Source organism: Peribacillus sp. FSL E2-0159, assembly GCF_038643155.1.
GTDB classification, from domain to species: Bacteria; Bacillota; Bacilli; order Bacillales; family DSM-1321; genus Peribacillus; species Peribacillus simplex.
The window spans coordinates 5,338,277-5,453,619 of sequence record NZ_CP152053.1; the positions used below are offsets into that span (position 1 = coordinate 5,338,277).

General features: G+C 41.8%; 117 protein-coding genes, 1 other RNA gene, 1 pseudogene and 4 riboswitches (2 of these 123 running past the window's edge). Of the genes and pseudogenes, 36 read left to right on the forward strand and 83 right to left on the reverse strand.

From position 1 onward, the window contains the following. The 8 genes from NYE63_RS26155 to mnhG form a co-directional block, all read left to right on the forward strand. Nucleotides 1-1,359, forward strand: partial view of a transglycosylase domain-containing protein gene (locus NYE63_RS26155; RefSeq protein ID WP_342603351.1) — the 3' portion only. It extends 393 nt beyond the left edge of the window; the window shows 1,359 of its 1,752 coding nt (coding positions 394-1,752); its start codon lies off the left edge, out of view; it ends in the stop codon at nucleotides 1,357-1,359. Nucleotides 1,360-1,781: 422 nt separating this feature from the next. Beyond that, nucleotides 1,782-4,187, forward strand: a complete 2,406-nt coding sequence (locus NYE63_RS26160) for a Na+/H+ antiporter subunit A (RefSeq protein ID WP_342603352.1) — start codon at nucleotides 1,782-1,784, stop codon at nucleotides 4,185-4,187. Then, nucleotides 4,184-4,606: a Na(+)/H(+) antiporter subunit B gene (locus tag NYE63_RS26165; protein WP_098371445.1), complete on the forward strand. Its 423-nt coding sequence runs from the start codon at nucleotides 4,184-4,186 to the stop codon at nucleotides 4,604-4,606. Before NYE63_RS26160 ends, NYE63_RS26165 begins: the two co-directional genes overlap by 4 nt. After that, the gene (locus tag NYE63_RS26170) at nucleotides 4,606-4,947 is read left to right on the forward strand and encodes a Na(+)/H(+) antiporter subunit C (protein WP_063234067.1); all 342 of its coding nucleotides are present in this window, start codon (nucleotides 4,606-4,608) and stop codon (nucleotides 4,945-4,947) included. Before NYE63_RS26165 ends, NYE63_RS26170 begins: the two co-directional genes overlap by 1 nt. Further along, nucleotides 4,940-6,421: a Na+/H+ antiporter subunit D gene (locus NYE63_RS26175; protein ID WP_342603353.1), complete on the forward strand. Its 1,482-nt coding sequence runs from the start codon at nucleotides 4,940-4,942 to the stop codon at nucleotides 6,419-6,421. Before NYE63_RS26170 ends, NYE63_RS26175 begins: the two co-directional genes overlap by 8 nt. 6 nt (nucleotides 6,422-6,427) lie before the next feature. Further along, nucleotides 6,428-6,904: a Na+/H+ antiporter subunit E gene (locus tag NYE63_RS26180; RefSeq protein ID WP_342603354.1), complete on the forward strand. Its 477-nt coding sequence runs from the start codon at nucleotides 6,428-6,430 to the stop codon at nucleotides 6,902-6,904. Further along, a complete protein-coding gene (locus tag NYE63_RS26185; RefSeq protein ID WP_034310246.1) occupies nucleotides 6,904-7,188 on the forward strand; it encodes a Na(+)/H(+) antiporter subunit F1 in 285 nt (94 codons plus the stop codon). The genes NYE63_RS26180 and NYE63_RS26185 overlap by 1 nt, the downstream gene beginning before the upstream one ends. Next, nucleotides 7,172-7,510 (forward strand): monovalent cation/H(+) antiporter subunit G, encoded by a 339-nt coding sequence (mnhG, locus tag NYE63_RS26190; protein WP_342603355.1) that lies wholly within the window; start codon nucleotides 7,172-7,174, stop codon nucleotides 7,508-7,510. Before NYE63_RS26185 ends, mnhG begins: the two co-directional genes overlap by 17 nt. Before the next feature lie 53 nt (nucleotides 7,511-7,563). On the opposite strand, the pseudogene NYE63_RS26195 reads toward mnhG, so the two are convergent. From NYE63_RS26195 to NYE63_RS26220, 6 genes and pseudogenes are all read right to left on the reverse strand, one after another. Further along, nucleotides 7,564-8,282: pseudogene (locus NYE63_RS26195) on the reverse strand (MOSC N-terminal beta barrel domain-containing protein). Between the two features lie 98 nt (nucleotides 8,283-8,380). Further along, nucleotides 8,381-8,779: a hotdog fold thioesterase gene (locus NYE63_RS26200; protein WP_342603356.1), complete on the reverse strand. Its 399-nt coding sequence runs from the start codon at nucleotides 8,777-8,779 to the stop codon at nucleotides 8,381-8,383. Nucleotides 8,780-8,895: 116 nt separating this feature from the next. Then, entirely contained in the window at nucleotides 8,896-9,459 is a 564-nt protein-coding gene (locus NYE63_RS26205; RefSeq protein WP_342603357.1) for an HAD family acid phosphatase, read from the reverse strand. 15 nt (nucleotides 9,460-9,474) lie between these two features. Then, nucleotides 9,475-10,572 (reverse strand): FAD-dependent monooxygenase, encoded by a 1,098-nt coding sequence (locus NYE63_RS26210; RefSeq protein WP_342603358.1) that lies wholly within the window; start codon nucleotides 10,570-10,572, stop codon nucleotides 9,475-9,477. Nucleotides 10,573-10,595: 23 nt separating this feature from the next. Further along, nucleotides 10,596-11,690 (reverse strand): bifunctional diaminohydroxyphosphoribosylaminopyrimidine deaminase/5-amino-6-(5-phosphoribosylamino)uracil reductase RibD, encoded by a 1,095-nt coding sequence (ribD, locus tag NYE63_RS26215; RefSeq protein ID WP_342603359.1) that lies wholly within the window; start codon nucleotides 11,688-11,690, stop codon nucleotides 10,596-10,598. Between the two features lie 13 nt (nucleotides 11,691-11,703). After that, entirely contained in the window at nucleotides 11,704-12,453 is a 750-nt protein-coding gene (locus tag NYE63_RS26220) for a GTP cyclohydrolase II (protein WP_342603360.1), read from the reverse strand. Between the two features lie 254 nt (nucleotides 12,454-12,707). Between NYE63_RS26220 and NYE63_RS26225 the strand changes: the two genes are divergently transcribed. Beyond that, complete coding sequence (locus tag NYE63_RS26225; protein ID WP_342603361.1) at nucleotides 12,708-13,103, forward strand: hypothetical protein; 396 nt, start codon at nucleotides 12,708-12,710, stop codon at nucleotides 13,101-13,103. Between the two features lie 59 nt (nucleotides 13,104-13,162). Here NYE63_RS26225 and NYE63_RS26230 read toward each other — a convergent pair whose 3' ends face one another. Continuing rightward, a complete protein-coding gene (locus tag NYE63_RS26230; RefSeq protein WP_342603362.1) occupies nucleotides 13,163-14,668 on the reverse strand; it encodes a leucyl aminopeptidase in 1,506 nt (501 codons plus the stop codon). Between the two features lie 272 nt (nucleotides 14,669-14,940). Between NYE63_RS26230 and NYE63_RS26235 the strand changes: the two genes are divergently transcribed. Together NYE63_RS26235 and NYE63_RS26240 are read left to right on the forward strand one after the other, a co-directional pair. After that, a complete protein-coding gene (locus tag NYE63_RS26235) occupies nucleotides 14,941-15,423 on the forward strand; it encodes a divergent PAP2 family protein (RefSeq protein ID WP_342603363.1) in 483 nt (160 codons plus the stop codon). Between the two features lie 9 nt (nucleotides 15,424-15,432). Further along, nucleotides 15,433-16,221, forward strand: a complete 789-nt coding sequence (locus NYE63_RS26240) for a cobalamin-binding protein (RefSeq protein ID WP_342603364.1) — start codon at nucleotides 15,433-15,435, stop codon at nucleotides 16,219-16,221. Between the two features lie 77 nt (nucleotides 16,222-16,298). Here NYE63_RS26240 and NYE63_RS26245 read toward each other — a convergent pair whose 3' ends face one another. The 4 genes from NYE63_RS26245 to NYE63_RS26260 all read right to left on the reverse strand — a co-directional run bounded on the left by NYE63_RS26245 (nucleotide 16,299) and on the right by NYE63_RS26260 (nucleotide 19,464). Further along, entirely contained in the window at nucleotides 16,299-16,991 is a 693-nt protein-coding gene (locus NYE63_RS26245) for a 3D domain-containing protein (protein ID WP_342603365.1), read from the reverse strand. A gap of 127 nt (nucleotides 16,992-17,118) precedes the next feature. Continuing rightward, complete coding sequence (locus NYE63_RS26250; protein ID WP_342603366.1) at nucleotides 17,119-17,436, reverse strand: YuiB family protein; 318 nt, start codon at nucleotides 17,434-17,436, stop codon at nucleotides 17,119-17,121. A 107-nt stretch (nucleotides 17,437-17,543) separates the two neighbouring features. Continuing rightward, nucleotides 17,544-18,023, reverse strand: a complete 480-nt coding sequence (locus NYE63_RS26255; protein WP_342603367.1) for an NUDIX domain-containing protein — start codon at nucleotides 18,021-18,023, stop codon at nucleotides 17,544-17,546. A 226-nt stretch (nucleotides 18,024-18,249) separates the two neighbouring features. After that, nucleotides 18,250-19,464, reverse strand: coding sequence for an NAD(P)/FAD-dependent oxidoreductase (locus tag NYE63_RS26260; RefSeq protein ID WP_342603368.1), 1,215 nt, complete (start codon nucleotides 19,462-19,464; stop codon nucleotides 18,250-18,252). 472 nt (nucleotides 19,465-19,936) lie between these two features. Here NYE63_RS26260 and NYE63_RS26265 point away from each other — a divergent pair, with 472 nt between their 5' ends. Continuing rightward, nucleotides 19,937-20,929: an NAD(P)/FAD-dependent oxidoreductase gene (locus tag NYE63_RS26265; protein WP_342603369.1), complete on the forward strand. Its 993-nt coding sequence runs from the start codon at nucleotides 19,937-19,939 to the stop codon at nucleotides 20,927-20,929. A 153-nt stretch (nucleotides 20,930-21,082) separates the two neighbouring features. Next, complete coding sequence (locus NYE63_RS26270; protein WP_342603370.1) at nucleotides 21,083-21,724, forward strand: SDR family oxidoreductase; 642 nt, start codon at nucleotides 21,083-21,085, stop codon at nucleotides 21,722-21,724. A gap of 69 nt (nucleotides 21,725-21,793) precedes the next feature. Here the strand turns inward: NYE63_RS26270 and NYE63_RS26275 are convergent, their stop codons facing one another. Together NYE63_RS26275 and NYE63_RS26280 are read right to left on the reverse strand one after the other, a co-directional pair. After that, nucleotides 21,794-22,156, reverse strand: a complete 363-nt coding sequence (locus tag NYE63_RS26275) for an iron-sulfur cluster assembly accessory protein (protein ID WP_342603371.1) — start codon at nucleotides 22,154-22,156, stop codon at nucleotides 21,794-21,796. A 336-nt stretch (nucleotides 22,157-22,492) separates the two neighbouring features. Beyond that, nucleotides 22,493-22,729, reverse strand: coding sequence for a YuzB family protein (locus NYE63_RS26280; protein ID WP_063234046.1), 237 nt, complete (start codon nucleotides 22,727-22,729; stop codon nucleotides 22,493-22,495). A 289-nt stretch (nucleotides 22,730-23,018) separates the two neighbouring features. Here NYE63_RS26280 and NYE63_RS26285 point away from each other — a divergent pair, with 289 nt between their 5' ends. Then, nucleotides 23,019-24,086, forward strand: coding sequence for an NAD(P)/FAD-dependent oxidoreductase (locus tag NYE63_RS26285; protein WP_342603372.1), 1,068 nt, complete (start codon nucleotides 23,019-23,021; stop codon nucleotides 24,084-24,086). A 95-nt stretch (nucleotides 24,087-24,181) separates the two neighbouring features. On the opposite strand, the gene NYE63_RS26290 is transcribed toward NYE63_RS26285, so the two are convergent. Then, a complete protein-coding gene (locus NYE63_RS26290) occupies nucleotides 24,182-24,511 on the reverse strand; it encodes a YuzD family protein (RefSeq protein ID WP_342603373.1) in 330 nt (109 codons plus the stop codon). Nucleotides 24,512-24,657: 146 nt separating this feature from the next. On the opposite strand from NYE63_RS26290, the gene NYE63_RS26295 reads away from it, so the two are divergent. Next, complete coding sequence (locus NYE63_RS26295) at nucleotides 24,658-24,894, forward strand: NifU family protein (RefSeq protein ID WP_034310199.1); 237 nt, start codon at nucleotides 24,658-24,660, stop codon at nucleotides 24,892-24,894. A gap of 196 nt (nucleotides 24,895-25,090) precedes the next feature. On the opposite strand, the gene thrB is transcribed toward NYE63_RS26295, so the two are convergent. The 5 genes from thrB to yutH form a co-directional block, all read right to left on the reverse strand. Then, nucleotides 25,091-26,035: a homoserine kinase gene (gene thrB / locus NYE63_RS26300; RefSeq protein ID WP_342603374.1), complete on the reverse strand. Its 945-nt coding sequence runs from the start codon at nucleotides 26,033-26,035 to the stop codon at nucleotides 25,091-25,093. Beyond that, nucleotides 26,032-27,093: a threonine synthase gene (gene thrC, locus NYE63_RS26305; RefSeq protein ID WP_063234042.1), complete on the reverse strand. Its 1,062-nt coding sequence runs from the start codon at nucleotides 27,091-27,093 to the stop codon at nucleotides 26,032-26,034. The genes thrB and thrC overlap by 4 nt, the downstream gene beginning before the upstream one ends. Beyond that, entirely contained in the window at nucleotides 27,090-28,388 is a 1,299-nt protein-coding gene (locus NYE63_RS26310) for a homoserine dehydrogenase (protein ID WP_342603375.1), read from the reverse strand. Before NYE63_RS26310 ends, thrC begins: the two co-directional genes overlap by 4 nt. 191 nt (nucleotides 28,389-28,579) lie before the next feature. After that, complete coding sequence (locus tag NYE63_RS26315; RefSeq protein WP_342603376.1) at nucleotides 28,580-29,494, reverse strand: L,D-transpeptidase family protein; 915 nt, start codon at nucleotides 29,492-29,494, stop codon at nucleotides 28,580-28,582. 105 nt (nucleotides 29,495-29,599) lie between these two features. Continuing rightward, the gene (yutH, locus tag NYE63_RS26320; protein WP_342603377.1) at nucleotides 29,600-30,601 is read right to left on the reverse strand and encodes a spore coat putative kinase YutH; all 1,002 of its coding nucleotides are present in this window, start codon (nucleotides 30,599-30,601) and stop codon (nucleotides 29,600-29,602) included. A 205-nt stretch (nucleotides 30,602-30,806) separates the two neighbouring features. On the opposite strand from yutH, the gene NYE63_RS26325 reads away from it, so the two are divergent. Next, a complete protein-coding gene (locus NYE63_RS26325; RefSeq protein WP_063234039.1) occupies nucleotides 30,807-31,304 on the forward strand; it encodes a phosphatidylglycerophosphatase A in 498 nt (165 codons plus the stop codon). Between the two features lie 60 nt (nucleotides 31,305-31,364). Here the strand turns inward: NYE63_RS26325 and NYE63_RS26330 are convergent, their stop codons facing one another. Further along, complete coding sequence (locus NYE63_RS26330) at nucleotides 31,365-32,132, reverse strand: TIGR01457 family HAD-type hydrolase (protein WP_342603378.1); 768 nt, start codon at nucleotides 32,130-32,132, stop codon at nucleotides 31,365-31,367. Between the two features lie 23 nt (nucleotides 32,133-32,155). Then, nucleotides 32,156-32,734: a DUF86 domain-containing protein gene (locus tag NYE63_RS26335; protein ID WP_342603379.1), complete on the reverse strand. Its 579-nt coding sequence runs from the start codon at nucleotides 32,732-32,734 to the stop codon at nucleotides 32,156-32,158. 237 nt (nucleotides 32,735-32,971) lie between these two features. Between NYE63_RS26335 and NYE63_RS26340 the strand changes: the two genes are divergently transcribed. Then, entirely contained in the window at nucleotides 32,972-33,238 is a 267-nt protein-coding gene (locus tag NYE63_RS26340; RefSeq protein ID WP_342603380.1) for a DUF3055 domain-containing protein, read from the forward strand. Between the two features lie 67 nt (nucleotides 33,239-33,305). Next, a complete protein-coding gene (locus NYE63_RS26345; RefSeq protein ID WP_342603381.1) occupies nucleotides 33,306-33,596 on the forward strand; it encodes a cytosolic protein in 291 nt (96 codons plus the stop codon). Between the two features lie 27 nt (nucleotides 33,597-33,623). Here NYE63_RS26345 and NYE63_RS26350 read toward each other — a convergent pair whose 3' ends face one another. Further along, entirely contained in the window at nucleotides 33,624-33,899 is a 276-nt protein-coding gene (locus NYE63_RS26350; RefSeq protein WP_034310177.1) for a YutD family protein, read from the reverse strand. A gap of 113 nt (nucleotides 33,900-34,012) precedes the next feature. Between NYE63_RS26350 and NYE63_RS26355 the strand changes: the two genes are divergently transcribed. Then, complete coding sequence (locus tag NYE63_RS26355) at nucleotides 34,013-34,675, forward strand: YhcN/YlaJ family sporulation lipoprotein (RefSeq protein ID WP_251426562.1); 663 nt, start codon at nucleotides 34,013-34,015, stop codon at nucleotides 34,673-34,675. Nucleotides 34,676-34,714: 39 nt separating this feature from the next. On the opposite strand, the gene lipA is transcribed toward NYE63_RS26355, so the two are convergent. Further along, nucleotides 34,715-35,629: a lipoyl synthase gene (gene lipA / locus NYE63_RS26360; RefSeq protein WP_342603382.1), complete on the reverse strand. Its 915-nt coding sequence runs from the start codon at nucleotides 35,627-35,629 to the stop codon at nucleotides 34,715-34,717. Nucleotides 35,630-35,877: 248 nt separating this feature from the next. On the opposite strand from lipA, the gene NYE63_RS26365 reads away from it, so the two are divergent. Beyond that, on the forward strand, nucleotides 35,878-36,807 hold the full coding sequence (locus NYE63_RS26365) for a M23 family metallopeptidase (RefSeq protein ID WP_342605875.1): 930 nt from the start codon (nucleotides 35,878-35,880) through the stop codon (nucleotides 36,805-36,807). Between the two features lie 86 nt (nucleotides 36,808-36,893). Further along, nucleotides 36,894-37,643, forward strand: coding sequence for a sporulation protein YunB (gene yunB / locus NYE63_RS26370; protein WP_342603383.1), 750 nt, complete (start codon nucleotides 36,894-36,896; stop codon nucleotides 37,641-37,643). 196 nt (nucleotides 37,644-37,839) lie between these two features. Here yunB and NYE63_RS26375 read toward each other — a convergent pair whose 3' ends face one another. The 22 genes from NYE63_RS26375 to NYE63_RS26480 form a co-directional block, all read right to left on the reverse strand. Next, the gene (locus tag NYE63_RS26375; RefSeq protein WP_342603384.1) at nucleotides 37,840-38,241 is read right to left on the reverse strand and encodes an HD domain-containing phosphohydrolase; all 402 of its coding nucleotides are present in this window, start codon (nucleotides 38,239-38,241) and stop codon (nucleotides 37,840-37,842) included. Next, nucleotides 38,199-38,762, reverse strand: coding sequence for an HD domain-containing protein (locus NYE63_RS26380; RefSeq protein WP_342603385.1), 564 nt, complete (start codon nucleotides 38,760-38,762; stop codon nucleotides 38,199-38,201). Before NYE63_RS26380 ends, NYE63_RS26375 begins: the two co-directional genes overlap by 43 nt. A gap of 173 nt (nucleotides 38,763-38,935) precedes the next feature. Next, nucleotides 38,936-39,238, reverse strand: coding sequence for a DUF1805 domain-containing protein (locus tag NYE63_RS26385; protein WP_342603386.1), 303 nt, complete (start codon nucleotides 39,236-39,238; stop codon nucleotides 38,936-38,938). A gap of 61 nt (nucleotides 39,239-39,299) precedes the next feature. After that, nucleotides 39,300-40,685: a bifunctional UDP-sugar hydrolase/5'-nucleotidase gene (locus NYE63_RS26390; RefSeq protein WP_342603387.1), complete on the reverse strand. Its 1,386-nt coding sequence runs from the start codon at nucleotides 40,683-40,685 to the stop codon at nucleotides 39,300-39,302. Between the two features lie 16 nt (nucleotides 40,686-40,701). Further along, entirely contained in the window at nucleotides 40,702-41,529 is an 828-nt protein-coding gene (locus NYE63_RS26395) for a sulfite exporter TauE/SafE family protein (RefSeq protein ID WP_342603388.1), read from the reverse strand. A gap of 85 nt (nucleotides 41,530-41,614) precedes the next feature. After that, nucleotides 41,615-42,463: a DUF72 domain-containing protein gene (locus NYE63_RS26400; protein ID WP_342603389.1), complete on the reverse strand. Its 849-nt coding sequence runs from the start codon at nucleotides 42,461-42,463 to the stop codon at nucleotides 41,615-41,617. Nucleotides 42,464-42,644: 181 nt separating this feature from the next. Next, the gene (sufB, locus tag NYE63_RS26405; RefSeq protein WP_144478059.1) at nucleotides 42,645-44,042 is read right to left on the reverse strand and encodes a Fe-S cluster assembly protein SufB; all 1,398 of its coding nucleotides are present in this window, start codon (nucleotides 44,040-44,042) and stop codon (nucleotides 42,645-42,647) included. A 55-nt stretch (nucleotides 44,043-44,097) separates the two neighbouring features. Next, on the reverse strand, nucleotides 44,098-44,526 hold the full coding sequence (sufU, locus tag NYE63_RS26410; protein ID WP_034310148.1) for a Fe-S cluster assembly sulfur transfer protein SufU: 429 nt from the start codon (nucleotides 44,524-44,526) through the stop codon (nucleotides 44,098-44,100). After that, complete coding sequence (locus NYE63_RS26415) at nucleotides 44,516-45,745, reverse strand: cysteine desulfurase (protein WP_063234026.1); 1,230 nt, start codon at nucleotides 45,743-45,745, stop codon at nucleotides 44,516-44,518. The genes sufU and NYE63_RS26415 overlap by 11 nt, the downstream gene beginning before the upstream one ends. Beyond that, the gene (sufD, locus tag NYE63_RS26420) at nucleotides 45,745-47,046 is read right to left on the reverse strand and encodes a Fe-S cluster assembly protein SufD (protein ID WP_230159881.1); all 1,302 of its coding nucleotides are present in this window, start codon (nucleotides 47,044-47,046) and stop codon (nucleotides 45,745-45,747) included. The genes NYE63_RS26415 and sufD overlap by 1 nt, the downstream gene beginning before the upstream one ends. Before the next feature lie 15 nt (nucleotides 47,047-47,061). Beyond that, the gene (sufC, locus tag NYE63_RS26425) at nucleotides 47,062-47,847 is read right to left on the reverse strand and encodes a Fe-S cluster assembly ATPase SufC (protein ID WP_034310141.1); all 786 of its coding nucleotides are present in this window, start codon (nucleotides 47,845-47,847) and stop codon (nucleotides 47,062-47,064) included. Nucleotides 47,848-49,246: 1,399 nt separating this feature from the next. Further along, nucleotides 49,247-50,083, reverse strand: coding sequence for a MetQ/NlpA family ABC transporter substrate-binding protein (locus NYE63_RS26430; RefSeq protein ID WP_342603390.1), 837 nt, complete (start codon nucleotides 50,081-50,083; stop codon nucleotides 49,247-49,249). 15 nt (nucleotides 50,084-50,098) lie between these two features. Next, the gene (locus NYE63_RS26435; protein WP_342603391.1) at nucleotides 50,099-50,767 is read right to left on the reverse strand and encodes a methionine ABC transporter permease; all 669 of its coding nucleotides are present in this window, start codon (nucleotides 50,765-50,767) and stop codon (nucleotides 50,099-50,101) included. Next, nucleotides 50,760-51,794 carry a methionine ABC transporter ATP-binding protein gene (locus tag NYE63_RS26440; protein ID WP_342603392.1) on the reverse strand — a complete coding sequence of 345 codons (1,035 nt, stop codon included), beginning with the start codon at nucleotides 51,792-51,794 and terminating at the stop codon, nucleotides 50,760-50,762. The genes NYE63_RS26435 and NYE63_RS26440 overlap by 8 nt, the downstream gene beginning before the upstream one ends. A gap of 167 nt (nucleotides 51,795-51,961) precedes the next feature. Then, a riboswitch (SAM riboswitch) is annotated at nucleotides 51,962-52,074 on the reverse strand. Between the two features lie 118 nt (nucleotides 52,075-52,192). After that, on the reverse strand, nucleotides 52,193-53,503 hold the full coding sequence (locus NYE63_RS26445; protein ID WP_342603393.1) for an O-acetylhomoserine aminocarboxypropyltransferase/cysteine synthase family protein: 1,311 nt from the start codon (nucleotides 53,501-53,503) through the stop codon (nucleotides 52,193-52,195). Between the two features lie 99 nt (nucleotides 53,504-53,602). Further along, nucleotides 53,603-53,708, reverse strand: a riboswitch (SAM riboswitch). Between the two features lie 145 nt (nucleotides 53,709-53,853). After that, nucleotides 53,854-54,162 carry a thioredoxin family protein gene (locus NYE63_RS26450; RefSeq protein ID WP_342605876.1) on the reverse strand — a complete coding sequence of 103 codons (309 nt, stop codon included), beginning with the start codon at nucleotides 54,160-54,162 and terminating at the stop codon, nucleotides 53,854-53,856. Nucleotides 54,163-54,165: 3 nt separating this feature from the next. Beyond that, a complete protein-coding gene (locus tag NYE63_RS26455) occupies nucleotides 54,166-54,531 on the reverse strand; it encodes a toprim domain-containing protein (RefSeq protein WP_048688210.1) in 366 nt (121 codons plus the stop codon). A gap of 93 nt (nucleotides 54,532-54,624) precedes the next feature. Next, entirely contained in the window at nucleotides 54,625-55,008 is a 384-nt protein-coding gene (gene gcvH, locus NYE63_RS26460) for a glycine cleavage system protein GcvH (RefSeq protein WP_034310122.1), read from the reverse strand. A gap of 95 nt (nucleotides 55,009-55,103) precedes the next feature. Then, the gene (locus NYE63_RS26465) at nucleotides 55,104-55,460 is read right to left on the reverse strand and encodes an arsenate reductase family protein (RefSeq protein WP_063234020.1); all 357 of its coding nucleotides are present in this window, start codon (nucleotides 55,458-55,460) and stop codon (nucleotides 55,104-55,106) included. Between the two features lie 293 nt (nucleotides 55,461-55,753). Beyond that, complete coding sequence (locus tag NYE63_RS26470; protein ID WP_342603394.1) at nucleotides 55,754-57,541, reverse strand: acyl-CoA dehydrogenase family protein; 1,788 nt, start codon at nucleotides 57,539-57,541, stop codon at nucleotides 55,754-55,756. Between the two features lie 69 nt (nucleotides 57,542-57,610). Continuing rightward, nucleotides 57,611-58,789, reverse strand: coding sequence for an acetyl-CoA C-acetyltransferase (locus NYE63_RS26475; protein ID WP_342603395.1), 1,179 nt, complete (start codon nucleotides 58,787-58,789; stop codon nucleotides 57,611-57,613). A 71-nt stretch (nucleotides 58,790-58,860) separates the two neighbouring features. Beyond that, nucleotides 58,861-61,245: a 3-hydroxyacyl-CoA dehydrogenase NAD-binding domain-containing protein gene (locus tag NYE63_RS26480; RefSeq protein WP_342603396.1), complete on the reverse strand. Its 2,385-nt coding sequence runs from the start codon at nucleotides 61,243-61,245 to the stop codon at nucleotides 58,861-58,863. 209 nt (nucleotides 61,246-61,454) lie between these two features. Here NYE63_RS26480 and NYE63_RS26485 point away from each other — a divergent pair, with 209 nt between their 5' ends. After that, nucleotides 61,455-61,589 carry a YuzL family protein gene (locus NYE63_RS26485; protein ID WP_072273724.1) on the forward strand — a complete coding sequence of 45 codons (135 nt, stop codon included), beginning with the start codon at nucleotides 61,455-61,457 and terminating at the stop codon, nucleotides 61,587-61,589. A 49-nt stretch (nucleotides 61,590-61,638) separates the two neighbouring features. Here the strand turns inward: NYE63_RS26485 and NYE63_RS26490 are convergent, their stop codons facing one another. Continuing rightward, the gene (locus NYE63_RS26490; RefSeq protein ID WP_342603397.1) at nucleotides 61,639-62,556 is read right to left on the reverse strand and encodes a proline dehydrogenase; all 918 of its coding nucleotides are present in this window, start codon (nucleotides 62,554-62,556) and stop codon (nucleotides 61,639-61,641) included. 149 nt (nucleotides 62,557-62,705) lie between these two features. On the opposite strand from NYE63_RS26490, the gene NYE63_RS26495 reads away from it, so the two are divergent. Beyond that, nucleotides 62,706-62,984: a hypothetical protein gene (locus tag NYE63_RS26495; RefSeq protein ID WP_342603398.1), complete on the forward strand. Its 279-nt coding sequence runs from the start codon at nucleotides 62,706-62,708 to the stop codon at nucleotides 62,982-62,984. Nucleotides 62,985-62,997: 13 nt separating this feature from the next. Beyond that, nucleotides 62,998-63,333 (forward strand): spore coat protein, encoded by a 336-nt coding sequence (locus NYE63_RS26500; RefSeq protein WP_342603399.1) that lies wholly within the window; start codon nucleotides 62,998-63,000, stop codon nucleotides 63,331-63,333. Nucleotides 63,334-63,415: 82 nt separating this feature from the next. Here NYE63_RS26500 and NYE63_RS26505 read toward each other — a convergent pair whose 3' ends face one another. From NYE63_RS26505 to NYE63_RS26525, 5 genes are all read right to left on the reverse strand, one after another. After that, complete coding sequence (locus NYE63_RS26505; RefSeq protein WP_342603400.1) at nucleotides 63,416-64,588, reverse strand: FtsW/RodA/SpoVE family cell cycle protein; 1,173 nt, start codon at nucleotides 64,586-64,588, stop codon at nucleotides 63,416-63,418. 147 nt (nucleotides 64,589-64,735) lie between these two features. Continuing rightward, complete coding sequence (locus tag NYE63_RS26510) at nucleotides 64,736-65,617, reverse strand: metal ABC transporter permease (protein ID WP_342603401.1); 882 nt, start codon at nucleotides 65,615-65,617, stop codon at nucleotides 64,736-64,738. Next, nucleotides 65,614-66,537, reverse strand: coding sequence for a metal ABC transporter permease (locus NYE63_RS26515; RefSeq protein WP_342603402.1), 924 nt, complete (start codon nucleotides 66,535-66,537; stop codon nucleotides 65,614-65,616). Before NYE63_RS26515 ends, NYE63_RS26510 begins: the two co-directional genes overlap by 4 nt. A 10-nt stretch (nucleotides 66,538-66,547) precedes the next feature. Further along, nucleotides 66,548-67,303, reverse strand: a complete 756-nt coding sequence (locus NYE63_RS26520) for a metal ABC transporter ATP-binding protein (RefSeq protein ID WP_342603403.1) — start codon at nucleotides 67,301-67,303, stop codon at nucleotides 66,548-66,550. Between the two features lie 12 nt (nucleotides 67,304-67,315). Further along, complete coding sequence (locus NYE63_RS26525) at nucleotides 67,316-68,239, reverse strand: zinc ABC transporter substrate-binding protein (RefSeq protein ID WP_342603404.1); 924 nt, start codon at nucleotides 68,237-68,239, stop codon at nucleotides 67,316-67,318. 698 nt (nucleotides 68,240-68,937) lie between these two features. Here NYE63_RS26525 and NYE63_RS26530 point away from each other — a divergent pair. Together NYE63_RS26530 and NYE63_RS26535 are read left to right on the forward strand one after the other, a co-directional pair. Continuing rightward, nucleotides 68,938-69,900, forward strand: a complete 963-nt coding sequence (locus NYE63_RS26530; RefSeq protein WP_342603405.1) for a LacI family DNA-binding transcriptional regulator — start codon at nucleotides 68,938-68,940, stop codon at nucleotides 69,898-69,900. 255 nt (nucleotides 69,901-70,155) lie between these two features. After that, nucleotides 70,156-70,339: riboswitch (Lysine riboswitch) on the forward strand. 96 nt (nucleotides 70,340-70,435) lie between these two features. After that, nucleotides 70,436-71,887, forward strand: coding sequence for an amino acid permease (locus tag NYE63_RS26535; RefSeq protein ID WP_063234007.1), 1,452 nt, complete (start codon nucleotides 70,436-70,438; stop codon nucleotides 71,885-71,887). Nucleotides 71,888-71,937: 50 nt separating this feature from the next. On the opposite strand, the gene NYE63_RS26540 is transcribed toward NYE63_RS26535, so the two are convergent. The 7 genes from NYE63_RS26540 to NYE63_RS26570 form a co-directional block, all read right to left on the reverse strand. Next, nucleotides 71,938-73,617 (reverse strand): alpha-glucosidase, encoded by a 1,680-nt coding sequence (locus tag NYE63_RS26540; protein WP_342603406.1) that lies wholly within the window; start codon nucleotides 73,615-73,617, stop codon nucleotides 71,938-71,940. Nucleotides 73,618-73,702: 85 nt separating this feature from the next. Further along, the gene (locus tag NYE63_RS26545) at nucleotides 73,703-74,785 is read right to left on the reverse strand and encodes a Ger(x)C family spore germination protein (protein WP_342603407.1); all 1,083 of its coding nucleotides are present in this window, start codon (nucleotides 74,783-74,785) and stop codon (nucleotides 73,703-73,705) included. Beyond that, the gene (locus tag NYE63_RS26550) at nucleotides 74,782-75,882 is read right to left on the reverse strand and encodes a GerAB/ArcD/ProY family transporter (protein ID WP_342603408.1); all 1,101 of its coding nucleotides are present in this window, start codon (nucleotides 75,880-75,882) and stop codon (nucleotides 74,782-74,784) included. Before NYE63_RS26550 ends, NYE63_RS26545 begins: the two co-directional genes overlap by 4 nt. 23 nt (nucleotides 75,883-75,905) lie before the next feature. Then, on the reverse strand, nucleotides 75,906-77,420 hold the full coding sequence (locus NYE63_RS26555) for a spore germination protein (protein ID WP_342603409.1): 1,515 nt from the start codon (nucleotides 77,418-77,420) through the stop codon (nucleotides 75,906-75,908). Between the two features lie 161 nt (nucleotides 77,421-77,581). Then, on the reverse strand, nucleotides 77,582-78,106 hold the full coding sequence (locus tag NYE63_RS26560) for a YhcN/YlaJ family sporulation lipoprotein (RefSeq protein ID WP_342603410.1): 525 nt from the start codon (nucleotides 78,104-78,106) through the stop codon (nucleotides 77,582-77,584). Between the two features lie 54 nt (nucleotides 78,107-78,160). Continuing rightward, nucleotides 78,161-78,481 (reverse strand): quaternary ammonium compound efflux SMR transporter SugE, encoded by a 321-nt coding sequence (gene sugE, locus NYE63_RS26565; protein ID WP_342603411.1) that lies wholly within the window; start codon nucleotides 78,479-78,481, stop codon nucleotides 78,161-78,163. 48 nt (nucleotides 78,482-78,529) lie between these two features. Continuing rightward, nucleotides 78,530-78,628, reverse strand: a riboswitch (guanidine-I (ykkC/yxkD leader). Between the two features lie 42 nt (nucleotides 78,629-78,670). Then, complete coding sequence (locus tag NYE63_RS26570; RefSeq protein ID WP_342603412.1) at nucleotides 78,671-79,000, reverse strand: DUF948 domain-containing protein; 330 nt, start codon at nucleotides 78,998-79,000, stop codon at nucleotides 78,671-78,673. 119 nt (nucleotides 79,001-79,119) lie between these two features. Between NYE63_RS26570 and NYE63_RS26575 the strand changes: the two genes are divergently transcribed. Then, the gene (locus tag NYE63_RS26575; protein ID WP_289314465.1) at nucleotides 79,120-79,299 is read left to right on the forward strand and encodes a hypothetical protein; all 180 of its coding nucleotides are present in this window, start codon (nucleotides 79,120-79,122) and stop codon (nucleotides 79,297-79,299) included. Nucleotides 79,300-79,708: 409 nt separating this feature from the next. Next, on the forward strand, nucleotides 79,709-80,326 hold the full coding sequence (locus NYE63_RS26580; protein WP_342603413.1) for an RraA family protein: 618 nt from the start codon (nucleotides 79,709-79,711) through the stop codon (nucleotides 80,324-80,326). 61 nt (nucleotides 80,327-80,387) lie between these two features. Here NYE63_RS26580 and NYE63_RS26585 read toward each other — a convergent pair whose 3' ends face one another. The 5 genes from NYE63_RS26585 to NYE63_RS26605 form a co-directional block, all read right to left on the reverse strand. Next, nucleotides 80,388-82,355, reverse strand: a complete 1,968-nt coding sequence (locus NYE63_RS26585) for an LTA synthase family protein (protein WP_342603414.1) — start codon at nucleotides 82,353-82,355, stop codon at nucleotides 80,388-80,390. A gap of 1,124 nt (nucleotides 82,356-83,479) precedes the next feature. Next, a complete protein-coding gene (locus NYE63_RS26590) occupies nucleotides 83,480-84,430 on the reverse strand; it encodes a siderophore ABC transporter substrate-binding protein (protein ID WP_342603415.1) in 951 nt (316 codons plus the stop codon). A 209-nt stretch (nucleotides 84,431-84,639) separates the two neighbouring features. Further along, nucleotides 84,640-85,398, reverse strand: a complete 759-nt coding sequence (locus NYE63_RS26595) for an ABC transporter ATP-binding protein (protein ID WP_342603416.1) — start codon at nucleotides 85,396-85,398, stop codon at nucleotides 84,640-84,642. Next, the gene (locus NYE63_RS26600; RefSeq protein WP_342603417.1) at nucleotides 85,392-86,339 is read right to left on the reverse strand and encodes an iron chelate uptake ABC transporter family permease subunit; all 948 of its coding nucleotides are present in this window, start codon (nucleotides 86,337-86,339) and stop codon (nucleotides 85,392-85,394) included. The genes NYE63_RS26595 and NYE63_RS26600 overlap by 7 nt, the downstream gene beginning before the upstream one ends. After that, entirely contained in the window at nucleotides 86,332-87,282 is a 951-nt protein-coding gene (locus tag NYE63_RS26605; RefSeq protein WP_076368205.1) for an ABC transporter permease, read from the reverse strand. Before NYE63_RS26605 ends, NYE63_RS26600 begins: the two co-directional genes overlap by 8 nt. A gap of 265 nt (nucleotides 87,283-87,547) precedes the next feature. Between NYE63_RS26605 and NYE63_RS26610 the strand changes: the two genes are divergently transcribed. The 3 genes from NYE63_RS26610 (at nucleotide 87,548) to shc (ending at nucleotide 91,822) form a co-directional block, all read left to right on the forward strand. Then, the gene (locus NYE63_RS26610; RefSeq protein WP_342603418.1) at nucleotides 87,548-87,889 is read left to right on the forward strand and encodes a DUF1450 domain-containing protein; all 342 of its coding nucleotides are present in this window, start codon (nucleotides 87,548-87,550) and stop codon (nucleotides 87,887-87,889) included. Nucleotides 87,890-88,108: 219 nt separating this feature from the next. Continuing rightward, nucleotides 88,109-89,758, forward strand: a complete 1,650-nt coding sequence (locus tag NYE63_RS26615) for a M14 family metallocarboxypeptidase (RefSeq protein WP_342603419.1) — start codon at nucleotides 88,109-88,111, stop codon at nucleotides 89,756-89,758. Between the two features lie 168 nt (nucleotides 89,759-89,926). Further along, on the forward strand, nucleotides 89,927-91,822 hold the full coding sequence (gene shc / locus NYE63_RS26620) for a squalene--hopene cyclase (RefSeq protein ID WP_342603420.1): 1,896 nt from the start codon (nucleotides 89,927-89,929) through the stop codon (nucleotides 91,820-91,822). A gap of 224 nt (nucleotides 91,823-92,046) precedes the next feature. Here the strand turns inward: shc and NYE63_RS26625 are convergent, their stop codons facing one another. The 17 genes from NYE63_RS26625 to NYE63_RS26705 form a co-directional block, all read right to left on the reverse strand. Next, nucleotides 92,047-92,529, reverse strand: a complete 483-nt coding sequence (locus NYE63_RS26625) for a tetratricopeptide repeat protein (RefSeq protein WP_342603421.1) — start codon at nucleotides 92,527-92,529, stop codon at nucleotides 92,047-92,049. A gap of 299 nt (nucleotides 92,530-92,828) precedes the next feature. Further along, complete coding sequence (locus NYE63_RS26630) at nucleotides 92,829-93,377, reverse strand: PepSY domain-containing protein (protein ID WP_048688116.1); 549 nt, start codon at nucleotides 93,375-93,377, stop codon at nucleotides 92,829-92,831. 65 nt (nucleotides 93,378-93,442) lie between these two features. After that, a complete protein-coding gene (locus NYE63_RS26635; protein WP_342603422.1) occupies nucleotides 93,443-94,798 on the reverse strand; it encodes a HAMP domain-containing sensor histidine kinase in 1,356 nt (451 codons plus the stop codon). Then, nucleotides 94,795-95,490: a response regulator transcription factor gene (locus NYE63_RS26640; RefSeq protein ID WP_342603423.1), complete on the reverse strand. Its 696-nt coding sequence runs from the start codon at nucleotides 95,488-95,490 to the stop codon at nucleotides 94,795-94,797. The genes NYE63_RS26635 and NYE63_RS26640 overlap by 4 nt, the downstream gene beginning before the upstream one ends. Before the next feature lie 434 nt (nucleotides 95,491-95,924). After that, nucleotides 95,925-96,446 carry a peptide-methionine (S)-S-oxide reductase MsrA gene (msrA, locus tag NYE63_RS26645; protein WP_342603424.1) on the reverse strand — a complete coding sequence of 174 codons (522 nt, stop codon included), beginning with the start codon at nucleotides 96,444-96,446 and terminating at the stop codon, nucleotides 95,925-95,927. 120 nt (nucleotides 96,447-96,566) lie between these two features. Next, nucleotides 96,567-97,175 carry a response regulator transcription factor gene (locus NYE63_RS26650; RefSeq protein WP_207438293.1) on the reverse strand — a complete coding sequence of 203 codons (609 nt, stop codon included), beginning with the start codon at nucleotides 97,173-97,175 and terminating at the stop codon, nucleotides 96,567-96,569. Nucleotides 97,176-97,187: 12 nt separating this feature from the next. Continuing rightward, on the reverse strand, nucleotides 97,188-98,309 hold the full coding sequence (locus tag NYE63_RS26655; RefSeq protein ID WP_342603425.1) for a sensor histidine kinase: 1,122 nt from the start codon (nucleotides 98,307-98,309) through the stop codon (nucleotides 97,188-97,190). Between the two features lie 94 nt (nucleotides 98,310-98,403). Further along, complete coding sequence (locus NYE63_RS26660; RefSeq protein ID WP_342603426.1) at nucleotides 98,404-99,462, reverse strand: fatty acid desaturase; 1,059 nt, start codon at nucleotides 99,460-99,462, stop codon at nucleotides 98,404-98,406. A gap of 313 nt (nucleotides 99,463-99,775) precedes the next feature. Further along, nucleotides 99,776-100,483 (reverse strand): response regulator, encoded by a 708-nt coding sequence (locus NYE63_RS26665; protein ID WP_342603427.1) that lies wholly within the window; start codon nucleotides 100,481-100,483, stop codon nucleotides 99,776-99,778. Continuing rightward, on the reverse strand, nucleotides 100,480-102,072 hold the full coding sequence (locus NYE63_RS26670) for a sensor histidine kinase (protein ID WP_342603428.1): 1,593 nt from the start codon (nucleotides 102,070-102,072) through the stop codon (nucleotides 100,480-100,482). Before NYE63_RS26670 ends, NYE63_RS26665 begins: the two co-directional genes overlap by 4 nt. 79 nt (nucleotides 102,073-102,151) lie before the next feature. Beyond that, on the reverse strand, nucleotides 102,152-103,678 hold the full coding sequence (locus NYE63_RS26675) for a tripartite tricarboxylate transporter permease (RefSeq protein WP_342603429.1): 1,527 nt from the start codon (nucleotides 103,676-103,678) through the stop codon (nucleotides 102,152-102,154). A gap of 18 nt (nucleotides 103,679-103,696) precedes the next feature. After that, entirely contained in the window at nucleotides 103,697-104,152 is a 456-nt protein-coding gene (locus NYE63_RS26680) for a tripartite tricarboxylate transporter TctB family protein (RefSeq protein WP_342603430.1), read from the reverse strand. A 58-nt stretch (nucleotides 104,153-104,210) separates the two neighbouring features. Then, nucleotides 104,211-105,233: a tripartite tricarboxylate transporter substrate binding protein gene (locus NYE63_RS26685; protein WP_342603431.1), complete on the reverse strand. Its 1,023-nt coding sequence runs from the start codon at nucleotides 105,231-105,233 to the stop codon at nucleotides 104,211-104,213. Between the two features lie 159 nt (nucleotides 105,234-105,392). Further along, nucleotides 105,393-106,319, reverse strand: coding sequence for an AEC family transporter (locus NYE63_RS26690; protein WP_342603432.1), 927 nt, complete (start codon nucleotides 106,317-106,319; stop codon nucleotides 105,393-105,395). Nucleotides 106,320-106,473: 154 nt separating this feature from the next. Beyond that, entirely contained in the window at nucleotides 106,474-107,346 is an 873-nt protein-coding gene (locus NYE63_RS26695; protein WP_342603433.1) for a LysR family transcriptional regulator, read from the reverse strand. A gap of 148 nt (nucleotides 107,347-107,494) precedes the next feature. Beyond that, on the reverse strand, nucleotides 107,495-108,292 hold the full coding sequence (gene fdhD / locus NYE63_RS26700; RefSeq protein WP_251426662.1) for a formate dehydrogenase accessory sulfurtransferase FdhD: 798 nt from the start codon (nucleotides 108,290-108,292) through the stop codon (nucleotides 107,495-107,497). Between the two features lie 54 nt (nucleotides 108,293-108,346). Further along, nucleotides 108,347-108,709 (reverse strand): DUF2294 domain-containing protein, encoded by a 363-nt coding sequence (locus NYE63_RS26705; protein WP_063234138.1) that lies wholly within the window; start codon nucleotides 108,707-108,709, stop codon nucleotides 108,347-108,349. A gap of 333 nt (nucleotides 108,710-109,042) precedes the next feature. Between NYE63_RS26705 and fdhF the strand changes: the two genes are divergently transcribed. The 5 genes from fdhF to NYE63_RS26730 all read left to right on the forward strand — a co-directional run bounded on the left by fdhF (nucleotide 109,043) and on the right by NYE63_RS26730 (nucleotide 113,463). Then, nucleotides 109,043-111,982, forward strand: a complete 2,940-nt coding sequence (gene fdhF, locus NYE63_RS26710) for a formate dehydrogenase subunit alpha (RefSeq protein WP_342603434.1) — start codon at nucleotides 109,043-109,045, stop codon at nucleotides 111,980-111,982. 18 nt (nucleotides 111,983-112,000) lie between these two features. After that, the gene (locus NYE63_RS26715) at nucleotides 112,001-112,477 is read left to right on the forward strand and encodes a DUF1641 domain-containing protein (protein WP_342603435.1); all 477 of its coding nucleotides are present in this window, start codon (nucleotides 112,001-112,003) and stop codon (nucleotides 112,475-112,477) included. 265 nt (nucleotides 112,478-112,742) lie between these two features. Continuing rightward, nucleotides 112,743-113,063, forward strand: coding sequence for a hypothetical protein (locus tag NYE63_RS26720; protein WP_342603436.1), 321 nt, complete (start codon nucleotides 112,743-112,745; stop codon nucleotides 113,061-113,063). Between the two features lie 29 nt (nucleotides 113,064-113,092). Then, on the forward strand, nucleotides 113,093-113,326 hold the full coding sequence (locus NYE63_RS26725) for a hypothetical protein (protein WP_342603437.1): 234 nt from the start codon (nucleotides 113,093-113,095) through the stop codon (nucleotides 113,324-113,326). Beyond that, entirely contained in the window at nucleotides 113,314-113,463 is a 150-nt protein-coding gene (locus NYE63_RS26730; RefSeq protein ID WP_342603438.1) for a hypothetical protein, read from the forward strand. Before NYE63_RS26725 ends, NYE63_RS26730 begins: the two co-directional genes overlap by 13 nt. Before the next feature lie 18 nt (nucleotides 113,464-113,481). Here NYE63_RS26730 and NYE63_RS26735 read toward each other — a convergent pair whose 3' ends face one another. The 3 genes from NYE63_RS26735 to smpB form a co-directional block, all read right to left on the reverse strand. After that, a complete protein-coding gene (locus NYE63_RS26735; protein ID WP_342603439.1) occupies nucleotides 113,482-114,456 on the reverse strand; it encodes a nuclease-related domain-containing protein in 975 nt (324 codons plus the stop codon). Nucleotides 114,457-114,673: 217 nt separating this feature from the next. After that, nucleotides 114,674-115,035, reverse strand: a transfer-messenger RNA (tmRNA) gene (ssrA, locus tag NYE63_RS26740). 123 nt (nucleotides 115,036-115,158) lie between these two features. Further along, nucleotides 115,159-115,343, reverse strand: partial view of an SsrA-binding protein SmpB gene (gene smpB / locus NYE63_RS26745; protein WP_057912049.1) — the final stretch only. Its footprint extends 283 nt past the window's final position; the window shows 185 of its 468 coding nt (coding positions 284-468); the start codon falls outside the window, past its right edge; the stop codon is at nucleotides 115,159-115,161.

The following is a 115,343-nucleotide window of genomic DNA, read 5'->3' on the forward strand; positions in this document are numbered from 1 at the left end:
GCCAGGAATGTTTATCTTTCACATGATAGGACATATAACCGAAAACTCAGTGAACTCATTTACGCCTATCAGATAGAGCGAAAAAAATCAAAACCGGAAATCATGGAGCTGTATTTGAATGCCATATATTTCAGTAATGGAGCTTATGGAATCGAAGCCGCTTCCCAATATTATTTCAGTAAACCGACTGGAGAGTTGTCCAAGGCGGAACTTGCCTTCCTGGCAGCAATCCCTAATAATCCGGAAAACTATAATCCTCTTAAACATTTCGATGCGACGAAAAAGCGTCAGGAGAGATTACTGAAACAAATGGTGGCCGAAGGTGATTTAGAACAGGCCGAGTACGAAAAGCTTATCAAAAGTACGATTAAATTAGACTTGTCCACCCCGGTCGACTTATATCCCGATTACGTGACGTATGTTCATCAGGAATTAAAAAACCTGGTTGCATCCTCCGAGGGTCTCGACAAATCCCTGCAAAGCCCTGATGTCGCTATACGTAAGCAGGCGGCAGCTGAGTTGGATAAAAAGGTCGAAAAGCTTTTGAATTCCGGTGTAACCATCCATACCGCACTCGATACTAAGCTGCAAACACAGTCAAAGACTGCTGTACAATCAAAAATCGGTGTCAATGATATCGAGGGAGCTTTAGTGGTTATACAGCATCATACGCACGAGCTTGTCTCTTTGATTGGGGGAAAGGATTATAAAAAAAATTCTTTCAATCGGGCATACCAAAGCTATAGGCAACCAGGTTCAGCCATTAAGCCACTTCTCGATTATGCACCCTATTTAGAAGAAACGGATGCTGACATCAATCAGCTCGTTAGCGGAGCAAGCTATTGCAGCAATAGCTATTGTCCAAAGAATTATAGCGGCGACAGCTACGGGATGGTCACACTAAGAACTGCCTTCGCACAGTCCTATAACACACCCGCCATAAGGCTTTTTGAAAAAACGGGGGTGGCAACGAGTTTCAAGTACCTGGATGCTTTCGACTTTAAAAAGGTGAGCAAAAAAGACCACCATACAAGTTCTGCCATAGGCGGATTCGAGTATGGCATGAGTCCCCTTGAATTGACAAATGCCTATACTTCCTTCAATGACGGAAACTATCAGCCAGCGCGCGCCATTATTAAAGTCACCGATCAAGAAGGTAAAGTCCTTTATAAATGGAAACACCGCTCCAAGGAGATATGGAACAAAAGCACCGTAGCCAAGATGCGGCAGCTGCTCCATGAAACAACCCTTTCCAAGACAGCCCGCAAAGCCTACTTTCCTACAGATTATGTCGGCGGCCGGTTTCAGAAAAAAACTCCAGCATCCCTTGGTAGATTCCCAAATTTCCAAATAACTTGAGCATTTGCATTTCCCCATAAATGGCAAAGGAGAGGCTGAATAATAGAATTGAAATGATTGGTAAATAGCTAAGTACATATGTGTTTTTCATGATTTCTCCATCCATGCGTCTTTTATCCTATATTATGCAAGATAATCCATCATTTCACAATGGATACTCTACTAATTCACCCTTGAAAAACTTTTTATAATAAATTTTCCGGGACGGTTCCCCCTCCTTTTCTACCTATATATAAAACATCATTTAAGTAGGCCTTCACTGTTTTTAAAGCCATGCAAACCCACATAAATTGCGTTATACTTTTAAGCGAGACAAATATTCGATAAAAAAATACATATTCAACGAAGATTTCCAAACGTCTAGGATTGCGTGAAAAAAGCATAATAAGACGACTGACTTCGTTTTAAAAAGGGGGGAGTTTATGTCTTTACTTCATTGGGCGGTATTATCACCGTTTCTATTAGCGCTTATTGTGCCAATATTGTACAAACTATTTCGACAAATACATACAGGGTGGTTTGTATTGATTTTACCGATTCTCCTTTTCACCTATTTTTCAAGGTTCATTTCCTTGACCAAACAAGGAGATAACATTATGGAAAGGGCAACATGGATTCCTTCTCTCGGAATTCATGTTGATTTCTATGTAGATGGACTAGGGCTTTTGTTCGCCTTGCTCATTACAGGTATAGGTTCACTCGTCGTTCTGTATTCAATTTTCTATTTATCGAAGGAGAAAGAAAGGCTGAACCAATTTTACGTCTTCCTTTTACTTTTCATGGGAGCGATGCTTGGTGTCGTCCTATCCGATAATCTAATTGTCCTTTATTCATTTTGGGAATTCACGAGTTTATCCTCTTTTCTATTGATAGGATATTGGAATGAGAGGGAGCGTTCACGCTATGGAGCGCAGAAATCCCTGCTGATCACTGTGTTTGGAGGCTTAAGCATGCTCGGAGGCATCATACTCCTTTCCATTATGGGGAACACATTCAGCATACGTGAATTGATTGCCCAAAGCGGGGAACTTATGGATCACTCGCTCTTCATTCCTGCACTTTTGCTAGTGTTGCTTGGTGCGTTCACTAAATCCGCACAGTTCCCGTTCCATATCTGGCTTCCTGACGCGATGGAAGCCCCGACACCGGTCAGTGCTTACCTTCATTCCGCTACAATGGTCAAGGCTGGCATTTATTTGGTAGCCCGATTAAGCCCTGTTTTTGCAGAATCGGGATTATGGTTCTGGCTCGTTTCGATCACCGGATTGATCACCCTGTTCTGGGGCTCTTTCTCTGCAATCAAGCAGACTGATTTAAAGGGGATTCTCGCTTTTTCCACCATCAGCCAGCTCGGATTGATCATGTCGCTTCTGGGACTTGGTGCGGCGGCACTCCACTATGAAGCTTTGGGGGAAAATATATACTTGGCAGCCACGGTTGCAGCAGTATTCCACTTAATTAATCATGCGACCTTTAAAGGCAGCCTTTTCATGGTTGCAGGTATCATTGATCATGAAACCGGTACGCGTGATATCAGAAAGCTTGGCGGATTGATGCAGTTGATGCCGATCACTTTCACCGTCGCTGTCATAGGTGCTTTTTCAATGGCTGGACTTCCGCCCTTCAATGGTTTTCTGAGCAAGGAAATGTTCTTGGCCAGCATGGTTAATGTATTGGAATTGAATATCTTCAATATGGAGACATGGGGGGTATTGTTCCCTGTGGTGGCGTGGGTAGCCAGTGTATTCACTTTTATTTATAGCATGATCGTCGTGCTCAAACCCTTTACAGGCAAACTTCAGTTACAACTTTTGGAAAAGAAGCCCCACGAGGCACCGATCGGGATGCTGCTATCCCCAATCATCCTTGCTTCGTTGGTCATCGTTTTCGGTATTTTTCCAAACTTGCTATCTTCAGCGATCATTAAACCTGCGGTAGCTGGCATACAGCCAAGCTTGGTGGGTCCGGATTTCCAAGTCCATATCGCCTTCTGGCATGGATTCAATACTGAAGTATGGATGACCGTCGGCATCATAGCATTTGGAATCCTTTTATACAAAACGCTTCCGAAGTGGCAGAAGATCACTCAGTGGATTCCTGAAAGCATATCCCTGAATGCTTTGTATGATAACGGGGTAAGGGGGCTCGAACGCTCAGCTTCCTCCGTCATGAAAGTATTAATGACAGGTTCGATTCGGACGTATTTGCTTTCAATCTTCCTTTTCTTCATTCTTTCCTTGGGCTTTGCGCTCTATTGGAAGGATGCATTTAAATTGAATACAGTTAATTTTGCCCCGATCGGTATATATGAATTGGTATTGGCTGCGATCATCGTGATTGGCTCGATTGCCATTCTGTTTGCAAGATCCCGTTTAACTTCCATTATCATCTTAGGAGCCGTCGGTTATACGATTTCCTTATTTTTCGTTTTACTGCGGGCACCGGATTTAGCCCTGACTCAACTAGTCATCGAAACAATTTCGGTAGCGCTGTTCTTGCTCTGTTTCTTCCACCTTCCGTTAATGGCAAGCAGAAAGGAAGAACGGATGAAATTCAAGTTGAATAATGCCCTGATATCCATTGGTGTAGGAGTCATCGTGACATTGATTGCCTTATCGGCACACAGCAATAAACTATTTGATTCCATATCCAATTACTATCTTGAAAATGCTTATAAGGAAGCAGGCGGGAAAAACGTCGTAAATGTCATTCTCGTTGATTTCCGCGGACTTGATACGATGTTTGAAATCAGTGTCCTTTCCATCGCTGCGCTCGGAATATTCGCGATGATCAAATTGCGTTTGACAGGGGGGAAAGATAAATCATGAAGCAAAATGACCTGATTCTCCAAACGGTTACGAAAGTCGCCGCCTTTGTTATCCTGCTGTTTGCGGTAGCCATCTTTTTAGGGGGACATTATTCGCCAGGAGGCGGGTTTGTCGGCGGTTTAATGACTTCAGCCGCCATAGTCCTGCTACTGCTCGCTTTCGACATTAAAACCGTCACCGGCATCTTGCCGATTGACTATAAGTTGATGATCGGTTCAGGCTTGTTCATATCAAGCCTGACCGTTGCCGGTGGGCTGGTGTTCGGGGTGCCCCTCATGACACATGTATATCATTATGTTGATCTACCGCTTCTTGGACACATCTCGCTTCATACCGCGGTACTTTTTGATCTGGGTGTTTATCTTGTGGTTGTTGGTGTAACGATGACCATTATTCAAACGATAGGGGAGAGTGAATAATGGAACTTTTAATGGCCATTGTCATTGGAATACTATTTATGTGTGCGACCTATTTAATGCTTTCCAAAAGCATTTTAAGAATCATAATCGGTACTGGGCTGCTCAGTCACGGCGCCCACCTTTTGATTTTGACGATGGGCGGTTTGAAAGGCGGTTCCGTTCCATTGCTAAGTGATAAAGCTGCATCCTATGTCGATCCGCTTCCGCAAGCGCTTATCTTAACGGCAATCGTCATCAGTTTCGGAGTCACATCATTTCTGCTGGTACTTGCTTATCGGACCTACCAGGAACTCGGTACGGATGACATGGAAGAAATGAGAGGTACGGAAGCGAATGAATAATCTTACTTTCATGCCTGTTTTATGGCCGCTTTTCACAGGCATCTTTCTCATTTTCTTTGCAAAAAAAATCAAGCTGCAAAGAGGGATATCCCTTTTTTCCTCTCTTATCGGAATTGCGATATCCCTTTATCTAGTGTTTACGGTCCATACTAAAGGGATCTTGGCTTTAGGTGTCGGCAGCTGGGATGCGCCATTCGGGATTGTGATCGTCGCAGATATGCTTTCTTCACTGCTGGTACTGACCACGAATATCATTGGATTGGCTATACTGCTTTACTCGTTTTACTCCATAGGGGAGGAACGTGAAAGACATTATTATTATCCTATATTTCAATTTTTGCTGATTGGTGTAAACGGTGCCTTCCTTACGGGGGATCTTTTCAATCTATTCGTGTTCTTCGAAGTCATGCTGATGGCTTCCTACGTGCTGCTTGTACTGGGAGGGACGAAAATCCAACTGAGGGAATCATTGAAGTATATAATCGTCAATGTGCTTTCCTCTTCCTTTTTCGTCATCATGGTGGCGTATCTTTATTCAGTTCTAGGAACATTGAACATGGCGGACATCAGCCAGAGGATAACGGAAGTCAGCCAGCCTGGAATCATCTCGGTGATAGCGATTGGCTTTCTGATCGTATTCGGTTTGAAGGGTGCCATTTTCCCGCTCTTCCAATGGCTGCCTGGGTCCTATTATGCTCCCCCCATTCCAGTGATGGCCCTATTCGGGGCATTGCTGACAAAGGTCGGGATATATTCCATTTTCAGGACCTATACACTCATGTTTTACCATGACCAGGATTTCACCCATACTTTCCTTGCGATACTTGCAATCTTGACCATCATCATCGGTGTCATTGGTGCGATAGCCTATTGGGATGTAAAAAAAATCATCATTTACAATATCATCATCGCCGTCGGGGTTATCCTATTCGGCATCTCCGTCATGAATGAACAGGCCTTATCGGGCTCCATTCTATATATCATTCATGACATGCTGATCAAGGCTGCTCTCTTCCTGCTTGTTGGCATCATGATCAAAATCAGCGGATCGGATGATTTGCGGGAAATGGGCGGCTTGATCAAGCAATATCCGGCCGTTGCATGGACCTTCTTCATAGCTGCCATATCATTGGCCGGAATTCCGCCGTTCAGCGGTTTTGCCGGCAAGCTCCTGATTCTTCAGGGAGCTGCTGAAAAAGAGGCCTACTTTGGAATGGCCGTTATCTTGCTTTCAAGCTTGATGGTCCTTTATTCCGTCATGAAAATATTCATGAATGGCTTTTGGGGAACTCCAAAAGCTGATTATGCCTTAACTAATGAAACCGTTAATAAAATGCTGGTTCCTGCCGTCCTCCTTGTCATCATTTCCGTTTTATTCGGAGTAGGGACAGAATCGATTTACCCATTCATTACACAAGCTGTAGATTCATTAATGAATCCCGAAATCTATAACAAAGCGGTTTTAAAGGAGTAGTGCCTGATGTCATTCCAAATTTTACTGAATGTGTTCCTTGCGGTTATCTGGATGTTTTTGAAAAATGAGTTTAACGGGAGCACTTTTATCATCGGATATTTATTGGGGCTCGGCATCATGTTCGTCTTCCGTCATTTTTTCAATGATCGTTTTTACTTAAACAGGGTGAATGCCGTCGTTCTATTGCTGCTCATATTCGCAAGGGAACTCATACTTTCCAACATTAGCGTCCTTAAGGCCGTGATTAAACCGAGTCTGGATATGAGACCTGGCATATTCGCATTTGAAACCGTGCTGACTAAGGATTGGGAAATTACGATACTATCGAATTTAATTACACTGACACCAGGGACACTTGTCGTTGAAGTATCGGAAGATAATCGGATTCTTTATATCCATGCGATGGATATTGCCGACAAAGATGAGGCCGTGGACAGCATTAAAAATACATTTGAAAAGGCGATTATGGAGGTGAGCAAATAATGTTCGATCTAATGCTTAAAATCGCGTTGCTCGGTGTTTCGCTTTCCATGATTGGATTCTTATACCGTTTAATCAAAGGGCCTTCCGTACCGGATCGGGTCATCGCACTCGATGCGATGGGAATCAATCTTATCGCTATCGTTGCACTTGCCTCCATTGTCATGGATACAAGCGCATACCTGGAAGCCATTCTTCTGCTCGGAATCCTTTCATTCATTGGAACGGTCGCTTTCGCCAAATTCCTTGAGAAAGGGGAGATTATCGAAGATGACCGCAATCGTTGAAATCCTATCCGCCCTATTCCTATTAACGGGGGTCTTTCTCTTCTTAGTCTCGGCTTTCGGCATCATCCGGCTGCCCGACGTCTATACAAGAAATCACGCTGCCTCAAAAAGCTCGACACTTGGGATCATGTTCGTCCTGATCGGCACCTTGTTATATTTTTATTATAAACATAGCCATTTCGACTTCCGGATCGTGCTCGCGATCATCTTTATCTTCATGACCAGCCCTGTTGCCGGACATTTAATCATTCGCTCGGCTTATCATACTGGCGTAAAAATGTGGGATCGGAGCGTCCAGGATGATTTAAAGAAAACCCGGTGATCCCTGCCATTGCAAAAGAGCTGCCCTGATTACAGGTGCAGCTCTTTTCTGTCTCAATCCTTTAAAAATACTTGGTCGCCCACTCTGATTTCACCCGTTTGCATGACCGAGGCATATACGCCAAAATGATTTTTCCTTTCCCTGACAACAGTTTTCAGGAGTGATGGATCTCTATGGGAATCGCTTGGATCGATAGTTATGATCATACAACGCTCACAATACCTTTTGACTCCAATTCCACTTCATTTCCGATTAGAATCCTTTTTCCGAACCACTGCTCTTCTAAAAAGGGCGTTTTGTTCACTAAAGATAGTACTAAATTTTGCCTGAATCTCCTGCCATCCAGTTCTTTTCCCCAAAGCCTTGTCAATTCGCCAATCGAGGCATCACTGACAAGCAGGATGTTTTCTTCTTCAATCGCACCTAAAGGAATATGTGCAGGGTGATAAACAACGGGTGCTGCCTCCTGTTTTAACAACCGTTCCATTTCCTCCTGAAAGGCTTCCTCCCCCCATGTCAGTACGTTTCCTGAAGGGGTCTTCACTTTGATTTCCGGATATTGATCAAGGGTTTCCTCACCAGAAAAAACAGCTTGATAACGGACCATTTCCGGGACTTGGGTTATCGTCAGGAACTTCCCATTTTTGTCTTTAAAGGCATGGCTGCGATCTCCATATAGTCCATAGTCCATCACCTTCGTTTTCTGTACCTGTTCACCAGTGAATGATTTTACAGGATGACGGGTGATTTCTTGTATATGACCCACAAGCATAAAAAAACCTCTTTTCATACAATAGTCTACTGCCATATTATACTTAAACCGGACACTGTAGAATTATTACGTCACTTTATTGCATTTGTTCTTTCGATTCACTTTGACTTTGGTAAGTCGATAACGGCCAATGTACAGCGTGAAATGCAGATAAGATGATCCTCTTCATCACGGATTTTAACGTCCCACACCATCGTCGTCTTTCCGTGATGGATGATGTTCCCTTCAGCGGTAACAATACCGGAACGGACGCCCCTTACATGATTGGCATTGATTTCAAGGCCGACGACAGCTTTTCTTGTGCTATCTACCAGCTGCATTCCGCCAAAGCTTGCAACGGATTCCGCAAGGGCAACGGATGCCCCTCCATGCAATAAACCGTACGGCTGCCTAGTTCGTTCATCCACCGGCATCGTCGCAATGACTTTCCCATCACCGACTTCTTTCATTTCTATCCCCAGCGTGCCTATCAATGACTTTTCAATATTTCTCTCCATCCCATTACCCCCAACTCTCATGATTTTCCCACCAAAAAATGAATCACTATTCATAATAGTATACATAAAAAGGATGACCCAAGTCTATCAAGTCATCCGTCATTATGTGAATTCGATTATTTGGAGAGGATTTCTTTTAATTCAAACCAGCTTGTCAGTCTTGGAATATCCAATTCCCTGTTATAGGAGTTATCCATTGCATACACTTTCGTTGGAATATCCAATAAAGTTTCCAGCACTGCCGGTTTATCATCAAAATAATAATCCAATTCCAATTTGCGGATCGTATCAATTTTTTCATGATCCTTCATACCGCAGTAAAAGTGGTCATCCTTAACCGGGAAGCCGTTTTCAATCAGCCATTTTTTCGTCCGTTCACCATGCTCCGCTTTTCTGGCTGTGATGTAATAGATTTCATGACCATCGCGTTCAAGATCCTGCAGCGTTTCCACTGCGCCCTCGAAGGCCGGACAGGATGAATAATATACTTCATCGGCAAGATCGTTCCACATCTTGCCCCCTGCCACTTTATCAAGCCCGAAAGCTTCATGAATCTCCAACGTCTTTAAAGCTCTGAATTTCGTTAACTCTATGTTCGTATTAAGCTTTTCATTATAAAGATGGAATGCGAACTCCCTCAAGTTAATAAGGGTATCGTCAATATCAAAACCGAATTTCATATCCTTCACTCCTATTCAAACATAAGCGGCGGCAAACTGTGATGCGAAGGAAATTTCCTTGTCCACCTGAATGGCCTGCAATCTTTCAATTTCTGCTTTTCTTTTTGGCTCAGCCACCTTAAGTCCAAGGAAGCCAGTATCCTCATGCAGGATGCAACCAGAAATAAGCTCGGCCAATATATCGGCATCCTTCATGGCACAATTGAGTCCGAACGCACCTGTAGGCGTCATCGTATGTGCTGCATCACCCAATAAAGCAACGCCATCCTTTGTCCACATTTCACAATAGCTGCTGTAAACATCCAATAAAATGAAGTCCTGCCAAGAGCGGATATTTTCACACACAACCTTTTTTAATTCAGGAAAGGCAAAAAGCAAATCTTCAATGAACGGATCAAAATGCTGTTTTCGCAAATGGGGAAATGAACCATGTTCTATATTCCAACCAATTTGGATGAAACCTCCAGCCTGAGTGAAGAGGGCAACCTGTGAACCATTGACCAATGCCATCTTGATCGAAGGCTTCCACCCCTCCGGAGCAGGAATTTTTGCCCACAGTAAATCATAGCCATGATCTTTAATCACAGCCGGTATTCCCGCTTTTTTTCGAACGATGGAAAATCTGCCGTCCGCTCCGATTATCAATGAACTTTGCACTTCAAGGTCATCTCCGCCATTTCGAGCCTTAACACCTGTAAAACGGCCCATTTCATTCTGTATCAAGTCCGTAACCCTCGTATTCATCATCAATTGAAAAGAGTCCAGCTTTTCGGCTTCATTCAATATAGCTGTAAGCAGATGATTTTGAGGGACATGTATCCCAACATGATCGACAGGCCATTCAGGGAGTATCCTTTTAAATATGTGGCCGTCATGCCAATATTCAATTTGTTCCATCCTAAGCAAGCCAAGTCTTTCCACACTCTCGAATAAACCGTGCTTTTTAAGAATGGCCTCCCCTTCATCGTTCAAGAACTCGCCCCTGAACTCTCTTGAAACCTCAGAATGCCTTTCAAGCAATACGACTGAAATGCCCTGCTTGGCCAATAGGTAAGCCAGCAGGGCTCCTCCAGGTCCTGATCCGACTATGCATACATCTGATTTAACCACCATGCCTCTTCACCTGTTGTCTATTTTTATTTAGGATAAGCCGTGATGCGTATGTCCTCACCAAACGTTTCCACGCCAGAGAAGGAAACATCCATCGCTTCATCCATCGTATCCACATTCATTCCAGTATACGGTGTTAGTGAATTTCTTCCGCCCAATAGTTTAGGAGCTATATAAATCAAGTATTTATCGATGAGCCCTTCCCTAAGGAAAGAGGCATTCACTTCGCTTCCGCCTTCCAGTAAGACATCCGTAATCCCCTTTTTATACAGCTCTTCCATCAAAGCCCTTAGATTCAGTCCCGTCTCGTTTTTGGAGACGAAAATGAATTCGATCCCTTTTTCACGTAAAAGGTCCATTTTATCAGCAGGTGCATTTTCCTGCGTTACGATCAAGGTTTTCGCATCTGATACTTGTACAACATTGGCATCCAAGGGAACGCGTAATTCACTGTCTAATATAATCCGGATAGGATTTTTCCCTCCGCCCTCAGGAAGTCTGGTCGTAAGTGATGGATCATCGGCCAATACAGTCCCGATACCAACAAGAATGGCATCCACCTCATCACGCAGCAAATGAACAGAATGACGGGACTCTTCTCCTGTTATCCATTTTGAATGGCCTGTGTGGGTAGCAAGTTTTCCATCGAGCGTCATCGCATACTTCGATATGACAAATGGACGATTCGTCAGCATATTGTGAATAAAACGCTCATTCAGCCTTTGAGCTTCCTTTTCCAGGACGCCAACTTCCACTTCAATGCCCGCATCCTTTAGGATCGATATCCCTCTGCCCGCTACTTCCGGATTCGGATCTTGAGTAGCCACCACAACTCGCCGGACACCTGATTCTTTCACCAAATTTGCACAAGGAGGTGTCTTTCCATAATGGGAACAGGGCTCAAGAGTCACATATAGCGTTGCACCTTCTGCATACTCACCCGCCATTTTGAAAGCATGTACTTCCGCATGCGGTTCACCCGCTTTACGGTGGATCCCTGTCCCGGCTATCACGCCGTCTTTGACTATGACTGCACCGACCACTGGATTCGGATTCGTCTTGCCTTTAGCACTGGCTGCCAAATCTAGTGCCAGCTTCATGTAATATTGATCATCATTCATACTATAGCTCTCCTTATACAATCAAAGTTGGCTTCTTTTTGGGAATATGTCCAGACTTCTTAACCTTTGTATCCAGATAGAAACTATTATCTTCCGTCAAACCGCCCCAAAGCGGAATATGGTCCTTTGCCGCAAGTCCATGCTTCATGAGGGCGTCCAGCTTTTTGGGGTTGTTCGTGATTAAAGTCACCGGATCCTCGCGCAGTTCCCTCAACACTCGAATGGCTCCCTCGTAAGATCGCGTATCGTCTTCGAATCCTAAAGCCTCATTCGCCTCGACCGTGTCATAACCTTCCTGCTGAAGCAAATAGGCAAGAGATTTGGAAAACAGGCCGATCCCTCTTCCTTCATGGTCCGCAAGGTAAAAAATTGCCCCGCACCCATGCTCGGCTATCATCTTCATCGATTGGTGGAGCTGGTAGCCGCAATCACAGCGTTTACTGCCGAAGATATCACCTGTGTGACAGATGCTATGCATCCGGACAAGTGCATCCTGCGACTTTTTAAAATCGCCATACACCAATACGGAGGATTGCTGTCCAAAAGCGAGGTTGGCTTCCGAAAGCGAATCAAGCACCGCTTCCTTGTCATTATCCGCGCCGTCAAGCTGAAGCCATGTATACCATTGGAAAACCGTTGAGAAATCTCCTTGTTCAACAGGCAGGTTCACAGGCCCCACAAGGCATATATCAGCTTTTCCCGGAGTTTTGATGATATTCATTTTATCTATTAAAAGGTTTTTTGTTTCCTGGGTTATTTTCATGTTAACATCACCTATTTTATAATTTATAGTGTGCCTTCTCCTTACTTTAGGTAAGTAAGTATATTACTATACACTATACCTGTCAATGAAGTAGTTTACAAATAATAGTGTGTCTTTGATCATAATTTTCAAGAAGTTTTTTTGCAAAAGTAAGTCATTCACAAACCGATATCATATCGGCTGGCCTTTATACATATTTTAACGTATAACGAAAACGTGTCTATAGACTGACTTAAGGAAAGGAAGGAAACCTTTTGGAGGATTTCCCTTATTTTTTATATGACCCTATCCTATTTCCGCCTCACGCCAGGGCAATGAATATGAATCGGGAACGGGAAGGAACATTGCGTCCCTACTCGGCAACCAATCCAGATCTGCTAGTTAAATCGGCAAAGACATCACAATCTATAATGCTTGATGTAAAAAAAGTCATAGATACTTTAGCCACTTCCAAGCCCTTCTCGAACCGGTTGATGACTGCTGCCCAAGCATCGAAAACGAGTGTCGTGATCGATATGATCCGAAAGATAGGAATTAAGAACGAACCTGATATCACGTATAACCCAGATGGGATCCGTTTTGATTTCTATCCTAAAGCAGAGGAAGAAAATTCTCATATCATCGTCAGCTTGAAATGGAGGGATGTATAACGTCCAACACCTTTTTGGTAAAAAAACCGAAGCCTTTTTTCGGCTTCGGATATTTGGATTCATCTCGTTTTCGTTTCAAAGGTTTCAACCAATAGTGCCAGCGTTCGTGCCATGACACCGGTAGCCCCCGCAGTGCACAATTCGGAGCTGCTCGAGGTTGTGGATGTTCCGGCAATATCCAGATGGACCCACGGAGTGTCTTCGGCAAATTCGCCGATGAAGGCCCCGCCCATGATCGCGTGTCCTGCCCCTCCAGGTGAATTATTCAAATCCGCTATTTTACTATTGCGTACCCGCTCTTTATCCTTTTCTGTAATCGGCAATCTCCAAATGGGCTCCCCGGCCTCCTCTGAGGCTTTGACTACTTGTTCATAGAATTCCGTGTCATTTGTCATTGCACCCGTCATATCCATGCCCAGCGCCGTTATGACACCACCCGTTAAAGTGGCAACGTCAATAAGATAATCAGCACCATGATGTTTAGCGTAAGTCATGGCATCCGCCAAAACCAGCCGACCTTCCGCATCCGTATTCAATACCTCTATTGTCTTGCCGCTCATGGCAGTGATCACATCATCCGGTTTGAATGCATCACCGCTGATCATGTTATCAGTGGAAGGAATGACAGCCACGACATTTTGATCCGGTCCTAATTCGCCGATAATTTCCATTGCACCTAAAACAGCTGCCGCACCGCCCATATCCGTCTTCATTCCAACGATTCCGGCCTTCGTTTTCAAAGAATATCCACCCGTATCGAATGTGATGCCTTTACCGACCAACCCGATAACATCCTTCCATTCATCCTTACCTTGATACTTCAGGACGATCATTTTCGGAGGCTCGACCGAACCTTTATTGACGGCAAGGAGTGCACCCATTCCCAACTTGAGCATATCTTCCTTCTCGAGGATCTCCACTTCAAAACCATAACGTTCTCCCAAGGCAGATGAATAATCCGCCAAATCCGTGGAAGTCAACAAATTGCCTGGTGTGTTGACCAATGTTCTGGCTGAGTTCGTCGCCCTTCCGAAGACTCTCCCTACATGAAGCGCGGCACCGACCTCTTCTTGATCATATTCACTGTAAACCGTAATCGATTCAAGGCTTTTTTCGACCTGGTTCGATTTTTGCTTGTATCCGTCAAATTTATAGGAAGCAAGTTCGAAAGCCTCGGAACAAGCGTGCGCTGCGTCCAATGCATCCAGATTTTCAGTCGTGAATGTATCCAAAGCAATCGAAAGTGTCGTAATCTTGGATTCTTTAATCGTCTTACGCGCTTTTCCCAACGCTTCGCGGAGCGTTTCAAAGGATAGCTCCTTTTCCTTGCCCAACCCTACAAAAATCAATCTCTTTACGCTTAATTTACCTAATGTATGTATTTTGACCACTGATTTTTTCTTGGAAGAGATTTCTCCCGCTTTCACTAACTCTGTTAGCTGGCCATCCAATCGTTCGTCCGCTTGTTTCCCTATGCCAGTGAATTTTACGGGTCTGTCAAATACGCCTAGAATCAGGCATTCGTCAATCAAATCTATATTCAAGGAATCTTTTACTGTAAACATTCTGCTACCTCCTCCATTCGATTACATTCATTATAACGAAATCTTCAAAAATTTTCGAATAAGGCACGCGAAAATAAATAATAACAAGGGATATTGTTTAGAATGTGTGACTTTAGAGTAATAGTATTAAGAAAGATCACATTTATACTTATACCAGCAGGGAATAGACAGGACTGAATGGAACTAATAATAAGGGCCTTATTCCGAGCAGGATGTATTTACCCATATAAGGATTTCATCTTTACTTATAACTAGAAAGAAGGCTGATACTCTTGGAATTATTACTCAACTTCCCTTTAATCGCAGCATTGATTGCCATTTTCTTTGCTCAATTCATTAAAGTGCCCATCCACTTCATAGCATTTCGTAAAGTGAATTGGTCACTCATTAACTCCACAGGCGGTATGCCAAGCTCCCACTCTGCGGCCGTGTCAGCCCTAACCGTGGCGATAGGGATCGAAACCGGGATGGATTCCCCTGTATTTGCCGTTGCTACGATCTTTGCAGTCATCACGATGTTCGATGCAACAGGAGTGAGAAGGCAGGCAGGAGAACAGGCAGCCGTCTTGAACCAGCTCGTTACCGACTTCAATACATTTGTCGAGCAAGCAAAGAACTGGCAGAAAAAAGCAGATAAACAAAAACAGCAACAATTAAAGGAACTGTTGGGCCATAAGCCAATCGAGGTATTTTTCGGAGCCTTGACCGGAGTATTCATTGCGCTGGCACTTCACTTTTTCATCTTTCAAGGGTAGGTGTTCAATTTGAAAATAATCTCTCTTTGCCCCAGCAATACGGAACTTTGCACATATCTAGGGATTGAAGATCAGCTGATCGCCATCGATGACTACTCTGATTGGCCTGAAACCATACAGCACCTTCCTAAGGTTGGGCCCGACTTATCGATTGATATCGATCATGTACAATCACTAAAACCAGATTTGGTGCTGGCTTCACTGAGTGTACCGGGCATGGAAAAAAACATTGAGGGGCTAAAAGAACGGAACATCCCTCATATCATCTTCAACCCGCAATCACTTGAAGATATCGCAAATGATTTACTGACCTTGGGCGAGGCCATGAATCTTAAGGAAAAAGCAGAGGAACAGGCTGCCCAATTCCGTGAAGCCATCCTTCAATATAAACACGTCGCCGACAATATCGAAACAAAGCCGTCCTTGTATTGGGAATGGTGGCCTAATCCCTTATTCAGCCCAGGGGGAGTTAATTGGTTATCAGAGATCAGTCGGCTTGCGGGAGGATATAACCTTTTCGAAGATGTCGACATGGCAAGCATTCAAGTCACTTCCGAAGAGGTCCCAAAAAAGGATCCCGACCATATTTGCTTAGCTTGGGTCGGTGTCCCTTTACGAAAGGTAAACCCAGAACTGGTCAAGAAACGGAAAGGGTGGACCGATATGAAGGCAGTCCGGAATAACAATATTCACATCATGGAAGAACCTTTATTCTGCCGGCCTTCCCCGCGTTTACTGGATGGGCTTTCAAAATTGGCAAAGACTCTGCATCCTGAAGCCTACAAAAACATGGCCTAATGGCGTCCCAAATGAAACAGACAATCAAAAAGGCTGCCTCAATTGAGGCAGCTTTTCACTTTCCTTTTTGCCCATCATTAAAAAGCAAAGGAAGCTACATTCCCGTTCAATGTTTTCTCAGCGATTTTCGGCTTGAATACCTGCTTGATCTTGGTTTCATTCAACTTGCTTAACTGTTCTTCAGATAACTCGCCGCTCCCTTTTTGCACAACATATACTTCAAGGGTTTTCTTTCCCCAGTTCTCGTATACATCTTGTACCGTTTCGTAGTATAGGTCCAGGTGGTTTCCTTTGATTGCACCACCCTTGTCCGCTACAACCCCGTATCCATAGCCCGGAATCCAAAGGATGGTTCCGAGAGGGAATACGGCAAGGTCGGCGGCAATGGTGGAAAACAGATCCCGTTTCACCTTCACCCCTGAATAAGTGATTCCATAGGATGGGCTTTCCGGGTACTTTCCGGTTGATTCATAACCTGCTGTATATCCTGTAGCCAAAACTTCATGCTTAGGGTATTTCGAGAGCTCGATTGCCTCCGCTATCGTCGTGGGACCATTGCTCGCGGATGCCGATGCCATTAGCGTTGCCACTTGACCTCCACTATGGATGGCTTTATATTCGAGACCAAGCATTCGATGTTGTCTCATTGCCTCTTCAAAAGGATGATCTTCAGGCACAGCCCCAAAAACATGATTTAAGGTTGAGTCGATGGCCAAGATAAATAATATGATAATAGCAACCCTCAAAAATAATGCCTTTACAATCTTCATATGTATTAGTTCCACTCCTCTCACAAGGATATTTGTTCCCCTTCCAGAGTGAAAGTATTCATAAAGCATGAAAAGATCCAATTTTTCTTACAAAAAAAGGACCGTCCATAAATGGCGGCCCCCATTTTCAAAACATTTGATATCCCTTATTCCTTAGAGTCCTGATGACCACACCAGCTAAAACCGCGCCAAGCAGTCCGCTTGATAAAATAATGATGTCTGCCGTATGCAAGGATGTAAGGTTCGTTCCAAGATTAGAAAAAGAGATTCCCGGATTTCTAAAATATTCTATGAGCTTTGTTTCATTGACAATGATGATGAAGACGATTGGAAATAAGATGACCATGATCCACGAAGAACGAAAGAGCATATTCAGCAAAAAGCCAATTCCGAAAAACAATATGAAAAATAAGAGTATTGAGATAATTAAAACAGGCAATGGCATGTTATTCTTGACCCTCCTTAAAAGCGACACCTTTAGTTTACTGAAAAAATAATTGCTGCGTCAACGACTTATTCCAAATAATACCGAAGAAAAGATAATTACCCAAATCACATGAATAATTTATATGATGTATATCCAAATTGATCTCCCGGGTTCAATCCGTCAAGCATCGTCTGCATTCTTTCCTTTTTAAAAGCTAAAAGCTGTTCCAATAGTAATGATTGCTTCCCCTCTTGCATGAGTAAATCAGGGTCATAAAATTTAGCTTCATATAATTCATCCAATTGAGCGGTCACTTCAAAACTGATCGGTTTAAGTAAAAATATCAACATATTATCACTTATATCCCCTTTGATTACTCCGCTTCTCACTCCTACAATGCCTTCGATTTCTGTATGAATACCCGTCTCCTCCAACACTTCCCTTACGACAGCTTCATCGACGGTTTCATCATTATTGACAAAACCTGCCGGAAGCGACCATTGCCCCTTCAATCCGCCATACCTTTTGTTCACGACCAGCCACTCACCTTTATCAGATATCACAAGGCCGGACACTGCCAGCCAAACATTTTTGCATCGTTCCACAAAACCCACTTCCCCGCATTCATTATAATTAATGTAAACTCCAACCAGCAGAAAAACATAAGATGATGCCAAAGATAACTTTCTTGATTAAGCTCGTCCTCCCCATTATATTCCACATAAGAAAAGTGCATACTCCTATATGACACAATCATTGATGGATGAGATGCCCATGAAAAAGCCATTCAGGGACAATCCCCAAATGGCCATTATTGATCTATCGAAAAAATTAAAGGACGTTGAATTTACCTTTTTTAGCAACCAGGGAAGCTCCGCCAATCATTAACAATGCTCTGTTATCAACCATTTTCTTCATGAATGATGCAGTCTTACCTGTAACTTTCTTGCCGAATACAACTCCAATCGCGTTATCTTCACCAAGTGAACATACCGTTCCTTTGTTTTCGAAAGTGAACGTTTCAAGGTCGCTTTCGTTACGAACCAATTTAGTCAGGTTCTTCGCAATGACCTCTCCTTGCTGCATCGCGATTTGTGCAGTAGGTGGATATGGACGATTAATTTCCTCGTTGATGATCAAAGCGCAATCCCCTACGATGAAAATATCGTCATGACCCGGTGCCCGCATGTCTAGGTTCACTTTTATACGTCCGCGCATAGCTTCAAAACCGGAAGCCTCTATCACGGAGTTACCACGTACGCCAGCTGCCCATACAACAGTGCCCGCTTTGATTTCTTCCACTTCATCTTCGCCTTTTGCCACGATGATGCCTTCAGGAGTCGCCCCCTTGATCGGTGTACCGATTTTGAATTCCACACCTTTTTTCTCAAGGTAAGATACTGCATAATCCACCAATTCCGGATCGAAGCCAGGGAGGACGGCTGGTGCTGCCTCCACACAGTACATACGAACCTTTTGGAAATCGATGTCGTATTCTTTACAAAGTTCAGGGACACGGTTAGCCAATTCGCCAAGGAATTCGATACCCGTAAATCCTGCTCCTCCAACAACGATCGTCAAGCGGTCTTCATTCTTCTCGACCTCAGTACTGTACGTAGCGAATTGCAATTGGATATGGTCACGGATTTTACGCGCAGTGTTCACGTTAGAGATAGAGAAAGCATATTCTTTCAGCCCTTGGATTCCGAATGTTTCCGATTCAGGTCCAAGTCCAATCACTAAGAAATCATAAGAAATTTCGCCGTTTTCAAGGATGACTTTTTTGTTCTCTGTTTTCACTTCCAAAACAGAATCCTGGATGAACTTAACTTTGCTGTTAATGACACTTTTGATTGGATAGCGCACACGATCATGATGAAGCGTTCCAGCGGATGCTTCATGCAGCCATGTTGTTTCATAGTGGTAATCATTTTTGTTAACTAATACGATTTCTGCTTCATTTTGACCTAATGCCTTCTGTAAGCGAGTAACAGTCATCAATCCACCATAACCTGCTCCTAAAACAACGATTGTTGGCTTTTTCAAAAGTATTCGTCCACCTTTACGATATTTTCTTGTGATGCTTTCCATAACTAAAATATATTGTCTATCTTATTAATTTCCATTATAAAAAGCACTCTTATACATTTGTGACGTTTTTCACGTAACACTTCGTAATTGTCATATAAAATTCATAAAAATTTTACCAAATGATGTCTAAGTAAATATTAGTCTTTTTCCATACCTTTTTCAAGTAACAAACCGAACTTTTTCGGGTTAAAACAAAGCCGAAATACGTTACTTTTCACCCAGTTCCAAACCATATTTATACGATATGCTTAACATTGGTAAAGAGTAATTTTACCCAATTATGAAAGAGGATAAAGAACATTCATCATGGCACTGCCTATATATAATCAAAACTTTCACACTTTTCTAACTTTCTCCGTTTTTTAAAAGACCATCTATGTTAAAATAAGAGAATAAATTTCAGCAAACCTATATCGGAGGGATAACGTTGGAAGTTAATGAAAAAGTTTATGATATTACCATCATTGGCGGAGGCCCAGTTGGATTATTCACTGCATTTTATGGGGGAATGAGACAGGCATCCGTAAAAATCATCGAGAGCCTACCACAATTAGGCGGACAATTGTCGGCCCTTTATCCTGAGAAATACATCTATGATATCGCTGGTTTCCCCAAAGTGCGCGCTCAGGAGCTAGTGAATAATTTGAAAGAACAAATGGCAAAGTTCGAACAGGATGTTGTCCTTGAGCAAGCCGTTCAAGAAGTGGAAAAGCAAGCCGATGGAGTTTTCAAGTTAACGACTGATAAAGAAATTCATTACTCCAAAACGATTATCATCACAGCTGGAAATGGGGCTTTCCAACCCCGCCGCATCGAAATTGAAGATGCAAAAAAATATGAAAGCAGCAACCTTCACTATTTCATCGACGACCTCAATCATTTTGCCGGCAAAAAAGTGGTGGTCTTCGGAGGTGGGGATTCAGCAGTGGACTGGGCCCTAATGCTGGAGCCGATCGCCGAGAAAGTGAGCATCATTCATAGAAGAGATAAATTCCGTGCCCACGAACATAGTGTAGAAACGCTTAAAAATTCAAAAGTTGAAATAAAGACTCCTTACATACCTTCAGAGTTGATTGGTACAGACGGACGGATCCATACAATTGTCATCAAGGATACAAATGGTGAAGATACAGAGACGATGGAGGTAGATGCAGTCATCGTCAATTACGGCTTCGTTTCTTCTCTTGGTCCCATTAAGGAATGGGGACTTGATATCCAGAAGAACAGTATTTTGGTGAATTCCAGAATGGAAACGAATATCCCAGGAATTTATGCAGCAGGTGATATTGCAACATATGATGGCAAAGTAAAATTAATTGCAAGTGGTTTTGGTGAGGCACCCACTGCCGTTAATCACGCCAAGCAATATATTGACCCAAAAGCAAAAGTTCAGCCGATGCACAGTTCTTCCATGTTTTGAAATCACGCAAAAACCCGGCTTTCATAGCCGGGTTTTTTGTTGTCCCCAATTCCCTGTTGTGGATAACTTTTTTTCATGAGTTATCCACAGTGCTTACCCCTGTCATTCTAAGGGTAAAGAGTAGGACAAGCCATGAAAGGGGAATGCACCTATATGAATATTTTAATTGCAGGAGCCAATGGAACGACTGGAAGGCAGATCATTGGGGAATTATCAAAAAATCCGCAAATGAATGTATACGGAATGATCAGAAAAGAAGAACAGGCTCAAACGATAAAAGAACTCGGCGGGCATCCAATCCTTTCAGATTTAGAGGGAAATGTGGATAAAGCAGTGGATAACATGGAAGCTATCATTTTTGCCGCCGGATCTGGACCAAAAACAGGGCCGGATAAAACGACAGCTGTGGATAAGAATGGAGCCATTAGGCTGATTGATGCCGCCAAGAAGAAGGGAATCGAACGTTTTGTCATGTTAAGCTCTGTCGGTACTGACAATCCGGAACAAGCCCAAGAGGGAATGCGCCATTATCTCGAAGCAAAGCATGATGCCGATGAACATTTAAAAGCAAGCGGGCTGACATACACGATTGTCCGGCCGGTTGCTTTAACAAATGAACAAGGCATCGGAAAAATCTTTGCGGATGAGAAAGTGGATCATATTAACAAGTCCATTCCAAGAGCAGATGTCGCCGCCGTTATTGCCCGATCAGTCACAGAGGATATAACATTCAATAAAACATTCGAGATTTTCAGCGGCACCCTCCCAATCAAGGAGGCCCTAAACAATATTTAAGGCAGCACATAATCATGAAAAAGGGGAGCACTTGTTAAAGTGCCCCCATTTCTAAAGTATTAGAGTTTCTTAGCAGTTCTCCGGTGTACCGGCGTTTTTTGCCGTTTTGAAGGAAGACCCGCAACCGCATGAAGCGATGGCATTTGGGTTTTCGATCGTAAAGCCTCCACCCATCATCGTTTGTTTATAATCAATTACCGTTCCATTCAATATATCTGCATCCTCGCTATCAACAAGGATCTTAATTTCAAACTGTTCCAGCTGGCTATCTTTTTCTCCGGGCTCTTGTTCAAAGCCCATTCCGTAGGATAATCCACTGCAGCCTCCGCCTTTAACGGCCACTCTTAAAAAGGAACCCTCTTCACCATTTTGTTTCATCATTTCTTTTATCTGAAAAGCGGCAGCTTCCGTTATTTGAACAACTTCACTCACAATAAATCCCTCCCTCTTCTGATATGTGAGATAGAACTATTTCTCTTTATAGTATATACCAAAGAAAATCCCGCGCTCAATTTTTCAGCTTGAAAAAATTCATATTCCCGTACTTATTTTACCAACAAAAATTAGTTTATAAGAGATATATGTATAACGAACTAATCCATTGGACTTAATCCTGAATTACAATAAGGGGGTAATCTCCATCGAAGGTATACATCCTCTATATGACAAAAGCATGGAATGCCTTTTAATGAAACATCCCACCCATTGCTGCACTGATAAAAAAAGGGCTGTTCCTTTCAGGAACAGCTTTTTATTCGCCGTTGATGATTAAAACATTTCAAATTCATCAATGTACTTATATATTTTATCTACCAATTCATCCGTAGTGTCACCGAAAACCACTTCACCGTTTACAAGCGCATATAAGTTACTGGAGCATCTACCGCAATATCCCAGACAACCATATTCTATAATATCTAAATTCGGATCCCGCTCCAATCTTTCCAGAGCCTCCTGAGCGCCGCTGGCCAGATTGCTTACACAAAATTCAATAATCGGGTACATCGTTTCACCTCACAGTTACTAACAAACCATCTTATTACTTTTCCCATTTGCAGTCAATATTTACGCATAAAAAATCAACCGATTTCAAGATATCGGTTGTGATTTCCTTTTATATTCGTTATACTTTTGTCGGGGTACGTAAAAGAAAGAAACTGATCTAATTTTTTATTCTTACTACTAATTGGGGTATATATATTTAATTAAACTTTAAAGGGGACCATTTGGGGGAATCCTATAGTTAAATGCTAGTCAAATTATTTCAAGAGATCAAATAAAGGGGAAAAATCATATGAAGAATCTAGTCATACTTGGTGGCGGGTATGGTGGTATGCGCATGTTGCAAAGATTGCTGCCTAATCAGCTTCCTGAAAATGTGAGCATCACGCTTATCGACCGTAATCCTTATCACTGCTTAAAAACGGAATATTATGCTTTAGCAGCTGGTACCATTCCAGATCAGCACATCCGTGTTGCATTTCCTGAACACCCTCGCTTGAAGAACGTATACGGAGAAGTACTTTCCATCGATATGGAAAATAAACAAGTCATTATAGAAAATCAAGATCCCGTCGTTTATGATGATTTAGTCATTGGCCTTGGCTGCGAAGATAAATACCACGAAATCCCTGGTGCAGACACACACACTTACAGTATCCAAACTATCGATAAATCACGCCGCACATATTCAGCTTTGAATAATTTAGGTGCCGGTGCAACCGTTTCTATCGTTGGCGGCGGACTAAGTGGGGTTGAGCTTGCAAGTGAATTGATTGAAAGCCGCTCAGATTTAAACGTTAAGCTATTCGACCGTGGACCGCATATTCTATCTGCTTTCCCAGAAAGATTAAGTACCTTTGTTGAATCATGGTTCGATAAACATACAATCGAAATCGTCCATCATTCAAATATAACGAAAGTTGAACCAAACCTTCTTTATAATGGCGACGAAGCCGTTCAAAGCGACGTCATCGTTTGGACAGCTGGGATTCAGCCAAGTAAGATCATCCGCGATATGGATATTGAAAAAGACCGTCAAGGAAGAGCTGTTCTGACTCCTCAGCATTTCCTTCCTAATGATGACAGCATCTTTGTGGTCGGCGACTGTGCGAGCCTGCCTCATGCACCTAGTGCTCAATTAGCGGAGTCCCAAGCTGAACAAATCGTCCAAGTTCTTGTGAAGAAATGGGCAAATGAACCACTTCCGGAAAGCTTCCCTACAATGAAATTAAAAGGAACATTAGGTTCCCTTGGGAAGAAACAAGGTTTTGGTCTTGTTGCAAATCGCCCAATCACCGGTAGAGTGGCACGCTTGATGAAATCAGGCATTCTCTGGATGTATAAATACCATAACGGTTGATTCCAACCCATCCATGGTACATTTTCATAAACTGGCCCAATGAGCTGCATGCAGCTCATTCATGGGTCAGTTTTTCTTATTTCTTCCATTATATATCACGATTGCATCGTATATCCGTATTTTTCCATCGTTTCCACCACTTTTTTGAGACGCACATTTCCTTCTGCAATGATTTCACCTTCGATGAGGACCAGTGGATAAAATAAATCTTCTTCGATCATCTTCGCGGCAAAGTTCTTTTGCTTCAGCGTTTCTGGGGGATTATACATATCTATGTACAATATTTTGAATTTCTGCTCAGGAAACTTTCTCATTAAAGCGGCTTCAAGCCACTCACAGGTATCTTTCGAAGAAGGGAGATTCACACAACTCGCGCAAATTTGCTCCGCTCCATACACTTCTATCTCAATTTCTTTCATTACCATACTCTTCCTCCTTCATTTTGAATAATATTTAAAAACTTCACCTGTTTCCATCATACCAGAATAATATAGATTATATTTCCGCAAGTTACAGTTGGATTTTTTACTACCTTCGCTTTATAATATGATTAGGAAAGGAGTCGATTGCAATGTCTGAACAAACAATGGAAGTTCAAGTTCAAGAAGTCCTAGATAAACTTCGTCCGTTTCTTCTTCGTGATGGCGGTGACTGTGAACTAGTTGACGTAGAAGATGGAATTGTAAAATTACGATTACTAGGAGCCTGCGGAAGCTGTCCTAGTTCGACCATTACGCTAAAAGCTGGGATTGAGCGTGCCCTTCTTGAAGAAGTTCCTGGTGTAGTGGAAGTTGAACAAGTTTTCTAATAGCCCTTTAAATAACATGCAGCGTATGGATGAAGGATCACACTTCATCTATACACGTTCAACCTTTTTCATGCAGTCCGGAACTTTTCCTGGACTGTAATAAAAATAAAGCTGACTCGGCTTTTGCCCTATCAAATGAATTGATACGGCTTGACGCGAGTCAGCTTTTTTATATAAACAGTAAATGAAGCACGGCTCACGATTTCAAAAATTTCAATTCCTTTTTTTCCTGTTCTGAAAGGATTGCCGTATAACTGCCATCATTATCAATTTCCAATTCTTTCACAAGATATTCCGGAAATTTTCCCTTCAATCCAGTGAGCAAACTTTCGCTTTCTTCTGCGGATGCCAAGCATAAAACAGTTGGACCTGCTCCGCTTAGAGCTGCACCAAATCCGCCTTCATTGAGGACAACTTCTTCAATAAGCGCTAAATGAGGGACCAACTCCGCTCTATATGGTTGATGGAAACGATCACTTTGCATCATTTCACCAACAAGCTTCCAATCTTTAGATAGAACTCCTGCCAGCAAAACATTTGCGGCTGCACTTCCGCTTATAGCATCTTTATAGGAAAGCGAATTCGGAAGGACATTTCTTGAATCCTCCGTAAGCAATTCAAAATCGGGAATGACAGCAATCACCTTAACTCCCTCGATCGGAAACGACACGACATCCGTTCTTTCCTCCGTATGAAGGCCCACAACCAATCCGCCATACACAGATGCCCCCGCATTATCCGGATGCCCTTCAAAGAGGGAAGCATGCCTATTCTTTTCCTCATCGGATAAATGAAGTTCACCAACGATGTTCGCCAATTCAATCCCCGCCACAATGGCCGAGGCACTGCTTCCAAGACCCCGCGCCAGTGGAATTTCGCTAGAGACGAAAAGCCGGCATGGGGAAAGTTCCTTTCCATAGGATGCCGCCGTTTCCTTGGCAATTTGGACGATATAATTTTGATCATCCCTTGGAAATACAGACATTTCCTCTGAAAGTGGAACGACTTCCCAATGATCTGATGAAGATCCGTGTATTTCCAAGTAAAGTCCTAGTGCCAAGCCGATGGAATCGAATCCTGGTCCTAAGTTGGCCGTACTTGCTGGTACACGGATCAAGAACATCTCTGATTCCGCACTCATGCCTGTTTCACACCCTGCAGATGTTCTAAAATGACCTCTTCATCCATTGGCAGCAATGTCGGTTGAATCGTGCTTGTATCGACTGCCACATTCGGATCTTTCAATCCATTTCCAGTCAATACAGCAACAATCTTACTTCCTTTTTTGATTTCACCGCTTTTTAATTGTTTATAGATGCCTGCAATGGAAGCACATGATGCCGGCTCTGCAAATACACCTTCTTTTTTAGCTAGGAAATGATAAGCTTCCAGAATTTCTTCGTCTGTCACCTCATCAATTTTGCCTTTGGATTCATTTGCTGCTTCCACAGCAAAGTTCCAACTTGCAGGGTTTCCAATCCGGATGGCTGTTGCAATCGTTTCTGGATTTTCAATAATGCTGTCCCGGACAATTGCAGCCGCACCTTCAGCTTCAAACCCTCTCATTTCAGGAAGGCCCGTTTGTTTCGATTCGTTATATTCTTTAAACCCTTTCCAGTAAGCAGTTATGTTACCAGCATTCCCGACTGGAAGCGCCAAAATATCCGGTGCGGAGCCGAGGGCATCACAAATTTCGAAAGCCGCTGTCTTCTGCCCTTCAATCCGGTATGGGTTGACCGAATTCACAAGGGTTATCGGTGAGCTCTCACTAAGTGAACGGACGATTGTTAAAGCCTGGTCGAAGTTTCCTTCGATCGAGATGATTTCCGCTCCATACATAACAGCTTGGGCAAGCTTGCCCATGGCTATTTTACCTTCCGGGATGACAACGATACAGCGCAGGTTGGCACGGGCCGCATAAGCGGCTGCAGCTGCTGATGTATTTCCGGTGGAAGCACAGATGATCGTGTCGCTGCCCTCTTCTATCGCTTTGGCGACGGCCATGACCATTCCGCGGTCTTTAAACGACCCAGTCGGATTTGCGCCTTCATATTTTACATGTAAGTCGATTCCCCACTCTTCAGATAATCGATTCAGTCTGATTAAAGGTGTATTACCCTCCAAAAGGGTTAGTGCAGGTGTGTTTTCATTAACGGGTAAAAAATCTTTATACGTGCTTATAAGTCCTTGCCAGCTCATTTGATGTCCTCTCCTTCAACTCTGTATGTGCTTTTCACTTCTCTTACCATATTGTAATCATGTAATTTCTGTATTATTTGCTCAAATGCAGCCTTTGTGGCAGTATGCGTAACTAATACGATTTCGGAAGATTCCTTTTCATCAAGAGGTAATTGAAGGATTTTATCGAATCCTACCCCATGCTCGGCAAATAAATTCGTGATTTTGGCTAAAACGCCAACTTCATCTTGAACATGTAATCGAATGAAGAACTTAGCGAAAATCTCAGTGCCATCTTTTAATTGTTTCGGGTACTGAGGTGAAACGGCACTGCGGCCATTTACGCCCAGCCTCATATTTTTGATGACCGTCACCATATCCGAAACGACTGCAGTCGCAGTAGGAAGACTGCCAGCCCCCGGTCCGTAAAACATCGTTTCCCCTACAGCTTCCCCATAAACGTATACAGCATTATACTCATTATTTACCGATGCTAACGGATGTGCTTCCGGAAGAAGTGCAGGCTGGACACTTACTTCGACCCTATCCCCTGCCCTGGATGCGACGCCTATCAATTTCATTGTATAACCAAGCTTCTTACTATATTTCAAATCCTCTTCGGATATCTCGGTAATGCCCTGTACCTCAACATCATTCAAGCCAATGTTCATTGAGAACCCGAGTGTTGATAGGATCGCCATTTTACGGGCCGCATCCAATCCGCCTACATCGGCTGTCGGATCGGCTTCAGCAAATCCCAGCTCCTGGGCTTCCTTCAATACGTCATCATAGGCTCTGCCTTCTTTGCTCATTTTCGTTAAAATGAAGTTTGTCGTTCCATTGACGATTCCCATCATTTTCGTGATCCGGTCAGAGGATAATCCATCGACAAGACCGCGTAAAATCGGAATTCCCCCTGCAACACTTGCTTCATAGAACAGATCACATTGATTCTCGGTGGCCAATTCCAGCAGTTCCGGTCCATATAAAGCCATTAGGTCTTTATTGGCCGTAACGATATGCTTTTTATTTTTTATCGCTTCTATCAGATAACCGCGTGTTTCTTCGATTCCACCCATCACTTCTATTACAACATCAATCTCGGGATTCGAAAGGATATCCTCAGGATTGTCAGTTAACATTCCTTTATCGATCTCGACAAGCCGCTCCTTCGTCGTGTCTTTGACTAGTATCTTCTTAATGGATATGGAACAGCCCACTTGATGCATGAGCTTGTCCTGATGACTTTCAATGATTTGTACGACTCCTGATCCGACTGTACCTAACCCCAATAAACCGATCGAGATGGCTTTCATATTTTGGTTCCCCCTTAAAAACTGTTTGTCTGAAGAAAACATTTGTATTTGTATAGTAGACATTATAAGTTTAATTCATATAATTATCAATAGTTAGAAAAGATGGATGCACGAACTTTTTTCGTCCATCCCTTGAACGAGTAAGAACGGGTAAAGCTAATTTTTTTTATGGGAAACCATTTTGATGATCATTAATTAACGCTCTTCAATGAATCATTTGTACCCATTACAATATGTGGCTTTTGCACGGGATCCATCCATTTCAGTAAACTGAGGACATTCTTTTCGGCTGTGGCTGTACATCCCGCCGTCGGCTTTGTAGCCCCTCTCCATATATGAAGAAAGATTGCACTGCCTTTTCCTTTTATGATGGGATTCGTATTATAATTGATGACCGCGCCATACCTATAGAGTTCATGATTCATCCTTTCAAAAGACTTCCATTTAACTGCAGGATTTCCTTTATAGGTTTTCCACTTGTTATAATCCTTGGATGTCTGATCATCAATCCAGTAGTCATATTTGGTCGTTTTCTTATAACTCATTTTCAGTCCGGCCGGCTTCGTTTCGCTTCCAAAGGCCGTACCAAATGAATAAATTCCAACCGGTGATTTCCCATCACCCTCTTTTTTGCTCTTCGTGAAACCGTTCTTTCCAATGACACCCTCCATCTTCTTCAATGCCCGGCGCCATTCCCCTTGTTTCTTCTCAAAAGTTTGGATCGTTACCTTCGTATCACTCATCGATTTACCTGTCACCGATACAACTTGATTAACGCCTTTTCTCCTATCGAATTTCTTCAGAATAGCTTTTTCATCAGTACTGAAAACCTCTTTTACATCTGCCATATTGATATATGCGGTCTTTTTTGAGTGACAGACTTTATACCAGTTTCCAGTTCTCTCGCTTGCCGATAATTCTTTATTTTTCTTATAAGTTTTTAATGTTTTGCTTGCAGCCGACGCCTTTTCTTTCACATCCGCAGCAGACTTCATGACAATCTTGAATTGAGTTGCTTCGCAACTTGTTTTCGTTTCAGCTTTCGCAAGATTCGTCGTTTGGATGATTAAAAGGGCTAAAAGGGCGGCCATCATCAATCTTTTCATGATCCCATCCTTCCGTAGTGATTAAATATCTAATTATTCTAAAAAATCTTGTTATCATCATAACATAGTAAGTAAGGATGAATCATATTTCTTTCCCGTTTTTATCTAAATCCAGTCAATTTTGGGCAAATCATATTGTTTGGCCGGGACCTCTGCCAATTCGTAAAAATGTTTGAGGAAGGACTCATATTGTGGGGAGGATTTCGTGATCGAAGATATCTTATCCTCCAATTCATTCGACCTTGATTCCGTTGTTTTTGAAAAATACTCTTCCACAGTTTCAAAATAATGAATGGGAAACAGCATCCTCGAATATAACAACCGCGCTGAAAAACTGGAGAGTGGTTCTATGGATTGATATTCGTGAAAGAAATGGCCAATGCCCCGTTGATGGGTATGCACATTTTGAAAATAGTGTTCCCTCACCCATTCCGCAACATCCCTGGTTCCATGGTCGAATACCCAATCGAACGGATTTTTGATCCACTTATTACTTTTCCAGGTATCATGTAAAAAACGTTCATAACATACTGTTCCACTATCGACAATTTGCGGGGTATCATCAATTTCCGTGTCGACTAAATATTGAATCGCATTTTCACCTAGGACCATATAATAGGGAAAGGTTTCTATAAATAATTTTTCAAACTGGTTATCAGGATGGGAGTTGAGCTTATCCCGCCAAATCTTTTCTAACTGATCGATCCTTTGTTCCCAGAGTTCTTTCCATTTACCGATCCTTGAACATGTTCGAATCGTTTCATTAATATTTCTCCCACGCTGATGAAATCTTGCCAAACGTCTTCCTGGGTTGAAGTTTTTCGGACCTTCCAATGCCTGATTGGCAAGAAGGATGAATAATTGTTCATCCGCTTCCGAAACATAACTTCCATGATTGGCAAGGACAAAGGCGGATACGTGACGATCCCCTTGTGAAATCAGATGTTGAGACATTATATGCCGTTCAACTAATTCTTCCTGCTCCATATTTTCAATGGGAACGATGCTGTAAATCATATTCCCTGAACGGAAGCTTGGAAACCTGCTATTGGCCTCTTCAAGCTCCACCTGTATGCCATAATTATTAAAAATGATTTCTTCTATCATGGAATGGCCCCCTTCATCAAATGGATATAATAGAAATATGGACATCATATACTTATATATATGTGGAATAACCCGTTTTCTGAATGATTATCGAAACCTTATTAGAAATTCGAATCAAAACATCCTTCATGGGTTTTCATTTTAATCAAATCAAACAACCTGCATTAGAACTATCACTTTAAAATATAGAGAAATGGGTGATGACATGGCTAATATTGAACAATCAATGTCTGAAAAAACGGCTCGAAGATGGCTAATTGAACGAGGAGTGAAATTGGAGGATATAGCTGAGCTTGTTATGTATCTACAATCTGGATACCATGAAAATCTCCAAATGTCCGATTGCCTTCACAATGTCGAACGAGTCCTTTCAAAACGCGAGGTCCAAAATGCCATCCTTACCGGCATTCAGTTGGATATTCTAGCTGAGAAAAAGCTGCTCGAGGAGCCTCTTCTGAGCATCATTGAAATAGATGAAGGCCTATATGGGGTCGATGAAATATTGGCTTTTTCAATTGTGAATGTTTATGGATCCATCGGTTTTACCAATTATGGTTTCATCGATAAACAAAAGCCGGGTATCTTAAAATATTTAAACGATAAAAGCACAGGTAAGGTGAACACCTTTTTAGATGATATCGTTGGGGCAATTGCAGCTGCCGCTTCAAGCCGGCTTGCCCATAGAACCGAAAATGCGGAATAGTAAACTTATGATATTCATGACATAAAAAAACCAGGGCTGCATTCGCAGGCCTGGTTTTTTTCATTCGAAGCGCCATCTGTCGAGGGTGTCCACCACATACGTCGGCTGCTCCTTATATTGCTTTAAGCGTTCTTTTGTCGTTACGCCAGTATGTACAAGCAGTGTATCGATCCCTGCATTAATGCCGGCAAGGATATCCGTATCATAGTTATCGCCAACCATGATCGTCTCTTCTTTAGGTACCCCTAATACTCTTAGTGCTTGCTCCACTATTACAGATTCAGGTTTTCCAATGAAAATCGGCTGTACCTGCGTCGAAACGGAAACAACGGAGGTCAAGGCACCATTCCCAGGCAAAAGGCCTTGCTCAGTAGGAATGGCAATATCACCATTGGTCGAAATGAAAACAGCGCCATTTCTTACAGCAAGACAGGCTTTTGACAACTTTTCATAATTGACACCGCGGTCGATGCCCATTACCAGAAAGTCTGGATGCTCTTCCACAAGCTTCATTCCTTTTTCCTTTAGAGCCTCGATGATGCCTTCCTCACCCACGACATAGACCGATGCATCTTTCTTTTGTTCTGCTATGTAATTGGCAGTGGCCATGCTTGTCGTGAAAACCTGGTCATCTTCCGTCGATATGCCGATGCTTCTCAATTTATCCGCTACCTGTGCCGGAGTCCGGGATGAATTATTGGTGACGAATAAATAAGGGATATCCCTTTTCCTTAGGTCATTAATAAACCCTGCCGCTTCCGCAATTTGTTCAGTTCCGCGATACATGGTGCCATCCAAGTCAATTAAATATCCTTTATACGACTTCATTTGAATTCACCTTCCTAACGCTGCTAGTTTTTAAAAGCTGATACAGGTCCCAATTCATTTGTTAAATAGTTCCTTACCAAATCAGGGAATTGCTTGAATGCCTCGATATTTTCCGAAAATACAGCATGCAGTTCTTTGTGATTCACTTCAATGAAGTCTTGTACCAGCATTTTCCTTAATGGCAAAACCTTTTTGAATTGTATCGCTTTTGCCTCTGAAATCACTTTTTCATCTTGAAGGATATCGATAATATCTTCATAACTTCCTGGATCACGCATAATAAAACCATCAATTACCGCATTTCCTACATCCAACACGGAATCGATGGAAGTTTGTATAAGCCTTTCAGCGATAAGTTCCGAAAGGTCTCCATCCCAATTATCATGCCCTTCGAAAAGTCCAAGCTGCTTTTCAAGAAAACCTATTATTTGTTCAATCTTTTGGCGGTCTACAAAGTACATTTTTTTCCAGATCCTTTCTGATCTAAGATGATATAGGGAATCATTGGTTGAATGAGCGGCATAATTAAAACCCTGTGCCGAACCAACCTTATTCCTTGATAATACCATAGCTTCTCCCTTACTCTCAATTCCTTCAACCACAACCTTTATACCATCCAATTACTAACAGGACCAGAATCACTCCAACAAAACTAATTCACGTTCCCGTTTATATTCTTAACCATTTTCACTTAAACGATGAACACCATGGTTGCTGGCGGTTCCTTTAAGGAGGGACAAGGTTCTCCAGCCGTAAGCCCTGAAAAATGTCTGTTCCCCTATTGAAGTCACTTTGTTATGATGGAACTACAAATGTGAAGATAAGAAGGGAATGATTCTATGGAAGATCGTTTTTATTTATACAATGACGTCGTCGATTCAAAAACCCGGTTCATAAGTTTCATGGGAGAGGAATCAAGATTCGATTTAGCCATTACGACAACCGATCGTTTTTATGGGAAGAAGCTTGTATTAAATATGCAGAGTAACCGTTTCGCGATTATTGGACCTGATGATTTAGAAGAAGAAGGCTATCTTGAACATGCCTTTCAGTTGTCAGAAGCGGAAGCCAAAGAACTAAGTCATTTTTTAATGGAAATCGTCTGAAAGCTGAAGTTTTTTTTTCTTAAAAGGGGAACCTACTGAATGTACGATTACATGAGGGGGGATTACCTTGGGCAAAGAAGAAGAATACCACGATTTTTCCAATGTAGAAAAACAGAGGGATTATTTAATTCCTGAAGAATTTCCCGAAGGACCTTTTGGATCATCCATAGCAAAAGATGCACCAGTTCAAAATAAAAGCACCCCATGGCAGGAAGGGCAACGATATCAAAGTGCCTTTAATTATGAAAATAAATCGTTACATGAAGGTATACCTCGAAATTATCCTGGTGCTCATCCGACACATGATGATTCAGAAAAAGATGAACAGCCTCCATATGAAGGATATGGAAACTCTTAACATGGAAGGCCAGAGTGAATTCTGGCCTTATTTCTTTATTTTCTTCACGACGAAATATGGACAGCCAAAATTGCAGTATTCATATAAATATTCACTAAGCGTACTTATTTTCGTATCGAAGGTCGCTTTCTGATTAGAATCATCAAAAAATCCACGCAGCCTCAATTGCCCGTAACCCCAATCCCCTACTATATAATCATATTTCGTCAAAATCTCACTGTATCTGGCTTTAAAAGCTTCTTCGTTATAGCCTTCCCTTTCATCCTCGATTATTTCATAGGTCATGTTATTGATGTTAATCATTGTTTTCACCTCTCATATATACATTCCTTCTTTAAATTATAACTGATTCCCCATCAATTACTAAGCGAAAAATAGAGAAATATGTTCATCCTAAAGTTACGGGGGTGTTATTGATGAAAAAAACGATAATAACGATAGGTTTAAGCTCGATTATTGCACTAACCGGATGTGCTGACAAAGAAAAAGATCAGGGGCTCGGTGCAAAAAACAATGCCGGTAACCCAACAAACGTAAATAATCCAACTCAATATTATGACGAGGATTATCGTAATAATGACAATAAAAGTGATGATTTCGGTTTTACCCGCACCAATAGTGCAACCATTGACGGCCGTAACATTTCCAATAAAGCTGCTTCCATTGACCGTGAACAACTTTCTGATGTCATTTCTAAACTGAGTGTTCAGATTCCAAATGTCAATGATGCAGCTACCCTCGTTACTGATGAGGAAGTGCTTGTCGTATATGATACCAATACCAAAGATCGGACGGAAACCGCAGACCAAGTTAAACGTACTGCCATGTCCATCGTACCTCGCTACTATCATGTCTACGTCAGTGATGATTATCAAGCCCTTGCCCAAGATGTCGAGAATTTCTCTACATTGAAATCCGGCAGCAAAGGGATCGACTATACGATCGAACAAACCATCAAAAGAATGCTGAAATCGCCTCAAGGATACAAAATGAGTGACGAAGAAAATGAAAACGGAGAAATGGTTAACGATAAGAGAGATCATCACGATAACATCCATCAAAAAATGGATAACCGCTGAATAAAAAAGGACCGAATTTTTTCGGTCCTTTATTTCACTCTATTTCAATAATTCTTCACCTTTGTTTTGCTTATGTTTTGCGGCAGAATTAACCTGTTCGTCCGCATGGTAGGAAGAACGGACAAGCGGACCGGATTCACAATGGCTGAAACCTTTTTCCAATGCACGCTCTTTCAGTTCAGCAAATTCCTCAGGCGTGTAGTATTTCAGCACCTTTAAATGCTTTTTAGTCGGCTGCAAATACTGGCCGATCGTCATGATATCCACATTATTAGCCCGTAGGTCATCCATCGTCTCGAGGATTTCCTCACGCGTTTCACCCAGACCTACCATTAAACTGGACTTTGTCGGGATTTCCGGATACAGTTCCTTGGCTCTTCTTAATAGCTCCAATGAACGCTCGTACTTGGCCTGAGCCCGTACACGGTCGGATAAACTTCTGACAGTCTCTATATTATGGTTCAGGATATCTGGTTTAGCATCCATCAAAGTCTTGATATTTTCAAACACCCCGCCCATATCAGACGGTAATACTTCAATTGATGTAAATGGATTTTTGCGTCGGATGGCACGGACCGTTTCAGCGAAAACTTCAGCGCCTCCATCCTTTAAATCATCACGGGCAACAGCTGTAATGACGACATGCTTTAAATTCATCAAAACAACGGAATCGGCAACACGCTCCGGTTCAGCCCAGTCCAATTCGTTCGGACGTCCGGTTGTAACAGCACAAAAACGGCAAGCCCTTGTACAGATTTCACCTAAGATCATGAAAGTAGCCGTTCTTCTCACTGCCCAGCATTCGTGAATATTCGGACATTTTGCCTCTTCACAGACAGTATGAAGATTTTTCTCGCGCATCATATTTTTTAAACCGAGGTAATTTTCGTTAGTATTAAGCTTTATTTTCAACCAATCTGGTTTACGAAGAATTTCTTTATTTGTAGAAGACATGAAAATGCCACTCCATTCTATAGAAATTAACACACCCTACTTTAACAATAAAAAAGCATTTATACAAGTTATAGTTGGTTTCCCATTATTTATTTTTCATGTTTATAGCTAAATCAGCAAAACTATAAAAGATGGATGGACTGATGTCTTTTAATTATGGAAAATGTCATGAAAGGAGCCTGCCCCCGTTGAAAAAATTATTCCTTCTTACCATAACTTGTTTGTTTTTTTTGAATGCACCAGGCCAAGTGGCCAATGCTGCCGATACCCCAGATGCTTATGCCGGGAGAATGGCGCTATATAAAAATATGGAGGCTACCCTCCAAATCCCGTGGTATTATCTTGCTGGAGCTGATCAATATGAGCACAGCCTCAGGGCTGCACGAAGGGATTTAGAGCCGACAAAGGGTTTAATAGGCATCCACATCGAGCCTTCAAAGTGGAGCGGGGCTCTCAATCCTGACTTAAACGACGTGAACCCGCTCACGATCACCTTTTTTGATGGATTGGGCCAGGATGGCAATGGTGATGGAAAAGCTGATATCACTAATGATACCGATCGATTGTATGCTTTTTCGAAGCATCTCCAATCTTATGGTGCAGATGAAGATAATATCCGGATCGGCTTGTGGGATTATTATAAACGAGATAAAGCCGTCAGCATCATTATCGGCAATGCCGAGATTTATAAGAAATATGGCCGGCTGGATTTACAGGAAAAGGCCTTCCCGGTTCCAGTACGGACCCACTATACGTATTTAAATACATGGGGAAGCGCTCGTGGATGGGGCGGAAGGAGAATCCATGAGGGCACTGATATTTTTGCGGATTATAGCCTTCCCGTTCGTTCCACGAGCTATGGAATCATTGAAATGAAAGGCTGGAATAAATTTGGCGGTTGGCGGATTGGAATACGGGATTTAAATAATACCTATCATTACTTTGCCCATTTAAGCGGCTTTGCCAAAGGGTTGAAAGTCGGACAAATTGTCGAGCCCGGACAAGTCATCGGAGGTGTTGGCAGTACAGGTTACGGTCCTCCAGGAACTTCCGGAAAATTCCCTCCGCATCTTCATTACGGAATGTACAAAGACAACGGAATCACAGAATGGAGCTTTGACCCTTACCCCTATTTAAGATTATGGGAAAGGAAAGACCTGGCTAAAAGGCAAAAGTGAGCGGCGTGAATTTTACGCTGCTTTTTTTTGATTCGAACATAAACCCCTGAACTTAATGCATAGGTATTAGTAAAGGGGGCTAAAGCGTGTTCCGAAAAAGATTTCGACCGAAGAAATTCAAAAAAAAGGGGCCTCTTCCCACCCAAAAAGTATTTCTCTATTCATTTATCCTGTTTATTATATCAAGCATCATGACTCTTTGGTACGTGGACAAATCAATCGAACCCGTGATCATGAGTGTAGCCGAATATGAAATCAAACGGATTGCAACGGAAACGATTCATGAATCGGTTGATGAGAATATAGCGAAGGTCGATATGAACAAAATCATCACCAACAACAAAGGTGGTAAGGACTCCAGTTCTTCCTATAGCTTCAATCCGGTCATATACAGTGAATTGCGGGCTAACATTACGAAGGATATTCAAAAGAAGCTTGGCATCAAACAGGGAAATCCTTTTAAAACAGGTTCAGCCAAAATAAATGATGAACAATATAATAGTGTGGTCTATTATATACCATTTGGTGTCGTGACCGGGAATAACCTCCTTTCCAATTTCGGACCTGAAATCCCGGTGAAAATGTCAGTCATCGGAAATGTTGAATCGGATTTGAGGACAAAACTGACAAACGCGGGCATCAATAATGTTTATTATGAATTGATTGTGGATTTTGATGTCAATATTCAAATCGTCATCCCCTCTTTCACAAAGGAGACCAAGGTGAGTCAGGAAGTGACAGTCGGAAGCCTGCTGATCGAAGGTGATGTTCCAAGTTATTTTAGTAACGGAAACGGTTCGGTGGCACCTGCCATCATGAAGGAAAACAAGGAATGAAAAAACCAGCTTATCCTTGAGGTTAGGCTGGTTCTTGTATATTGAGACATTTCATGATTAGCAAATGCATGTTTTTATTCAAGTCCACTTCATAAGGCTCTTTTATCTGCTCCCCATATTCTTCAAGTATCCTTATCATGGGGCGGTCTCCTATCCCCTCATTTTGAGCGGATACTACCCCTTTTCTCCCATCATTCTATTCGACGGATAGACCATTTGGATAAATGGCAACCGCCCGGCGGAAAGCCTCGATGATCGTATTGTCGAACTTTTTCCCGACGCCGGCATAAAGGACTTCCAATCCCTGATGCGGCAGCATGGCCTTACGGTAAACCCGGTTGGAAGTCACGGCATCAAACACATCGGCAACAGCAATGATCTTGCCGAAATAATGGATTTCATCCCCTTTTATCCCCCGGGGATATCCAGATCCATCTAACCTTTCATGATGCTGATAGGCACAATTCGTAACTAAAAGTGAAACGGTATGAACATTTTTGATTAGATGAAATCCATAATCCGCATGTTTTTGGATTTGTTCAAACTCCTTTTCAGTCAGCTTACCGGGTTTTCGGAGGATTTCCAAAGGCACGAGCATTTTGCGACATCATGTAAAATCGCTCCCAGCCCAAGAATTTCGAGGTTTTTATTATTGATATTCAATTCCATCCCGATTGCCAGGGTATATAAGGTCACATTGAAGGAATGAGTAAAGATATAGTCATCGTATGTATAAACGTCGGCCAATAAAGTCATTAACTCTTTATTTCTTTTCAGTTCGTCCATGATATTTCGGACTATTTGAGTGAACTTGACGTTAGCCTGTTCTTTCGTGAATGATCCATCAAGGTTCATTTTGTTTTTCATGTCCAGGAAAGTGGTTTCAATCATATTAATGGCTTCTCTTCTTAGTTTCCCGGACACTGGGGGCATTGGAATAATGTCATCCGTCCTGGAATCCTGAATGTAAACAAAGGGAATATTAAGGGACACCAGTCGATTGATCATTTTCTGCGTTAATGTAAGACCCTCGCATAATAAGATATGGCCACGCTCATTATAGATGTTTTTACCGAGCCTTGCTCCAGGGCTTAGGGACTTTGTAATAGCTAGCCTCATACTTGTTTTCCCCATTCAATATTTGTAAGTCAAACCGCTCCTTCCTTTATAAGGATTATCGGAAAATATCTTTATAAATGAATCTGTTTGAACATATTTATTGAAAAAATATCAGCATTTTCTTTGCCAAAAAAAAATAAGGCCCCCTTCTGGAAAAAAGAAAGCCCACCTTTTCAAATCATTTTGATTAATGCCTCTTTACCAATCATTCCTGGATGAATTCCCTTTTCCACAGCCTCCCAGGTGACTGACTCAAGCGGCGCTTCCAATAGCTCTTCAATCGATTGAACTCCTGTAGCCCTCCCTGCAAGGATTTTACGATCTTTCAATTTATCATTCAGCAGTCCAACATCTAACGCACCGCACATTATATACCCTTTTTCGGACGTGACAGCAAGTAAATTCGTTTTGGGGAGTCGGACAGAAATGGCTAGGAATGTATGATTATCAAGAATTATTGGTATCATGTTAATCAATGGGTTTCGCCCCTTTCTTCCCCATACTTTATGAAAAAAAGGGTGAAACCGTGATTTAGCGTTAGGCGTTTGTGTATATTTTTTTCAGCTTCCATAAAAGGATATCCCGTAAGAATTCCGGTAATAGGTAATTCTTGCGATTGGAGCGCTGAATACTAGGAAAGAAGTGCCCAAACGTGAACATATCAGGTATTGCCAGTTTATAGGTCTTATCCGTCTGCAGTTTCTCTCCTTTTATAAGTATACCTTTTACGATTCCATTCTCCATTTCGTTAAATTCAATTTGATCATAATGCATGGCTCCCATGATTTTCCCGCGGAAACCGAAACCTTTCACCTGAATATGGGGCCACTCCTCATTTCTCGATTGCATTAAGATTTCTTTTAATTCATTCCCATTAACTTCAACGACACAAGGATTGATGGGATGTGGACAGATTCTGTGAATATCCCCTTTTGTGACAGGTCCCTTCGGCAGCCCTTCGAGCAGAAGACCGGCATTCAAAAAGGAACAATCCGCCTGACTCCACTCCCTTAGAGCCTCCCCAAGGATTTCCGTCAATGGACTTCCTTTGAACCAATCATTAACCAATGCTTTTGGTAAGTCCACTGCAACCTGTTTTAGCGTTTCCCCTCCGGCCTGGTATATCTCTTCAATCCATGCCCGTTCATTCTCCAATTCCAAAAAGTCATTGGTATCATAAAGAATGGCACTCTTCTGGCTAATTTTCTTTTCCTGATTGACGGTCATTTCCACCTGTCCAACAAAGAAACCATATTTCCCTGCACCGCAAAGGAGTGTATCATTGATCAATTTACCCTGGTGGAGGATGTGGTGTGTATGCGCGCCAAGTATGATGTCAACCTCCGGAAAGTCCTCTGCTATCCTCTCATCATCATGGATGCCCAAATGGGAAAGGATGATGATTACATCCGCCTCTGTTTTGACCCTTTCGAGCTGTGCCTTTAACTCCACGAATGGTTCTGTTATTTCCCAGCCCATCGCAGAATAAAACTTTTGAAAAAAGGCTGTCAAACCTATCATGGCAATCTTGGTGCCTTTTACCGTTGTATGTATCCAATATGGCAGCGCCCATTCCGGCCTTTCATTATCACCGTAATATATATTGGCAGCCAAGACCTTGAACTTTGCATGATCATATAAGGAGTCTAACGCATCATGAGGTAAAGTGATCCCTTCATTATTGCCGATGGTCACATATTGGTAGCCCGCTTCATTCAGCAGTTCAATATTTCCTTTACCCAACGTACCTTCTGTATATGGATGCCAGCGATCTACATGATCGCCTATATCAAGTATGATCGCTTCTTCTCCCGTTTCTTGATGAAGTTGTCTTCTTTCTTTAAGAAACTTATCAATACGAGGCCAATTCTCAAAATGACTATGGAGATCATTGGTGTGATATAAATGAATGATTTCTGACATCATTTCTCCTCCTCGTTTATCCTGTAATACCTTGGTATATAAGTCGTAAACCAATGATTATCAGCACTATTTTCAACATATTTTCCAGCGAAGCACTCTTTAGGCGCGTATTGATGAGTGCCCCCAATTTAGCACCGAACCATGCACCCGGAATCAGGGCAAAAGCATATGGCCAATTTACATTTCCAAGGGAAATATGTGTAATCGAATTAGTGATGGAAGATAGAAATACCATGAACATCGAAGTCGCTACAGCCATATGCGGAGGAAAGAAGAAAAGAAGCATCATGACGGGAACCATTAGGGCTCCACCGCCAATTCCAAATAACCCGGAGCTGAATCCCACGACAAAAGAAATCAATACAGCTAACAGGGGGTGGTAACCATAAGAAAATGAATGTCCATTTTCATTTTTATACGTCTTAACTATTTTCCCTTTTCCAGGCTTGAAAAGCATTGGCTTCAAACGATTTTTCACTAATAATACGATAGCCATGAAAACCATGAAAATTCCAAAGTACAATGAAAAAGCTTCGGCGTTAAGGCTTTTATTCACATAGGCCCCTATAATTCCACCAGGTGCACTGCCAATAAAAAAGATTAAGCCGGCTTTATAATCCACCACTTTATGTTTTAAATAAGATAAGGTGGAAGATAAGCCGGTAAAAATCATGATTACGGTTGAAACACCTACAGCGACCTGAGGAGTCAGCTCATCGATAATATTTGTAGATGTACCTAAATATAAAAGAGAAGGCACAATGATGATGCCGCCCCCCAGACCTACAAGAGCGCCAATGGAGCCCGCTAATAATCCAATACCCACTAATACTAACCATACCATGAAGAAATCCGCCTTTACCTATTTGTGAGGATATTACCTCTACTAGCTTGTCACATCATCTCTTTATTTAATTATATAATTCCTTTTAAAACAAACCAAGCTGCTTAGGAGCCAGTCCTTCATATTCTATACCAAGCAACTCAATCATTTGTTTGGCATTATCAGCGGCATCTCCGCCTGAGTTATTATTGAACAGGACATATATCTCCTTGGATTCCTTTTCCAATATCCTGATTTTCTCCACCCATTCAATCAATTCCTGATGATTATATCTATATAAGTACCTGACCTCACGCCAATTATCCCCCGAAGAAGACCTTTGCCAACCATGCAGGTTACGGCCATGAAAGCGTATCAGGGTTTTATCTTTATCGGTGGCATGCAGAACGACGGGAATGGATCCCTCTCCAGCCTGCGGCTCATCGCATACAGTATGGATCCAGCCTTCCTTTTCGATAAATTCCAAAGTTTGCTGGACCACGACGGGTCTGTACCAGCTTTGATTCCGAAATTCTATGGCAGCCGGAATATCGCCCATTTCAGCTTTGCACCATCGCAGGTAATTCACATTTTCACGTTTACAATCAAACCATGGCGGAAACTGAAACAAGACCATCGCGAGCTTGCCGGACTTCTGATATGCTTCCAGAGAGTCGCGAAATGCCTTGAACATTTCCTTCTTACTTTCAAATGGGATTTCCCCACGCTGATGTCCTGTCATCCCCTGATAGGCTTTAACGACAAACTGGAATGATGCTGGCGTCTCGGATACCCACTTTTCACTGTTCCTCTTTGGCTGGACTGCATAAAATGAGGCATCCACTTCCACAACGGGAAAATGAGCCCCGTACTCTTTAAGTTTATCACGTTGGGACACACCGCCATGATACAAACTATCATGATCACCCCAACCGGTCACACCAACATAAATCATCTGCATCATCACTCCTTCGGGACAGGCCTCATTTCCCGTTATTTTTTTACCCATATTAACCCATATCTAATCTTTGATATAAGGGTGTCGAATATCAAAACAAAAAGCCTGCCAGACAGACCCGGCAGGCTTTTGTATGAATGGTTATCCTAAATCGCCTTACAGGCAGGCCAGTCGGTTATTATCCGATGGAGCCTTCCATTTCGAACTTGATCAGACGGTTCATTTCGACCGCGTATTCCATTGGAAGTTCTTTTGTAAATGGTTCGATGAAGCCCATTACGATCATTTCCGTTGCTTCTTGCTCAGAAATTCCGCGGCTCATCAAGTAGAACAATTGTTCTTCAGATACTTTGGAAACCTTCGCTTCGTGTTCAAGGGAAATGTTATCATTCAAGATTTCATTGTAAGGGATTGTATCAGATGTAGACTGATTATCCATGATTAATGTATCACATTCAATGTTTGAACGGGCTCCATCCGCTTTACGTCCGAAATGAACGATACCACGGTATGTTACTTTACCGCCCTGCTTAGAAATTGATTTTGATACGATAGTTGAAGATGTATTTGGCGCTAGGTGAATCATTTTTGCTCCAGCGTCTTGGTGTTGGCCTTTGCCGGCAATGGCAATGGATAATGTCATACCGCGGGCACCTTCACCTTTCAAGATGACAGCTGGATATTTCATTGTCAATTTGGAACCGATGTTACCATCGATCCATTCCATTGTTGCGTTAGCGTCACAAACCGCACGTTTCGTAACTAAGTTAAACACGTTGTTTGCCCAGTTTTGGATCGTCGTGTAACGGCAGTAGGCATCTTTCTTGATGACGATTTCAACAACCGCACTATGAAGGGAGTTAGTTGTATAAACAGGAGCTGTACAACCTTCTACATAGTGAACGGATGCGCCTTCATCAACAATGATTAGCGTACGTTCGAATTGGCCCATGTTTTCAGAGTTGATCCGGAAATAAGCTTGAAGCGGAGTATCCACTTTAACGCCTTTTGGTACATAGATGAAAGATCCACCTGACCAAACTGCCGAATTCAATGCAGAGAATTTATTGTCAGTGGGCGGGATCGTTTTTCCAAAATGCTCACGGAAGATATCTTCATTTTCACGAAGTGCTGAGTCCGTATCTTTAAACACGATACCCAAATCTTCCAATTCCACTTTCATGCTGTGGTATACCACTTCTGATTCATATTGAGCAGATACACCAGCAAGATATTTCTGTTCGGCTTCAGGAATCCCCAATTTATCAAAAGTCTGTTTGATTTCATCAGGAACCTCATCCCAAGACTTCTCTGATTTCTCTGATGGCTTCACATAGTATGTGATTTCATCAAAGTTCAGACTCTGCATGTCGCCGCCCCATTGAGGCATTGGCATGTTGTAAAAATGCTCCAATGATTTCAAACGGAAATCAAGCATCCATTGCGGTTCATCCTTCATTCGAGAAATTTCTTCCACGATTTCTTTTGTCAGACCACGCTTTGAACGGAAGATGGAAACATCTTTATCCGCAAAGCCATATTTATAATCGCCGATTTCAGGCATTTTCTTTGCCATAGCTCGTATTCCTCCATTTCAAATGGCTGAATTACAACAGCTCATTTTAATTTAATTATTCCTTCAATCCCTTTTCCATGGCTTTCCAAGCTAGGGTCGCACACTTGATTCGGGCTGGGAATTTAGAAACACCTTGAAGGGCTTCAATATCCCCAAGGTCCATCTCATCGTCGTATTCTTTTCCCTGAATCATTAAGGAAAAAGTCTCGGACATCGCTAGAGCAGTATCAACGTCTTTGCCCTTAATGGCTTGAGTCATCATGGAAGCCGAACTCATGGATATCGAACATCCATCACCATCGAATTTAACATCGCTGACCTTGCCATCTTCAATCTTCATCGTTAAACGAATCCGATCGCCGCAAGTTGGATTATTCATATCGATCGTCATGCTTCCATCTTCTAGCATGCCCTTATTACGTGGTTTCTTATAGTGATCCATAATGACTTGACGGTAAAGTGTATCTAGGTTATCAAAAGACATTACTGAAATACTCCTTCGTTTTAACAAGCCCGGACACAAGCTTATCAATATCTTCTTCCGTGTTATATAGATAGAAACTTGCTCTTGCTGTCGATGAAACGTCAAGCCACTTCATTAATGGCTGTGCGCAATGATGACCGGCACGGACAGCAATTCCATCTGCATCAAGAACGGTAGCGACATCATGTGGATGTACATCATTAATATTAAAGGTTACTACACCCGCACGCTTTTCTGCATCTTTAGGACCGTATATGGTCAGCCCTTCAACTGCTGACATTTTCTCCATTGCATAAGCGGCGAGTTTATGTTCATGCCGTTCAATATTATCCAAACCGATTTCTTCCAAGAAATCAATTGCAGCCCCAATGCCGATGGCTCCGGCAATGATCGGGGTACCGCCTTCGAATTTCCACGGGAGTTCTTTCCATGTAGACTCATACAAACCTACAAAATCAATCATCTCTCCGCCGAATTCAATCGGCTCCATTTTTTCCAGAAGCTCTTTCTTGCCATATAATACGCCGATACCTGTTGGACCGACCATTTTATGACCTGAGAAGGCAAAGAAATCACAATCCAAATCACGGACATCCACTTTTAGATGCGGCGTGCTTTGTGCCCCGTCCACTACCATTACAGCATTGTGTTCATGGGCAATTTTTGCGATTTCCTTCACAGGATTGATAACACCAAGTACATTCGAAACCTGCATGATGGAAACGATTTTCGTTGCATCCGTAATTGTAGCCCTCGCATCATCAACGGAAATCGTTCCATCCTCTTGAAGTGGAATATATTTCAGTACAGCGCCTTTTTCTTTGGCAAGCTGCTGCCACGGAATGATATTACTGTGATGCTCCATGTAAGAGATGACGATTTCGTCACCCTCTTTAACATTTGCTCCACCGTAACTTCTTGCTACAGTATTTAAAGAAGTCGTCGTGCCTCTAGTGAAGATGATTTCTTCTGTAGAAGAAGCATTAATGAATTTACGTACCTTTTCACGTGCACCTTCATACGCATCCGTAGCTTTTGTTCCTAGTGTATGCACCCCGCGGTGAACATTCGAGTTGTATCCGCGGTAATATTGCTCAATCGCTTCAATCACTGCAGCCGGTTTTTGAGAGGTTGCAGCACTATCTAAATAAACTAATGGCTGACCATTGACTTCTTGATCTAATATTGGAAAAAGCTTACGAATTTCGTATGGGTTCATTACTGTACTTTCCTTTCAATGACCGCTACTAATTGTTTTTTAACTCCCTCAATTGGAAGCTGGTTAACAACAGGGGCCAAGAATCCGTGAATGACAAGTCTTTCTGCTTCTTTCTTTGTAATACCACGGCTCATTAAATAATACAGTTGAAGCGGGTCAACACGACCGACGGAAGCAGCATGACCAGCCGTTACATCATCTTCCTCAATCAAGAGGATTGGATTGGCGTCTCCGCGTGCTTTTTCACTTAACATCAATACGCGTGATTCTTGCTCGGCATTGGCCTTTGTAGCACCATACTCTATTTTCCCAATTCCATTGAAAATGGAGGATGCGGCGTCTTTCATGACACCGTGCTTAAGGATATAGCCCTCAGAGCGTTTGCCAAAATGAATGATGGCTGTCGTAAAGTTCTGTTTTTGTTCCCCGCGTCCAACTACAACGGATTTAGTATCACCGTGTGATCCATCGCCCATCAGATATGTTGTATTATCTGAAATCGTATTTCCATCGTTCATCAGGCCAAGTGCCCACTCAATACGAGCGTCACGCCCTGCTACTCCACGGCGGTTAACGTATGTCGTGAAGCCTTTTGAAAGGGTATCGACCGCTCCGTATTCGACTTTGGCATTCGCATTTGCAAATACTTCCGTTACGATGTTGGCAATCCCTTCGTTAGACTCAACGGTTGAGAAGTAGTTCTCTACATATGTGACAGAGCTATTATCTTCCGCTACGATCAAAACATGGTTGAAAAGTGTAGTATCTGGATTATCCAACAGGAATACCGATTGAATCGGCTCTTTGATTTCTACATTTTTCGGAACATAAAGGAATGCTCCCCCATTAACTAATGCAGCATGAAGTGCTGTTAAACGGTGTTCATCTATTTTAACGCCGTCTTTCATGAAATATTTTTGCACGAGCTCAGCATGGTCACGAGCCGCTGTAAAAATATCCGTAAAAATGACGCCTTGTTCTTTCACATTTGCTGACAGATTGATATGTGCCGGCGTATTATTGCGTTGAATGTATAAGTTTTCATTTTCTTCAATGATGGATTTAATTTCTTCCGGAAGCTCCTCTAAAGAGGCAAAAGCTTCACTGTCAACCGTATGAGTCTGGAAAGAAGTGAAATTCCATTTATCGATTTTCGTTTTATCCGGCTTTGGCATCGGAAGCTTTTCTAATTCAGAAAACGCTTGAATCCGAAGCTCGGATAGCCAAGCTGGATCATTATTTTTAGTTGAATAGGAGCTTATATCCTCTTGTTCAAACGGTAATTTCGTTTCTGTAGTCATTGCAAATCCTCCTACTTACGCTTCTTCGCCAACAGTTTCGTCTTCAATGCCCAATTCTTGTTTAATCCAGTCATAACCTTCCGCTTCCAAGCGGGCAGCAAGTTCAGGACCGCCTGATTTTACGACACGTCCTTGCATCATAACATGTACAAAATCAGGAGTGATGTAATTTAATAGACGTTGGTAGTGAGTGATGATCAAGCATCCAAAGTCTTCTCCGCGCATTTCGTTGATTCCTTTTGAAACGACTTTAAGTGCATCGATATCTAGACCTGAATCAATCTCATCCAAGATTGCAATTTTAGGTTGGATCATCATTAATTGAAGAATCTCGTTACGTTTTTTCTCTCCGCCTGAGAAACCTTCATTCAAATAGCGTTGCGCCATATCTTCATCCATTTCAAGAAATTCCATTTTTTGGTCCATTTGACGAATGAATTTCATCAATGAAATTTCATCGCCTTCTTCACGGCGTGCGTTAATGGAAGAACGTAAGAAGTCAGCATTTGTAACACCGCTGATTTCACTTGGATATTGCATAGCTAGGAATAGACCGACACGAGCGCGCTCGTCTACTTCCATTTCCAATACATCTTCACCATCGAATGTGATGCTTCCGCTAGTTACTTCATATTTAGGGTGACCCATGATTGCTGATGATAAAGTGGATTTACCAGTTCCATTTGGTCCCATGATCGCATGGATTTCTCCACCTTTGACTTCAAGGTTTACCCCTTTTAAAATCTCTTTACCTTCAATTGATACGTGAAGATCTTTAACCGTTAATGTAGAAGCTGACATAATAATACCTCCGTGAACTAATTCCAATTTTATTACCAGAAAGTAAAGATTACTTTCTTAACTATAATTTACGTAAAAGCATTCTCACTTTATTCTCATTCCAATTTTATAACAAATCCAATTTAGAATCAACTAAATAGATAGGGGTTTCCACTTCTTCCATGTTAAAAACCTATCCTATTCTTACAATACTAACAGATATAGCCGATTTACTGCATATTCATACTTATTTTATCTTTTGTTAAAATTATCTTATTATTCAGCAAATCTCTGTCCTTATTAATATATGTTCGAAGAATTCGATTGCAAGGTATGAACGTTCCGCTTGAAAAAGAAAAAAATCGGACTGTCAGGCATTATGTAAGTTTATCCAATAAGGAAACCCTTATTTTATGGACCACTTTCCATTTTACCTCTACAGACCGATCTTTTAAAGAACTCTTTTATATGCTTAGCCGTGAATTTTGCGTTGTAGGTCCTGGACCATTTTGTTGCACTTTACATGTTCCCTATCCCGTTCTTTCTCAACCTCGATACGGAGGTCTAAGTTTCTACTGTACTCACTGTAGCCAATCCCATGTGAAGACTGCATCGCCTTTTCCATTTCGCTTGTTACATTTAAATCTAGAGTATTGATAGTGAACCATCCTTTCAAATTTGTGTATCAATTTATTGCCTTCATTATTTCTATACCCTTCACTTTCATGATTAAACATGAAATGAATTAAATTAGGCCGCAGACTGTAAACAAACTGGATGATCAATGAGTTTGTCTACAGTTTTTTAGTTTTTAGGTTTTCAAAATTTGAACGTTACTTTCCACTTCACTAAGACTAAACAATCAGATAGAATCACTTTCACCTACAGTCTTTATTCGTTCCATGCCGGTTAAGGTTTCCATGATAAAGTGCCTCACTTTTCTAAGTTCGGAAAAAATTATGAGCGACGCATTATGTAAAAGCTGAACGAACAAAACAGTTTGCCTATTCATTTATGCGGCGACAGACCGTAACGGATTTGTGTTGAGGACGATGGTAACACCCAGAAATACTCATGATAGTCGTTTCTTAAGAGCATCTGGTTGAACAAGTGATTAAGAAAGTTAGAAAACCTGAAGCTGGTTGACGCAGATGCAACTAACAAAACACCAGCTTTACTCTGTATAGTCCTCGAAAAAGAAAGATTCTTCCGCAACCATGGCTATTTGTAATATAAGCGTTTTGGTTGTTATCTCTGCCCATCGGCACTCAACAACAAATAAAGAGGGCTATCGTGAGTACAAATCGCTTTAACTGCTTCAAATCCAATAAAAAATCAAAAAGGTTCCGGAATGAGAACATTCCGGAACCTTTTTGTTTACAAACTGCGGCCTGAATTAAATCAGGTCGCCATTCTTGAATTATTTATCTGCCGGTACAACTGCACCTTTGTATTCTTTAAGGATGAAATCTTGAATTTCTTTAGAATGTAATACTTCTACTAGCGTTTTGATTGCTTCTTTATTTTCATCACCTTTGTTAACAGCAATAACGTTAACATATGGTGATTCAGAGTCTTCAATCGCAATCGAATCTTCAAGCGGATTCAAACCTGCGTCAATTGCATAGTTGGAGTTGATCAGGACAGCATCGCCTTCGCCGCTCTCATAAATTTTAGGAAGCAGGGCCGCTTCATAGTCAGCATCGAATTTAAGGTTTTTCTTATTTTCAACGATGTCTTTAGTTGTAGCTGTCGTTTTATCGATGCCTTCTTTTAATGTAATCAGGCCATTTTTTTCTAATAGAGATAACGCACGTCCGTGGTCAGCAACAGAGCTGCTCATAATAATTGTTGCGCCTTCCGGAAGTTTATCAATGCTTTTATATTTTTGTGAATATAGAGCAATCGGCTCGATATGAATTCCGCCAGCATTAACGAAGTCATATCCATTTTCTTTAATTTGCCCCTCTAAATATGGAATGTGTTGAAAGTAGTTTGCATCCAATTCCTTATCATTCAACGCCTTATTCGGTAAAACATAGTCCTGGAATGTTTCGATTTCCAATTCGATTCCTTTTTCTTTAAGAAGCGGCTTAGCTTTCTCAAGGATTTCAGCATGCGGAACATTGGATGCCCCTACAACTAATTTCTTCGATTCTTTTTCCGTATCGCTGCCGCTTTTATCCTTTTCACTTCCACAAGCAGCCAAAGCGATAGATAACACTAAAATTAACGCAAATCCTAAAAACTTTTTCATCCTATTCATCTCCCTTTATCTTTTGTCCAATTTAGATGTAATCACATCTCCGATAATTTGAATTATGAAGACGATAATTAGAATAACGATAGTCGCTACAAGCGTAACGTCATTGTGATTTCTTTGATAGCCGTCCAAATAGGCTAGATTACCAAGCCCGCCTGCGCCGATGACCCCGGCCATTGCGGTATATCCAACCAATGCAATCGATGTTACCGTAATCCCGGAAATAAGGGCAGGCATCGACTCTGGAAGAAGGACCTTCCAAATGATCGTGCTCGTTTTTGCCCCCATCGATTTAGCGGCTTCAATTACACCTTTATCGATTTCACGAAGGCCGATTTCAACCATACGCGCATAAAATGGGGCCGCACCGATAATAAGTGCCGGGAGTGCAGCGTTCTCTCCGATCATGGAACCGACAAGCGCTTTAGTGAAAGGAATGAGCAGCACGATCAAAATAAGAAATGGAATGGAACGGAATATATTAACGACAGCACTCATGATCCCGTTGACTGCCCGGTTTTCCCACATATTACCCTTCGCTGTCAGGAAGAGGACCAATCCTAATATTATGCCTATAAAAAAGGTTGCTACTACAGAGACGCTTGTCATGTAAAGCGTTTCTTTCGTTGCTTCAATAATGTCTTCCCAATCAATATTCGGCAATAATTCTTCAAGCATGAGTAATCACCTCCACGCCTACCTGCTGTGCTTTAATGAATTCGATTGCGCGGAGCATTTCATCCTCTGTGCCATCAAGATGGATAAACAATGTTCCATATGAACCGCTTCTTGTTTGGGAAATCTTACCTTGAACGATATTGACATCCAACTCGAAGTTACGTACAAGCTTGGTGATCAACGGGCTTTCTGCATGATCACCTACAAAGGTCAATTGAATCACTTTGCCTGCAGGATAGCGTTCGAGCAAATGGTCCATCGTTTCTTTCGTTTCTTCTGGTTCCGTTACCTGTTGCACGAAACGCTTCGTCATCTGTTCTTTAGGATTCTTGAAAACATCCAGAACAGGACCCTGTTCAACAACTTGCCCGCTTTCCATCACGGCGACGCGATGACAGATTTTACGTATTACATGCATTTCATGTGTTATCAAAACGATCGTCAATCCCAATCGCTGATTGATGTCAACAAGCAATTCGAGTATTGAGTCGGTAGTCTGTGGATCCAACGCAGAAGTCGCTTCATCACAAAGCAGCACTTTAGGGTCATTTGCCAGAGCCCTGGCTATTCCCACCCTTTGCTTCTGCCCTCCGCTTAATTGTGAAGGATAGGCCTTTTCCCTGCCTTCCAGTCCGACCAACTTGATCAATTCGTTCACACGCTTGGTTCGTTCAGTTTTAGAAACTCCCGCAATTTCCAATGGGAAAGCTATATTCTCCTGAACGGTCCTTGACCATAATAGATTGAAATGTTGGAAAATCATGCTGATTTCTTGACGGGCCTTACGGAGCTGAGCCCCTTTAATTTTTGAAATTTCCTTTTCAGCTACCACAACGGATCCCTCTGTAGGTGTTTCCAATCCATTGAGCATTCTGATCAAAGTACTCTTCCCCGCTCCACTGTATCCGATGATACCGAAAATCTCGCCTTTATTTATTTCAACATTCACATTATTTACAGCCTTTATCGTCTCACTGTTTCCTTTTCCTGTACGGAACAGCTTACTGACTTTCGTCAATGTAATCATTAATCCTCACCTCTTTTATCCAATAAAACCTATGAACTTAGTTGATTTCTCTACATTATTAATTTGTTTCACCTACCATTTTTTCTGTTCATACAAAAGTTTTCCCCAATTAAAATAGAAAAAACCTTTCTGCATGAGCAGAAAGGCAGGTGAAGAAACAGGCCTTCCTCTCATCTTCCAAAGTGATTAAACTTTGTGTGAATTGGCACCTTTCCAAGGAAATCTCCTTGTCGGTTGCCGGGTTTCATCGGGCACATCCCTCCACCTCTCTTGATAAGAGCTAATATATAGAATATTTTGTACATCATTAAGTTCTTTAGTATGGTGAAATTTTATCATAGATAAAAAAGGAGCGCAATGTATATTATTTCTAGTACAAGAATGAACAGGAACTTTGCTTAAACCGTTTTGGAGGACAAGGAGACGATATTCGTCGCTTTTTCAATAGCCTGCTCCAAATCTTCTATTAAATCGTCTACATTTTCAATCCCAATAGATAAACGGACTTGATCAGCACGCACACCCGCTTTCGCAAGCCCCGCCTCATTCAATTGTTGATGGGTCGTACTGGCTGGGTGGATGATCAAGCTCTTCGCATCCCCAACATTCGCTACATGGGACCATAATTCTACCGAATTGATAAGTTTTGCCCCAGCTTCGCGATTACCTTGTATCCCAAATGTAACGACTGATCCAGCTCCCTTTGGCAAATATTTATCCGCAAGGGCTTTATCCGGATGATCCTCATCACCAGGATGTGAAACCCAAGTCACGGCAGGATGGTTTTTTAAATAGTTAATGACAGACTTGGTGTTTGATAGATGCTCTTTCATCCTTACATGCAGCGTTTCAAGCCCAAGCGTAAACTGGAATGCACTTTGGGCGCTTAGCGCAGGGCCTAAATCACGAAGTAACTGGACTCGGGCTTTCGTTATGAATGCAGCAGGTCCAACTGCCTCGGCGTATACCAGACCGTCGTAACTTGGATCAGGCTCCGTAAAGCCAGGGTAGTTTGGCGAGTTCCAATCGAACTTCCCTCCATCCACGATGACACCGCCCAGCGTCGTTCCATTTCCCAGAAGCCATTTTGTAGCGGAATGGATGACAATATCCGCTCCAAAATCAATTGGTCTGCATAGATATGGTGTCGCGAAGGTATTATCAATGATTAAAGGTATGCCTGCATCATGGGCGATTTCCGCTACCGCTTCAATATCGAGCACCCTCAAACTTGGATTTCCGATCGTTTCAGCAAAAATGGCTTTAGTTCTTGGCGTAATCGCCCTTTTGAAATTTTCAGGGTCATCGGGAGAAACGAACTTCACTTTGATTCCATATTTAGGAAGTGTGTTTTCAAAAAGGTTATACGTACCGCCATATAATGTAGAGGCTGAAACAATCTCATCCCCTGCAGCGGCAATATTCAGGATTGAAAGTGAGATGGCAGCCATTCCGCTTGATGTTGCCAATCCGCCGATACCGCCTTCCAATAAGGCCATTCTTTCCTCAAAAACGCTGACCGTGGGATTATGGAGTCGTGTATATATATAGCCATTCTCCTTTAGGCCAAATAAATTCGCTGCATGGTCGGTGTCTTTGAACAAGTATGCATTGCTTTGGTAAATAGGAACTGCACGGGCACCTGTTTCATCAGCTTGCAGACCGCCATGAACACTCAATGTTTCGAAACGCAACTTTTTCTCTGACATATGATTTCACCTTTTTCTATGGATTTAGTTGGAATTATATGAAATCTGGCCTTTTATAAACAAAAAAACCACTTCAATAAGAAGAGGTTTCAAGAACACACCTCATCTACCAGAGCCAACACTCTGCTGGAATTAGCACCGTATATAAATATATACCGGTTGCCGGGCTTCGTCGGGCCAGTCCCTCCGCCACTCTTGATAAGAACTATTAAATTCTGCCGTTACTTTATTCAAAATATAGCATTTTAGAATAAATCAGTCAATGAATTGTTAGAATATTCTTTGTTTAATTTCAATCTCGCATTCAAATGTCCGCAACAAAGAAACCAACCATGGTTCTGATTGGTTTCTTAGCTGATTTCCTTAAGCAATCCGTACAAATAGGGAACGGATTGAAAGGCATATATTTTTTTGTGCAGCTGTCCCTCTTTGAAAAGCAATAAACAAGGAACACTTTCGATTTCAAATGATTCGGCAATTCCTTGGACATAGTTCATATTCATTTTGCCTGACTTCATTTCCGGGAATAGCTCCAAGGATATCGTCAGCATCTTGGAGGCAACCTGACAGGTGCCGCATAAAGGCGTATATAAATATAAGCAAAAGGTTTCCCCATTTTCAACAGCAAGCTTACACTCTTCTTCTTTCCATTCCTGCATCAATTAGTCGTTCACCCTTTGACTTAAAAATTTCATTTTCACATTCATATTGGCAGATAGAAGCACAGTTGCGATATGATGTTCGGGTGAGCTTTCCACTTCTTTGTACATTTTATTAATATACAGGTGGTTCGCTTCCGGCATTTCCCTTCGGAATTGCTTCCGCAGCTTTTCTCCTGATTCATCTGCGTCAAAAAGGAGATAAACATCACGGTCCATCAATTCATCCACTAATTCATCCAGCTTAGTTAATGATATGGTCCCATTCGTACATCTTATTTCCACATCTTCATTTAAAACGGAGGCAACTTTTCTTCTATCGGAACTGCCTTCTACAATGATCACTTTATCGAATTCGCCCCACTCCATGTCATCACTCCATCTCACGAATTATGTGCGCAACTGCCACTGTACAAAATGAAAAAGAGAGCAGGCCTTTTCAGTCCCCCCTCTCCTTCTTTTTTAACCGTTGATTAAACTCTCATATTCTTCAGCACTCATCAGGTTTTCAATATCACTGCTATTAGATGGTTCAAGCACGACCATCCATGCCTTTTCATAAGGAGACTCATTTACATATTCAGGGTTGTCACTTAAATCCTCGTTTACTTCTACAACCTTGCCACTGATAGGAGCATAAAGCTCAGAAACGGTCTTAACGGACTCAACACTTCCAAATGGTTCGTTCGCTTTCAATTCATCGCCGATTTCCGGAAGCTCAACGAATACGATGTCCCCAAGCTCGGATTGTGCGAAAGCTGTAATTCCAATGCGCACTGTTCCATCTTCCGTTTTGACCCATTCATGTTCTTTAGTGTAACGAAGTTCTTTTGGTGTTGTTGTCATTATTAACCCTCCATATGTACAGCTTATTTTATCTATTCCATTATAAGGTAGATTGTTTATTTAAGTAAGGAATTAACCAAATATTTTGTGAAATTTCAGTTCCAAACCTGTTCGAATTGCTCTTCTTTGAAACCTACCGTCACTTTGGTGCCATCCGTAACAATCGGCCTTTTCAGAAGCATTCCATCTGTGGACAATATATCAAGCATCTCTGCTTCAGAAGCTTCTTTCAGCTTATCCTTTAAGCCCAGCTCCCGATATTTTTGACCGCTAGTATTGAAAAACTTCTTCAATTCCAAATTACTGATTTTATATAGTTGTTCTATTTCAGTTCGCGAAGGCGGATTTTCCGCTATATGGATCGCTTCATACTGCAGTTCATGATTATCCAGCCACTTCTTCGCATTACGGCATGTGCCGCATTTTGGGTACCAATATAATGTTAAGCCCATCATTTCACCACCTATCAATAGAATACCCGTTTTCAGCACGCAATACAACGAAATGTCTTTTGAATTTCCAATGCGATTTCATTAAAGGAAATAAAGGGGTTGTACTATTTGAAACGTAGCCTCCAGACACTCGCTTTCCGCGGGCGGTCTACCCTGGACGCGCTTTTCCCGCAGGCGTCTCGCACACCTGTTCCAATCTACTTTGTTTTTAGAATTTAGATAGAACCCCTTTTGTCTACAAACTGAAGGGAATGCCTTTACGGACATTCCCTTTAAAGATTCTGATTCAATGCTTAAAGAGCATATTTTTCCGCTTGGATTACCTTGACGGAAGCTTCACGTTTTTTCGCAATGACATTGATTGGATTGTGTCTTGTCAGCTTGCGGAGCGACGATAGCATGATGCGAAGAGTATCGCCTGTTTCCACCGCAATTAACGTTTCCTTTGCATGCTGCTCTATTTCATTGAAAGCTTCCTGAACGAAGATTTCTGTGTAAAGCACTTTTTGTTTGTTCTTCTCCAGACCTGTAGCTGCAATTGCTTTTTCCGTACGCAATACCACGGATTCCGCTGCATAGGCAAGGGATGCGATATCAGCAATGTTGGAGAGGATTTCCTGTTCTTGATCAAGATTTTTGCCGTATTTCTGCGCAGCAAGGCCAGCTGCCAAAATACCGATTTTCTTAGCGTTTCTAACAAGCATTTTTTCTTGTGCCAATGGCTCATCGCCAGGTTCTTCCGGCATCATCATCATTAATTCCTCTTGCAGGCCTTGAGCCTTTTGAAGAAGCGGCAATTCCCCTTTAAGTGCTTTCTTCAGGAAAGTTCCCGGGACAAGCAATCGATTGATTTCATTTGTTCCTTCAAAGATCCGGTTAATACGGGAATCACGATATGCTTTTTCAATTTCATACTCCTGCATGAAACCATAGCCGCCATGAAGCTGTACGCCTTCGTCCGTAACATAATCCAATACTTCGGAAGCGAAGAATTTATTCAATGAACACTCAATGGCATATTCAGCGATTGCAGCCGCCATTGATTTCCCATCTTTCACTTGCTCATCCGTCAATTTGCTTTGTCTTTGATCATAAAGGCCAACGGTACGGTATACAGAGCTTTCTGCTGCATAAATTTTAGATGCCATTGTTGCAAGTTTTTCTTTCGTCAAGTTAAAATCGGAAATTTTCGTTTTAAACTGTTGACGTTGATTCGTATAAGCAGCTGTAATCTCAAGGGCACGTTTAGATCCGCCGACAGCACCGACGCCTAATTTATAACGGCCGATATTCAGGATATTGAAAGCGATGACATGCCCTTTTCCTGCTACACCCAAAAGATTTCCGACTGGGACATGTACATCTTCGAGGATTAAAGTCCGAGTAGAGGAGCTTTTGATCCCCATTTTCTTCTCTTCAGCACCAGTTGATACGCCTTTATACTCACGCTCAACAATGAAGGCGGAGAATTGTTCGCCGTCGATTTTGGCGTATACACAGAAAACATCTGCAAAGCCTGCATTTGTAATCCATTGTTTTTCACCATTTAAAATATAGTGTGTTCCCTCTGCATTCAATTTCGCTGTCGTTTTTGCTCCCAAGGCATCGGAACCTGAGCTTGGTTCCGTTAAGGCATACGCAGCAATCTTCTCACCCGTTGCAAGTAATGGGAGGTATTTTTTCTTTTGTTCTTCATTCCCGAATAATACGATCGGCAAAGATCCGATACCTACATGTGCACCATGCGTAATTCCGAAGCCGCCTGCAAGTGCCATTTTTTCCGTAATCAATGCCGAACTGATTTTATCAAGACCCAATCCGCTGTATTCCTCAGGAACGTCAGCACCAAGTAAACCGATTTCACCTGCATGCTTCAGTAATTTAACGGAACGGTCAAATTCATGGTTTTCCAAATGTTCAACCTGCGGCAGAATTTCATTCACTACGAAATCCTCGGCAGTTTTGGCAATCATTTTATGCTCATCAGAATAATCTTCCGGTGTAAACACTTTATCATACGTAATATCTTCTACTAAAAAGGCTCCGCCTTTAATGAGGTTATCTGTAGTTTGATTGGACATGTTATTTCCTCCTAAGTATTTAAGATAGTAAACCCGCCGGAAGCATGACAGCTTCCGGGAGGGGTGGGATTACGCCAATAATTCAAATACTCCAGCAGCACCCATTCCGCCGCCGATACACATTGTCACGACTCCGAACTGTTGGTTTCTGCGCTTCATTTCATGAAGCAGGCTTAATGTCAATTTTGCTCCTGAACATCCTAGTGGATGGCCTAAGGCAATGGCTCCACCATTCACATTGACAATCTCTTCATTCAATCCGAGCTCACGAATGATTTGAATGGATTGGGAAGCAAATGCTTCATTCAATTCAAATAAACCAATATCGGATAACTCAAGGCCCGCTAGCTTCAAAGCTTTTGGAATGGCCGCAATCGGTCCGATGCCCATAATTTCAGGCGGTACCCCTGCTACAGCAAAGGAACGGAACTTACCCATCGGTTTCAACCCTAATGAAGAGGCCTTTTCCCCATCCATGACCATGACCGCGGCTGCACCATCACTCGTTTGTGATGAATTCCCTGCTGTTACGGATCCTGTAACAGAGAATGCGGGTCTTAGTTTTTTTAGCACTTCAGCAGTCGTGCCTGGACGGACGCCCTCATCTTGTGTAAAAGTAAATGATTTTTCCTGTAACTTAAGATCTGGACCCACTGAACGAAGCTTTACGTCAACCGGTACGATCTCATCCGAAAACTTTCCTTCTGCAATGGCCTTAGCCGCCTTTTGATGACTTCTAACAGAAAATGCATCTTGATCGTCACGGGAAATGCCGTATTTTTTTGCAACGGCTTCGGCAGTGTGACCCATACCCATATAATATTCCGGTGCCGTTTCAGCAAGTCTCGCGTTCGGACGTGTTACATGGCCCATCATTGGCAAAAGGCTCATGGATTCCGCTCCGCCTGCAATGACTGTATCACTTTGGCCTAGCATGATCCTTTCCGCCCCATAAGCGATACTTTGCAGCCCGCTTGAACAGTAACGATTAATCGTTATGGCCGGTACGGTATAAGGCAATCCTGCCAACGCTCCAATGTTACGCGCCATGTTCAATCCTTGCTCCGCTTCAGGCATTGCACAACCGATAATCAGGTCATCTATGGTGCCTTCATAATTCCCAGCACGCTTTAACGTTTCCTTTACAACAAGAGCCCCTAAATCATCAGGACGTACACTAGCAAGAGAACCTTTTTTCGCTCTTCCTACCGGAGTCCTTGCTCCGGCTACTATTACCGCTTCTTTCATGAGGATCCCCCTTACTCATTTTTAAGCTATCGATCTATTAATCTTCGTTTTCGCTTATCTTCATCTATTCATCAATTACGGAGTGGTTTCCCTTTAACAAGCATGTGCTGCATCCTTGCCTGAGATTTCGGAGTCGAAATCAATTTTAGGAATGCTTGTTTTTCTAAGTTCAAGATATACTGTTCATCTACTTCCGTGCCAAATGGGAGTTTTCCCCCTGCAAGGACGTATGCAAGCTCTTTGGCTATGACAAGGTCATGATCTGATAAGAATCCTGAAAGGCGCATGGATTCCGCTCCCAATAGAAGTGCGGCATATCCCGTTTCACCTACGACAGGGATCTTTGTGCGGGCTGGAGCGGTATAACCTTGTTCATGCATGGAAAGTACCGCCTGTTTCGCATCATATAGCTGATGATCCGCATTCACGCTTATTCCATCAGCTGAATTAAGGAAATTATTTCTTCTCGCTTCCTCGGCGGAGGTCGAAACTTTTGCCATGGCGACCGTTTCGAATACTTGGTTGGCCACTTTCTGTAAGTCGAAGTCGACGCCCTTCGGCATATTCCTCAACGTCTTTACATAAAGTTCTTTAGTCCCGCCGCCGCCTGGGATCAAGCCTACACCAGCTTCCACTAGTCCCATATACGTTTCAGTCGTTGCCTGGATGCGCGCAGCCGGAAGGGATACTTCAGCCCCCCCGCCAAGTGTCATATTAAACGGGGCAACCACTACAGGAACTGCACTGTACTTGATTTTAAGCATCGCCTTTTGGAATTGGCTGATGACCATATCAAGTTCATAAATATTGTCATCCTGTGCTTCCATCAGCATCATTGCAATATTAGCGCCTACACAGAAATTCTTTCCTTGGTTTCCGATGACCAGGCCTTTGAAATTCGCTTCCGCTTCGTCGACCGCAGCATTGATCATTTGTATGATATCCAGACCGATTGCATTATTCGGTGAAGTGAATTCAAGAAGAGCCACTCCATCGCCGATATCCACCAAGCTTGCACCACTGTTTTTCTTGATTACTCCTTTTTGTTTCTTGATCGCTTTAAGATTGATCACTTTAGGATTTTCGACAAGTTCTTTATATTCACCATTATCATAATAGTGAACTATGCCATTTTCTTCTTTATAGAAAGAAGTGATGCCTTTAGCGAGCATATCCTTCACCCATTGCGGAACGGTGATGCCTTCAGCTTCCATTCGGGCTACCGATTTTTCTACACCTATCGCATCCCAAGTTTCATAAGGACCTGTGGACCATCCGAATCCCCATTTCATCGCTTGATCGATCGCCACGATGTCATCCGCAATGTCCCCAAGCAGCTGGGCAGAATACACAAGCGCCGGATTCAGAACATTCCAAAGTAATTGGCCGGCACGGTCTTCGCTATAAACAAGCGCTTTCATTTTATTTTCCAAGCCCTTGGCCTGTTTAGCCATTTCGATGGCAGGCGTTTTTAATCTTTTTCGTGCTTCATATTCAAGGGTTTCGGGATTCAGTTCAAGGATTTCCTTGCCTTTTTTCAAGAAAAACCCTTGACCTGACTTGCTTCCAAGCCACCCATTCTTAAGCATTTCATTCATGAAATCAGGTATTTTGAAAACGTCTTTTTCTTCTCCATCCACCTGGTCATATACGTTTCTGGCAACATGTGCAAAGGTATCCAATCCAACTACATCAAGTGTCCGGAAAGTTGCGCTAGTTGCCCTTCCAATCAACGGACCTGTAACCGAATCGACCTCACCAACACTGTATCCGCCTTTTTGCATTTCCCGCAGAGTGACCAATAAACCATAGGTTCCAATACGGTTTGCGATGAAGTTAGGGGTATCCTTGGCTTCGACGACACCTTTTCCCAGTACATCTTCGCCGAATCGTTTCATGTATTCGAGCACTTCTGGTGAAGTTGCTTTAGTAGGGATGATCTCCAACAATTTAAGATAACGCGGCGGATTGAAGAAGTGTGTTCCCAGGAAGTGCTTTTGAAAGTCCTCCGAACGGCCTTCTGCCATCGCTTCGATTGAAATTCCAGATGTATTCGATGAAACGATGCTTCCTGGTTTACGATGCTGATCAACCTGGGCAAACACGCTTTGCTTAACCTCAAGTTTCTCAACGACCACTTCGATGATCCAATCGACATCCTTTAAACGACTTATATCATCTTCCAGGTTTCCCGCCTCGATCAACGCAATGTTTCCCTTAGCAGAAAGCGGAGCTGGTTTCTGTTTTAAAAGTTTCGTAATCGCAGTTTGACTGATGCGGTTACGCACTTGTTTATTATCTAATGTCAGTCCCTTTTTCTTTTCATCCTCAGTGAGCTCACGAGGTACAATATCCAATAATAAAGTCGGAATGCCGATGTTAGCAAGGTGTGCAGCAATCCCTGATCCCATAACTCCTGACCCTAGAACAGCAGCCTTTCGTATTTGTCGAACCAAGTTCATATCCCCCTTACACAATTTATTGAATGAATGCTCATTCATTTTTAATTCAAAAAAATTTTGAATATTTTTTCTTATTACTAATATAGAATATATTTGGAAATTCCGCAATGATTTAAACAGGAAAAAAAATATTTTTTTCTCCGAGTTCTTTTGGTTATTTCTCCTCCTTTCAGTAAAAAATAACCTGGCAGGAGGTGACTTATATAATGAAGCGTAAAGATAATCCTTCTAAAGCAGCCGTAAGCGCAGCAAGCGTTAAAGGCAATGCCGGCCCTGGCGCTGAACGTCAACATGGAATCAATAAAGTGAACAGCCAGAACAATCAGTTCAAAAGATAATCCTTCTTAATTTGAGCAGCCGTTCCTTTTCCGGGGCGGCTCTCGCTTTCTATTTCTTGAAAAGGCCTTTTAAAACGAAAGCAATATTGGCCGGTCTCTCCGCAAGGCGGCGCATGAAATATCCATACCAATCCGTACCATAAGGAACATACACCCTTACCTTATATCCTTCTTTTGCAAGTTCAAGCTGCTTTTCATTACGGATGCCGTATAACATTTGAAATTCAAAGCGATCCCGGGGAATTCCGTGATCTTTGACCAAGTCCCTCGTATAATCAATGATTTTATCATCATGTGTGGCAACGGCAGTGTAATTGCCATTTTGCATATGCTTCTTGATGATTTTCTTAAAATTCTCATCCACATATTCTTTCTCGGGAAAAGCCACTTCCCTTGGTTCTTTATAAGCCCCTTTAACAAGTCTTAGATTCGGATGGTATGCATCCAGCTCCTCAATATCCTTCTCAGTTCGATACAGATAAGCTTGGATAACAGTCCCCAATTCATTATATTCAGACTTTAGGTTTTTGAATACATCCAAAGTTGGCTGACAGCGCGGAAAATCTTCCATATCAAGCGTCACGAAAACACAATGGGCTTTAGCTTCATCTAAGATCCTCCGCATGTTATTCATTACGACTCGTTCGGACACATCCAAGCCCATCGATGTCAGCTTCAGGGATAACTGTGAATCCAGTTCATTTCTGCCAATCATGCGGACCGCTTCGATGCACTCATCTGCCATCTTCCTTGCTTCTTGTTCATCTTCAATGAATTCACCTAAATAATCAATGGTGACAGCAAGCCCTTTCCGGTTAAGATCTGCAATCACTTCACATGCCATATCCAAGGAATCTCCTGCGACGAAACGAGATGCTCCAAACCGCAGCCCGTATTTTTTCGCTGCTTTTGTCATGCCTTTGTTCTTTGATAAAAAAAGGAATAGATTTTTCAATATTCTTTCCATCTGCATTCCCCTCCAAATCATTTTGGAAAATAGATGCACAAGATTATTTTACCATTTAATTCATTTTTCAGATATTTAGAATCAAGAATAAAAAAAATTCATGAAGGGAAAATTAAGTTCGTTTAAAGAACACTTAAGGAGGTAGAATGATGGAACAGCAAAATTCGTTTAACAGCCAACAGCAGTCCACCGGCTTTATGAAGCAGCCGCCGGAAATGGTTTCGGTGAAGGATAGCTTATACTTAACCGATATGCTTGCATGGAATCTGAATGCGGTTAAAAAGGCACATTTTTTTGCCACACAATGCAAGGACCCGCAAATCATTGATGCATTAAATCGGTGCGGTCTCATGCATCAACGCCATTACGATACCATTTTGAAACATTTGAACCCGGATCAAATTCAAAGTCAACAACAATTCCAGTAAAGGAGGGTTCTTGATGCCCAATGAAAACAAAGTCCAAAATCCAGAATCTCCCGTGGCAAAGACACCGCAAATGAATGACAGGGATTTCATAAATGATATGCTAACAACTGAAAAATACTTTTGTAACTCCCTTTCCGTTGCCCTGCACGAAATGAGTAACCAAGCACTATTCCAAGACATTTTCTCCATTTCCAAAGAAAATCAGGAGATGCAGCGAGAACTCTATAACCTTATGTTCGAAAAAGGCTGGTATAGTTTAGAAAAGGCGCAAGCTACCAGCTTAAGCCAATCGTATCAACAATTTTCCGGTTATAAAAATCAATTTCCAGCTGGAACGAACATTCAATAAGTAAACATTCAAGGGGGTGGATTCTGCTCCTTTTGTTTTTTTGCTAAAAATAAAGCCGGCCCATGGCGGGCCGGCTTTATTTTTAGATATCCGTTGAAAACATATACTTCTTATAGTGATACCGAATGCTGAATATTAAGCCCATGGCCATCATGTTCCCCATTAGCGAGCTTCCTCCATAACTGACAAATGGAAGCGGAATCCCCGTAATCGGCAAAAGGCCTACAGTCATACCGATGTTTTGAAAAACGTGAAACGTCAACATGCTTATAACGCCAACACAGATATATGTATAGAAGTTATTTTTCGTGTCCATTCCCGTTTTTGTTATGTGGTAAATCAATAGGAAAAACAAAGAAATTATGATGCTTGAACCGATGAAGCCGAATTCTTCACCGATGATGCTGAAAATGAAATCCGAATGACTCTCAGGCAAATATACTTCCCTCGAACCGATTCCCTTGCCTGTAGTCTGGCCGGAGCCGATGGCCAGTAAAGACTTGGTTAAGTGATACCCTTCGGAGCTGGCATAATTATATGGATCCAGCCAAGAATAGATACGGCCGAATTGATAGGATTTTACCCCTAGGTATTTTTCTAAGATCTCCGGCTTCCAAAGGACAAAGTATAGGACCGTTGAAGCGACGACAATTCCTCCTGAAACGATCGGCAGCAGGATCTTCCATGTTACCCCTGAAATGAAAATCATTCCGAGCATGATTGACATGATGACAAGCGAGGTACCCAAATCTGGCTGTTGCATGATTAACAATAAGGGGGCACCGGTCACAAGACCGATTTTAATAAGCAGCCATATATCCGTTTGAATTGTTTTCAGCGTGTTTTTGAGATGATGGTTTGAGATGACATTTGCTAAAGCCAAAATCAGGAAAACCTTCATGAATTCCGATGGCTGAATCGAACCGATTCCTGGAATGACGAACCAGCTTCTTGCACCATTTATATTAGGTACGATGTTACTTGGCATAATGATCAGCAAAAAAAGCAAAAATAATCCGAAGCCATAGGCATACCAAGATATCTTTTTCAACTGATCCGAATCCAGGGTGATGAACCCTAATACGATTCCGATTCCCACTATATACCAAAAAATTTGTTTAATTAAGAAGTTTTCAGCGTACTGTCCAGTCGTTTGGGCACTATAGATTGCTAAGCAACTTCCAACGCATAATAACAGCAATATTGTGACCAAAGAAAAATCTATCCGTGATGAAAATTTATTTTGTTCTTCCATACTTAACTCTCCCTTAAAAAGGCTCCTGCGATACTTCTATAAATACACTTATTCATTATACTTTAAACAAATAAAATCACAACTATATAGAAGAATAGTTTACAGGCTTCATGGAGTTATTTCCATGAAGCCTGTAGGCAGGGGGAGCTATGCTTGTGATTCCTTTGATTTTCTCCGTTTCAGCAATCTGCTGACCAATCCATGGCTTGGGGAAAAGAGAAAGGCCAATCCGAATAATATGGCTGCCGAACCCACCATGCAACCTGATATCGAAGCATCCAAAATGGTGGCTGAATAATAGCCGATGACGGAACTTAGCACCCCGACCCCGATACTGACCAATATCATACGGCTTAAACGGTCTGACAGCAGATAAGCCGTTGCCGCAGGTATGATGAGCATTCCAACTACTAAAATGGAACCTACACTATCAAAAGAAGCTACAGTTGTCAGTGAAATGAGGCTCATCAATAAGTAATGAAAGAACAGTACAGGAATTCCCATTGCAGCCGCAAGTGATGGATCAAATGACACGAGTTTAAACTGTTTGAAGAAAAGGAAGATCAGTATGAGGTTCAGGATAAAACAACTGCCAACTATCCAAACAGCTTTTGGTCCAGCTTCGATTCCCGCGATTGTCATCGTGTTCCAGGGAGTATAGGCTATTTCGCCATAAAGGACATGTTCCAGATCAAAATCTATTTGTTGCGTATACAAGCTCACAAGTACGATCCCCGTTGCAAAAAGGGAAGTGAATACAATCCCGATCGCTGCGTCAGCTTGAACGCCCGACGATTGGAAAAGCTGGATCAAGAATACGGTAAGCAAGCCGAGCGCAGCAGCCCCGATCAGCATTGGAACCGAATCACGGGTCCCCGTTATTAAAAATGCCAATACGATTCCCGGCAAAACGGAATGACTGATGGCATCACCAATCAACGTCATTTTCCTGACTATCAAAAAGCATCCTAATACACTGCAAGAACCCGCCACTAATGCTCCGACTAAGATAATCCAAAAATCATTCATGTTGAGTGGCTCCCTTTCCTTCTATCCTGTTCGAGAGAATATTTCTTTTTCGTCGATACCCTTCTCCATATAGATGAAAGCACTCCGCGTTTAGGTGCAAAAAGCATGGAAAAGAAAAACCATACCGTCGCGGATAAAACAATTAACGGTCCTGTTGGCAAATCATTGACCGATGTACTGATCAACGTTCCAGACACACCGCTCAACATTCCGAATACACCAGACAGGATGACCATGATATGCAGCCGCTCCGTCCAATACCTCGCAGAAACCGCAGGAGTTATCAGTAACGATGCCATCAATACGACGCCTACAGCCTGGATACCGATCACTACAGCTGCCACGATCAGCATCATGATGAAATAATCCAGAAAAACAACCGGCAATCCCATGCCCTTAGCAAACCCAGGGTCAAAGGACAGTAATTTGAATTCTTTAAAAAATACGGTACAAGTGAAAATGAGAACAAAGGAAACCGTCATCATCATATATACATCGGACATGACCATTGACGCCGTCTGTCCGAATAAAAAGGTATCCAATCCACTCTGGTTTCCATACTCGCTCTGCTGGATCTGAGTAAGCATGACAATTCCGAAGCCAAAGAAAGAGGATAAGACGATTCCCAAGGCCGCATCCTGTTTGATCTTACTATATCTCGTAAGCACACTGATCAAGAAAACAGCCACTAAGCCTGCCAGGGCAGCACCTATTAGAAAGTAGGAAGTGGATTTCACTCCAGTTAACATAAAGGCGACACAGATACCGGGTAACGCTGCATGTGCGAGCGTGTCGCCAAGCAAAGACTGCTTTCTGAGGTAGGCAAAGCTGCCGATGACCCCGCTGCTTAATCCAAGGAACATCGTGCCAAGCAATATCCACCTTGTATTTGGATCAGTAATAATATCCAGTATGTTCATCGTGTACACCTCATTTTAATAAAAGGCCGGCCTTAGTGTCTGATAGTATTGCTAGGCGGCCTCCATATGTTGCCTGTAAGTATTCGGGAATGAACACTTCTTCTGTCGGACCTATTTTCATCACCTTTTTATTCAATAACATCGTCCAGTCGAAATATTCCTTCACGGTGGATAGGTCATGATGCACAACCAGAACGGTTTTGCCTTTTTCCTTCAATTCCATCAGCAATTGTATGATTGCTTTCTCCGTTGCCGCATCCACCCCTACGAACGGTTCATCCATAAAGTAAATATCCGCTTCCTGTGCCAATGCACGGGCCAGGAATATCCGTTGCTGCTGTCCACCTGATAGCTGGCTGATCTGGCGGTTAGCGTATTCAGCCATTCCCACCTTATCTAGGCACTCCATCCCCTTCTGCCTCTCGGACTTCCCTGGTCGCTTCAGCCATCCGAGATGACCATATCTGCCCATCATCACGACATCGAGTGCGTTGGTTGGAAAATCCCAATCCACTGACTCACGCTGTGGTACATAGCCGATACTCTTCCTCATCGATTTATAAGTCGAACCCTTTATTGTGATTTGCCCCGAAATTTTTGGGATCAATTCGAGTATTCCCTTTATCAAAGTGGACTTCCCTGCTCCATTGGGGCCTATGATACCGATTAAATTCCCTTCCGGCACCTCAAATGAGACATCCTCGACAACCGGCTTCTTATGATATGCAATCGTTAAATTCTCGACCTTCAAAGCTGCTTGATTCATAGTTTCTCCCCCTTATTTCAAAGCATGAACGATGGTGTCAGTATTATGACGGACCATCCCGATATACGTTCCTTCTTCCGTCCCTTTTTCACCCATTGCATCCGAGAACAATTCACCGCCGATTTCAACTTTGTGTCCCTGCTTCCCTGCACCTTGAATGACAGCCTCGATAGCCTTCCTTGGTACGCTTGACTCAATGAAAATCGCTTTTATTTTGTTCTCCACAAGATAATTCCGCATATCAGTAACATCTTTTGATCCATATTCCGATAATGTATTGATTCCTTGGAGACCCCTTACGTCCAGGCCATATGACTGACCGTAGTATCCAAAAGCATCATGTGCTGTAACGAGCACCCGTTGATCTTCTGGAATTTTATTAATTTCATCTTGAACATATTTATCAAGTTCCTCCAATTGCAGAACGTACTCTTCATAATTTTCACGAAACTCCGCTTCATGGTCCGGATCATTGGCAATCAACTCTTTCTTAACTGTGTCCGCCGCTACGATCCAAAGCTTTACATCAAACCATACGTGGGGATCATGTTCCGTAGCACTCACTTTGCGTAGCTGGTTCTCCTTGAAGTCCTCCGTTACGGCAATCGTCGGTTTATCCTTGCTCATCATTTCGAATATATCCGTCATTTTCCCTTCAAGATGCACACCGTTATAAAAAATCATATCAGCCGAATCCAGTGTCTCCACATCACCCTGTGTCGCTTTATATAGATGGGGGTCGACTCCCGGACCCATTAAACTGGTAACCTCGACATGTTTACCGCCGATATTCTCAACCAAATCCCCAATCATTCCCGTCGTTGTAACGACGTCCAACTTGCCATTGCCGTTATCCTTTTCGGCCGTATCATTGCCGCACCCTGTTAAAATCAGCAATGCAGCAAGCACGCCCCCAATAGATTTTAGAAAACCCATCCATATTCCCTCCCTTTTTCATCTCTCTAAAATAGTTTGCCATGTGCAAAACTAAATGTAAATTTTTTTACATTGTCGTAAATGCTAAAAAGTTTCCTCTACACAACTTATTTTATACTATACACAACTATATAAAAAAAGTGCAACTATTTTTTCAAACATTTCAAAAGGCCAATGACTTTTACACACAGCAAAAAATGTCTGGAATCTCTACTAGGGAGCTTCCAGACAGTCAGTCATTTCTAGGGAGAGTACTTCTTCCCGTACATGAAACGTAACGATGAAGTTATATTTATATTGTGGAGTTTTAATGGTGAATATAAACTTGGGGAGCTTTTTTAATGTTTATGGCGGGAAGACGTGAAATTCACGAGTAAACATGCGGATTTCACGAGTAATGCCGTGGAATTCTTTACAGGCATTCAGCATTCCAAATGCATTGCCACTCACTTTTCCTGTTTTAAGGAAATTGCCAAGTACGCAAATCCCAATTCGATTCCGCAAAGCACAAACAGGGTGATTAAAGTTTGGAACATCATGATCCCCTCCTCCTCTAAGATTTAAACCAATCTTAAAGGATGAAACCCATACCAGAACAAGACCTTATTTGAAGAAATCTTCAACAGCCTCATTCGGTTCTCTTGCCCTGAAATGGGTTTCATACTGTACAATATAAAAAAAGAAAAAACGGTGATACCATGACAAATATTAAAGAAATTGCTCAATGCGCTGGTGTATCTGTCTCAACAGTGTCTCGTGTATTGAATGATCATCCTTATGTAAGCCCCGATAAAAGAAAGAGCGTTTTAGAAGCCATCGATCGTTTGAATTATTCGAGAAACATCAACGCCATTCATCTTTCAAAAGGCAAAACTAATCTTATCGGCATCATCATCCCCTTCAACAATCATCCATATTACGGGGCAATCGTCAACGGAATCACTAAACAGGCAAATGCAATTGGCTGTCATATCGTCATCTTTCAAACAAATTATGACAGAGAGAAAGAAATCCAGGCTTTGAATATGCTGCAAATGAAGCAGCTCGATGGCATTATCGTTTGTTCAAGGATTTCGGAAATGAAAGTCTTTTTGGATTATCAAAAATACGGACCGATCATCTTATGTGAAGATACAGCCCAGGCTGAATTCTCATCCATCAGCATTGATCATTATGCAGCTTTCTCCTGTGCCCTTGAGTACGTGATTACTAAAGGATATAAGAAAATTGGATACAGCCTTGGCCGTAAAAAGAGCAGAAATAGTTCTCATCGTACAAAGGCCTTTAACGATATCATGAGTAAACATCAACTGATAAACAATAAAGAATGGCTGTTTGAAGGCAGTTACCACATCAAAGACGGTGAACAATTGTTTCAGGAATGGAATTCAATGTCAGATAAACCTGAAGCCATAATCATCACGAATGATGACACGGCGGCAGGCTTCATTCTTACCGCTAAAAAATCGGGTATAAGGGTACCGGAAGATGTGGCCATTCTCGGCTTCAATAATGATAGCCTTAGTGAAATGCTCGACATCACGACCATTTCCTTACCGCTGGAATGGATCGGGAAAATGGCAGTGGACTTATTTGAGAATCCTGAAGTGGTCAAACATGTAAAACTGGAATACTCCCTAATTAAAAGGAGGACCGTCTAGTTATCAGGATCCTTTATTTTAGTATATCGACATTTGAATTCTTCCTTACTGCCATCATTCAATAACTAGGAAAAAATAACCACACAAAATAATCATTGCGATATCCTAGAAGTTATTTTATAATTTTGATATAGTAAAGTTTACTCAGTTGCTAGCAATCTATTAGCGATTGCATGAATTTCATGAGTACAATCGTCCGACGTCACTTACAAGCTGGCGCAACGATTTTAGAAAATTGAATACTTCCTCATTTACCGATGAGTTAGAGGCTGCATCTTATAAAAGTAAAACGGACGAGATTCTGGAAAATTATAGACTCCGTTTGAAAGGATAAGTTGCCGAAGTTAGGGTATATTCCATGTATATTCTTGCTGGCGGTGTTACCGAACAGGAACACCACTGTCACGTTTTTTCAAAAGCGTGGGGAGCTATCTTCGGAAGGATAAACGGGTTTATTATAAACAGCCGTCGATCTTTTTCGACTGCTGTTTTTTTATTTTTCGTTCCCTTCCAATAAAAAGGAGTGTAACATCAATTGTCAAATTCACAATCAGCATCAAGCCCTACTGAACTGAAAAGGAGCCTGAAAGCGCGTCATTTAATGATGATTTCATTAGGTGGAACGATTGGAACAGGTTTATTTTTAGCAAGTGGCGGTGCCATTCATTCAGCCGGTCCCGGCGGTGCCTTGGTGGCATACGCGATCATCGGCATCATGGTTTATTACTTAATGACAAGTCTTGCAGAAATGGCAGCGTTCATGCCAGTGGCCGGTTCGTTCCGTGTCTATGCATCCAAATTCGTCGATCCGTCTTTCGGTTTTGCGATTGGTTGGAACTACTGGTATAACTGGGCAATCACCATTGCCGCCGAATTGGCAGCCGTTGTCTTAATTATGAAGTTCTGGTTCCCGGATAGCCCTTCATTTATCTGGAGTGCAATTGCGTTAATCACTATGTTTCTTATCAATTACATGTCAGTTAAAGGTTTCGGGGAAACAGAATTCTGGTTTGCCATGATCAAAGTCGTGACAGTCGTCATTTTCTTGATCACGGGTGTTCTGATCATTCTCGGAATCATGGGTGGGAATGACCCAATTGGTTTTTCCAATTTCACAATGGGCGAAGGTCCCTTTAACGGAGGGTTCTTCACGATTCTAGGCGTATTCATGGCTGCCGGCTTTTCATTCCAAGGAACGGAATTGCTTGGAGTGACTGCTGGTGAAAGTGAAGATCCAGAAAAAAACATCCCAAAAGCGATCAGATCCGTTTTCTGGCGCATCCTCTTGTTCTATATTCTTGCAATTTTCGTTATTGGAATGATCATTCCGTTTACGGATTCACGTTTATTGAGTCAAGATGTTGCCGTAAGTCCATTCACGCTTGTATTTGAACGTGCTGGCCTTGCATTTGCTGCATCCATCATGAACGCGATCATTTTATCATCCGTACTCTCTGCCGGTAACTCTGGCATGTACGCTTCAACCCGTATGCTATGGGACTTGGCACGGGATGGGAAAGCACCGAAATTCCTTGGCAAGTTAGATAAAAGAGGAGTACCCGTAAATGCACTTATCGTGACTTCTTTAGTTGGCTGCGTTGCATTCTTAGCTTCGTTTTTCGGGGATGGCGTCGTTTATATTTGGTTATTGAACGCTTCAGGCATGGCGGGGTTCGTCACCTGGGTCGGGATTGCGATTGCCCATTATCGTTTCCGCAAAGCCTACGCAGCTCAAGGCCTCGATATGAATGCTTTACCATACCGGGCAAAAGGCTTCCCATTCGGGCCTATATTCGCACTTGTCCTTTGTATAATCATTATCATCGGACAGGGGTACCAAGCTTTTAGCAGCGATGGGATCGACTGGAATTCAATGTTTGTTTCCTACATTGGCTTGATTCTATTTTTCGTCCTATGGTTCGGCTATAAAATTAAGCATAAAACGAAAATCATTCCCCTTGAGGAATGTGACCTTAAATCAAAATAATACGCAAAGGACCTGTTCTTCTCTAATCGGAGAAGAACAGGTCCTTTTTTTCATTTCAAATGATAAACACGGCATTCATATGGACGCAGGGGTTTGCTGGAGATTCCTTCTTCCTCCTGATCATAATTGCCGATCAGCCTTGTGGCAGAATAAGCATGCAGCTCCTCAGGCAAAGTAAAGGAGGCCTGCTCTTCTTTAAAGTTGCATAGTACCAACAGCTTTTCTTCTTCAAACGATCTCGTATAGGCAAATATTCGTTCATCTTCTGGCCAAAGCAGTTCAAAACGGCCATAAACGACGATTTCATGTTCCTTGCGTAATTGGATAAGCTTTTTATAAAAATGAAAAATGGAATTCGGATCATTGTAGGCTATTTCTGCATTAATCTCGGGGAAATTTGGATTAACCTTAATCCAAGGAGTCCCTTTCGTGAATCCTGCGTTCCGGGAGTCATTCCACTGAATCGGTGTCCTCGCATTATCCCTGCTGCGGGCGTGGATGGCTGACATCATCCGCTCTTTTGACCAGCCATGTGTATTGACGAGTTCGTCATATGAATTCAATGTTTCGATATCCCGGTATTCATCAATGCTTTCAAATGCAACATTGGTCATGCCCAGCTCTTCCCCTTGATATATATAAGGTGTCCCTCGAAGCATATGAAGACAAGCGGCAAGCATCTTTGCGCTTTCAATGCGATACTTTCCATCGTTACCAAACCTTGAGACAACCCGGGGCTGATCATGGTTGTTCCAGTATAAACTGTTCCAGCCATCCCTCTCCAAACCAGTCTGCCACTTGGAGAGAATTCGCTTTAAATCGGTTAGCTTCCATTTATCGTTACTCCATTTCCCTTCCGGTCCGCACCCCAAATCCATATGTTCGAATTGAAAGACCATATGTAGCTCACCACGATCTTTACCTGTGAACAATTGCGCTTCCTCCGGTGTGACGCCTGGCATCTCCCCAACCGTAATCACGTCATATCCGGAAAGTGCCCGTTGATTGATTTCCTGTAAAAACTCATGTATGCGCGGTCCATTCAGGAAAAAGGGGCTTCCATCACCATACAGCTTTTCATGATGAACGGCTCCATCTGAATAGCTTTGATCTTTTGAAAGGAAGTTAATGACATCCATCCGGAAGCCATCGACACCCTTATCCAGCCACCAAGTCATGATGCTGTAGATTTCTTCACGGAGCTTAGGGTTCTCCCAGTTTAAATCCGGTTGTTTCCTGCTGAATAAATGTAAATAATATTCATCGGTTCCTTCATCATGTTCCCATGCTGAACCTTTAAAAATGGACTCCCAATTATTTGGTTCTTTCCCATTCCTGCCAGGTTTCCAAATATAATAATCACGTTTCGGATTATCTTTTGAGGATCGGGATTCCTTGAACCACGGATGTTCATCTGAGGAATGGTTGACCACCAGGTCCATCATGATCTTCATACCACGTTCATGAACCGCCTTCAACAACCTATCGAAATCTGCCATGGTCCCGAATTCAGTCATGATTGATTTATAATCACTGATATCGTACCCATTATCATCATTGGGAGATTGATAAACCGGGGATAGCCATATCACGTTCACTCCCAGCTCTTGTAAATAATCGAGCTTCATAAAGATCCCGTTTATATCCCCTATCCCATCTCCATCACTATCCATAAAACTCCTTGGATACACTTGATACACAACTGCTTCTTTCCACCATGCTTTGTCCATGCCTTTCCCCCTCTTTAGCCGCATTGATATAATCATTACACCAATACCCCTATTATAAAGGGGGAAACTTCAGAATATTCTACTTTTATTCAGCTATTCCCGTTTGAATCATTTCAATATCCAGATCCACCTCGATTGGAATATGGGGATATGCCTTCTCCCAATGTTTTTGATCGAAATTTCTTGTTTTACTTTTTGCATGATCACCGAGTGCAATCGGATCTATATTGTTCTCCTGAAACATAATTACCATCTCATTTAATTTTTCACCAATGACACGCTCTGCCCTGGCCTCTATTTTATTCAGGTCCAAGGCTTTGCCCAAGTCATAGCCTTGGACCTCTAGCAGACTCGCCTTTAATTTCACTTCAATCCTGACCTTGGGGTCTTGATTGGCATTCGAAATATGATAATGGACACGTGACTCCACATTATTGATATCTGTAAAGTCATTTTCCTTCCATTTAATTTCATAACTCCCCAGCTTAAAGTTTTCACTAAGGACTTTAAATAAAAATCCGTCCTCATAAGGGATATATTTACCGATATAACGATCCTTTTTAAACAAGGCAATCCCTTTTACCCGAATTTGATCTCCTGCCGTTTCCAATAACGGCAAGACCGGATCGATTCCTTTACCATGACACGCATATAAATACCTGTGCAAATCTACATCAGGCAAATTAGTCCTAATATTCTGTTCGATCAGCTCTTTCACTTGAACCCCTGGAGTTTTGATCAACTTCGGCTCCATTTTAACTACATCCTCCGCTTTGCCATTAACGACCGCTAAGTACAAATCCCTTCCCACCATCGGGTCACGCCTATATGTATCGACATAATCATTCAACCCCATACCTGCCAATTCTGCACCATAGAGAATGACTGTCAGTCTCCCGCCAACAATCGGGAATGGTGTTTTTGCATTTTCCTGCTGGCGGGCTGCCTTTATATCATGTGAGATCGCTTCATATACTTCATTACCCAGATCTGCTTCCTCACCAGGCTGAGGAACGCTGACAGCGACCGTACCTTTGATTTGTTTGTCTCCGGCATCATCATAACCTACAACTTCAGCAATTAAAACATCTTCCAATATTTGCTTTTCCACACCGCACGCCGTCATCAAGAAACAAGCTAATGTAATCAAGAGGAGTTTGATCTTCATGATTTATGCCCCCTAACTTTATAGACGATCGACTGCCATATGAATAAGAGAGGAAGATACAAATAAATGATATAAAAACCTATTTGCGAACTGATTGTGTTAAACTTATCGATTCTATAGCGATTATCCAAAAAAATGCAGGATATTAAGATGATAAGCAGAATGAAAACTACCATCCTTTTCTGTCTAAATCCAAATACTCTTTTCACTGTTCTGCTTGCTGCCCAAACCCCTATGCAAACATTCGGCAGCACCATGAACAGCCAAACGGAAATACCTATGTATTCGAACCTTTCAATGAATGGAAGGTCTACAATTTTCCATAAGGTCAAAGTGGCCCAAATTACATCTTTCAGCTGATCTTGGTGATAGTAGGCTAATGAAACAATAATCGATACCATATATATCGACATAGTAAATAACGCCCCTAAGTGGGCCCACTTTTGAGATTTTTCACGGTTTTTAATGAATGGGTAATAAATCAGGAGTAATTCAAAACCAAGGTAATTCAGGGTCATTTTCTTACTGGCCTTCATGATTTCCAAAAAGGAATGATCAAGAAAGGGACCCAAATTTTCAAAGTGAGCGTACTTCAATGGGAAATAATTCAAAAGGAATAGTGGTGATCCGATAATAAGCCCGATTATGCAAAAACCAGTAATGACCCTGAACCCTCCGCCCACAAAACTATACACGAGAATAAGAATAATGGATAATAACATCAGGACATTGACACCAGGGAACATCCAAACCTGAATGACTTCTAAATAAGTCCTGATAAGAATGATGGAGATCATTATAAAGTAGAGGATGAATAAAATATTGAAAGCATTTCCTATCCATTTTCCAAACAAATCTTTGTGGATGGCGATCAAATCAAGAGTTTGGGGGCCCCTGCCTAATAACTTGAAACACATCCAAAGCAGAACATTTATGATTAACCCTGATATAAGGACCGCTATCCATGCGTCTTGACCAGCCTCTTTGGCTATGACCCGTTCAAACCCCAATATCCCTACTCCGATCTGCATGCCGGGCATGAGGAAAAAAACAAAAAATGGAGATATTTGTTTAGTTTCATTTGGTTTTAGTTCCATACCTTCTCACCGCTTTCTACGCCTTATTCATCAATATCGCTAGGGGGGGTTGGAGTTTCCGCCTCCTTCCTTAACCTTAGCGGATTTTCCGTCCGCAGAAATTGCGGGCGTTTTTTCTGCTTTGAAAAAGGGAGGCGAATCAGACTATCTTTAAAGTCATGAATTCTTAACGGATAAAGAGGGTCTAAATATGGACTGCCAAGCGAAGTCAATTTCAATAAATGACTTAAAATGAATGCACTGCATAAAGCTATTCCAAATAGTCCGTATAACTGGGCTGCAATTAGAAATGGGAAGCGGATAAGGCGAATCGTATTACTGATTTGGTAAATCGGCACCGTAAAAGAAGCCAAGGCAGCCAAAGCTACAAGCATCAACAAGACATTACTGACAAATCCCGCTTCCACAGCGGCTGTACCGATGACTATACCTCCAACAATGCCGATGGTGGAACCAACCTTAGCTGGCAGCCTGACCGCTGCTTCCCTCAGCAATTCGATTGTCCCTTCCAGCACGATCGCTTCCAATATCGGCGGAAAAGGAATCACGCCCCTGGATGATATTAAGATGGGCAGCAAATCCGTTGGAATCACTTGATAATGATACGTTAAAACGGCAACATACAGAGGTGATGACAAAACGGAAAACAGCACTGCAAAAAGCCGAATCAAACGGAATGAAGTACCGAGATTCCAAATTTGAAAATAATCTTCAAATGACGAAAAGAACGAAATGATGGTATTAGGACCAACTAATGCATGAGGAGATCCATCCAGCATGATCCCTATTTTCCCTTCCGATAATACACTGGCCAGATGATCAGGCCGCTCCGTATCAATCAGTTGCGGAAACATCGAATTCCGATTATCCGTGATCATCTGGCTTACAAACGAAATATCGACGATCGTATCATATTCTATATCTTCTATTCTCTGCATGACTGTCTTAATGATCTGTTGATTTACTATCCCATCTATGTAGAGTACCGCTAACCTTGTTTGCGAGATGCTCCCGACCCGAAATTCCTTGGACTGCAATTCAGGAATGGGCAGCCGGTTACGGATCAGATTCAAATTCGAATCAAGCGATTCTACAAAGGCCTCTTTGGACCCAACGACAGTATACTCCGACTCGGGTGTGGAAATTTGCCTTTTCACACTGTGAACACATGGAATAAGCAAACACATTTTATCATCTTTCTTGTATTGAATCATGACCGATCCGGCCAATACCAACCTTTGAATGTCTTTTATATCTGTCGTCAATTTCATATCTTCCATCGGAATATCACTTTTTAATTGCTTTAAATCCTGCCCCTGCTTAGGTTGATTCGAAATGACAGCCAGTACTTGTTCATGGAGCTGTTGTGCACTAACCAGTGAATTGAAGTAGGAGATGGTATAGCCATCATCATCCGGGAATCGGAAGGTAAGAAAATCATTAGATGCTTTAAACTTTTTAAGGAGTTCCTGGAAATCCTCGGAAGTAACCTGAAAGGATGCTGCATCCATTTCCCTTCTGCCCTTAAAAAACCTCACCATTCCACCCCCATTGTCTTTTCATAGTTTTTAGTTCACTCGTTTATTGTAACCACCCTATTTAAAGTTAGTCATGATTCACCTAAATCCTTAAAGTAGGAAAAGACCTATCCGGAATTCACCGGATAAGTCTTTTCATCTTAATTCATTAACGTTACCAATTATTTTGGGCTTGGAAAAATCCGTGTTACAAGTTCACGGAACTCTTCAGCAAATCCTGCAACGGGTTTTCCATTCTCGATATCATTTGCATACCCTTTCATTCTTTGAACAAAGTCTGGGTTTGCCGAAACATAGACTTGGTCTACCGATGGATCGGCTCCCCTTACTGCATCAGCAACCTTTTCTTTAAGGTCATTCGAGATATCCTTATCCCCGCCGTCTTTTAATACTGCCCCTACATAGGCATTATTTTCAGTAACGATGACACTTGCATTACTTACTTCCTTCAAGGCTTCGACTCGATTCGAGATATCCTCGGATACCCTCATATCGTTTATGCCATTATCATTATTATCATCATTAACATTTTGCCTTGTGTCGCTTACATTCATCGGATTATCTAAATTATCCTGATGAGTACGATTCAGGCCAAGATTTTCACTGGCATCTTCTTTATCATTAGGTGAACAACCTGTAATCACTAAAGCCATCATCGCACTTGATACCATCGCTTTATAATTCATTTTCTTCACTCCTCTAAAATAATTTAATATTAATATTTGCGAGGAGACGATAAATTATTCAGAAGAAGTGATCTTCAAGCCGATAATTCCAACCAAAATAAAACCGACGAATACCAAGCGCATCGCATCCTTAGGCTCGTTAAATACGATGATGCCTACAAGAACAGCCCCAAGTGCACCTATTCCGGTCCAAATTGCATACGCTGTTCCCATTGGCAGGGTTTTTATCGCCGATGACAAAAAATAAAAACTAATAACCATACCAGCTATCGTTATGAAAGAAGGTAATAACTTCGTAAAACCCTCGGTATACTTTAAACTTGTCGCCCATACCACTTCAAATAATCCTGCAATCACCAATTGAATCCAAGCCAACTTTTTTCCCTCCAATTACAGAAAAAGCCCGAAAGGTCATAAATCATAACCTCCCGGGCTTTTTTCCCTCCGTGTACGCAGATTCCTGCGCGTTTCTCTTGGACCATTCCGGCAAAATTTAACCGAGGAACCCTAGAAACTTCTTATATTTCCATACTATATCATGTACATTTCAAATCGGTCAAACGCTTATGAATCACTTCTGTTTCTAAGCTTCCACTTGTCACCTTTAATTGAAAACCAAATATTTTTAAAGGGTTCAGGCATTTCTTTAGCCGAATCAACCGTATATTGTACGGCCTCTTTTTTATATTGAACATCTTCAGTGATTTCATGCTGTGTCATGGCGAGTTGATCCGTCTCCGATTTAATCTGATCCGTTTTAGCCTGGATGCGTGTAACGGTTTCCTTCACATTATCAATAGTCGGTTTGGAATCTTTAAATGTTTTAAAAGCAAAAAATGCTAAATAGATAATCGATCCGATAAAGAGGGCAAGACTAATATAAACAATGACCACCTATGATTCCTCCTTTTATTTTACCTTTACTATACCCGTAATAATTGAGCGGAAAACGAATCCCCATGTATTTTCTTTTATGCCTGGTCATATTATTGAAAGAAAAGGGAGGAATGAAAATGAATCAAATGCCTCTGCTTAAAGCCTGTTTTAAAGCTGGAATACACTTCATTAGACATATGACCATTCAGCAGGCTGCCACTATTGCAGGAATCATTTTTTTAATCATTCATCCAGAAGTTTTTAGCCCCATTTGGATTACATTGGCAACCTCAGTCTTGATTCTGCTCCTGCTTTGAAGATTGTTGAAAACCCCTTTAGTGACCCCCGCCATCTGTTATGGTTTTCTTCGCTAACATCGGCATCCAGATTAGGAAAACACCAAGAATATACACCAACATTCTTCTCTTGATCCATAGAAGAATGTTCCTGCACGGATCGGTGGCCATCTTTTTGATTGATACAATCATCAGGAAGGGATGCGTGACTCGATTAATGAACATAAAAAACGCGTCGTATTAATTTAATCAAACGATTGATTAAAAAGGAATCTGCCTTGAAACCCTTTGTGTCAGCAGAACTTCCCTCCCCCTTCATTTAATCATTACACCACATTTACCATTTTATCAAACGCAAAACTATTAGAAAATTAAAAAATTTGTGTATAATTAGGCTATATTCATTAACTCTCAAGGAGGAATCATAGTCATGGATGCTCTCATTCAACAGTTCAAGAATTTGCCCACCACCGCGATTTCAGATGCAATGGAAGGGTTGAACAATCTGGAATCAATTAAACCCTTAAAGGAAGAATTTCATATAGCCGGACGAGCTTTGACCGTACAGATGCCCGTCGGTGACAATTCAGCCGTGTTAAAAGCAATTGGCGAAGCAAAGGCTGGGGATATAATAGTCGTTGACAGCAAGGGAGATACATACCGGGCTATAGCAGGAGACTTTGTTGTCGGCATGATGCAGACCATGGAAATTGGCGGCCTCGTTGTCGATGGAGTCATTCGTGATCTAGAAGCCATTAAAGAGATGAATTTCCCTGTTTTCAGCAAAGGGACGACGGTTGCATCAAGCGGCAAGGCAGGTGTAGGCCAAACCAATATCCCCATTTCCTGTGGAGGTGTCACCGTATTTCCAGGGGACATTATCATAGGGGACATAGATGGAGTCGTGGTCGTGCCACAAGCGATGGGTGAAGAAATACTGATTAAAGCAAAGGATAAAATCATAAAAGATGAACAGCGTGCTGAGAAATATGCAGGGAAGCCTGATGAAATAAGAAAGTATATTGCCATGATGACCAATAAAGGATGATCTCACGCATATAAAAAACAGGCAGGAAGCGATGGCTTCCTGCCTGTTCTTTTCATTAGCCTTATTTATCGGTCTTATCTTCCTTTGAACCTTCTTCATCATATGTGTAATCATAATCAGTAGGGTCAATCGGTTTAAAGCCATTTGGAGTATAGAAACGGAGTAAGTCACCGTTCACTACTTGGTCTGATAAATTAAGCATTGTTTCAGCTCTCTTTTTATAATTGAGGATGGCATCATTTTCCTCGACCAATTCCCCTGTATCCGTGTCGTAGTATTTCCCTTTAATGGAAGTGACATCAGGTGTTACAAAATCACCATTCCTGAAAGGAACCACTTCATTATGATCTTTTGACAATAAATCTGAACCGAATTGTACATAATCTTTAGATTCGATTCCTAACAGATGCAATAAAGTCGGGAGAAGGTCAATCTGTCCTCCGTACTGGTGCATCTCCCCGCCTTCAACACCTGGAACATGAATCAATAATGGTACACGTTGCAATTGGGCATTCTCAAATGCGCCAACATCCTCGCCAAGCACTTTTGACATGGCTTCTTTATGGTTTTCGGAAATACCATAGTGATCACCATACATAACGATTACCGAGTTATCATATAGACCAGATTCCTTCAGATAATCGAAAAACTCTTTAAGCGCCTCATCGGCATAGCGTGCAGTTTGGAAGTAACTATCAACGGAAGCATCGCCTGTCGTATGCTTACCGATAGTTGCTTTTTCCTGGTCCATGGCATATGGGAAATGATGAGATACCGTTATGAATTTTGTATAGAAAGGCTGTTTAAGCGTTTCTAACATAGGAATCGATTCTTTAAAGAAAGGCTTATCCATTAATCCATAACTTAGTACTTCTTCTTTATTTTCCATATTATAATGGTTTGCATCAAAGAACTGATTAAAACCAAGAGACTTATACATATTATCCCGGTTCCAGAAAGATTTATAATTACCATGGAACACAGCGGATGTGTATCCTTGTTGTCCTAAAATCGCTGGTGCTGCTTGATACGTATTTTGGGATCTGTTTGTGAATGCTGCCCCCTGTGGTAAACCGAACAGGGAATTTTCAAGCATGAATTCTGCATCAGCCGTTTTACCTTGGCCTACTTGATGGAAGAAATTATCAAAGTGCATGAAATCTGATTTATCATGTGCAAGTGAGTTTAGAAATGGAGTTACTTCTTCCCCATTCAATTTATAATCGATCAAGAAATTCTGCATCGATTCCAAATGCAGGTAGATGACATTCTTACCTTTGGCTGCACCAAAATATTCAGGGTTCGGTTCAGCGCTTGTTGCCTTCGTATAGTTGACGACTTCAGCGATATCGGTGCTGTTTGCAGTCGCACGCTGAGCGTATGTCTTAGTATTCTGAACGGCATCATAAACCGTATAGTTGAACATGCCCAAATATTTGACGATATAGTTCCGGTCGAATGTTCTTGATAATAATTGCGGGCGATCCTTTTCAGCAAGTCCCAAATTGATTGCGAAAATTGCAAGTCCCGCTAGGTAAACCATTCCAACTGTACGGCGTTTGACTTTGAAGTCTTCCACTTTAAAGTCTTTGAATCTGTACAACACGATCAAAAGAACCGTATCAAGGAAATAAAGTACATCATGGCCTTTAAATAATTCTAAAATACTCGGCCCCAAATCCCCGGCATTTTGCACTTGCGTCAAGGTTGGCAATGTAATGAAATCGGTAAATGACCGATAGTATACAATATTGAAGAATAACCATAAGGACATCAAAAGGTTCAACCTGATGATCCATTTAAACGATTTTTTGCCTCTAGCCAATAGTGCCAAGCCGAAGAATAAAATGGCTGAACTAATCGGGTTTATGAACAGTAAGAACTGTTGCAGGCCATTTTCAATACCTAAGTTAAATTCAACTCGATATCCAATATAAGTTTTAATCGTAAACAAGACTACCGCAATAAAGAAAAAGCCTAGTATGTTATCTGCAAATAAATGCCGGCTTTTTTTAAGAAAATTATTCATGCTTTCACCTCTATTAATCTAGTGGTTTATTTATATAAATTTTTACAAACTTACAAAAGACGGAAAATCCGAATCCTTATAATAGCATTCTTACACTCGGATAGTCAAGATTGTGAAAACCACCTTTTGTCACATCCATGACTCTTATATCCAGAACACTTTTTTCAGCTTATGAACAAGCCTTTGAAAAAATAAACAGAGCTTCGCCCGTCTCGAATGCTCAGCGGACCTATAACAAATATATAGGAACTCCATGTCTTAATCCAATAAATATTACCGTAACTTTTTGGGGTTAATGCGGATGACAGTCACGATTTAATTTCACGTCCTTCAGGCTTTTACCATTATAAACGACTCTTTATAAAAAAACCAGTACATTACAAAATATGTAAAGATATAAATCTTCAATTATTGGAAGCTATTGATATAACCAGGATTTTCTTTCCCGATAATTCGACAGTTTAAAATTGATTGCCGGTTACATGGATGCCTCTCTCTTCCGCACTTTTGATACCCCATTCAAAATCGAAGCCTGCAAAAGTTTGACCCGTTTATTATTGCGTCCTGCCGCTCTAAAATCCCATAAAATAACAAATGCATTTCGCGTAATATCGACATCATTCCCCTCCGGCTTATTTGATTAGCTTTTTTCAAATAATTTTTTCAAAAAAATTAATCCACCCAATTCTCCCTTATTGTTTGAAGTGATTTGAAGTGATGATCATATTATTTTTTATTTTTACTTTCCAGTATAATTTTATCATCCATAAAAGATTCAATTTACCAAAGTTCACTTAAATTACATGTTTAAACCCCATCTGGAACCGGAAAGGATGAAAATGACATTATAATAGGAAGAAACTGATTTTTTTCATATTGGCTAAAGGGTTATATTCTTGCGAAAGGATCCCATATGGGCCATAGCAGTGCAACATGTGTGAATATGGGCCTTGTCCTTTTCATTCCCCCTTAATTGGGCTGTAGGGGGCTTATAAGCTCACCTGTGTTTTGTAAGAATTCTTTTCGTCCCCTTTGTTAGTATATTTGTTTCTCCCAGCTTTATTATTAAAAATAAAAAATCCTGCCCTCAATCGAGGACAGGATTTCCTTAAACCATATTCAAATTACTTAATGCCTTCTGAAACTTCTTTAACCATAGCGTCAACAGATTCTAAACCGCCGCCTGATAAGTACCAGTAGTTAGGGTCTAGATAAATGATGTTACCTTCTTTAAATGCTTTTGTATTTTTCACAATGTCATTTTCAACAGTTTCTTTCGCTGCAGCCCCATCACCGGCAACCGCATCTCTATCTACAACGAATAGGTAGTCAGGATTCTTTTCAGCAATGTATTCGAAAGAAATACTTTGACCATGTGTCGATACTTCCAATTTATCATCTACTGCAGGTACCCCGAATACATCATGGATGATTCCAAATCTTGAATCCGGTCCGTAAGCACTTACTTTTCCACCGCTTGAAAGAACGATTAAACCAGTTTTGTCAGTTGGAGCTTTTTCCTTCAAAGCATTGATGTTTTCTTCAACACTTGCCAATTCTTTAGCAGCTTCGTCTTCTTTATCGAAGATTTTACCCAAAAGTGTTACGTTTTCTTCAAATGATTCCATATACTTTGTTGTATCTACACCCACAAAAACAGTAGGAGCAATTTTGCTTAATTCTTTATATGCTTCAGATTGACGGCCAGAAATAAGGATTAAGTCAGGAGCAATTTCGTTGATTTTTTCGAAGTCAGGCTCTTTTAATCCGCCGGCATTTTCAGTTGTACCTTCATATTTTTTAGAAAGGTATTTTGGAAGGCCATCATGAGGAACAGCTGTCACTTCCACACCCAATTTATCAAGAGTATCAAGAGCACCCATATCGAATACAACGACTTTTTCAGGGTTTGTTTTTACTTTCGTTTCTCCCAGTAGGTGCTTAACTGTAATTTCTTCGCTTTTAGCACTTTCTTTTTTCGCGCTTGATTCTTCTTTTTCCTTATCTGATCCACAAGCTACAGCCACTACAGCCAGCATTGCAACCAAAAGCAGTAAAGATAATTTCTTAATCATTATGGTCACCTCGAAAAGTATTTTTTTATTTAAAATTACATATTGAATCCTCACCTTCACAGAGTTCACCTTCATCACTTTCCCTGCCATATGAACAGGAGGCGGCAAAAGTCCTGGGCGCCCGCCAACTCTTAACAGCCTAATGAGCGTTTGAGGTATTCTGGGACGGCTACGAATACTGAAGTAATTTAAAACCAAATGGAATTGTCTTAAGTGAAGTACACACAGATCTTATTGTCATTGATATTTTGGATTTCAATATCCATATCATAGATTTCCTTTAATACATTGGAATTGATGACTTGTTCGGTAGGTCCATTATGAACAACCTTGCCATCCTTCAATGCGACTATATAGTCGGAGTAACAGGATGCAAAATTAATATCATGAATGACGATAATGACCGTTTTCCCTAATTCATCGGCCAATCTCCTCAATACCTTCATGATTTGGACGGAATGCTTCATGTCAAGATTGTTCAGGGGTTCATCAAGAAGTACATACTCCGTGTTCTGAGCAATTACCATGGCAATGAAGGCCCGCTGTTGCTGCCCGCCGCTAAGCTGGTCAAGGAACTTATCCTGCATGTCTGCAAGTTCCATATATTCAATCGCTTCATCGACATATTCCCAATCCTCTTTGGCCAGCTTGCCTTGTGAATACGGAAAACGGCCAAAGGCGACGAGTTCACGAATCGTTAATCGGATATTGATGTGGTTAGCCTGCTTTAAGATGGCAATCTTCTTCGCAAGTTCATTGCTATTGAATTCCCCCATATCCTTACCATCGATCAGGACTTCTCCTGAATCCCGGGTAATGAGCCGGCTGATCATCGAAAGGACGGTACTTTTCCCCGCTCCATTGGGACCGATGAAGGATGTGATTTTGCCTTTCATTATTTCAATGGAAACATCCTCGACAACCGTTTTACTATTATATTTTTTGAATAAATTTTTCACTTCTACCATGATTTATTCTCCTTTAATAGAAGATAGATGAAATACACACCGCCGACAAAGTTGATGATGACACTCAATGTGGTAGTGAACGTAAAGATCCTCTCCACAATGAATTGGCCGCCGACCAGGGCAATCACACTGATCAGCATTGCACCCGGGATGATATGTTTATGCTGATAGGACTTAATGAATTGATAAGCCACATTTGCAACAAGCAATCCTAGGAACGTGATCGGACCGATCAGGGCAGTCGAAATGGAGATTAAAACCGTAACGATGATTAAAACCCGCTTCGTGACAAAATCATAATCCACACCTAAGTTTATGGCTTGGTCCCTCCCTAGGGACATGACATCTAAATACTTCAAAAATCTCATGAAATATATCATTGCCGCTATCATGAGGATAATAGCTAAAGTTAACAGGTCCGTGTTGACATTATTGAAGCTGGCGAACATTTTATTTTGAATGATTTGAAATTCATTCGGGTCAATCAATACCTGCATGAATGAAGACATGCTGCCGAATAATGTTCCGAAGATGATACCGATCAGCAATAGGAAGTAAATATTGCGGTTTTTTTTGAACATGAACTTGAACAGCAGGCTGGAAAAAATAAGCATGACCGCAAGTGTAATCAGGAAATTGAGATTTTTATTCACGATCATGATATGCGTTGAACCGAAGAGGAAAATCACTCCCGTTTGGATTAGCATATACATGGAGTCCAACCCTAAAATGCTTGGTGTCAAGATTTTATTATTCGTGACCGTCTGGAAAATCACTGTTGAAAAAGCTATTGCACAACCAACCACGATGATGGCGATGATTTTTATAACCCTTCTCGGCAGTGCATAATCCCAATTCGGGCCAAGGTCCCAAAAGATATAACCTGCCGTTAAAGCTGCTGCAAGAACAGCCAATATAATGATTCTACTTTTATTATTCATATGCCTTTCTCCTCAGTATCAGATAGATAAATACGGCGCTTCCTATGACACCAACCACGAGTCCGATCGGGATTTCAAATGGATATATGAGGATCCTGCCCAGAATATCGCAGATCAATAGGAATACTGCCCCTAGTAATGCTGTATGAGAAAGACTCTTTTTCAAATTGTCACCAAGGTAAAGGGATACAATATTTGGTACGATCAATCCTATGAAAGGAATCGTTCCCACCGTTAACAAAACGACAGTGGAGGATAATGCCACGATGATCAACCCAAAATTGACTATAAGCTTATAATTGAGTCCTAGATTGATAGCAAACTCCTCACCCATCCCTGCCACAGTGAATTTATTGGCAAAGAAGTATGCGAGAATGACCAGAGGGATACTTACATATATAAGTTCGTACCTTCCCGACATGATCATCGAGAAATCCCCATTCATCCAAGTGTTGAGGCTTTGAATCAAATCATATTTATAGGCAAAGAAAGTCGAGATGGATCCGACGATATTACCAAACATCAAACCAACCAATGGAATGAAAATCGTATCCTTATATTTCACTTGATCAAGAATTTTCATGAACAAGAATGTACCTGCCAAAGCGAATATGAAAGCGAATGCCATTTTCTCAATAAGTGCTGCCGATGGAAAAATGATAATGGCAAGAAGAAGTCCAAGCCTTGCAGAATCCATGGTTCCGGCAGTCGTCGGGGATACAAATTTATTGCGGCTCAATTGCTGCATGATCAGACCGCTTATACTCATTACAATACCGGCAATGACTATGGTCACCATTCTGGGGAAACGGCTTTGCAGCATGATTTGCACTTTATCATCACTTAGATCCAATAAATCCAGGGGGGTAATATCCTTTACACCAATGAATAATGACGTAAATGATAAAACAATTAACGCCATGACTAAATATCTTATCTTCATCTACATTTCCTACTCTTCCTATCTCAGTTAATACAGCGATAATATTTTTAATTGAAGATATTTGAATACAGACTATCGCAAAGTCACCTATTGAAGCGGAAATCATGAAGTTGCAATAGTTACAAAGTTTTTCCATTCGTGATAATGAGATTCATTATCATTAATTCTTATTCTATCATTTCTTAGACATGTGTCAACATATACAAGGGAATTACTTTGATAAACTCCGGCTAGTCATATTGTAATGAATTTGGATGAACCAATCATGCATTTCGTTAAAGGAAGTGATAAAATCAAAATAACAAATATTTACTCTTCCAATGAAAGAAGCGATATGATGAAAAATTTGCTGTCCAAAGTGTTCTCAAAAAAGGCGAAAATCCAGATTGAATTTTGCCAAAATAATCTTGACCGCTTCCTTAATGAACAAACAGTTGCCGATTATGGTAAATTCTTATCGAATCCAAGGATTCAATATAAGGAATATGAATGTTTGAGTGAGTGTAAACTTTGTAAGAAAACCCCCTATGCGAAAGTGAACGGCCAGATAATGAGTGGCGAAGATTCACAGGACCTTTTGAATCAGTTACAAGATGAATTGAAATGATACGGGCCGAGCAAATTGCTTGATCCGTATCATTTTGACTTTCTACCTGTAATTATCCAGAATACAGGTGATGAACATCTATTAAAAGGAATTGCGAAATGTGCTATGGAATCATTAATCTAGTCATTACTTCCTGTTTTTTACTATCCCCTATGTTTTCACTGTATAAATAGCTTAATATATGATAATTTATGGAAAAAGATAGACAGGAGGACGTCCATGAAAAAAATCATTCCTACCATCGTATCCGTCGTAACACTAGGTCTTGTCACTGGATTGCCTAGCCCCATAGCCGAAGCAGAAGAATTCACCCCTTATTATGGAAATGGTCCAAGCTACATTCAACCAGATAACCTCTCCCACCTTTTCCCTGACCCTAATGTATCTTTCAATACCCCTGCCTTTAAACAAAACAAGATCGCCTTTACGAGCCAGGAAGAAATGTTGGATCATATCAAGTCCCTCTCCCGAAAAAACAAGAACATCCAGGTCAAGACGATAGGTAAATCCACAGAAGGACGCGACATTCCGATGCTTCTTTTCAGCAAGGATTCAAAAAGACTGAATAAGGATTCCCATAAACCATTGATTTGGATTCAAGGTCAGATCCATGGCAATGAACCCGCTTCGGGTGAATCAACATTAGTCCTTGCACAATGGCTGGCTGAAGGCAAGCTTGGTAATGTCCTTGATAAAGTGAATATTGCCATCGTCCCACGCGTCAATCCTGATGGCTCTTATTATTTCAAACGATTTACCGCAAATGACATGGATGCGAATAGGGACTACTTAAAAGTGGAGTATCCTGAAGTACAGGCGATTCATCAGTCAATCGATGATTATGAACCGGAAGTCGTTCTGGATGTACATGAATATACAGTGAATCCCGCCCCCCTCAAAAAGGTGGGAGCAAATGGATCGATCGCTTCCTATGATTTACTCATCTCCTCAGCCAAGAATTTAAATATTCCCGAACGGCTTCGAAAAGCTTCCGATGAACTGCTTTTACCTAATGTTTTTAAAACATTGGATAAAGAAAAGCTTTCCTATCACGATTACTATACACTGGCTACTTCTGATGATGGAGTCCTTACCGCCACAGAAGGAAGCACAGAAGCCCGGATTGGCCGAAACGCCCTCGGTTTGAAAAATACAATGACCTATTTAATTGAAACAAGGGGAATCAATATCGGCCGTACGGATTTTAAACGACGTGTTTTTGCACAAGCTACAGCACAGGCAGCATTCATCAAAACGGCAGCCGAACAGGCCAGTAAAGTTAAAAAGGCCGTTAAACAGGCCGAAACTGAAGTCGTGCAAAAAGGGCGAAAAGCAAATGATAACGATAAAATTGTCATCACCAGCGAAAATAAATTGGTTAAGGATCAAAAATTGACAGTGGTCGATTTAGCGAAAGCTAAAATGGTCGATGCCTCCATCGATTGGCTGGATTCTACCGATGCCTACCCTACCCTTGTTAGAGATCGTCCGACAGCTTATATCCTTCCACCAGAATATAAAAATATCGCCCAGAAACTTCAGCTATTGGGAGTAGAAGTGAAAAAATTAAAAAAACCTATGAAAGTAGCTGTTGAAAGCTATAGGGTCAAGGATTTAAAAGTTTCAGCTGAACTGGAAAGCGGACATTCCACAAGGGAAGTAACAACCACGGTTACTTCAAAAACCAGGGATTTCCCAAAAGGAAGCTATGTTTTCGACATGGCCCAGCCTGATGCCAACTTCATCTCCCTTGCCCTCGAACCTGAAGGCATAGACAGCTATGTGACATTCAATTTCATCCCGGCTGACAAGGGAAAAGAACTGCCGATTTACCGCTATATGCAGCCATCTTCCTTACCCGTTAAATGATGCATACTATCTAAATGACGCTTTGGCAGCTTTCATTGCCAAAGCGTTTTTAATTTCCACCTTCCTTTAATCATGTAGGACGATATGCCTGACATGATTTCTTGAATGCAACGACAAGTTTTGAATATACATATAAACGGAAAAAGTGTTTTTAGAGGAGGAAAGTCTTTGAACCAACATGTACAATTGGAAATCAATCGCCTTGTTCATCGCTTGAAACAAGACCAATCCGCTGATGGTTCGTGGAATTATCCCTTTGACACCGGGATAACGGCAGATGCCTATATGATTATTTTATTGAAAATTTTAGATATGGAAGATGCTCCTCTTATAGAGGCTTTAGTAAAAAGAATCGAAAGCAAGCAAACGGAAAACGGTTCATGGAAACTTTTCCAAGACGAGAAGGACGGCAATGTTACGGTTACGATCGAGGCTTACTATGGCCTTCTTTTTAGCGGACTCCGCAATAAGCACGATTCCCATATGAGGAAAGCCAAACAATTCATTCTTTCCAAGGGTGGCATCAAACAGGCCAAGATGTTAACGAAAATGATGCTTACTGTCACCGGACAATATCAATGGCCGCGCCTATTCCCCATTCCTCTCGAAGTGGTCTTACTGCCTCCGACCTTTTTCGTCAGCATTTATGATCTTTCCGTATATGGGCGGGTCAACATGATTCCATTGCTATTGCTTGGCCATAAAAAGTTTCAGCTCAAGACCCCGGACACTCCAAGTTTAAAAGAGTTATTTCAAACAAGGGAGGACCGTTCCGAAGAGCAGATGTGGGAAGAGTATCGCACCGAAGAATATCGTTCCTTCTTCTCCAAACTTCAAACAGGCGTCAAAACTTTGATTGGTTATCCGGATTATTTGCATTCCTTAGCCTTGGATTCAACAAAAAGGTTCATGCTCGACAGGCTGGAACCAGACGGGACACTGTACAATTATTTCGGCTCTACCTTTTTCATGATCTTTGCCCTCCTTTCAATTGGATATTCGAAAAAGGATCCAGTGATTCTAAAGGCAATTGCCGGTCTGAAGGGGATGGCCTGCTCCATTGAGGGGCACACACATATCCAATTCACAACGCCCCATGTTTGGAATACCTCCTTAATAAGCTACGCCCTTCAAGAAGCGGGCATACCTTCCAAAGACCCAACGATTAAGGCCGCCAATCAGTACTTACTGTCACGCCAGCATTATATGTATGGAGATTGGCTGATCCATAATCCTAACGCGATTCCAGGCGGCTGGGGGTTCTCGGATTTCAATACCATGAATCCGGATGTCGATGATACGACTGCCTCACTGCGGGCGCTGGCTAAGCAACTGCAAGCAAAACCGGATATTTGGGACAGCTGGCAGCGCGGTGTCTCCTTCACGATATCCATGCAAAATGATGATGGTGGATTTCCAGCCTTCGAACGGAATAACGACCATAGATGGCTGCACCTTCTCCCTATAGAGGGTTCGAAATATCTCCTGACTGACCCTTCTACCGCTGATCTGACAGGAAGAACGCTTGAATTCCTGGGGAACTATACAAATATGAAGAAGCCGGAAGAAGTCAGTAAAAGAGCGGTGGATTGGCTATTGGAGGACCAGAAGCATGATGGCTCCTGGTATGGGCGCTGGGGCATCTGCTATCTATATGGCACATGGGCTGCACTGACCGGCATGAAGGCAGCAGGGCAAGCCACTGGACATCCATCCATCCAAAAAGCCTTAACTTGGTTGAAAAATATTCAAAATAAAGATGGTGGCTGGGGTGAATCTTGTTACAGTGATATCAAGCAACGATATATCCCCCTAGGAACAAGTACACTGACACATACAGCTTGGGCTGTGGATGCGTTGATCTCGGCATCTGATAAGCCGACAGCCGAAATCGAAAAAGGCATTGCCTATCTCATCCGTGCAGGTCAACAAGAAAGCTGGACCAATGATTATCCTGCAGGCCAAGGAATGGCAGATTTTTTGTATATCCATTATCATAGCTATCGCTATATTTATCCCCTTTTAACCTTAAGTCATTACAATAAAAAATTCCTGAAGACTTAATCCAGTGTTTTTTTATCATATAAAGGTGAATATGTGGATTACCTGTGGAAAAGTAGTGAATAACACCGGAAAGTTATCCACAATCAGAGGTTATCCACATTCATTTATCCGAAAAGTGCTAAATACAAGAAATTTTCCGTCATTTTTGTTGATAAATTCATTTCGGATATGTAAGAATGACTTGTTTTATACAGGCTTTGTGGATAGTTTGGGGATGACCACTATTATGTGAAAACTTTATCCAGTTTATCACTATAAAATTCTATGGCCTTCGCATATGATTGTATTTTTCGATCCTTAGAGGTTTCGGCAATTATCTTCAATAGAGATTCCATTGCAAGATCATGTTGGCCCAAATTATAAAATGCCATAGCCCTGAATACCAATAAAGCCTTATCCTCAGGAAACTTCGCCACCCCAGATTCCAATGTCTGTCTGGCCTTTTCATATTCCCCTATGGTGCGATATGTGCTCCCCAACCCTAGGTAGGCCCCTTTTGCATCCTCCTCCGGCAAACCTAATTTGAGTGCCGCTTCATAATAAGGCACCGCCTTTACCTCATGTCCAAGAATATCCAAACTCCAGGCACACTGATACTGTATGACTGCATCCACGGGATTTTGCTTTGCCAGATCCATCAATAACCGATTGGATTTTTCGAATTCTTTCTTTCCCCTTAATGACAGTGCCATTTCCAAATTCCCCATTGCCATTCCTCCAATGAATAAAATTCCTTATTGCCCCTATTCGCGATTCCCCATTTTAATTCCTTCTTAATCATTTATATCTCTAAGCACCCTCTCCAAACAAAGTCAGGAACCAATATGCTGTTACTGGAGGTGATTTAATGGGCGGAATTTCAATTTGTTTAGGCATGATTGTTAAGGATGCGGAAGCTTCACTTCCCCACTGGCTTGGCAAATAAAAAAAGGATCTGCCACCCGGCAAATCCTTTCATACACTTCAATCTCCTTATATCATGGATTACTATCGACATGACATATGATTAATCATCCAATTGGTTTTTCAATACTTTTCCCGTGGTGGCATCCACCACTACATCATATTCCTTTAGTCCTTGTTTTATTTCCAGCTCGTACACAAGGGTGCCATTTTCTGAATCCAGCTCCATATCCGTTACTTGACCATCCACCGCTTTCAAGGCAATCTTTTCAGCTTGATCACTACTGACTTTTGCAGTTTCCACGGCTTGTTGTGTGCTCATATCCTCATCATCACCGTCTTCCATCTCCTGAGAAAGAATCTCTCCTTTTTCAGCATCAACGTCAACGTCCTGATAGCCTTCTTTCGTTTTTACGGTCATCTCATAGGTCATCGGCTGGTCCCAATCCTTTTCAAATTGAGTAACTTCCCCGCCTAGTTTTTCTGAAATCATTTTGACAGCCTCATCCTCGGATAGGTTCCCCTTATTGACTGCATATACCGCCGTTCCAGCAGCACCGCCGAAAAGCAATACGGAAGCTATGGACACTGTCATGATTACCTTTTTCCTTTGAATGATACCTTCTTTAATCGTACTCCACTGTTTTTTCATGAATGAATTCCTCCTTTAAGTTGTTACCTTAATAATAAGCACCCTTCATGAAACAAACATGAGCGTTAGATTAGAATTTGATGAGAAAGAATAAGAGTCACCAACGTTCCCTTCCCCACTTCGCTTTGAATCTCCAATTTACCGTCGAATGACTCGACAAGCGTCCGGGCGATGGAAAGCCCGAGTCCATTGCCTCCCGTTTTCCTTGCCCTTGATGAATCCACGCGATAAAAACGTTCAAATACATGTGGGAGATGTTCGGGTGATATCCCTGCGCCGTGATCTTTCACACCGATGTGAATTTCATCGGGCTGTCGTTTTATCATGATCTGTATACTTGATTCACTGTATTTCATTGCATTGTCCAATAGGATGACAATTACCTGTTCAAGCTTACTGGAAATAGTCATTGCATGTATTTCCTTAAACTCTGACTCTATCGTTATTTCACGATTTCCCGTCCTTCTGAATGTTTGGGCAATCCCTTCACAAAACGAAATGAGTTCTATTTTCCCTTCCACATCTTCTGAAGGTTCCGTTTGGGAAGCTGACTGCAGAAGATGTTCCGTCAGCTTTTTCATCCGGACGGCTTCATGATGGATTGCCTCCACCGCCTCTTCCTGAATCGCTTCATCCTTCATTCCCCATCGTTTCAATAGAGAGGAGTAGCTTTCTATTACCGTAATCGGCGTTTTCAATTCATGTGAAGCATCTGAAAGGAACTGCTGCTGTTGGTTATAATTCCGCTCCAGCCTTTCTATCATCCTGTTAAATGCCACTCCCATCACCTGCAGCTCGTCCTTTGATTGATCCGAGAGCGGTATCCGTTTGAACTCCCCGCTTTTCTCAATATCCTTCATCGTTCCGCTCATGATCGATATGGGTTTGAGAATTAGATTGGCCAACCACTTACCGGCAAGAATCGATAACAGAATGACAAAAAGGGATGCACCGCCCAAAACGAGGGCAAGCGTCGATAAATTATCAAGGAGGGTATCCTGCGGCTGTGTGACCTCGATCATCCCTAGCTTCTTCCCCTCATCAGGATAAGGATAACGGTAGGTCAATACATATTCACCGTCAGCTTTGGCAAAATCATATCCTTTCTCGTTAATGGATTTAACCGCAAGCCCCTTGAGGTCCTCTTCATCCGTAAATGATTTTACCAGCCTTCCATCCATGTCGAATATCCGCACCATTCCATCGTCCGGGATATACGGCTCCATTAAATCGGAATCACCGGAAATCAAATCTTTCGTCAGGATATTTTCTTCGATTAATGAAGCTTGGTCATCAAGCAGATCCCGTTCCCTCTCTACCGATATCCAAAGAAAGGCGATTAAAACGATGATACTCAACAATATAAGCATGACGCTTAAAAAAAGACTGGAATACGATTGGATTTTCGTCCGAATCTTCATACTGGCTCCTTCAAGCTGTAACCTACACCGCGGTAAGTATGTATGAGCTGCAACTCAAAGGGATAATCTATTTTTTTGCGTAAATAACGGATATACACATCAACCACATTCGTATCCCCTGCAAAATCAAATCCCCATACATGGGTCAGGATTTGCTCCCTCGAAAGTACTTGATTTTTATTTTGCAAAAGATAAACAAGCAAATCGAACTCACGGGAGGTCAGCTCAATCCTTTTGCCTTTCCTGTGAATGTCCCTAGTACCAAGGTTCAACTTCAGATCATGGATCTTTAGTTCATCCACTTCCCCTTCTGATTGGCTCTCCCGTACATTGGTACGAAAACAAGCACGGATCCGTGCCAGCAGCTCTTCAATTTCAAACGGTTTCGTTACATAATCATTCGCACCATGGTCCAGGCCATTCACCTTGTCTGGCACAGCATCCCTTGCGGTTAAAAGGATGACCGGTGTCGATCCATTCTTTTTCCGGTAACGCCTAAGTACTTCTATGCCATTCAACTCGGGCAGCATCACATCCAATAAGATTAAATCCCACTCTTCGGCTTCTGCCCTTTCCAGCCCTGTCTTTCCGGTAAAAGCCGATTCTGTTTGATAACCCTCATGATTAAGCTCCAGCTGAAGAACCCTCGCAATTTTTTCTTCATCTTCTATTATTAAAATTCTTTTATTCATGATTATCACCACCTACCCCTTAGTGTACTGAAGAAATATGAAAATATCATGAGAAATTGAACACTCCGCATAAAAATCCCATGAAAAAAATGACTATATTTTTTCTATCATGCCTTTAAAAGAACCGGACGTGAAAAGTCCAAGAGGGTCTTTACAGACACCATACACAGATTCCTCACAATCATAAAAAATTTCCTATAGCTAAATAATAAAAGCGTAAGTATCAACGGCTAACCATAATAAAAGACTATGGAATATTTCCATAGTCTAGGATGAATAAGCCGAAAATAAAAAATAAATCCAAATGACACTCCTGGCAAATAACTGGCTAGCCGAGACCCCGCCAGATGCTAGCGGCGAGGAGGCTTGGCAGACAGTCGACCGAAAGGGAGCGGATTTCTGAAATCAACTGGAACGTTTAATAATGATCCAGTTCATTCACCGGTCCAATGCTGGTCAATGAATTCATCGCGTCCCGATTTTGCACGGTCCGCTTTATAATCATCTTTATTTTTTTTATGGTAGCCTTGATGGTATTCTTCGGCAGGATAAAAGGTTTGGGCCGGAAGGATTTCCGTTACGATGGGTTTCTGGAATTTCCCGCTGGCCGCTACCTTTTCTTTCGCCTCAAGAGCCAGTTTCTCTTGTGCTTCATCATGATAGAAGATGGCCGTCCGATATTGGCTGCCTCTGTCATGGAATTGACCGCCATCGTCGGTTGGATCAATTTGCTGCCAATATAGTTCCAGCAATCTTTCATAAGGAAATAACTGAGGATCGAAAGTGATTTCCACGACTTCATAATGTCCCGTAGTTCCCGTCTTCACTTCCTCGTAAGTCGGGTTTTCAACATATCCTCCCGTATAACCGGATACGATCCCCCCAATCCCCGGTTGTTCTTCAAATGGTGTCACCATGCACCAAAAACAGCCTCCAGCAAATGTAGCCTTTTGCATAATGATCATCCCCTTCCCTGTATGTAATAAAAATTAATATACCATATTCCAAACCTGACACCGTGCTTTTTTAATTTGCGAAGCCGCCATTACATGCGCCAAAAGGGATTTACCCTTTGTTTAATCTTTTGACCAGCCCTTTTCCTTGAATCTTACAATAGCTTCAACTCGGTTGCTGACATCCAATTTATCAAGGATGACCGATATATAATTACGGACCGTTCCGTTGGTCAGATAAAGCTGGCTTGCGATTTCCTTTGTGGTCTTACCATCCGCTATCAGTTTGAGCACTTGGCTCTCTCGTTCAGTCAAAGGGTTTTCTTCTTCGAAAGCCATATCCACCAGCTCAGGAGCATAAATGCGCCGACCATCCATGATGACACGGATCGAGTTCGCAAGTTCATCACTTGGGCTATCCTTCAGCAGATATCCACCTACCTCTGCCTTTCTGGCTCTTTCAAAATACCCAGGACGTGCAAAAGTGGTCAAAATGATGACTTTGCATTGGTGGCCCTGATCTTTGATCTCCTCCGCTACATCGAGCCCGGTTTTAACTGGCATTTCAATATCGGTTATGCAGATATCCGGCTTTAATTGATTGACGAGATTCATTGCTTCTTCCCCATTGCTCGCCTTTCCTACAACTTCCATATCACTTTCCAAATCAAGGATGGAACCTAGCGCGCCAAGCAGCATCCGCTGGTCTTCGGCAATTACGATTCGAATCAATGTTAATCCCTCCTATCCATTATTTTTTATAGCATTCGGAACCCTTATATAAAGTGTCGTTCCATCTGTTGATTTAATATCCAGGCTACCATTAACGAATTCAAGCCTTTCTTTCATTCCTTGAAGCCCATTGCCTTTAAAAAACTCTGATCTATGTGAAAGCCCCACTCCATTATCCTGTACTGTGATCGTCACTCCTGTTTGTAATTCTTCAATGACGATATTACAGCAGTCGGCACCGCTATGTTTGACGATATTGGTCACAGCTTCTTTCAAGCACATGCTTAAAACCGTTTCAACAAGCAAAGGGGTATCTTGCAATTCCGTGGTGCCTTCCAACTTGAATTCTATCTCTGCCGCTTTCAATATTTGCTTGACCCGGATGATTTCATCGCTAAGCTTTGCCCCGCGCATTTCCGACACCATTTCACGTACTTCCTTGAGTGCCGTCCTCGCCGTTTGACGGATATCCTTGATTTCCTTCTTAGCCGACTCCGGATTTAAATCGATCAATTTCCCTGCAAGGTCACTTTTCAAGCCAATCAAAGACAGTTTTTGTCCAAGTGTATCATGTAAGTCACGGGCAATCCGCTGACGTTCTTCCATTTTGACAAGCTCTGATATTCGTTTGTGTGCGTCCTCCAATTGTTCTTCCAGCCTGCCCCGTTTATTCCGATTATATGTGTTGAATGGGAGCAGGATCACACCTACCACACAAATGAGCATAAAGGGAAATTGCGAAAAGAAAGTAGGGTCTTTCATGATGAATCCAATATTGACAGACACGATGGTAGCTAATAGCTGAATCGAATATAATACGAAAAAACCAACCTTATTTTGAACATTCCCAATAAAGAATGCTAAAAAAAGCGAAAAGTAAATGTAGCTGAAAAATATGGTCATGGATATGGATATGACTATTTGTATCGCCGTCCATACGTATACGGGCCATCCCTTCGACACGAATGAGAGACCATATGATATGAAAAACAAAATGATCATGACGATTCCAAAGACAATCTCCAACATCGAAGAAGATTTGAAAATGAAATAAAAAGGTAGGATACAAAAAATGATCCAGACATAAGGGCTCAGCCCTGTGTTCTTCGGAAAGATATGATACCAACTTTGCATGGCGCCGCCTCTATTTCTTTTTACCCTAGTATATACTAAGGAGTTTCATCAAAAAACCATCCAATGGAAATTGAATGGTTTTTTGATGAACTATTTATTTTTCTTGAAGACTTGGACGTTTATTATTGATTTCCACATTAGATTTTGTTTCATTTAGACGTTCCTTAATCTCTTTAAAACTTACAAACGTCTTGTTTTCTCCATCATAAAGGCGGAAGCGAAGCGATTTTAAACTTGAACTAATGGTGATTGTTGTTGCCTGCTGCAAAGGCAGGGTGGAATCATGGACTTTTTCCAGATTATAGTTTGGCACCCTTGGACTAAGATGATGCACATGGTGGAAACCGATATTACCGGTTACCCATTGCAAAACCTTCGGAAGTTTATAATAAGAACTTCCATCAATGGCAGCCTTCACGTAATCCCATTCCGATTCCTCTTCGAAATAAGAATCTTCAAACTGATGCTGTACATAAAACAGCCAGATGCCAAGTGATCCCGTTACAAAAAGCATCGGTACCTGAATCATCAGGAATGCCTGCCATCCGATAGCCAAGCATAAAAGACCATAAATTGCCACGATTGCGGCATTTGTCAAATACGTATTCATCCGTTCTTTCTTTTTAGCGCCTTTTTTATTCAGACGGTTCGATACAAGAAATAAATAAAATGGACCTAATCCAAACATGACGATCGGATTTCTATATAAACGGTAAGCCAGACGCCCCCAGAATGAAGCGGCGATATATTCATCAACGGTCATGATCCAAATATCTCCTGTACCGCGTTTGTTTAAATTACTGCTTGTTGCATGATGTATGGAGTGGCTATGCTTCCATTGCTCATACGGAAATAATGTAACGATTCCACTGATTGTACCCAGGATGCTATTCGCTTTCCTGCTTTTGAAAAACGATTGATGACAGCAATCATGGAAAATGATGAAAATCCTGACTACGAATCCTGAAGCCAGGACGGCCAATGCAAGGGTCAGCCAGTATGAAATGGTTAAGCTTTGATAAGCTAAAAACCATAACAGGAAAAATGGCGGAAATGTATTTATGAGCTGTTTCACGCTTGATTTAGTATTGGATTTTTCAAAAGGGGCAATATCTTTTCTCAATTGTTTTTGATTATGATTATGATTACTCATGATTTCCTCCTCATAATATATAGGAATGGAGTGTTTAAATGGATTGGCTTTGCTTCCATATATCGAAACTTTGGCGGCATCTCTTCTTTAAGTATAGGAATAAAAACCGATTTTCTATAGTCATAAACGTCAATTCCCTGCCATGACACTTGTCATATACTTGTCTGCTTCAACACTTTCCATACGTATTTTTTCCTCTTTCATCATTTTTACACGTCAAAAAAACGATGAATTCCAATCAATCTGATTCCAAGAAAATGCCTGACATTTATTCGATCAAATAAAAAAAAGATCCGCCGTTTGGCGAACCCATTTATAACTTGATCGCATAAACCCGTTCTGGACGTCCCACCGTGCCATATGTTAAATCGGCATCAATTTTTTCCTCTGACATCAAGTGCTCCAGATAACGCCTTGCCGTTGTCCTGCTCACTCCGATCTCCTTTGCCACTATTTCGGCAGTTAACCCCGGAGAGGATTTCCCCAATACAACCATCACCTTCTCCAAAGTCATCCGATCGATCCCTTTTGGCAGTGATGCTTGTTCCCTCTCTTTTTCTTTCATTTCCTTTCGCAAAAGCTTATCCACCTGTTGCTGCGTTACGGGAAAATTGCCCTTTTCCAATTCAGACAGTTTAATGTGATACTCTTGATACCGGAGTAAGGACTGCTTGAAGCGTTCAAATGCGACAGGCTTGATAATATAATCAAATATGCCGATTTTGATGGCTTCCTGGACTTTTTCGATTTCTTTAGCCGCCGTTATCATAATGACATCCATTTGTTTGCTTTGCTGCTTGATTTCTTTCAGGATATCGAGCCCATTCATATCCGGAAAATACATATCGAGCAGCAATAGATCCGGCTGCATGATTTCAATGAAGCTTTTAGCCTCGTCATAGCTTGACGCGATACCGATCGTTTGAAACCCCTCAAGCTTTTCGATGAATAGCTTTTGTATCTCCGCAATCCGCAGGTCATCTTCTACGATTAAAACTTCTATATCACGAGTAGCCATCATTTAATCCCCCCTCTGTTTTTTGGTATGGCAACAGTAAAAATCGTATATTCCCCTTCTTTCGTCGAAAAAGTGATATATCCCCCCAATCCATCAATCGCTTCCTGAACAAGGCTCAAACCTATACCTGAATTGGTTTGATCGCTTTTCGTCGTAAAACCGTTCTGGAAAATCAGTTCGGTAACATCTGAATTCATCCCTTTACCATTATCTTCAACCTCTATGATCAACTCTTTACCCAAGTCCGTGACGAACAACGATACCCTTTTTTCCTCCCTTTCGTTCTCCCGTACTGCTTCGAAGGCATTATTGATGAGGTTCCCGATGATCGTCACTAACAAATCCCGATCTATTTCGGACGGAATATCTTTAAAACTGCTTTCTCTATCAATAGTAAAATCAATTTTCAGCTCGCTGGCTAAACTAACCTTCCCTAAGATGAACCCAGCAATAATCGGATCAGGTACTTCCTTCATTAGAAAGTGAATGAAGCCTTGGGTGACATCCACTTCCTTCGATATGAAATCCATCGCTTCCCTATGTGAACCGAGTTGAATCAGGCCTAGCAGAGTATAGAGCCGATTCGAATATTCATGTGTCTGAGCCCTAAGCCCTTCTGCATACGCCTTTACATGTGACAGTTCTTGAAGGAGATTGGATAGTTCCGATTTATTTCTCAAACTTGCAACTGCACCGATGATTTGACCCTGTCCATTCAAAATGGGAATCCGGCTTGCCAAAAAAACTTCACCGTCAATCATGAATTCCTGATCATACTCGGCCCGTGCCGTGCTGACTACATCAAGCAAATGTGTATGCGTTATGACTTCTTCGATTTTTTGCCCGCGAAGCATGACGTCTTTAGGGATATGAAGGATTTTATGCGCCGTTTCATTGACGACCGTGATTTTCCCATGAACATCAATGGCAATGATGCCTTCATGAATAGATTCCAAAATGGCATGCTTCTCTTGAAACATCCAGGCGATCTCTTTCGGCTCCAGACCGAATATCGCCCTTTTTATATTGAATGAAATGAAAAAGGCTATCAGTAAACCGCCGATTAATATAAAAGAGATGATCCAGACTATCTTTCTTTGTATACTGGACAATTCTTTTTCAATATCATCCTGAAGGTAGCCAACGGAGACTACACCAATGACTTTTTCATTTTCAATTATCGGGGATTTCCCCCTAATGGAAGGCCCCAACGTGCCAGTGGACTCCGTGATGATGGATTTCCCATCCCAAACCTCGGCGTTATCTCCCCCTACCATTTTCTTTCCGATCAAGCTGGGGTCTGGATGGGACAGCCGCGTTTCATTCTCATCTCCTATTACTATGAATTCCGCATCGATCTGCCTGCGAATTCTTTCCGCGATGGGCTGAATGATTACAGAAGGATTATCCGTTCGAAAAGCTTGTTTAATTTCAGGCAGCAAAGAAACGGTCTGGGCAACCGACAATGCTTTTTCCCCTGTTTCCTGCTTCAGATTATTTTCCAGGATATTTATGAAAATAACTTCAAAGATTCCACCCATTAAGATGATTAACGTACAGATGCCCAGCATCAACTTGGTGTGTAAACGCATTCAATCACCTCTACTTACATCATATAAAAAAAAACCCCTTTAAAAAAGGGATTTTTTCGCAACATTCAGAAAATAATGGTTAACCTTCAATATTGATGACAACATCCTTCCCTCTCTTCTTAAGTAAAACAGGAATGAGCAGCCATAATGCCGTTACGATCAGGAATGTAAGGGAAAGCGGCCGAGTGAAAAACAAACTGTAATCACCATCGGATATCGTCAGGGCCCTGCGCATATTATTTTCTATCATCGGTCCTAAAACCAGTCCTAATACCAACGGGGCAATTGGATAATCATTTTTACTTAAGAAATATCCCAAGACCCCGCATCCCAGTAATAGCAATAAATCATAAGTAGATACTTGTACCCCATAAACACCAAAAATGGAAATCGCGATAATGATCGGAATCAAATATTTCTTTGGCGTTTCAATGATTTTCGCAAAAACCTTAACGAGCGGGAGATTAAGGATGAGAAGCATCAGATTCCCGATGAACATACTGGCGATAAGTCCCCAAGCCACCTGAGGATGGTCTTCGAATAATAATGGACCTGGCTGAACATTGTACATCATGAGCGCACCCATTAAAATCGCCGTTGTACCGGAACCCGGAATTCCCAGCGTCAATAATGGAATCATCGCTCCGCCAGAAGCCGCGTTATTGGCCGTTTCAGGACCAGCCACTCCAGCGATCGCCCCTGTACCAAATCTCCAGGGTTTTTTTGATATCCGTTTTTCCATAAGGTACGAGAAGAAAGAAGCAAGAGTAGCCCCTGCACCCGGCAGGATTCCTACAAAGAAACCTAAGAGCGACCCCCTCGCAATGGGCCCCGCAGATTCCTTGAATTCTTCTTTGGAAGGAATCAAATTATTGATCTTTGCAATTTCCCCATCATCCTCGTCTTTTTCCAAGATTGTCTTGAATACTTCTCCAAGGGCAAATAGACCGACCGCGATCGTCAGGAATTCGACCCCTTGATACAGCCAAGGAATGTCGAATGTAAAACGAGCGATCCCGGATACGTTATCAATGCCTATCGTCCCGATCAACAAACCGCAAACCGTCATGATCAATGCCTTGGTTACGGATTTTCCCGCGAGACCGCTGACTGCCGCCAACCCTAGAAGCATGAGCGAAAAATACTCAGCCGGACCGAATTTAATGGCAATCGTCGATAATGGCTGAGCTAAGGCAATCATGGCGATAAGGGTGACGATCCCTCCGACGAAGGAACCGATTGCCGAAATGGATAAAGCACTCCCGGCTCTTCCCTTCTTCGCCATTTGGTAACCATCCAATGTGGTGACGACAGAAGAAGATTCGCCAGGTGTATTCAATAGGATGGATGTTGTCGACCCTCCATACATCGCTCCATAATAAACACCTGCAAGTAAAATGATGGCGCTTGTTGCCGCTTGCTCTGGTGGAAGTCCCCCTGTAATCGAAGCGGTTACCGGAATTAATAGAGCCACACCGCTCATCGGCCCTATTCCCGGCAAAACGCCGACAGCCGTACCGATCAATACTCCGACAAATGCAAAAAGTATGTTATACCAAGTTAGTGCCGTTTCAAATCCATGAATTAAATAATCAAAAGTGCCCACTTCACATCCCCCTTCCTTTTATGAAAACCAGATTGGCCAGCCTGGCAGTGTTCCCTTTAGCACATTCACGAATAAATAATAGATAATCCCGGAAAATCCTGCGGAAATGATGAGCGAGGTCACCCACTTATTCCGTTCCATCGTTTGAAAGCAAACAAACAAAAAGAGAAAGGTCGTAATGACATATCCTATCGTTTCCAATGTCAAAATATAAATCAAGGTGGAGAGTAGAATGATGATAAAGGGTTTATATTGCAGCTTTTCCTTACCCGATTCCTGCACCTTGCTCCGAAATGCCTCATAGAACAGGCGAATACTTAAAACAGCAAGAACAAGCCCCAATACAAAAGGGAAAATGTCCGGTCCTACCGAACTTCCATAAGAAGAACTGGCCAGTTTCCTGCTTCCTATCATAAACAGCACTCCGACAGCCAGAAAGGCTACAGATGCAAAACGGTCAAATCTAACATCCATCATAATCCCTCCATTTCAGAAAATAAGAAGAAGGTGAAAGCACCTCCTTCTCCTCCGATTATTTTTCCATGCCTAAAGCTTCTAATAATTGCTGCACCTGTTTCTCCTGTTCTTCTAAAAACTTGCTGAATTCTTCACTATTTTTATATTCTTGTTCCCATCCTTGAACTTCCACTTCCTTTTTCCATTCAGAAGTTTCAACTAGCTTTGCAATGGTTCCGTCCCAAAAGGTTTTCGCTTCATCAGACATATTCTGAGGTCCAAAAACGCCTCTCCAAATCGTGAATTCAGCATCAACACCCTGTTCCTTTGCCGTCGGTATGTCTTTAAGATCTCCACCCAAACGTTCAGTCGAGGTTACCGCCAACACTCTAATCTTTCCTGCTTTTAAGAATTCCCTTACACTGGATGCATCCGTTCCGATCACATCTGCGTTTCCGCCAAGCAATGCCGTAATCGCTTCGCCGCCACCGTCGTACGAAACGTATTTAAGTTCAGTTGGATTCAAGCCATATTCATAGGCTGGAAGAATGGAAATCAAATGATCCATGGATCCCGGAGCCGATCCTCCTGCAAAGGTCAACTTACGCGGATCTTTCTTCACCGCTTCTAGCACTGATTTCAAATCCTTGAATTTTGAATCCGCCTTTACCACTATCGCCCCATAATCTTTTGTAAGCTGCGCCAAAGGAGTCGTATTTTTATATCCATAAGGACTGTTGCCTTCTTTTTTAAGGTTATTGATGATGACAGGCGGTGAATTCACAAACAGCATATCATTGTTATCCGCTTGCTGTGTTGCATAATCCGCCATGAAGACTGCGCCCCCGCCACCGGGTTTGTTTTCGACGGTCAATGGCTGGTTCACCAGTTTTGTCTCACCCAAGACCTTTGTAAATGAACGAGCGGTTAAATCCCATCCCCCGCCTGCGCCTGAAGGAGCAACGATCGTTATCGCTTTTTTCGGATAACCTGTACTTTCTTTCTTTTCTCCTGATGTATCCGAACTGCCGCATGCACCTAAACTTAAAGCTAACGAACTTGCCAATATGATCGCAGAAATCTTTTTACGAGAAAACATGATAATCCCCCTTTTGAAAGCGTTTTCTTAATTCTACAAAAATATCGTCGTTTTCTTTGATTGCCCAACTAAAATGCATAACTTCCATAACATCCATATTGTTCATAAAGTTTTATTGGCGGACATGGGGAAAAGGCCCGCCCATTAAGAGCAGCCCTTCTAGAATAATATTTTAGATAGATATACGACCATCGTTACCGTTATGCTGCTGAATAAAGTCGACATCAATACCGCTTGTGCCGCATACTCCGGATGGTTGTCATATTCCAAAGCGAATAATGCGCTGTTTCTTGATGTTGGAAATGAGCTTGCGATAAATAATCCCTGAGCGACAGTCCCTTCCAAGCCCAGCATGAGAATGATCAGGAATGCGATGGATGGTGAAAGTATTAACCGCCCAATCAAGCTAAGGATAAGCGGGAGCGGGAAATGCGTTATTTTCAAATAGGCACTCTGTGCACCCAATGTAATCAATGCAATGGCTATGAAGGCACTCGCGATATTATCAATCGGGGTCCATAAGAACAGAGGAATGTCGAAAGAAGCGGCCTGTAATAGAAAACCGAGTAATAAAGCATAAATGACGGGGTTCTTCAAGAACTCACGAATGGCACCCTTTGCACTTTTTGTATGGACTGAAACGGAATTCATCAATCCATAGGTATAGGTTAACAGGTTTTGAAATATGATCACGATGACCTGGATCGACAGGCCAAGGGGATTTCCATGAAAAACCATCTGACTGACCGGTAACCCGAAATTGGCCGAGTTATTCAAGACTACACTATTTTTAAACGTTGCAGAAAGGCTTTGATCAAACCTGGCTAGTTTAGCTACCGCTGTACTCACGACGATGAGGCTTACTGCTTGAAGAGCAAGGAAGCTGAATATCTGGACGATCATCCCACCATCCATGTTGCTTTGATAGATATTGACAAAGCTAATGGCCGGCATGAGCAGGAAGTGATTCAATTTAGACAGTGTATTCATATCCAACTTGAATTTACGATGCAAAATGGCCCCAGCCCCTATAAGGAAAAAGACCGGCACAATGACATTCAATACGATCAGTAACAGGACACTCACTTGACTTCCTCTCCATTCCTTAGGCATATTCCTGATGATTTACATCTCCCATCTATCATAATGCCGGGATAACCATAATTAAAATACCAATAAATTATCGTTAACCATTCAAAAAAGGAATGATAAAAAAGCACAGAGGTTTCTGCGCTTCCTTTTAAATATCACTCATGAAATCGACGTCTTTAACAAAATCGACAAACTCCTTGACCAGTTTTAATTCCAGCGACTTTTCATGATATAACATCCACGTATTCCTGATAAGGGGATTGCCATGCTTATCCTTAAGGTCCATTTGACGGAGATTTTGGTCTTTCTCCAATAAAACACTGGGAAGGATACCATATCCCAGGCCATTCTTGACCATTTCTTTGCATGTATCACCTTTATCCACTTCCATCCCCACCAAAGGAGGTCCAGAAAAATTGTCTCTCCACCAATTATCTATCATTGTTTTCAAAAGAGCATCCGTCCCATAATCGATCCTCGGCAGGAAAGGCAGGTTCCGGACTTCGATTTCTTCCTTAGAAGCAATACAAATCGTTTCCTCAAAAAGATGATGCCTTGATCCTGACCATTGATAGTCCCCCCGTACAATCCCGACATGCACTTCCTCCTTATAAATGAGGTTCAGCACTTCTTTACTCCATCCAGTTGTCACATGGAAATCCACTTTAGGATATCGCTCACGAAATATTTTCAGCAGGCCTGGCAATTTATGCAGCGTGATATAGTTGGAAACACCCAGCCGTAATGTTCCACTGATCTCCTGACCCATATTGAACGCTGTCTCTTTTATCTGCCGGAGCCTGATCAGCATCTCATCTGCACAGATGGCCAAATATTCCCCTTGAGGGGTGAACTGCACTCCCCTTGTACCACGCTCCACTATCTTTAGATTGAATTCCTTCTCGATTTGTTGAATTCGTTTCGTTAAAGAAGGTTGCGAGATATATAAACTTTGCGCCGTTTTAGTAATATTCTTGTTTTCATGCAACACCTTTAAAATATGCCAATCCCTTTCGTTCATAATCCTTCCCCCGATACGCTTTTCCTTGAATGTTTTATCCAAACTGTACCACAAAAGGCCTGTTGGATATATCCTTTTACAAGTACAAAAAAAGCCCAAGCCATGCCGGCTAGGACTTTCCCACAAGCATCTCTCAAACGGAGGACGCTCAGTCATTCAATTGAATTCTTTCAGGGCATGTGTAGATATTCAGTGAATCATTACGAATGAACCCGACCGTGGTGATTCCCAATCCTTCAGCCAACTCCAAAGCCAATTCGGTTGGAGCGGATTTCGAGAGTATCAGTTCACAGCCGATTTTCGCCACTTTCAAGAGAATTTCGGATGAAATCCGGCCGCTGAACACGATAGCTTTCCCTTCTATCGAAATGCCATTTTTCAAGCAATGGCCGTATATTTTGTCCAAGGCGTTATGCCGTCCGATATCCATTCTGCTTAATACGAGGCCATCGACATCACATAATGCTGCATTGTGGACTCCGCCTGTATTCTGGAACGTGACAGCGGAATTTTGTAAATCCTTCATCAAGCGGAAGCAGTCATCAGGAGTCAGTCTCACCGAAACATTATCCATTTTCTTGGCAGTCAATGCATCATTCACAAAGACGAACCCTTGTCTGCTCATTCCGCAGCATGATGTAATATATCGCTTATTTTGAAAGTCCTGGAAGTAGGGATTCACTTTGTCTGTCTTCACATGAACAAAGCCTTCTTTTTCCTGGACCCAGATTTCTTTTATCTCATCATATTTTTTGATGATGCCTTCCGAAGCCAAATAACCAATCACCATATCCTCGATGTATTCAGGTGTACAAACCATCGTGACGAATTCCTGGCCATTTATTTTGACAGTAACGGGATACTCCGTCACGATCGTATCCTCCGTCCGCTCGATGTTGCCTTTGGTTATCCGGATGATGTCCCTTTTCATTTCAATCGCTTTCATGTTCCCACTCCTTTTAATATCCAGGAGCCAATTGACCAATATGTAAGGACATGGTCAATGCCCGTTGAGTTTGTCAGCTATATTCTTATCAAATACAAATACGGAAATCGCTATGTTCTCTTTGATTTTGATGTCTGAAAACAAATGGACCAGTTTAGCTCCAACCAGTTCTTCCATTCCATCAGGAGGACTCTCCGAATACACATCCTGAACCATTTTGGTTCGTGCTGAATGGACCATATCCCTTCCTTCCTCTGATCTTGATATGAACATTTCTGTAGGAGTCAAATTCCCATATAACGTAGAAACTGCCATATTTTCCACGAATACCGTGTGTATGCGTTCTGGTCCTTTACCGAATAGTTCCTTGCGCAGCTTACGAATCATATCATTGAATTCATGGATAACTTTTGACACCGTTACGTCACTCCAATTCAAGAAAAATAAGTTCTCAATTTTCTTATCATAAATCAAAGCGAAGAAAAACGAAAGGAATTTGGGAATGATAACCTCCATCCAGGATTGTTTCTTGTTAAAATTAAAGGTATAATATTAAAGAGGAAAGTTGGGAGCATAATAGTGTACTGTTGTGTCCTATCTTTTTTAAAATCATCCATTATGGTATGGATTGGTATATTGGCAAGCCTTGCTATTAAACTATTCCACCATGACCTACATTTCCGTTCAGAGCCGGAGGTGTGATCATGGTGGTTTTTTTGCGTGTTTTTGGCTATAAAAGGGGGAAATATAATGATCGATTCAAACATCACCATCAAAATCAATGGGAAGGATTATACCGCTGATGAAGGAGCAACAATACTGGAGGTCATCAACCAAAATGAGATTGCCCATCCACAGATTTGTTATGTTCCTGAAGTGGATCCGATCCAAACATGCGATACATGCATCGTCGAAGTTAATGGGAAACTCGTCCGATCATGTTCGACAAAGGCAGTGAGCGGCATGGATATAGCCTTGGACTCGAGCAAGGCAAAAGAAGCCCAAACCGAAGCCATGGACCGGATTCTGGAAAACCATTCTTTATACTGTACTGTATGTGATAATAATAACGGAAATTGCGAACTGCATAACACAGCAGAATTAATGGAAATTGAACACCAAAAATATCCTTACACACCGAAAGTGGAATTGGGTGCCGTCGATATGTCCCATCCATTTTACCGCTATGATGCCAATCAATGCATCGCATGCGGGCAATGTGTCGAAGTCTGCCAAAACCTTCAGGTCAACGAAACGCTGTCCATCGACTGGGAAGCAGAACGCCCTCGGGTAATCTGGGATGAAGGAACGGAAATCAATAACTCATCCTGTGTAGGCTGCGGACAGTGTGTAACCATTTGTCCATGTAATGCATTAATGGAAAAATCGATGCTGGGTGAGGCTGGCTTCATGTCAGGTTTGAAAAACGATATGCTTGAACCAATGATTGACCTTGTTAAAGAAGTAGAACCTGGATACAGCGGGATTTTTGCCATTTCGGAGATTGAAGCGGCAATGCGTGATACCCGTACGAAGAAGACAAAAACGGTCTGTACGTTCTGTGGGGTAGGATGCACATTCGAAGTCTGGACAAAAGGCCGTAAAATCCTTAAAGTCCAACCTACTCATGAAGCACCCGTCAATGCGATTTCCACATGTGTGAAAGGAAAATTCGGTTGGGACTTCGTAAACTCGGAAAAACGTTTGACAAAGCCCCTGATTCGGAAAAATGGAAGATTCGTTGAATCAAGCTGGGATGAAGCACTTGATTTGGTTGCATCCAGACTCGGTTCGATCAAACAGCAATACGGCGGAAATTCAGTAGGCTTCATTTCCTCATCCAAGATCACGAATGAGGAAAACTATGTAATTCAAAAACTGGCACGGCAAATGTTCGAAACGAATAACGTCGACAATTGCTCGCGTTACTGTCAATCCCCAGCAACAGACGGACTGTTCCGTACAGTCGGCATGGGCGGAGATGCTGGTACGATCAAAGATATTGCCGCAGCAGGTCTGGTCATAATCGTTGGGGCTAACCCGGCTGAAGGCCATCCCGTATTGGCGACACGCGTTAAACGGGCACACAAGCTTCACGGACAAAAACTGATCGTAGCTGACATCCGCAAAAACGAAATGGCCGAGCGTTCCGACATCCATATCAGTCCAAAACAAGGAACAGACCAAGTTTGGTTGATGGCGGTTACAAAGTATATGATCGATCAAGGCTGGCATGATCAAGAATTCATCAATGAAAATGTTAACTTCTTCGACGATTATAAAGAAGTACTTGAAAAATATACCCTGGAATATGCAGAAACACACACAGGTATTTCAAAAGAAACATTGATCCAAATAGCTGAGACCATTCGTGATGCAGACGGAACATGCATTCTCTGGGGAATGGGCGTTACACAAAACACCGGTGCTTCCGATACTTCGGCTGCAATTTCCAACCTGCTATTAGCCACAGGTAACTACCGTCGCCCAGGAGCGGGAGCATATCCGCTTCGCGGCCATAACAATGTGCAGGGCGCTTGCGATATGGGCACTCTTCCAACATGGCTTCCAGGATATCAGCATGTCACCGATGACGTGGCACGTGCTAAATTCGAAAAAGCTTATGGAGTGAAAATCGATGGTAAACCAGGCTTGAACAATATTGAAATGCTTAAAGCGATAGAAAAAGGCGACATGAAGGCCATGTATCTAGTAGGTGAAGATATGGCACTTGTTGATGCGGATGCAAACCATGTAGATAAAGTGTTATCCGGATTGGATTTCTTTGTTGTACAGGATATTTTCCTTTCAAGGACAGCCCAATATGCCGACGTGGTATTACCCGGAGCTCCATCTCTTGAAAAAGACGGAACGTTCACCAATACGGAGCGCCGTGTACAGCGTTTATATAAAGCCCTTCCCACTATGGGAGATTCTAAAGCCGACTGGGAAATCACTCAAGAGATCGCCAACCGCTTAGGTGCGAATTGGAACTACACACATCCTGGTGAAATCTATGATGAAATGGCAAGCCTGTCTCCAATATTCAGCCAAGCGAATTACGATGTGCTGGAAGGATGGAACAGCTTCCTCTGGGGAAGCCATGATGGATCAAACACGCCGCTTCTTTATGTGGATGGCTTCAACTTCCCTGATAAGAAAGCGCGCTTTGCACTGGCTGACTGGGTAGAACCGCATAAATTCCCAGAAGAATATGACCTTCATATCAATAATGGACGCATGCTGGAGCATTTCCATGAAGGAAATATGACGAACAAATCCAATGGAATCCAATCGAAAGTACCTGATATTTTCGTTGAAGTTTCACCAGAACTTGCACAAGAACGTAAAGTCAGTGATGGCGGACTCGTTCGCTTAGTGTCTCCATTCGGGGCCGTTAAATTAAAAGCCCTGGTCACAGACCGTGTTAAAAATAATGAGCTATTTTTACCAATGAACTCCGTCGATAAAGACTCTGCCATTAACTTCCTGACTGGTCCTATCTATGATCAACGCACAAGCACGCCTGCTTACAAGCAGACGATGGTCCGCATGGAGGTATTAAGCGCAAGCGGGGATATCCCATTACCGGGTACAAATCCACGGAACAAAAAACGTCATCCTCAAAATGGTGTCGAGGTAGAACGTAAGTGGGCGCGTCCAGGATATGTTCACTTAACGGATAAATAAACAAGGAGGGTGAAGATCATGGCAGCTCCTATTACGGAAATCCATAATCCCATTACTGAGGAAGAAATAAAGCTACAAAAACTAGAAGAACTGAAAACACTCATCACCAATAATGAAGATGTCTTAAACAATATGTTTAAAATCGTCAATGAACTGAATGACTCGGGAGTATTCGAAGCCGCAACCTCCATGCTTCAAGGAAAAGAACAAATTGCGAAAATCGCTCTTCAACAAGTCACTAGGCAGCCCGTAACAAACCTGATCAATACCCTTATGGGCGCAACAGGAGCCTTGATGAATGCTGATGCCGCTCAATCCACGAAACTGCTTAACAGTGCACTTGCAGGAATCGATGAAGGAAACAAATTCCTTCAGGCCGATAAAAAGATCGGCGTTTTGGATTTAATGAAAACATTGAATGATCCAGACATAAACCGGGCGATCGGTTTTGGCGTCCACTTCCTAAAGGGAATGGGCAAGGAACTAAAAGAATAGAATCAAAACAAAGACTTAAGAGAAGATCATGCTTCTTTTGAGTCTTTTTTCTATCAAGTAGGACGAACTTGTCTAAAAAGAGAAGACCTTCTTATTTTATTAATACCTACAACTACCATACTAGACATGTTTTTTTGATAAAAATAGGTATTAAATCCTAATATTTTATATTTTTTTAAATAAAAGTAAATTTATATGGATATATTTCACACTAACGTTAGGGTGGAGTTGTTACTAATTAACCAAATTTTGAGGAGGAATTCTTTTGAAAACAAATATTTTTTCTAAGATTCTATTAGTTTTAATGTCTGGTATTTTAATACTTAGTGGGATTGGAATCGGAACTGCTTCAGCGTCTACTTCTACTTCTACTTCTACTTCTACATCAGTGAGTGAAAATGAGAACGTACAAGAACCTACTACTTCTATAGGAATCCAGCCAGCGGCTGGTTCGACAAAGGTAGTAAAAGTAGCAATTAAAGAAGCTCTTAATAACAAAGCGAAAATAGTTAAAACTGCCAGAGTATGGATTGGTAATGATGCTGCAAAAGTAAAACGAACAACTGCTGAAAGTGTAGCGTATTAGATAAGATTAGCATTGGAGTGGATGATTTAATGAATCAAGAAGAAAAAATTAAGGAACTAGAATACGAATTGTTTTTATTGAAGCATGCATTTTTTAAATTACATGATAGTATAGCCCCGAATTTAAAGTCTAGGTATTATGAGTTATTATCACATGGCTTTACAGAGCAAGAGGTTAGTGAGTTAGATAGATTTTTCATGTGGGTTTACGGCACAAAAAATTATCCCACAAAGAAAGAAATGAGAAAAAAATGGCGGATATAAAAAATATGAAAATGGAAGAATTACATATTGCCTCAGTAAAAAAAATCTTATTAGCTTATCAAGCTGATGGAGTTTTTCCAGTAATAGATATTATTTTGGAGGATTTCCAAAATATTGATGTAAATATAGAGAATTAATATAAGGTGAGGGTCAGATCACTCATCAAAATAAAGATTGTACACCCTCCCCTTATTCGCACCACTGCTTGTCAGATTCAATGATTGCAAGATCCTCGTTGCACTGGATGAAGAAGAAATGTTTAAAAAGTCCCTCAACTGCCGATTCGTTATGGTCGAGCCTAATAGATAAAAATAATCTCGTAAAGCTGAGATATGTGCTTTTTTACTGGTTAATTGGCATTGATGACAAATCCATGTACCATGGCTTCTAAATAACTGATTCCCCTCGCAATTCTCACATATCACTCCTTTTATTAGGTCCTCTTCGATAAGATTGTATCGTTCCAGTATGGAAAAGTCCGCATCGATGTGGTGTTTATTCATTACACGAATTGCTTTCTTCAAATCTTTTTCACTAAAACTGGAGTCTGTTATGGAATCTTCCATTTGCTTAATTTTAGATGGAAGTGCGTTGCGATGGATAACTTTATAGTGGAGTTTATGGTTATCAGGAGCTGTACGGATGATTGTTTGGGGATTACTGATGACGATTAAAGAGTGGATTGGAAGTGAGGGAAAACCATTTTTCAAGAACCAATTGGTTAACTGTGATTCTTGGCGGCTGACTTGTATGATGGGATCTGGAAATGCCGTCTCTTTTCCTTCTATCGTTCGAATGAGCTGATTGAAATGCGGATCAAAATAGATTGCCCCTGCAATGTTCTTCACTTCAATGATAAGCGCATATTTTTTGGAGACTAATAAGGTATCCAATTGAAAAAATCTTATTTGATCCTGCAGCCTTAAATCGTGGAAGATGAAATAGCTTTTCGGTTCAAGAAAGCTTAATGGAAAATCAATGGAACATTCTCCTCTATAGCCCGCTTCCCTTTTTTTGAGATCGTTCATGATTAAGGGGAGTTTAGGGTGATTCGGAGGAAGCCTGCTCGCTAATGCACGTAATTTGCGGATGGCAAGAGGAACTTTTCGCTTTTTTACAATCAATTTCATCGCTCCAATCTTAGTTTCTCCCAAATGATTCTACAGCAGAAGGGAATATTCCTTTAAATGATAGCGATTGTACAATTTATCTGCGAAATCGGGATTATATCTTCGAAAATGGATATATATCTGCGAAAGCTCCTGATTTATCTGCGAATTATACGATTTATCGATTTTTCGACAAAAATAACTTAAAAAACAAATAAAAAACCACCAATATATGTATTGGTGGAGACGGTGGGAGTCGAACCCACGTCCAGACATAACGGCACTTAAGCTTCTACGAGTGTAGTCGATATATTCGCATTTCGCGAACTCATTAGCCTATCGACAGGCGGCAGAGCAGCTAGTCTGATTGGTCTCTTCCTTCATCCTCAGACGGTGGATTCCGGCGTATCCCACTTAGAGTGAGTCCCTTACCCTACCACGTGGGCCATGGAGGGAGGAACAGCTATCGACTGTTATTAAGCAGCGAAAGCTAGGTTGTTGTTTTGTTTGCCAGTTATAGGCGTTGACGTTTTAACGAGGCCGATCCCCTCGACTCGCAACTTAAGCTCGAACTATCCCTGTCGAATCCGTAACGTCCCCATGATAGAAATGGAGCGTACGAGAGAAGAATAGTCAGCAAGTTGGCTGATATTCAATTGTCATCGGTACAGGATTAATTATAACAGATTGGTTCAAAAAATCAATTGTAAGGTCTTGGCAGTTTTACATCTTCTGACGATCACGGAAAGCACGTTCAATATCACGCTTCGCTTCCTTCTTCTTCAGGTCATCACGCTTGTCATATTGTTTCTTCCCTTTACCCAGTCCGATTAAAACTTTGGCAAAGCCATTCTTTAAATACATTTTCAACGGGACGATAGTGTAACCTGTTTCCTTTGTTTCACCGA

Excerpts from the sequence above, each read along its gene's own strand:
- NYE63_RS26730 (WP_342603438.1), top strand. The coding sequence starts at position 113,314 with ATGGCGGATATAAAAAATATGAAAATGGAAGAATTACATATTGCCTCA.
- NYE63_RS26325 (WP_063234039.1), top strand. The coding sequence starts at position 30,807 with ATGGCTAATATTGAACAATCAATGTCTGAAAAAACGGCTCGAAGATGG.
- NYE63_RS26605 (WP_076368205.1), bottom strand. The coding sequence starts at position 87,282 with ATGAAGATAAGATATTTAGTCATGGCGTTAATTGTTTTATCATTTACG.
- NYE63_RS26430 (WP_342603390.1), bottom strand. The coding sequence starts at position 50,083 with ATGAAAAAGTTTTTAGGATTTGCGTTAATTTTAGTGTTATCTATCGCT.
- NYE63_RS26515 (WP_342603402.1), bottom strand. The coding sequence starts at position 66,537 with ATGAACATACTGGATATTATTACTGATCCAAATACAAGGTGGATATTG.
- sufU (WP_034310148.1), bottom strand. The coding sequence starts at position 44,526 with ATGTCTTTTGATAACCTAGATACACTTTACCGTCAAGTCATTATGGAT.
- gcvH (WP_034310122.1), bottom strand. The coding sequence starts at position 55,008 with ATGACAACAACACCAAAAGAACTTCGTTACACTAAAGAACATGAATGG.
- NYE63_RS26715 (WP_342603435.1), top strand. The coding sequence starts at position 112,001 with ATGGCAGCTCCTATTACGGAAATCCATAATCCCATTACTGAGGAAGAA.
- NYE63_RS26735 (WP_342603439.1), bottom strand. The coding sequence starts at position 114,456 with ATGAAATTGATTGTAAAAAAGCGAAAAGTTCCTCTTGCCATCCGCAAA.
- NYE63_RS26630 (WP_048688116.1), bottom strand. The coding sequence starts at position 93,377 with ATGAAAAAACAGTGGAGTACGATTAAAGAAGGTATCATTCAAAGGAAA.
- NYE63_RS26390 (WP_342603387.1), bottom strand. The coding sequence starts at position 40,685 with ATGTCAGAAATCATTCATTTATATCACACCAATGATCTCCATAGTCAT.
- NYE63_RS26560 (WP_342603410.1), bottom strand. The coding sequence starts at position 78,106 with ATGAATTATAAAGCGATGGTATCAAGTGCGATGATGGCTTTAGTGATT.
- NYE63_RS26245 (WP_342603365.1), bottom strand. The coding sequence starts at position 16,991 with ATGAAGATTGTAAAGGCATTATTTTTGAGGGTTGCTATTATCATATTA.
- thrC (WP_063234042.1), bottom strand. The coding sequence starts at position 27,093 with ATGAGCTGGCAAGGACTTATAAGCACGTATAAAGATTTTTTACCCGTT.
- sufB (WP_144478059.1), bottom strand. The coding sequence starts at position 44,042 with ATGGCAAAGAAAATGCCTGAAATCGGCGATTATAAATATGGCTTTGCG.
- NYE63_RS26315 (WP_342603376.1), bottom strand. The coding sequence starts at position 29,494 with ATGAAAAGATTGATGATGGCCGCCCTTTTAGCCCTTTTAATCATCCAA.
- NYE63_RS26600 (WP_342603417.1), bottom strand. The coding sequence starts at position 86,339 with ATGAATAATAAAAGTAGAATCATTATATTGGCTGTTCTTGCAGCAGCT.
- NYE63_RS26530 (WP_342603405.1), top strand. The coding sequence starts at position 68,938 with ATGACAAATATTAAAGAAATTGCTCAATGCGCTGGTGTATCTGTCTCA.
- NYE63_RS26200 (WP_342603356.1), bottom strand. The coding sequence starts at position 8,779 with ATGGAGAGAAATATTGAAAAGTCATTGATAGGCACGCTGGGGATAGAA.
- NYE63_RS26205 (WP_342603357.1), bottom strand. The coding sequence starts at position 9,459 with ATGAAATTCGGTTTTGATATTGACGATACCCTTATTAACTTGAGGGAG.
- sufC (WP_034310141.1), bottom strand. The coding sequence starts at position 47,847 with ATGTCAGCTTCTACATTAACGGTTAAAGATCTTCACGTATCAATTGAA.
- msrA (WP_342603424.1), bottom strand. The coding sequence starts at position 96,446 with ATGCAAAAGGCTACATTTGCTGGAGGCTGTTTTTGGTGCATGGTGACA.
- NYE63_RS26210 (WP_342603358.1), bottom strand. The coding sequence starts at position 10,572 with ATGGTGGTTAAATCAGATGTATGCATAGTCGGATCAGGACCTGGAGGA.
- NYE63_RS26165 (WP_098371445.1), top strand. The coding sequence starts at position 4,184 with ATGAAGCAAAATGACCTGATTCTCCAAACGGTTACGAAAGTCGCCGCC.
- NYE63_RS26540 (WP_342603406.1), bottom strand. The coding sequence starts at position 73,617 with ATGGACAAAGCATGGTGGAAAGAAGCAGTTGTGTATCAAGTGTATCCA.
- ribD (WP_342603359.1), bottom strand. The coding sequence starts at position 11,690 with ATGAATGATGATCAATATTACATGAAGCTGGCACTAGATTTGGCAGCC.
- NYE63_RS26585 (WP_342603414.1), bottom strand. The coding sequence starts at position 82,355 with ATGAATAATTTTCTTAAAAAAAGCCGGCATTTATTTGCAGATAACATA.
- NYE63_RS26285 (WP_342603372.1), top strand. The coding sequence starts at position 23,019 with ATGAAGAATCTAGTCATACTTGGTGGCGGGTATGGTGGTATGCGCATG.
- NYE63_RS26220 (WP_342603360.1), bottom strand. The coding sequence starts at position 12,453 with ATGAAAATAACCCAGGAAACAAAAAACCTTTTAATAGATAAAATGAAT.
- NYE63_RS26680 (WP_342603430.1), bottom strand. The coding sequence starts at position 104,152 with ATGGATGTTAGATTTGACCGTTTTGCATCTGTAGCCTTTCTGGCTGTC.
- NYE63_RS26685 (WP_342603431.1), bottom strand. The coding sequence starts at position 105,233 with ATGTTTTCTCGTAAAAAGATTTCTGCGATCATATTGGCAAGTTCGTTA.
- fdhF (WP_342603434.1), top strand. The coding sequence starts at position 109,043 with ATGATCGATTCAAACATCACCATCAAAATCAATGGGAAGGATTATACC.
- NYE63_RS26185 (WP_034310246.1), top strand. The coding sequence starts at position 6,904 with ATGTTCGATCTAATGCTTAAAATCGCGTTGCTCGGTGTTTCGCTTTCC.
- NYE63_RS26415 (WP_063234026.1), bottom strand. The coding sequence starts at position 45,745 with ATGAACCCATACGAAATTCGTAAGCTTTTTCCAATATTAGATCAAGAA.
- NYE63_RS26250 (WP_342603366.1), bottom strand. The coding sequence starts at position 17,436 with ATGCCATTGCCTGTTTTAATTATCTCAATACTCTTATTTTTCATATTG.
- NYE63_RS26350 (WP_034310177.1), bottom strand. The coding sequence starts at position 33,899 with ATGATTAACATCAATAACATGACCTATGAAATAATCGAGGATGAAAGG.
- yutH (WP_342603377.1), bottom strand. The coding sequence starts at position 30,601 with ATGATAGAAGAAATCATTTTTAATAATTATGGCATACAGGTGGAGCTT.
- NYE63_RS26590 (WP_342603415.1), bottom strand. The coding sequence starts at position 84,430 with ATGATTAAGAAATTATCTTTACTGCTTTTGGTTGCAATGCTGGCTGTA.
- NYE63_RS26270 (WP_342603370.1), top strand. The coding sequence starts at position 21,083 with ATGAATATTTTAATTGCAGGAGCCAATGGAACGACTGGAAGGCAGATC.
- NYE63_RS26490 (WP_342603397.1), bottom strand. The coding sequence starts at position 62,556 with ATGGAAAGAATATTGAAAAATCTATTCCTTTTTTTATCAAAGAACAAA.
- NYE63_RS26510 (WP_342603401.1), bottom strand. The coding sequence starts at position 65,617 with ATGAATGATTTTTGGATTATCTTAGTCGGAGCATTAGTGGCGGGTTCT.
- NYE63_RS26445 (WP_342603393.1), bottom strand. The coding sequence starts at position 53,503 with ATGTCAGAGAAAAAGTTGCGTTTCGAAACATTGAGTGTTCATGGCGGT.
- NYE63_RS26610 (WP_342603418.1), top strand. The coding sequence starts at position 87,548 with ATGCATTTCGTTAAAGGAAGTGATAAAATCAAAATAACAAATATTTAC.
- NYE63_RS26520 (WP_342603403.1), bottom strand. The coding sequence starts at position 67,303 with ATGAATCAAGCAGCTTTGAAGGTCGAGAATTTAACGATTGCATATCAT.
- NYE63_RS26470 (WP_342603394.1), bottom strand. The coding sequence starts at position 57,541 with ATGTCCAATCAAACTACAGATAACCTCATTAAAGGCGGAGCCTTTTTA.
- thrB (WP_342603374.1), bottom strand. The coding sequence starts at position 26,035 with ATGAGTGCGGAATCAGAGATGTTCTTGATCCGTGTACCAGCAAGTACG.
- NYE63_RS26725 (WP_342603437.1), top strand. The coding sequence starts at position 113,093 with ATGAATCAAGAAGAAAAAATTAAGGAACTAGAATACGAATTGTTTTTA.
- NYE63_RS26615 (WP_342603419.1), top strand. The coding sequence starts at position 88,109 with ATGAAAAAAATCATTCCTACCATCGTATCCGTCGTAACACTAGGTCTT.
- NYE63_RS26575 (WP_289314465.1), top strand. The coding sequence starts at position 79,120 with ATGAATCAAATGCCTCTGCTTAAAGCCTGTTTTAAAGCTGGAATACAC.
- NYE63_RS26545 (WP_342603407.1), bottom strand. The coding sequence starts at position 74,785 with ATGAAGATCAAACTCCTCTTGATTACATTAGCTTGTTTCTTGATGACG.
- lipA (WP_342603382.1), bottom strand. The coding sequence starts at position 35,629 with ATGTCTTCTACAAATAAAGAAATTCTTCGTAAACCAGATTGGTTGAAA.
- NYE63_RS26295 (WP_034310199.1), top strand. The coding sequence starts at position 24,658 with ATGTCTGAACAAACAATGGAAGTTCAAGTTCAAGAAGTCCTAGATAAA.
- NYE63_RS26655 (WP_342603425.1), bottom strand. The coding sequence starts at position 98,309 with ATGCAAAGTTGGTATCATATCTTTCCGAAGAACACAGGGCTGAGCCCT.
- NYE63_RS26330 (WP_342603378.1), bottom strand. The coding sequence starts at position 32,132 with ATGAAGTCGTATAAAGGATATTTAATTGACTTGGATGGCACCATGTAT.
- NYE63_RS26395 (WP_342603388.1), bottom strand. The coding sequence starts at position 41,529 with ATGGTATGGTTAGTATTAGTGGGTATTGGATTATTAGCGGGCTCCATT.
- NYE63_RS26635 (WP_342603422.1), bottom strand. The coding sequence starts at position 94,798 with ATGAAGATTCGGACGAAAATCCAATCGTATTCCAGTCTTTTTTTAAGC.
- NYE63_RS26475 (WP_342603395.1), bottom strand. The coding sequence starts at position 58,789 with ATGAAAGAAGCGGTAATAGTAGCCGGAGCAAGGACTCCGGTAGGAAGA.
- NYE63_RS26495 (WP_342603398.1), top strand. The coding sequence starts at position 62,706 with ATGGAACAGCAAAATTCGTTTAACAGCCAACAGCAGTCCACCGGCTTT.
- NYE63_RS26400 (WP_342603389.1), bottom strand. The coding sequence starts at position 42,463 with ATGATTTATGTTGGTGTGACCGGTTGGGGTGATCATGATAGTTTGTAT.
- NYE63_RS26580 (WP_342603413.1), top strand. The coding sequence starts at position 79,709 with ATGGATGCTCTCATTCAACAGTTCAAGAATTTGCCCACCACCGCGATT.
- NYE63_RS26290 (WP_342603373.1), bottom strand. The coding sequence starts at position 24,511 with ATGGTAATGAAAGAAATTGAGATAGAAGTGTATGGAGCGGAGCAAATT.
- NYE63_RS26455 (WP_048688210.1), bottom strand. The coding sequence starts at position 54,531 with ATGGAGTGGGGCGAATTCGATAAAGTGATCATTGTAGAAGGCAGTTCC.
- NYE63_RS26660 (WP_342603426.1), bottom strand. The coding sequence starts at position 99,462 with ATGAGTAATCATAATCATAATCAAAAACAATTGAGAAAAGATATTGCC.
- NYE63_RS26375 (WP_342603384.1), bottom strand. The coding sequence starts at position 38,241 with ATGCTCGTGCCTTTGGAAATCCTCCGAAAACCCGGTAAGCTGACTGAA.
- NYE63_RS26440 (WP_342603392.1), bottom strand. The coding sequence starts at position 51,794 with ATGATTACATTGACGAAAGTCAGTAAGCTGTTCCGTACAGGAAAAGGA.
- NYE63_RS26340 (WP_342603380.1), top strand. The coding sequence starts at position 32,972 with ATGGAAGATCGTTTTTATTTATACAATGACGTCGTCGATTCAAAAACC.
- NYE63_RS26230 (WP_342603362.1), bottom strand. The coding sequence starts at position 14,668 with ATGTTTACAGTAAAAGATTCCTTGAATATAGATTTGATTGACGAATGC.
- sufD (WP_230159881.1), bottom strand. The coding sequence starts at position 47,046 with ATGACTACAGAAACGAAATTACCGTTTGAACAAGAGGATATAAGCTCC.
- NYE63_RS26640 (WP_342603423.1), bottom strand. The coding sequence starts at position 95,490 with ATGAATAAAAGAATTTTAATAATAGAAGATGAAGAAAAAATTGCGAGG.
- NYE63_RS26380 (WP_342603385.1), bottom strand. The coding sequence starts at position 38,762 with ATGAGGCTAGCTATTACAAAGTCCCTAAGCCCTGGAGCAAGGCTCGGT.
- NYE63_RS26280 (WP_063234046.1), bottom strand. The coding sequence starts at position 22,729 with ATGTACCCGATTATTGAATTTTGTGTAAGCAATCTGGCCAGCGGCGCT.
- NYE63_RS26180 (WP_342603354.1), top strand. The coding sequence starts at position 6,428 with ATGTCATTCCAAATTTTACTGAATGTGTTCCTTGCGGTTATCTGGATG.
- NYE63_RS26695 (WP_342603433.1), bottom strand. The coding sequence starts at position 107,346 with ATGAACGAAAGGGATTGGCATATTTTAAAGGTGTTGCATGAAAACAAG.
- NYE63_RS26625 (WP_342603421.1), bottom strand. The coding sequence starts at position 92,529 with ATGGGGAATTTGGAAATGGCACTGTCATTAAGGGGAAAGAAAGAATTC.
- NYE63_RS26465 (WP_063234020.1), bottom strand. The coding sequence starts at position 55,460 with ATGGGCTTAACATTATATTGGTACCCAAAATGCGGCACATGCCGTAAT.
- NYE63_RS26505 (WP_342603400.1), bottom strand. The coding sequence starts at position 64,588 with ATGGAAGAACAAAATAAATTTTCATCACGGATAGATTTTTCTTTGGTC.
- NYE63_RS26310 (WP_342603375.1), bottom strand. The coding sequence starts at position 28,388 with ATGAAAGCCATCTCGATCGGTTTATTGGGGTTAGGTACAGTCGGATCA.
- NYE63_RS26595 (WP_342603416.1), bottom strand. The coding sequence starts at position 85,398 with ATGGTAGAAGTGAAAAATTTATTCAAAAAATATAATAGTAAAACGGTT.
- NYE63_RS26525 (WP_342603404.1), bottom strand. The coding sequence starts at position 68,239 with ATGGGTTTTCTAAAATCTATTGGGGGCGTGCTTGCTGCATTGCTGATT.
- NYE63_RS26435 (WP_342603391.1), bottom strand. The coding sequence starts at position 50,767 with ATGCTTGAAGAATTATTGCCGAATATTGATTGGGAAGACATTATTGAA.
- NYE63_RS26550 (WP_342603408.1), bottom strand. The coding sequence starts at position 75,882 with ATGGAACTAAAACCAAATGAAACTAAACAAATATCTCCATTTTTTGTT.
- NYE63_RS26170 (WP_063234067.1), top strand. The coding sequence starts at position 4,606 with ATGGAACTTTTAATGGCCATTGTCATTGGAATACTATTTATGTGTGCG.
- NYE63_RS26175 (WP_342603353.1), top strand. The coding sequence starts at position 4,940 with ATGAATAATCTTACTTTCATGCCTGTTTTATGGCCGCTTTTCACAGGC.
- mnhG (WP_342603355.1), top strand. The coding sequence starts at position 7,172 with ATGACCGCAATCGTTGAAATCCTATCCGCCCTATTCCTATTAACGGGG.
- NYE63_RS26500 (WP_342603399.1), top strand. The coding sequence starts at position 62,998 with ATGCCCAATGAAAACAAAGTCCAAAATCCAGAATCTCCCGTGGCAAAG.
- NYE63_RS26355 (WP_251426562.1), top strand. The coding sequence starts at position 34,013 with ATGAAAAAAACGATAATAACGATAGGTTTAAGCTCGATTATTGCACTA.
- NYE63_RS26665 (WP_342603427.1), bottom strand. The coding sequence starts at position 100,483 with ATGATGGCTACTCGTGATATAGAAGTTTTAATCGTAGAAGATGACCTG.
- NYE63_RS26160 (WP_342603352.1), top strand. The coding sequence starts at position 1,782 with ATGTCTTTACTTCATTGGGCGGTATTATCACCGTTTCTATTAGCGCTT.
- NYE63_RS26450 (WP_342605876.1), bottom strand. The coding sequence starts at position 54,162 with ATGCAGGAATGGAAAGAAGAAGAGTGTAAGCTTGCTGTTGAAAATGGG.
- NYE63_RS26670 (WP_342603428.1), bottom strand. The coding sequence starts at position 102,072 with ATGCGTTTACACACCAAGTTGATGCTGGGCATCTGTACGTTAATCATC.
- fdhD (WP_251426662.1), bottom strand. The coding sequence starts at position 108,292 with ATGAAAGCGATTGAAATGAAAAGGGACATCATCCGGATAACCAAAGGC.